The sequence below is a fragment of the Pseudarthrobacter sp. NamE5 genome (genome assembly GCF_005796225.1).
Taxonomy (GTDB): domain Bacteria; phylum Actinomycetota; class Actinomycetes; order Actinomycetales; family Micrococcaceae; genus Arthrobacter.
Map to the genome: position 1 here is coordinate 283,186 of NZ_VAHO01000002.1, position 113,373 is coordinate 396,558.

The 113,373-nt window shown below is 64.9% G+C and carries 113 protein-coding genes, 1 tRNA gene and 1 pseudogene (2 of these 115 cut by a window edge); 42 read left to right on the forward strand and 73 right to left on the reverse strand.

Translation table 11 applies throughout. The features are described from left to right. Together FDW84_RS04530 and FDW84_RS04535 are read right to left on the reverse strand one after the other, a co-directional pair. On the reverse strand, positions 1-1,030 hold the 5' portion of the coding sequence (locus tag FDW84_RS04530; protein WP_371419127.1) for a site-2 protease family protein. Its footprint begins 182 nt before the window's first position; only the first 1,030 of its 1,212 coding nucleotides appear in the window; the start codon lies at positions 1,028-1,030; the stop codon falls past the left edge of the window. After that, positions 972-1,715 (reverse strand): HAD family hydrolase, encoded by a 744-nt coding sequence (locus FDW84_RS04535; protein WP_138606978.1) that lies wholly within the window; start codon positions 1,713-1,715, stop codon positions 972-974. Before FDW84_RS04535 ends, FDW84_RS04530 begins: the two co-directional genes overlap by 59 nt. Before the next feature lie 150 nt (positions 1,716-1,865). Between FDW84_RS04535 and FDW84_RS04540 the strand changes: the two genes are divergently transcribed. Next, positions 1,866-2,771, forward strand: a complete 906-nt coding sequence (locus tag FDW84_RS04540) for a PAC2 family protein (protein WP_138133717.1) — start codon at positions 1,866-1,868, stop codon at positions 2,769-2,771. A gap of 8 nt (positions 2,772-2,779) precedes the next feature. On the opposite strand, the gene mshC is transcribed toward FDW84_RS04540, so the two are convergent. Both mshC and FDW84_RS04550 read right to left on the reverse strand, forming a co-directional pair. Continuing rightward, complete coding sequence (gene mshC, locus FDW84_RS04545; RefSeq protein WP_138606980.1) at positions 2,780-4,057, reverse strand: cysteine--1-D-myo-inosityl 2-amino-2-deoxy-alpha-D-glucopyranoside ligase; 1,278 nt, start codon at positions 4,055-4,057, stop codon at positions 2,780-2,782. A gap of 15 nt (positions 4,058-4,072) precedes the next feature. Beyond that, on the reverse strand, positions 4,073-4,906 hold the full coding sequence (locus tag FDW84_RS04550; protein ID WP_138606982.1) for an undecaprenyl-diphosphate phosphatase: 834 nt from the start codon (positions 4,904-4,906) through the stop codon (positions 4,073-4,075). A 52-nt stretch (positions 4,907-4,958) separates the two neighbouring features. On the opposite strand from FDW84_RS04550, the gene FDW84_RS04555 reads away from it, so the two are divergent. Further along, positions 4,959-5,891, forward strand: a complete 933-nt coding sequence (locus tag FDW84_RS04555) for an aldo/keto reductase (RefSeq protein ID WP_138606984.1) — start codon at positions 4,959-4,961, stop codon at positions 5,889-5,891. Positions 5,892-5,912: 21 nt separating this feature from the next. Here the strand turns inward: FDW84_RS04555 and FDW84_RS04560 are convergent, their stop codons facing one another. Next, entirely contained in the window at positions 5,913-6,176 is a 264-nt protein-coding gene (locus tag FDW84_RS04560) for a hypothetical protein (RefSeq protein WP_138606986.1), read from the reverse strand. A 39-nt stretch (positions 6,177-6,215) separates the two neighbouring features. Here FDW84_RS04560 and FDW84_RS04565 point away from each other — a divergent pair, with 39 nt between their 5' ends. Further along, positions 6,216-6,449, forward strand: coding sequence for a DUF5703 family protein (locus FDW84_RS04565; RefSeq protein ID WP_009358575.1), 234 nt, complete (start codon positions 6,216-6,218; stop codon positions 6,447-6,449). A gap of 21 nt (positions 6,450-6,470) precedes the next feature. On the opposite strand, the gene FDW84_RS04570 is transcribed toward FDW84_RS04565, so the two are convergent. Beyond that, entirely contained in the window at positions 6,471-7,631 is a 1,161-nt protein-coding gene (locus FDW84_RS04570; protein WP_138606987.1) for an acyl-CoA dehydrogenase family protein, read from the reverse strand. A 12-nt stretch (positions 7,632-7,643) separates the two neighbouring features. After that, positions 7,644-8,948, reverse strand: a complete 1,305-nt coding sequence (locus FDW84_RS04575; protein ID WP_138606989.1) for a M20/M25/M40 family metallo-hydrolase — start codon at positions 8,946-8,948, stop codon at positions 7,644-7,646. Between the two features lie 169 nt (positions 8,949-9,117). Between FDW84_RS04575 and FDW84_RS04580 the strand changes: the two genes are divergently transcribed. The 3 genes from FDW84_RS04580 (at position 9,118) to FDW84_RS19470 (ending at position 10,322) form a co-directional block, all read left to right on the forward strand. Continuing rightward, positions 9,118-9,200: transfer RNA gene (locus tag FDW84_RS04580), tRNA-Leu, on the forward strand. Positions 9,201-9,273: 73 nt separating this feature from the next. Beyond that, a complete protein-coding gene (locus FDW84_RS19220) occupies positions 9,274-9,444 on the forward strand; it encodes a hypothetical protein (protein WP_171046652.1) in 171 nt (56 codons plus the stop codon). A 479-nt stretch (positions 9,445-9,923) separates the two neighbouring features. Continuing rightward, positions 9,924-10,322, forward strand: coding sequence for an ASCH domain-containing protein (locus FDW84_RS19470; protein ID WP_205754724.1), 399 nt, complete (start codon positions 9,924-9,926; stop codon positions 10,320-10,322). A 163-nt stretch (positions 10,323-10,485) separates the two neighbouring features. On the opposite strand, the gene FDW84_RS04590 is transcribed toward FDW84_RS19470, so the two are convergent. The 3 genes from FDW84_RS04590 to FDW84_RS04600 form a co-directional block, all read right to left on the reverse strand. Next, positions 10,486-10,803 carry a hypothetical protein gene (locus FDW84_RS04590; protein WP_138606991.1) on the reverse strand — a complete coding sequence of 106 codons (318 nt, stop codon included), beginning with the start codon at positions 10,801-10,803 and terminating at the stop codon, positions 10,486-10,488. Between the two features lie 10 nt (positions 10,804-10,813). After that, positions 10,814-11,104 (reverse strand): hypothetical protein, encoded by a 291-nt coding sequence (locus tag FDW84_RS04595; protein WP_138606993.1) that lies wholly within the window; start codon positions 11,102-11,104, stop codon positions 10,814-10,816. Positions 11,105-11,326: 222 nt separating this feature from the next. Next, positions 11,327-11,767 carry a hypothetical protein gene (locus tag FDW84_RS04600; RefSeq protein WP_138606995.1) on the reverse strand — a complete coding sequence of 147 codons (441 nt, stop codon included), beginning with the start codon at positions 11,765-11,767 and terminating at the stop codon, positions 11,327-11,329. Between the two features lie 336 nt (positions 11,768-12,103). On the opposite strand from FDW84_RS04600, the pseudogene FDW84_RS19630 reads away from it, so the two are divergent. Then, positions 12,104-12,685, forward strand: a pseudogene (locus FDW84_RS19630) (recombinase family protein). 358 nt (positions 12,686-13,043) lie between these two features. Continuing rightward, entirely contained in the window at positions 13,044-13,352 is a 309-nt protein-coding gene (locus FDW84_RS04610) for a DUF6966 domain-containing protein (protein ID WP_138606997.1), read from the forward strand. Between the two features lie 355 nt (positions 13,353-13,707). Here the strand turns inward: FDW84_RS04610 and FDW84_RS04615 are convergent, their stop codons facing one another. Genes FDW84_RS04615 through FDW84_RS04625 form a run of 3 tightly spaced genes read right to left on the reverse strand, consistent with a single transcriptional unit; the run spans position 13,708 to position 15,366 of the window. Continuing rightward, a complete protein-coding gene (locus FDW84_RS04615; RefSeq protein WP_138606999.1) occupies positions 13,708-14,046 on the reverse strand; it encodes a hypothetical protein in 339 nt (112 codons plus the stop codon). A gap of 55 nt (positions 14,047-14,101) precedes the next feature. Next, entirely contained in the window at positions 14,102-14,755 is a 654-nt protein-coding gene (locus tag FDW84_RS04620) for a hypothetical protein (RefSeq protein ID WP_138607001.1), read from the reverse strand. A gap of 2 nt (positions 14,756-14,757) precedes the next feature. Continuing rightward, on the reverse strand, positions 14,758-15,366 hold the full coding sequence (locus FDW84_RS04625; protein WP_171046653.1) for an RNA polymerase sigma factor: 609 nt from the start codon (positions 15,364-15,366) through the stop codon (positions 14,758-14,760). 395 nt (positions 15,367-15,761) lie between these two features. On the opposite strand from FDW84_RS04625, the gene FDW84_RS04630 reads away from it, so the two are divergent. Next, positions 15,762-16,022 carry a hypothetical protein gene (locus FDW84_RS04630; protein WP_138607005.1) on the forward strand — a complete coding sequence of 87 codons (261 nt, stop codon included), beginning with the start codon at positions 15,762-15,764 and terminating at the stop codon, positions 16,020-16,022. 110 nt (positions 16,023-16,132) lie between these two features. Here FDW84_RS04630 and FDW84_RS04635 read toward each other — a convergent pair whose 3' ends face one another. The 7 genes from FDW84_RS04635 to FDW84_RS04660 form a co-directional block, all read right to left on the reverse strand. Continuing rightward, a complete protein-coding gene (locus FDW84_RS04635) occupies positions 16,133-16,972 on the reverse strand; it encodes a hypothetical protein (protein ID WP_138607007.1) in 840 nt (279 codons plus the stop codon). 337 nt (positions 16,973-17,309) lie between these two features. Continuing rightward, entirely contained in the window at positions 17,310-17,666 is a 357-nt protein-coding gene (locus FDW84_RS19635) for a GNAT family N-acetyltransferase (protein WP_371419132.1), read from the reverse strand. Then, on the reverse strand, positions 17,618-17,851 hold the full coding sequence (locus FDW84_RS19640) for a hypothetical protein (RefSeq protein ID WP_240721377.1): 234 nt from the start codon (positions 17,849-17,851) through the stop codon (positions 17,618-17,620). The genes FDW84_RS19635 and FDW84_RS19640 overlap by 49 nt, the downstream gene beginning before the upstream one ends. Positions 17,852-18,119: 268 nt before the next feature. Beyond that, positions 18,120-19,994, reverse strand: coding sequence for a glycosyltransferase family 39 protein (locus FDW84_RS04645; RefSeq protein ID WP_138607010.1), 1,875 nt, complete (start codon positions 19,992-19,994; stop codon positions 18,120-18,122). Then, positions 19,987-20,397 (reverse strand): GtrA family protein, encoded by a 411-nt coding sequence (locus FDW84_RS04650; RefSeq protein ID WP_138607012.1) that lies wholly within the window; start codon positions 20,395-20,397, stop codon positions 19,987-19,989. The genes FDW84_RS04645 and FDW84_RS04650 overlap by 8 nt, the downstream gene beginning before the upstream one ends. Next, complete coding sequence (locus FDW84_RS04655) at positions 20,394-21,383, reverse strand: glycosyltransferase family 2 protein (protein ID WP_171046654.1); 990 nt, start codon at positions 21,381-21,383, stop codon at positions 20,394-20,396. Before FDW84_RS04655 ends, FDW84_RS04650 begins: the two co-directional genes overlap by 4 nt. A gap of 881 nt (positions 21,384-22,264) precedes the next feature. Further along, positions 22,265-22,999, reverse strand: coding sequence for an HNH endonuclease family protein (locus tag FDW84_RS04660; RefSeq protein ID WP_138607016.1), 735 nt, complete (start codon positions 22,997-22,999; stop codon positions 22,265-22,267). A 134-nt stretch (positions 23,000-23,133) separates the two neighbouring features. Between FDW84_RS04660 and FDW84_RS04665 the strand changes: the two genes are divergently transcribed. Beyond that, positions 23,134-23,808: an SGNH/GDSL hydrolase family protein gene (locus tag FDW84_RS04665; protein WP_171046655.1), complete on the forward strand. Its 675-nt coding sequence runs from the start codon at positions 23,134-23,136 to the stop codon at positions 23,806-23,808. A gap of 326 nt (positions 23,809-24,134) precedes the next feature. Here the strand turns inward: FDW84_RS04665 and FDW84_RS04675 are convergent, their stop codons facing one another. Both FDW84_RS04675 and FDW84_RS04680 read right to left on the reverse strand, forming a co-directional pair. After that, the gene (locus FDW84_RS04675) at positions 24,135-25,106 is read right to left on the reverse strand and encodes a glycosyltransferase family 9 protein (protein ID WP_138607020.1); all 972 of its coding nucleotides are present in this window, start codon (positions 25,104-25,106) and stop codon (positions 24,135-24,137) included. Next, positions 25,103-26,248 (reverse strand): glycosyltransferase family 9 protein, encoded by a 1,146-nt coding sequence (locus tag FDW84_RS04680; protein WP_240721378.1) that lies wholly within the window; start codon positions 26,246-26,248, stop codon positions 25,103-25,105. The genes FDW84_RS04675 and FDW84_RS04680 overlap by 4 nt, the downstream gene beginning before the upstream one ends. Before the next feature lie 209 nt (positions 26,249-26,457). Between FDW84_RS04680 and FDW84_RS04685 the strand changes: the two genes are divergently transcribed. The 5 genes from FDW84_RS04685 (at position 26,458) to FDW84_RS04705 (ending at position 31,093) form a co-directional block, all read left to right on the forward strand. Continuing rightward, a complete protein-coding gene (locus FDW84_RS04685; protein ID WP_138607024.1) occupies positions 26,458-26,760 on the forward strand; it encodes a DUF4193 domain-containing protein in 303 nt (100 codons plus the stop codon). Between the two features lie 150 nt (positions 26,761-26,910). Continuing rightward, positions 26,911-27,651, forward strand: a complete 741-nt coding sequence (locus FDW84_RS04690; RefSeq protein WP_240721391.1) for a M50 family metallopeptidase — start codon at positions 26,911-26,913, stop codon at positions 27,649-27,651. Positions 27,652-27,660: 9 nt separating this feature from the next. Continuing rightward, entirely contained in the window at positions 27,661-28,758 is a 1,098-nt protein-coding gene (locus tag FDW84_RS04695; protein ID WP_138607028.1) for a glutathione S-transferase family protein, read from the forward strand. A 28-nt stretch (positions 28,759-28,786) separates the two neighbouring features. Next, on the forward strand, positions 28,787-29,896 hold the full coding sequence (locus tag FDW84_RS04700; RefSeq protein WP_138607030.1) for a serine hydrolase domain-containing protein: 1,110 nt from the start codon (positions 28,787-28,789) through the stop codon (positions 29,894-29,896). 144 nt (positions 29,897-30,040) lie between these two features. Further along, positions 30,041-31,093, forward strand: a complete 1,053-nt coding sequence (locus FDW84_RS04705; RefSeq protein WP_138607032.1) for an FUSC family protein — start codon at positions 30,041-30,043, stop codon at positions 31,091-31,093. On the opposite strand, the gene FDW84_RS04710 is transcribed toward FDW84_RS04705, so the two are convergent. Genes FDW84_RS04710 through FDW84_RS04720 form a run of 3 tightly spaced genes read right to left on the reverse strand, consistent with a single transcriptional unit; the run spans position 31,090 to position 34,712 of the window. After that, positions 31,090-32,004, reverse strand: coding sequence for a MaoC family dehydratase (locus FDW84_RS04710; RefSeq protein WP_138607034.1), 915 nt, complete (start codon positions 32,002-32,004; stop codon positions 31,090-31,092). The two genes, FDW84_RS04705 and FDW84_RS04710, sit on opposite strands and share 4 nt — an antisense overlap. Then, positions 32,001-33,341 carry a 3-oxoacyl-ACP reductase gene (locus FDW84_RS04715; protein WP_138607036.1) on the reverse strand — a complete coding sequence of 447 codons (1,341 nt, stop codon included), beginning with the start codon at positions 33,339-33,341 and terminating at the stop codon, positions 32,001-32,003. The genes FDW84_RS04710 and FDW84_RS04715 overlap by 4 nt, the downstream gene beginning before the upstream one ends. A 9-nt stretch (positions 33,342-33,350) precedes the next feature. Continuing rightward, entirely contained in the window at positions 33,351-34,712 is a 1,362-nt protein-coding gene (locus tag FDW84_RS04720) for an acetyl-CoA C-acetyltransferase (RefSeq protein WP_171046657.1), read from the reverse strand. Between FDW84_RS04720 and FDW84_RS04725 the strand changes: the two genes are divergently transcribed. Beyond that, positions 34,711-35,496: a TetR/AcrR family transcriptional regulator gene (locus FDW84_RS04725; RefSeq protein ID WP_138607231.1), complete on the forward strand. Its 786-nt coding sequence runs from the start codon at positions 34,711-34,713 to the stop codon at positions 35,494-35,496. The two genes, FDW84_RS04720 and FDW84_RS04725, sit on opposite strands and share 2 nt — an antisense overlap. A 1-nt stretch (position 35,497) precedes the next feature. After that, positions 35,498-37,621 (forward strand): acyl-CoA dehydrogenase family protein, encoded by a 2,124-nt coding sequence (locus FDW84_RS04730; RefSeq protein WP_138607037.1) that lies wholly within the window; start codon positions 35,498-35,500, stop codon positions 37,619-37,621. An 83-nt stretch (positions 37,622-37,704) separates the two neighbouring features. Here the strand turns inward: FDW84_RS04730 and glgA are convergent, their stop codons facing one another. After that, positions 37,705-38,910, reverse strand: a complete 1,206-nt coding sequence (glgA, locus tag FDW84_RS04735; RefSeq protein WP_138607233.1) for a glycogen synthase — start codon at positions 38,908-38,910, stop codon at positions 37,705-37,707. A gap of 102 nt (positions 38,911-39,012) precedes the next feature. Between glgA and glgC the strand changes: the two genes are divergently transcribed. From glgC to FDW84_RS04750, 3 genes are all read left to right on the forward strand, one after another. Beyond that, on the forward strand, positions 39,013-40,422 hold the full coding sequence (glgC, locus tag FDW84_RS04740; protein WP_138607040.1) for a glucose-1-phosphate adenylyltransferase: 1,410 nt from the start codon (positions 39,013-39,015) through the stop codon (positions 40,420-40,422). A gap of 81 nt (positions 40,423-40,503) precedes the next feature. After that, positions 40,504-41,955, forward strand: a complete 1,452-nt coding sequence (locus tag FDW84_RS04745) for an SDR family NAD(P)-dependent oxidoreductase (RefSeq protein WP_138607042.1) — start codon at positions 40,504-40,506, stop codon at positions 41,953-41,955. Positions 41,956-41,970: 15 nt separating this feature from the next. Further along, positions 41,971-42,282, forward strand: a complete 312-nt coding sequence (locus FDW84_RS04750) for a pyridoxamine 5'-phosphate oxidase family protein (RefSeq protein WP_138607044.1) — start codon at positions 41,971-41,973, stop codon at positions 42,280-42,282. 35 nt (positions 42,283-42,317) lie between these two features. Here FDW84_RS04750 and FDW84_RS04755 read toward each other — a convergent pair whose 3' ends face one another. From FDW84_RS04755 to FDW84_RS04765, 3 genes are read right to left on the reverse strand one after another with little or no spacing between them, the layout of a single operon-like run. Next, entirely contained in the window at positions 42,318-43,169 is an 852-nt protein-coding gene (locus FDW84_RS04755) for a transglutaminase family protein (RefSeq protein ID WP_138607046.1), read from the reverse strand. Further along, entirely contained in the window at positions 43,166-44,092 is a 927-nt protein-coding gene (locus tag FDW84_RS04760; RefSeq protein WP_013600945.1) for an alpha-E domain-containing protein, read from the reverse strand. Before FDW84_RS04760 ends, FDW84_RS04755 begins: the two co-directional genes overlap by 4 nt. A gap of 60 nt (positions 44,093-44,152) precedes the next feature. Continuing rightward, on the reverse strand, positions 44,153-45,709 hold the full coding sequence (locus tag FDW84_RS04765) for a circularly permuted type 2 ATP-grasp protein (RefSeq protein WP_138607048.1): 1,557 nt from the start codon (positions 45,707-45,709) through the stop codon (positions 44,153-44,155). Between the two features lie 114 nt (positions 45,710-45,823). Here FDW84_RS04765 and FDW84_RS04770 point away from each other — a divergent pair, with 114 nt between their 5' ends. After that, complete coding sequence (locus FDW84_RS04770; RefSeq protein ID WP_138607050.1) at positions 45,824-46,882, forward strand: YeiH family protein; 1,059 nt, start codon at positions 45,824-45,826, stop codon at positions 46,880-46,882. A gap of 33 nt (positions 46,883-46,915) precedes the next feature. Then, positions 46,916-49,549 carry an aminopeptidase N gene (gene pepN / locus FDW84_RS04775; protein WP_138607052.1) on the forward strand — a complete coding sequence of 878 codons (2,634 nt, stop codon included), beginning with the start codon at positions 46,916-46,918 and terminating at the stop codon, positions 49,547-49,549. A gap of 18 nt (positions 49,550-49,567) precedes the next feature. Here the strand turns inward: pepN and FDW84_RS04780 are convergent, their stop codons facing one another. The 6 genes from FDW84_RS04780 to FDW84_RS04805 form a co-directional block, all read right to left on the reverse strand. Beyond that, a complete protein-coding gene (locus FDW84_RS04780; RefSeq protein WP_138607055.1) occupies positions 49,568-50,659 on the reverse strand; it encodes a lipoate-protein ligase LplAB in 1,092 nt (363 codons plus the stop codon). A gap of 113 nt (positions 50,660-50,772) precedes the next feature. Beyond that, positions 50,773-51,030, reverse strand: coding sequence for a type B 50S ribosomal protein L31 (locus FDW84_RS04785; RefSeq protein ID WP_138134119.1), 258 nt, complete (start codon positions 51,028-51,030; stop codon positions 50,773-50,775). Positions 51,031-51,170: 140 nt separating this feature from the next. Then, positions 51,171-51,980 (reverse strand): TrmH family RNA methyltransferase, encoded by an 810-nt coding sequence (locus FDW84_RS04790; RefSeq protein WP_138607057.1) that lies wholly within the window; start codon positions 51,978-51,980, stop codon positions 51,171-51,173. A gap of 7 nt (positions 51,981-51,987) precedes the next feature. Continuing rightward, on the reverse strand, positions 51,988-52,773 hold the full coding sequence (locus FDW84_RS04795) for a sulfite exporter TauE/SafE family protein (protein ID WP_138607059.1): 786 nt from the start codon (positions 52,771-52,773) through the stop codon (positions 51,988-51,990). Positions 52,774-52,790: 17 nt separating this feature from the next. After that, a complete protein-coding gene (locus FDW84_RS04800) occupies positions 52,791-53,576 on the reverse strand; it encodes an ABC transporter ATP-binding protein (RefSeq protein ID WP_138134113.1) in 786 nt (261 codons plus the stop codon). 57 nt (positions 53,577-53,633) lie between these two features. Then, positions 53,634-54,503, reverse strand: a complete 870-nt coding sequence (locus FDW84_RS04805; protein WP_138607061.1) for a hypothetical protein — start codon at positions 54,501-54,503, stop codon at positions 53,634-53,636. Between the two features lie 95 nt (positions 54,504-54,598). Between FDW84_RS04805 and serB the strand changes: the two genes are divergently transcribed. After that, positions 54,599-55,492 (forward strand): phosphoserine phosphatase SerB, encoded by an 894-nt coding sequence (gene serB / locus FDW84_RS04810; RefSeq protein WP_138607063.1) that lies wholly within the window; start codon positions 54,599-54,601, stop codon positions 55,490-55,492. Positions 55,493-55,577: 85 nt separating this feature from the next. On the opposite strand, the gene FDW84_RS04815 is transcribed toward serB, so the two are convergent. Then, the gene (locus FDW84_RS04815; protein ID WP_138607065.1) at positions 55,578-56,342 is read right to left on the reverse strand and encodes an SDR family oxidoreductase; all 765 of its coding nucleotides are present in this window, start codon (positions 56,340-56,342) and stop codon (positions 55,578-55,580) included. 126 nt (positions 56,343-56,468) lie between these two features. Beyond that, positions 56,469-57,194: a beta-ketoacyl-ACP reductase gene (locus FDW84_RS04820; protein WP_138607067.1), complete on the reverse strand. Its 726-nt coding sequence runs from the start codon at positions 57,192-57,194 to the stop codon at positions 56,469-56,471. Between the two features lie 153 nt (positions 57,195-57,347). Between FDW84_RS04820 and FDW84_RS04825 the strand changes: the two genes are divergently transcribed. Genes FDW84_RS04825 through FDW84_RS04835 form a run of 3 tightly spaced genes read left to right on the forward strand, consistent with a single transcriptional unit; the run spans position 57,348 to position 58,927 of the window. Beyond that, positions 57,348-57,782 (forward strand): DUF3099 domain-containing protein, encoded by a 435-nt coding sequence (locus FDW84_RS04825; protein WP_138607069.1) that lies wholly within the window; start codon positions 57,348-57,350, stop codon positions 57,780-57,782. Next, the gene (locus FDW84_RS04830; RefSeq protein WP_138134102.1) at positions 57,779-58,045 is read left to right on the forward strand and encodes a hypothetical protein; all 267 of its coding nucleotides are present in this window, start codon (positions 57,779-57,781) and stop codon (positions 58,043-58,045) included. Before FDW84_RS04825 ends, FDW84_RS04830 begins: the two co-directional genes overlap by 4 nt. Then, positions 58,046-58,927: an SURF1 family cytochrome oxidase biogenesis protein gene (locus tag FDW84_RS04835; protein ID WP_138607071.1), complete on the forward strand. Its 882-nt coding sequence runs from the start codon at positions 58,046-58,048 to the stop codon at positions 58,925-58,927. An 80-nt stretch (positions 58,928-59,007) separates the two neighbouring features. Here the strand turns inward: FDW84_RS04835 and FDW84_RS04840 are convergent, their stop codons facing one another. Further along, positions 59,008-60,606 (reverse strand): ABC-F family ATP-binding cassette domain-containing protein, encoded by a 1,599-nt coding sequence (locus FDW84_RS04840; RefSeq protein ID WP_138607073.1) that lies wholly within the window; start codon positions 60,604-60,606, stop codon positions 59,008-59,010. Positions 60,607-60,815: 209 nt separating this feature from the next. On the opposite strand from FDW84_RS04840, the gene FDW84_RS04845 reads away from it, so the two are divergent. Next, positions 60,816-61,625, forward strand: a complete 810-nt coding sequence (locus tag FDW84_RS04845) for an alpha/beta fold hydrolase (RefSeq protein WP_138607075.1) — start codon at positions 60,816-60,818, stop codon at positions 61,623-61,625. A 219-nt stretch (positions 61,626-61,844) separates the two neighbouring features. Here the strand turns inward: FDW84_RS04845 and FDW84_RS04850 are convergent, their stop codons facing one another. The 9 genes from FDW84_RS04850 to FDW84_RS04890 all read right to left on the reverse strand — a co-directional run bounded on the left by FDW84_RS04850 (position 61,845) and on the right by FDW84_RS04890 (position 70,231). Further along, complete coding sequence (locus FDW84_RS04850) at positions 61,845-62,771, reverse strand: LD-carboxypeptidase (protein WP_371419130.1); 927 nt, start codon at positions 62,769-62,771, stop codon at positions 61,845-61,847. A 183-nt stretch (positions 62,772-62,954) separates the two neighbouring features. Beyond that, complete coding sequence (locus tag FDW84_RS04855; protein ID WP_138607079.1) at positions 62,955-63,647, reverse strand: response regulator; 693 nt, start codon at positions 63,645-63,647, stop codon at positions 62,955-62,957. Next, positions 63,640-65,016, reverse strand: a complete 1,377-nt coding sequence (locus FDW84_RS04860; RefSeq protein WP_138607081.1) for a sensor histidine kinase — start codon at positions 65,014-65,016, stop codon at positions 63,640-63,642. The genes FDW84_RS04855 and FDW84_RS04860 overlap by 8 nt, the downstream gene beginning before the upstream one ends. 123 nt (positions 65,017-65,139) lie before the next feature. Continuing rightward, entirely contained in the window at positions 65,140-66,003 is an 864-nt protein-coding gene (locus tag FDW84_RS04865; protein ID WP_138607083.1) for a prenyltransferase, read from the reverse strand. Continuing rightward, entirely contained in the window at positions 66,000-66,323 is a 324-nt protein-coding gene (locus tag FDW84_RS04870) for a lycopene cyclase domain-containing protein (protein WP_138607085.1), read from the reverse strand. Before FDW84_RS04870 ends, FDW84_RS04865 begins: the two co-directional genes overlap by 4 nt. Further along, complete coding sequence (locus FDW84_RS04875) at positions 66,320-66,667, reverse strand: lycopene cyclase domain-containing protein (RefSeq protein ID WP_371419131.1); 348 nt, start codon at positions 66,665-66,667, stop codon at positions 66,320-66,322. Before FDW84_RS04875 ends, FDW84_RS04870 begins: the two co-directional genes overlap by 4 nt. Further along, positions 66,664-68,271, reverse strand: coding sequence for a phytoene desaturase family protein (gene crtI, locus FDW84_RS04880; RefSeq protein ID WP_138607087.1), 1,608 nt, complete (start codon positions 68,269-68,271; stop codon positions 66,664-66,666). Before crtI ends, FDW84_RS04875 begins: the two co-directional genes overlap by 4 nt. Continuing rightward, entirely contained in the window at positions 68,268-69,182 is a 915-nt protein-coding gene (locus tag FDW84_RS04885) for a phytoene/squalene synthase family protein (protein ID WP_138607089.1), read from the reverse strand. The genes crtI and FDW84_RS04885 overlap by 4 nt, the downstream gene beginning before the upstream one ends. Next, positions 69,179-70,231 (reverse strand): polyprenyl synthetase family protein, encoded by a 1,053-nt coding sequence (locus FDW84_RS04890; protein ID WP_240721380.1) that lies wholly within the window; start codon positions 70,229-70,231, stop codon positions 69,179-69,181. Before FDW84_RS04890 ends, FDW84_RS04885 begins: the two co-directional genes overlap by 4 nt. Before the next feature lie 53 nt (positions 70,232-70,284). On the opposite strand from FDW84_RS04890, the gene idi reads away from it, so the two are divergent. After that, positions 70,285-70,830 carry an isopentenyl-diphosphate Delta-isomerase gene (gene idi, locus FDW84_RS04895; RefSeq protein WP_138607091.1) on the forward strand — a complete coding sequence of 182 codons (546 nt, stop codon included), beginning with the start codon at positions 70,285-70,287 and terminating at the stop codon, positions 70,828-70,830. Positions 70,831-70,840: 10 nt separating this feature from the next. Here idi and FDW84_RS04900 read toward each other — a convergent pair whose 3' ends face one another. The 3 genes from FDW84_RS04900 to FDW84_RS04910 form a co-directional block, all read right to left on the reverse strand. After that, positions 70,841-71,602, reverse strand: coding sequence for a glycosyltransferase family 2 protein (locus FDW84_RS04900; RefSeq protein ID WP_138607093.1), 762 nt, complete (start codon positions 71,600-71,602; stop codon positions 70,841-70,843). Further along, positions 71,599-72,285 carry an LmeA family phospholipid-binding protein gene (locus tag FDW84_RS04905; protein WP_240721381.1) on the reverse strand — a complete coding sequence of 229 codons (687 nt, stop codon included), beginning with the start codon at positions 72,283-72,285 and terminating at the stop codon, positions 71,599-71,601. Before FDW84_RS04905 ends, FDW84_RS04900 begins: the two co-directional genes overlap by 4 nt. A 175-nt stretch (positions 72,286-72,460) precedes the next feature. Beyond that, entirely contained in the window at positions 72,461-72,646 is a 186-nt protein-coding gene (locus FDW84_RS04910; protein ID WP_138607095.1) for a hypothetical protein, read from the reverse strand. Between the two features lie 153 nt (positions 72,647-72,799). On the opposite strand from FDW84_RS04910, the gene FDW84_RS04915 reads away from it, so the two are divergent. The 4 genes from FDW84_RS04915 (at position 72,800) to FDW84_RS04930 (ending at position 75,525) form a co-directional block, all read left to right on the forward strand. Then, positions 72,800-73,237 (forward strand): VOC family protein, encoded by a 438-nt coding sequence (locus tag FDW84_RS04915; protein ID WP_138607097.1) that lies wholly within the window; start codon positions 72,800-72,802, stop codon positions 73,235-73,237. Between the two features lie 286 nt (positions 73,238-73,523). Then, entirely contained in the window at positions 73,524-74,171 is a 648-nt protein-coding gene (locus FDW84_RS04920) for a biotin transporter BioY (RefSeq protein ID WP_138607099.1), read from the forward strand. A gap of 11 nt (positions 74,172-74,182) precedes the next feature. Beyond that, positions 74,183-74,908 (forward strand): energy-coupling factor ABC transporter ATP-binding protein, encoded by a 726-nt coding sequence (locus FDW84_RS04925; RefSeq protein WP_138607101.1) that lies wholly within the window; start codon positions 74,183-74,185, stop codon positions 74,906-74,908. Further along, complete coding sequence (locus FDW84_RS04930) at positions 74,905-75,525, forward strand: energy-coupling factor transporter transmembrane component T family protein (protein ID WP_138607103.1); 621 nt, start codon at positions 74,905-74,907, stop codon at positions 75,523-75,525. Before FDW84_RS04925 ends, FDW84_RS04930 begins: the two co-directional genes overlap by 4 nt. 5 nt (positions 75,526-75,530) lie before the next feature. Here FDW84_RS04930 and FDW84_RS04935 read toward each other — a convergent pair whose 3' ends face one another. Beyond that, positions 75,531-76,709, reverse strand: coding sequence for a thiolase family protein (locus FDW84_RS04935; protein WP_138607105.1), 1,179 nt, complete (start codon positions 76,707-76,709; stop codon positions 75,531-75,533). After that, on the reverse strand, positions 76,699-78,105 hold the full coding sequence (locus FDW84_RS04940) for a class I adenylate-forming enzyme family protein (protein WP_138607107.1): 1,407 nt from the start codon (positions 78,103-78,105) through the stop codon (positions 76,699-76,701). The genes FDW84_RS04935 and FDW84_RS04940 overlap by 11 nt, the downstream gene beginning before the upstream one ends. A gap of 59 nt (positions 78,106-78,164) precedes the next feature. On the opposite strand from FDW84_RS04940, the gene FDW84_RS04945 reads away from it, so the two are divergent. Then, positions 78,165-79,043 (forward strand): KPN_02809 family neutral zinc metallopeptidase, encoded by an 879-nt coding sequence (locus FDW84_RS04945; protein WP_138607110.1) that lies wholly within the window; start codon positions 78,165-78,167, stop codon positions 79,041-79,043. A gap of 127 nt (positions 79,044-79,170) precedes the next feature. Here FDW84_RS04945 and FDW84_RS04950 read toward each other — a convergent pair whose 3' ends face one another. Genes FDW84_RS04950 through FDW84_RS04975 form a run of 6 tightly spaced genes read right to left on the reverse strand, consistent with a single transcriptional unit; the run spans position 79,171 to position 84,263 of the window. After that, positions 79,171-79,503, reverse strand: coding sequence for a metal-sulfur cluster assembly factor (locus tag FDW84_RS04950; protein ID WP_138607112.1), 333 nt, complete (start codon positions 79,501-79,503; stop codon positions 79,171-79,173). Positions 79,504-79,518: 15 nt separating this feature from the next. After that, positions 79,519-80,313, reverse strand: a complete 795-nt coding sequence (gene sufC / locus FDW84_RS04955; RefSeq protein ID WP_138607114.1) for a Fe-S cluster assembly ATPase SufC — start codon at positions 80,311-80,313, stop codon at positions 79,519-79,521. A 43-nt stretch (positions 80,314-80,356) separates the two neighbouring features. Continuing rightward, positions 80,357-80,710 carry a non-heme iron oxygenase ferredoxin subunit gene (locus FDW84_RS04960; protein ID WP_138134081.1) on the reverse strand — a complete coding sequence of 118 codons (354 nt, stop codon included), beginning with the start codon at positions 80,708-80,710 and terminating at the stop codon, positions 80,357-80,359. 15 nt (positions 80,711-80,725) lie between these two features. Further along, entirely contained in the window at positions 80,726-81,967 is a 1,242-nt protein-coding gene (gene sufD, locus FDW84_RS04965; RefSeq protein WP_138607116.1) for a Fe-S cluster assembly protein SufD, read from the reverse strand. Then, on the reverse strand, positions 81,967-83,430 hold the full coding sequence (gene sufB / locus FDW84_RS04970; protein ID WP_138607118.1) for a Fe-S cluster assembly protein SufB: 1,464 nt from the start codon (positions 83,428-83,430) through the stop codon (positions 81,967-81,969). Before sufB ends, sufD begins: the two co-directional genes overlap by 1 nt. Next, entirely contained in the window at positions 83,430-84,263 is an 834-nt protein-coding gene (locus tag FDW84_RS04975; protein WP_138607120.1) for a helix-turn-helix transcriptional regulator, read from the reverse strand. The genes sufB and FDW84_RS04975 overlap by 1 nt, the downstream gene beginning before the upstream one ends. Positions 84,264-84,381: 118 nt before the next feature. On the opposite strand from FDW84_RS04975, the gene FDW84_RS04980 reads away from it, so the two are divergent. From FDW84_RS04980 to FDW84_RS04990, 3 genes are read left to right on the forward strand one after another with little or no spacing between them, the layout of a single operon-like run. Continuing rightward, on the forward strand, positions 84,382-85,350 hold the full coding sequence (locus tag FDW84_RS04980) for an ABC transporter ATP-binding protein (protein ID WP_138607122.1): 969 nt from the start codon (positions 84,382-84,384) through the stop codon (positions 85,348-85,350). After that, complete coding sequence (locus FDW84_RS04985) at positions 85,347-86,150, forward strand: ABC transporter permease (RefSeq protein ID WP_138607124.1); 804 nt, start codon at positions 85,347-85,349, stop codon at positions 86,148-86,150. Before FDW84_RS04980 ends, FDW84_RS04985 begins: the two co-directional genes overlap by 4 nt. Positions 86,151-86,157: 7 nt before the next feature. Next, positions 86,158-87,102, forward strand: coding sequence for a COX15/CtaA family protein (locus tag FDW84_RS04990; RefSeq protein WP_138607126.1), 945 nt, complete (start codon positions 86,158-86,160; stop codon positions 87,100-87,102). Positions 87,103-87,216: 114 nt separating this feature from the next. Here FDW84_RS04990 and FDW84_RS04995 read toward each other — a convergent pair whose 3' ends face one another. After that, complete coding sequence (locus FDW84_RS04995; RefSeq protein ID WP_138607128.1) at positions 87,217-89,568, reverse strand: SulP family inorganic anion transporter; 2,352 nt, start codon at positions 89,566-89,568, stop codon at positions 87,217-87,219. 179 nt (positions 89,569-89,747) lie between these two features. Beyond that, positions 89,748-90,707, reverse strand: a complete 960-nt coding sequence (locus FDW84_RS05000) for a heme o synthase (protein WP_138607241.1) — start codon at positions 90,705-90,707, stop codon at positions 89,748-89,750. A gap of 510 nt (positions 90,708-91,217) precedes the next feature. Between FDW84_RS05000 and tkt the strand changes: the two genes are divergently transcribed. From tkt to pgl, 6 genes are read left to right on the forward strand one after another with little or no spacing between them, the layout of a single operon-like run. Further along, a complete protein-coding gene (tkt, locus tag FDW84_RS05005) occupies positions 91,218-93,335 on the forward strand; it encodes a transketolase (RefSeq protein ID WP_138607243.1) in 2,118 nt (705 codons plus the stop codon). A gap of 29 nt (positions 93,336-93,364) precedes the next feature. Then, entirely contained in the window at positions 93,365-94,480 is a 1,116-nt protein-coding gene (gene tal, locus FDW84_RS05010; protein ID WP_138607130.1) for a transaldolase, read from the forward strand. Between the two features lie 6 nt (positions 94,481-94,486). Continuing rightward, on the forward strand, positions 94,487-96,121 hold the full coding sequence (locus tag FDW84_RS05015; protein WP_138607132.1) for a glucose-6-phosphate isomerase: 1,635 nt from the start codon (positions 94,487-94,489) through the stop codon (positions 96,119-96,121). 13 nt (positions 96,122-96,134) lie between these two features. After that, entirely contained in the window at positions 96,135-97,703 is a 1,569-nt protein-coding gene (gene zwf, locus FDW84_RS05020; RefSeq protein WP_138607134.1) for a glucose-6-phosphate dehydrogenase, read from the forward strand. After that, on the forward strand, positions 97,700-98,641 hold the full coding sequence (locus FDW84_RS05025; protein WP_138134071.1) for a glucose-6-phosphate dehydrogenase assembly protein OpcA: 942 nt from the start codon (positions 97,700-97,702) through the stop codon (positions 98,639-98,641). The genes zwf and FDW84_RS05025 overlap by 4 nt, the downstream gene beginning before the upstream one ends. Then, entirely contained in the window at positions 98,631-99,449 is an 819-nt protein-coding gene (gene pgl / locus FDW84_RS05030) for a 6-phosphogluconolactonase (protein ID WP_138607135.1), read from the forward strand. Before FDW84_RS05025 ends, pgl begins: the two co-directional genes overlap by 11 nt. On the opposite strand, the gene FDW84_RS05035 is transcribed toward pgl, so the two are convergent. From FDW84_RS05035 to uvrA, 13 genes are all read right to left on the reverse strand, one after another. Further along, positions 99,402-99,791 (reverse strand): RNA polymerase-binding protein RbpA, encoded by a 390-nt coding sequence (locus tag FDW84_RS05035; RefSeq protein ID WP_138607136.1) that lies wholly within the window; start codon positions 99,789-99,791, stop codon positions 99,402-99,404. The two genes, pgl and FDW84_RS05035, sit on opposite strands and share 48 nt — an antisense overlap. A gap of 121 nt (positions 99,792-99,912) precedes the next feature. Beyond that, entirely contained in the window at positions 99,913-100,170 is a 258-nt protein-coding gene (gene secG / locus FDW84_RS05040; protein WP_138607137.1) for a preprotein translocase subunit SecG, read from the reverse strand. A 50-nt stretch (positions 100,171-100,220) separates the two neighbouring features. Further along, positions 100,221-101,036 carry a triose-phosphate isomerase gene (gene tpiA, locus FDW84_RS05045; RefSeq protein WP_138607138.1) on the reverse strand — a complete coding sequence of 272 codons (816 nt, stop codon included), beginning with the start codon at positions 101,034-101,036 and terminating at the stop codon, positions 100,221-100,223. 108 nt (positions 101,037-101,144) lie between these two features. Then, a complete protein-coding gene (gene pgk, locus FDW84_RS05050; protein WP_138607139.1) occupies positions 101,145-102,371 on the reverse strand; it encodes a phosphoglycerate kinase in 1,227 nt (408 codons plus the stop codon). 10 nt (positions 102,372-102,381) lie between these two features. Next, entirely contained in the window at positions 102,382-103,392 is a 1,011-nt protein-coding gene (gene gap, locus FDW84_RS05055; RefSeq protein ID WP_138134065.1) for a type I glyceraldehyde-3-phosphate dehydrogenase, read from the reverse strand. 261 nt (positions 103,393-103,653) lie between these two features. Further along, positions 103,654-104,280 (reverse strand): superoxide dismutase, encoded by a 627-nt coding sequence (locus FDW84_RS05060; RefSeq protein ID WP_138607141.1) that lies wholly within the window; start codon positions 104,278-104,280, stop codon positions 103,654-103,656. A gap of 99 nt (positions 104,281-104,379) precedes the next feature. Then, entirely contained in the window at positions 104,380-105,360 is a 981-nt protein-coding gene (whiA, locus tag FDW84_RS05065) for a DNA-binding protein WhiA (RefSeq protein WP_043454785.1), read from the reverse strand. A 9-nt stretch (positions 105,361-105,369) separates the two neighbouring features. Next, on the reverse strand, positions 105,370-106,386 hold the full coding sequence (gene yvcK, locus FDW84_RS05070; RefSeq protein ID WP_138607143.1) for a gluconeogenesis factor YvcK family protein: 1,017 nt from the start codon (positions 106,384-106,386) through the stop codon (positions 105,370-105,372). Then, positions 106,386-107,309: an RNase adapter RapZ gene (rapZ, locus tag FDW84_RS05075; RefSeq protein WP_138607146.1), complete on the reverse strand. Its 924-nt coding sequence runs from the start codon at positions 107,307-107,309 to the stop codon at positions 106,386-106,388. The genes yvcK and rapZ overlap by 1 nt, the downstream gene beginning before the upstream one ends. Positions 107,310-107,398: 89 nt before the next feature. Beyond that, positions 107,399-109,417 carry an excinuclease ABC subunit UvrC gene (gene uvrC, locus FDW84_RS05080; RefSeq protein WP_138607148.1) on the reverse strand — a complete coding sequence of 673 codons (2,019 nt, stop codon included), beginning with the start codon at positions 109,415-109,417 and terminating at the stop codon, positions 107,399-107,401. Between the two features lie 90 nt (positions 109,418-109,507). Continuing rightward, entirely contained in the window at positions 109,508-110,176 is a 669-nt protein-coding gene (locus FDW84_RS05085; RefSeq protein WP_138607150.1) for a lysophospholipid acyltransferase family protein, read from the reverse strand. After that, positions 110,163-110,879, reverse strand: coding sequence for an HAD hydrolase-like protein (locus tag FDW84_RS05090; RefSeq protein ID WP_138607152.1), 717 nt, complete (start codon positions 110,877-110,879; stop codon positions 110,163-110,165). Before FDW84_RS05090 ends, FDW84_RS05085 begins: the two co-directional genes overlap by 14 nt. 69 nt (positions 110,880-110,948) lie before the next feature. Then, positions 110,949-113,373 carry the 3' portion of an excinuclease ABC subunit UvrA gene (gene uvrA, locus FDW84_RS05095; RefSeq protein ID WP_138607154.1) on the reverse strand. The gene runs 500 nt beyond the window's last position, so only the last 2,425 of its 2,925 coding nucleotides appear in the window; its start codon lies beyond the right edge, outside the window — the gene reads right to left on this strand; its stop codon occupies positions 110,949-110,951.

The following is a 113,373-nucleotide window of genomic DNA, read 5'->3' on the forward strand; positions in this document are numbered from 1 at the left end:
CATACGCGCCAGGCGCCAACGCGTAGGAAACCGCCGTGATGGGTGTCGAGGCCGCGGCGTGAGCAGGGACCGAGGCCAAGGCTGCGGCATCCACAACCGCTTCGGGGCGCCCGTTCGGCCCGCAAACCACCAGGGAAACAGCACCGCCATGCCGAAGGGCGTCCTCCACTGTCGCGGTAGCAGGAAGCCCGGTGGCCGGCGTCGAAAGCCCTGCTGCGCTGACAAGGTGGAGCCGCCCCCGGAGGGTGCCTTGCTGGATGGATGCGGAAGCACCCATCCACAGGAAGCTGCCCACCAGAACTGTAATCAGCAGGAGGCTGAAATCCGGGGAGTCCCCGGCCAGCAAGGGCCTGAGGATGAACCAGTAGCAGATGGCGACGACGATGACCCGGCCGCCCCAGCCTGCAGCTATGGTTCCCTTTGCCTGGCTGCCCGTGGCCTTCCAGACCACGGACTCAACCAGGCGCCCGCCGTCAAGCGGAAGCCCCGGGAGTACGTTGAAGACCGCAATCAGGAAGTTCGCCCACATGAAGATGTTGGTGAGGATTTCCGCCACGCTGCCCATGCTTACCGAGCTGAGCACCAACCAGGCGCCTCCTGCCAGCGCAAAGTTGGCTGCCGGGCCGGCGAATGCCACCACAACCGACCGTCCCGGTGACGCCGTGAAGCTCTCGAATTGGGTATGTCCGCCCCACAGGTTGAGCACGATCTTCTGCGTGGGCCAGCCATAGATCTTGGCCGTCAGGGCATGGGCGAGCTCGTGGACCAGGACGGAAATGAGGAGCAGGATGGCGTAGGCGAAGGCCACGATGTAAGCGCTGATGCCGAGGGCCGGGTTCTGCCGGCCGAGGACCGGTCCGTACACAATGACGGTGAAGGCGGCGATGATGAACCAGGAATAGGCAAGAACCACCGGAACGCCGGCGATCCTTCCCAGGGGAATGCCTTCACGCCGGAGAGGGGCGCTGGTTTCACTCACCGGCGATCCCGAAAGCCTGCACCGGCGAACCGGTGGTGCTGCCGAATGCATTGCCGGCCAGGACCAGGGCCTCGAGATCAGTGACGGAGCGGCCGGACAGGGAATCCCAAAGCGTGTAGCGGTGATCCTCGGGCAGCGGCACGATATGCGGAATGGCTACGGTCGCCACGCCGGACGCCACAGCTGCAGCCACACCCGGAGCAGAATCCTCCAGCGCTACGCAGTGGTGGAGGGCCAGGTCCGGGTCGGCGGCCTGCAGCCATTCGACTGCCGTCAGATACGCCTCCGGGTGGGGCTTTCCCCGGGCCACCGTGTCCCCGGTTACCAGAACCTCAAAGTATGGCCGTGGGAGGCTCTCCACCACCTGCCGGGCCAGCGGGCCCTCCGACATGGTGACCAGGGCGCACCGCACGCCCGCAAGGTGAAGCTCTTCCAGGAGCTCGCGGGCACCCGGCCGCCACGGCACCTGGCGCTGTACGCTTGCCACCACGGCCGCGGTGAGCGTGTCGATGATCTGCCGGACTTCCAGGTCCACGCCCGCCTGCTGCAGGAGCCCGGCGGAAAAAGTCAGCGACTGGCCCACCAGCTGCATGGCCTGCTCATGGGACCAGGTCCCGCCGTGGGCCTCCACCAGCGCACGTTCCGCCGCAATCCAGTAGGGCTCCGTGTCAACGATCGTCCCGTCCATGTCCCAGAGGACGGCTTTGAGCGGGGAACTGTCGGCTGGCAATCGCATGGCTTCAGTCTACGGGGACGGCCTGGGCACCCGCTGTGGGCTACGCCCTTGGCGAATATCGGCGCCCGACCTGCTCCGTGCCCTGCCCCCGGAGGATTTCCGGCGCTTCATTCAATGCATGACGGCGCTCCTTGGACGTAGGGTGAAGAAATGAATAGCTTCGAGGGAGACACCACCGATCCGGGTGCCGGACCCGAACGGGAGCGGTTCCTGCAGCCTGTGGCTGACGGACAGCGCGTGACAGTGATGCTTGCCGCCTTTGAAGGCTGGAACGACGCCGGGGAAGCGGCCAGCGACTCTTTGCGGTACCTGAACAAACTGTGGGGCGGCAAGAAGGTGGCGTCCATTGACGCTGACGAGTACTACGACTTCCAGTTCACCCGCCCCACCGTCCGCCGGAACGCTGCCGGGGAACGGAAGATCAAGTGGCCCTCAACGCGGATCTACAAGGCCAGCGCACCCAACTCGAATGTCGACGTCATCTTCGTGCAGGGCACTGAGCCGTCCTACAAGTGGCGGGCCTACACGGCTGAACTGCTGGTGCACGCCGAAGCCCTGAACGTCGATTACGTAATCCTGGTGGGCGCGCTGCTGGCGGACGTACCGCACAGCAGGCCGATTCCGGTCAGCACTTCTTCGGACGACGCACCGCTGCGCGAACGCATGAACCTGGAAGCGTCGCAGTATGAGGGCCCGGTTGGAATTGTGGGTGTGCTGTCCGAGGTGGCACTGCTGGCGGGAATCCCCACCGTCTCCCTCTGGGCTGCCGTTCCGCACTATGTCGCGCAGGCGCCGTCGCCGAAAGCCCAGCTTGCGCTCCTGCACCGGATCGAGGAACTCCTGCAGGTCCCGCTGGACACCCATGAGCTTGCGGAGGAAGCGGACGCCTGGGAGCGGGGCGTGGACGAGCTGGCGACCGAGGACCCCGAGATTGCCGCCTACGTCCGGCAGCTTGAGGAAGCGAAGGACACGGCAGATCTTCCCGAGGCCACCGGTGAGTCGATTGCCCGGGAATTTGAGCGTTACCTCAAGCGCCGGGGCCAGGACCGGCCCTGACCGCTCATTTAGAGAACCACGCCCAGCAGGGCGTCCACCGCGTCCCTGACCAGGCCCTGGTCTGCCGGACTTGCCGGACCGCCGTCGGGGTTTACCTGCTCCGCCCAGCGGGAAACGGCGGCGACGGCGGCGGGCGCGTTCAGGTCCGCTGCCAGTGCTGCCCGCATCTCTGCAAGCAGGGGGACGGCTGACCCTTCCGGAGCATGCTCCAGGGCCCGGCGCCACGTTGCCAGCGTTGCCTTCGCAGCCTCGAACGCGTCATCTGTCCAGGACCAGTCCGAGCGGTAGTGGTGGGCAAGGATGCCAAGCCGGATGGCTGCAGGGTCCTCCCCTGCCGCACGGAGTTTTGAGACCAGCACCAGGTTGCCTTTGGACTTGCTCATCTTCTCGCCGTCCAGGCCCACCATGCCCGCGTGGGCGTAGTGCTTGGCCAGCGGAACTCCGGCCAGCGAGTACGCGTGCCCTGCACCCATTTCATGGTGCGGGAAGATCAGGTCCGAACCTCCGCCCTGCACGGTGAAGGGCGACGGCAGGTACTTCTGGGCAATGACGGTGCACTCGATGTGCCATCCCGGCCGGCCTGCTCCCAGGCTGCCGCCGGGCCAGCTTGGCTCCCCGTCGCGCTCCACCCGCCACAGCAGCGGGTCCAGGGCCTGCCGCTTCCCGGCCCGGCCAGGGTCGCCGCCGCGTTCAGCGAAAAGCTCAAGCATGTCGCTTTCTGGAAGCCCTGATATGCATCCAAGCGACCACACATCCGGCGCGACGGACTGCTTGCCGGCCGCTTCGACGTCGTAATAGACATCCCCGTCCGGCTCGCCGTTGCTGCCCCGGACCCTGTAAGCCAGCCCAAGGCTGACGAGCCGCTCAACCTCGGGAACTATCAGATTGATGGACTCCACCGCTCCCACATAGTGGTCCGGCGGCAGGACATTGAGGGCTTCCATGTCCGTCTGGAAGAGCTCGATCTGGCCCGCTGCCAGGTCCCTCCAGTCAACGCCCGTAGCGGTGGCGCGTTCCAGCAGCGGGTCGTCCACGTCGGTGACGTTCTGAACGTAGGCAACTTCGTGGCCGGCGTCCCGCCAGGCCCTGTTGAGGAGGTCGAAGGCGACGTAGCTGGAGGCGTGGCCCATGTGGGTGGCGTCGTACGGCGTGATGCCGCAGACATACATGGACGGGTGGCTCTCGTTCCCCAGGACAACCTCGCGGCGCGCCGCCGTATCGAACAAGCTGATCGGAGGCATGCTCCCGGGCAGGGCGGGAACAGGGCGGGAAGTCCAGGATTTCACACACCAAGCCTAGTGCTAGGCGCTGATGACACCGAAACCGAGGAGCAGGTACAGGGCGAGGCCCAGGAAAATCCGGTACCAGACGAACAAGCGGTAGCTGCGGGTGGAAACGAACTTCAGGAACCAGCCGATAATGACGTACCCCACCACGAAGGCAATGGCAGTGGCCAGGGCCGTCTCCGGCAATCCGTAGGGGCCGGTGATGCCTTCGTTGGTGACGGTCTTGTAGAGCTGGTAGAGCCCGCTGCCAAACACAGCCGGGATGGCGAGCAGGAAGGAGTAGCGGGCCGCGGCCTCGCGGGTGTAACCCATCAGGAGGCCGGCAGTGATGGTGCCGCCGGAGCGCGAAACGCCGGGGATGAGGGCCATGGCCTGTGCAAGGCCGAACAGGATGCCGTGCTTGTAGGTCAGCCGGCTCAGGTCCCGTTCCTGCCTGCCCACTGCATCCGCCACGGCGAGGAACAGCCCGAACACGATCAGCATGGTTGCCACAAGCCACATGCTGCGCAGCACAGACTCGATCTGATCCTGGAACAGCAGGCCCAGGACCACAATCGGGAGGCTGCCCAGGATGACAAGCCAGCCCATCCGGACGTCCGGATGCTGGCGTGACACTTTCCCGGCGAGGGACCCGAACCAGGCTTTGACGATGCGGACAATATCCCGCCAAAAAAACACCAGGACCGCGGTCTCGGTGCCCAGCTGGGTGATGGCGGTGAAAGCGGCTCCAGGGTCTGCGGCGTTCGGCAGGAACTGCCCCACAATCCGCAAGTGTGCACTTGATGAAATCGGTAGAAATTCGGTCAGTCCCTGCACTAGGCCCAGCAGGGCCGCTTCAAACCAGTTCACGCTAAGACCCTACGGCATGGGCAGTGCCTGTTCTGGCCGTAAGCTTGCTGCTATGCAGCAGCGTTACGTCGGCAACAGTGGATTGCGTGTGTCCGCCCTTTCCCTCGGTACCCGGGGCTGGGCCGGCGAAACCGACGAACAGGACGCATCGGAACTCCTGCGCACTTTCCTGGATGCGGGCGGAAAGCATCTTGATACCGCCGCATCCTACTCGGACGGACAGTCCGAGGCGATGATCGGTTCGCTGTTGGGCGATGTGGTGGCCCGGACCGAAGTTTCCATCTCCACAAAGGCAGGCATGACGACGCCCGATGGGCGGCGCGGCGTCGATACCTCGCGTAACGCGATGCTCACCGGGCTGGAAGCCAGCCTTGCCAGGCTGGGGACCGATTACATCGACCTTTGGTTCGCGGAGACCTGGGACGGGAACGTGCCGCTGGAGGAGACGTTGTCAGCCCTTGAGTATGCTGTCCGGACAGGACGGGCACGGTACGCCGGCGTGTCCAACTTCACAGGGTGGCAGACGGCGAAGGCGGCCGCCACAGCGGGCTTCCCCCTCGTGGCGGCGCAGGCAGAGTATTCCTTCCTGCAGCGGAAGGCGGAAGCGGAGCTCATCCCCGCCGTGGAGGATGCCGGACTGGGCCTCATGGCCTGGGCACCGCTGGGCCGTGGTGTTCTGACCGGCAAGTACCGCGGCACCGTTCCGTCCGGGTCAAGGGCAGCGACCGCGTCTGAAGCCGGCTACGTCGAGCCTTATCTTGAGGAAAAACCGTCCAGGACGGTGGAGGCCGTATGCATGGCTGCCAAAGGCCTGGGACGGACCCCACAGGACGTTTCGCTCAGCTGGCTCCTGTCCCAGGTTGGGGTGGCCACCGCGATCGTGGGAGCGCGGACGCCGGCGCAGCTCAAGGAACTGCTGGATGCCCAGCTCACACCACTGCCGCCCGAAATAGCCCGTGCGCTCGAGGATGTGTCAGGAGCTTAGGGGCTCCCGGCCCGATAGGTCCTATTCCTCGACGATCTCCAGGTCCTCGTCGTCCACGGCGCTCTCTTCGTCCTCTTCATCCTCGTCGTCGAAGACCTGCAGCGGGGTTACCTCGTTGTAGGCCTCGTAGAGGGCGTCCTCGTAAACTTCGAAGGCGTCTGCCACTGCAAAAAAAGCTGCCTCCACGGAGGGGTCACCATCTCCGCGGCGGTTGGATGCTGCTATAAGGTGTTCTTCCAAAGCGGTGGTCAGGGACTGAAGCGCGACACGCGGATCGATGCTCATGACTTCACGTTAGCCGGAAAAGGACGAAAATGGAGAGCAATGAAGGAACAATTTCTCACCAGCTCAGTCCAGCGGGAACGGGACTATTTGAGGCAGTACGAGTACCTCGTACTGACGGTGAGCCCCGACGATTCACTGCATGAGGCACGCCGGCGACTGGTGGAACACTCCGAGTATGGGAAGTGGGAGCTGGAACGCAGCAAGCTATACGTGGGTGGAGGCCGGCGCTTTTGGCTCCGCCGCCGGGTGCTGCAGGTTCAGCGGACCGTCTGAAAGCACTGTCCCGCGGACTGTTCAATCCGCCAAGGGTCCCAGCCACGCGTTGGCCACTGTGTTGTGGGCTGATTCGTCATCTGACGGGTGGAACATTCCCGCCAGGACATCCCGGTACAGACGTTCCAGCTCGGAGCCCCGGAAGTAGCTCGATCCCCCGCTGACCCGGATGGCAAGATCCACCACGCGGCGGGCGGTTTCGGTGGCGTTAACCTTGAGGCCGACGAGTTTCGGGAACCACTGCGGGCCATGGTCCACCAGGGAGTCGACGTCGGATGCGACGGATCCCAGCTGGGGGTACAGGTTGTCCATGGCCATGGCGGCGTCGGCGACTTTCCAGCGGATGTCCGGGTCCTGCGCATAGCTGCGTCCGCCGTTCTTGAAGGAAGTGCGGCGCTTGACAGTCTCGACACCCACAGCCAGGGCGCGCTCCCCCAGACCGGTGTAAACGGCTGCCAGCAGGGTCTCGAAGCAGGCGAAAATTGCGAAAATCAGCGGGTCGCGGTTCGGCCCCACAGGAAGTTTCCGGAAGATCCTTTCCGCCGGGACACACGCGCCTTCCAGGACTGTTGTGCCGGACTGGCTGGCGCGCATGCCCAGGGTGTCCCAGTCGTCAAGGGTGCGGTAGCCGGCTGTATCCCGGGTGATGAAGCCGTGGACCAGTTCGCCGCCGCCGTCCCTGGCGTGCGGGTCCTTGCCGAAGATCCCCAGCCTGGTCCAGGCCGGGGAGAGGCTGGTGAAGATTTTCGTTCCCGTGAAGGAGTAGCCGCCGTCGGGCATCGGCTCGGCGGTGGTTCGGGAATCGAACAGCACGGAGTCGTTTCCAGCTTCTGAGTTGCCGAAGGCAAAAATTTCGCCCGCTGCCGCCTCCTTCAGGACAAAGTCCAGTGAGGCGTCCCCGCGCGACTTAAGGACCTGCGCGACGCCGGTCCACACCAAATGCATGTTCACGGCCAGTGCGGTGGCCGGGGCGGCCGTTGCGAGCCTTCGCTGGCACTGCGCCGCCGCTTCGAGGCCAAAGCCGAGTCCGCCGTCGTCCGCTGGCACAAAAAGCTTCAGATAACCGGCCTCAACGAGCTCTGACAGGTCCTCGTGGAAGAACGCGTTGTCCCGGTCGTAGCTGGCGGCGCGGCCGCGGAACCGTTCCAGGAGGATATCCGGCAACAACTCTTCGGGCGTCACGTTGCTGGCCTGTCAGTAGTTGGTCAGCAGGGTGTTCAGGACCCGGGCACCAAACTTGAGGGAGTCCGCCGGGACCCGCTCGTCAACCCCGTGGAACATGCCCGTGAAGTCCAGCTCGTCCGGCAGCATGAGGGGCGCGAATCCGTAGCCGGTGATTCCGAGCCTGCTGAGAGACTTGTTGTCCGTCCCGCCCGAGAGCGTGTACGGCAGCACCTTTGCGCCCGGGTCCTCCTTGTGCAGGGCATCGATCATGGAGTCCACCAGGTTGCCGGCGAACGGGACCTCCAGCGAGACGTCATTGTGGACGTAACTGACCTCTACACCGCTGCCGGCCAGTTCGCGGACGATTTCCAGGACCTGCTGTTCCTGGCCCGGCAGGGTGCGGCAGTCAACCAGGGCTTCGGCGGACTCGGGAATCACGTTGTGCTTGTAGCCGCCCTTGAGGAGCGTGGGGTTGGTGGTGTTCTGCAAGGTGGCACCGACGAACCGTGCCACAGTGCCGAGCTGGTTGAGCAGGAGGTCCGGATTGTCGGCGTCGAACTCCACGCCGGTGAGTTCGGTCACTCCGTCCAGGAACTGCCGGGTGGTGGGGGTGAGCTCGATGGGCCATTTGTATTCGCCGATGCGCGTGACGGCCGCGGCGAGGCGGGTGACGGCGTTGTCCTTGTTGATCTGGGAGCCGTGGCCGGCCCTTCCGTGAGCCACAAGACGGAGCCAGGAGATGCCCTTCTCCGCAGTCTGCAGCAGGTAGGTCCGCTGCCCGCCGATGGTGGCCGAAAAGCCACCAACCTCGGAAATGGCCTCAGTGGCGCCCTCGAAGAGTTCGGGGCGGTTGTCCACGGCGTAGCGGGCTCCGAGGGCACCGCCGGCCTCCTCGTCAGCGAAGAACGCGAAGATAATGTCCCGCTTGGGCTTCTTGCCGGAGCGGGCAAAGCTGCGCAGGACGGAGAGGATCATGGCATCCATGTCCTTCATGTCGACGGCGCCGCGGCCCCAGATGAGCCCATCCTTGAGTTCGGCTCCAAAGGGGTCCACAGACCATTGGTCGCGAAGGGCGGGGACGACGTCCAGGTGTCCGTGCACGACGAGGGCGCTGGCGGAGGGGTCCCCGCCCGCCATGCGCGTGACGACGTTGGCGCGGCCTGGAGCGGATTCAAAGATTTCTGCTTCCAGTCCCACTTCCTCGATCAGCCCGGCCGCATATTCGGCCGCCGCGCGCTCTCCCGGGCCGGAACCGTCGCCGTAGTTGGAGGTGTCGATGCGGATAAGTTCCTGGCAGATCCGGACAACTTCATCCTCAGGCAGGACGTCAGGCATTAAGGGCTCCTCAGTGGAAATGGCCGGTTGGCACGCGCTCAATCGATGCCCTCAGCCTACCCACTTGGCCCGATTCGTTGTTCCCGGAAAGTTCGTGTTAGAGTTTTTCTCGCTGCTTCGGAGAGGCGCGAAACGCCGGAAGGTGTGAACGTCTCCCGAAATACCACCTGCGCGGGTGGCGGAATGGCAGACGCGCTAGCTTGAGGTGCTAGTCCTCGAAAGGGGGTGGGGGTTCAAGTCCCCCTCCGCGCACAAAGAAAGCCCCGGGAAACCGGGGCTTTTTTGTGCTTTAATCCACGTGAGCTGGGTTCCTAATCACGCCGAAATGAATGTGCGGCCCCCCGTCCTCCACCACGGCCAACTGGCCGCCACCGGTTACATCGTGGACGAAGCACCCAACTGGATGACGTGCCGGAGATCCTGCGGCCGGGAATCACCGTGGCGGGAACTCCACTGCCTCGAAGACCTGGACCTGGACTTCGACCTCGACGAGTGATCGGCTGGTTCTGTCAATTTGCTTGCCCGGCCAGCGGTGTTCAGTGCCGCCATTTTGCGGATCCTCCGCATGAGAAGATTTAGTGCATCTCGCCGGGAGTGCGACAAAAATGAGACTTGATGCTGAACTACCTTCACGAGCGGCACAAAGCTCTTGACGCTACTCCCGGCCGACGCATCTACAACTATCTCTCGGGTCTCCTGGTCCTTGCAGCCATGGCAGCGGTTTCGCCGGCATCGCCCCGATCTTGGCTGCCTGGGCGGTCCTGGTCGCATCCTGCCTTCGGTTGCGGCAGCTGCAATGGATGTCGATGGACGCATCCACCGGGCGGTGAACGTCTACCATTTCAATGGTGGCCCGTGTGCAGAACTGGTCGCCCTTGGGGTTGCAGCGACCGCAGGCGCGAGCAGCTTTTAACTATTGCCGCAGCCGGTGATGGAGGGCAGGGTCTTATCCCTCCGTGTGGCCGTTGCCGGCAGGTGCTGCTTGATCACCATCCTGACATTCTCGTCGCTGTGCCCTCAGAGTCCGGTCCGGTTGTTCGTCCTGTTCGCAACCTTTTGCCCGATACCTACTTTTTTCCGGACGCCCAGGGACGCCGCATCGTCCACTTTAACAAGCGGTACCACGACGCCGTAATGTCGGGTGAGAAGACCACGACGGTCCGATGGGATGACCCAATTGCAGTGGGAACTGCAACGTTCGTTTTCGAGGGTCATCCAAATTTTGCTCATGTTGAGGGCGAGGTCCTCTCTACCGAGCCATTACGGCTGCAGGATCTCGACGCCGAGCACGCAGCCGGCCTCAAAAACCACTATCCAACGATGCCCGGTGATGCTGAGGTTTCGCGCGTGACGTTCCGCATCCGCTCGAGCTGATCGGTGAAGATGCATAGGGGCTTGCTCCGAATCGCCTCGAATCCCTAGGGATTCGAGGCGACACGGCTTTTCAAACACATCGCCTTAGTTCTTGAGCAAGGTTCCGCTGCCCATGACGGGATCTCCCAACGGCATTGGCATGGAGCTCGTTCCGTGCGGCCACTCATTTCGCCGCCCAGAGCAGTTCACGTATGAGTCGATGCAACACTTGGCGGTCAACTTCGGGATGGGTATCCGCCCAGGTAGCAAGGGCGTTGGAGTAGTTGCCCAGAGGTCCGCCTGGATCGGGTACACGCTGCGCTTCGGCGTGTAGTGCGTGAATGGTGGGCAAAAACGACTGACCTCGCTCGGTGCCGAAATTCGCTAAGAATAAATCTTCTGGTGTGGGCATCTCACCAGGTCGGTGTGGCGGTTGTTTTTTGCACTGTTCCCAGGCATCTCGGTAAGCCGCCAGCGCTGCGCTGAGTTCTTCATCAATCATCCGTTGTGGCCTATCGGTGGTCGATGATCAGTTTGTCGAGGATATGTCTGTTCATTTCCATCGAGTCGATATCGGGATGGTTGGCCGCCGCCCATGCGTACAATGCAGCACTGTAATTGGTGAGCGGTCCGCCGGGGTCCGGCACGGCGCGATCCGCTTCGGCACGCAGCTTATTGATGGCTGCCCGCGCCTGCGCGGGGAGCGCCGGTTCTTCGCCCTGCCTCACGGCGGGAGGCGACATGTACCTTCTCCAGGCATCGCTGGAGCGTTTCAGCACCGCATTCAGTTCCTGGTCGTCCATGGATCAATTATTAGGGCAGGAGGATGCAAGAAGGGCCGGAGGCTATAGCGTCGTTTTTGGGACGCTCCAGTCGGCAAGGGCCGGTTTTCGAAGCCATCCCGTTAGCCGGTCCTTTCCCGGCCGCTGGCACTGTCGCAGACAAGCTGCTTCGAAACCCTAGGGTTTCGAAGCGCAGAGGTTACGAGCCACGTTAGTGCTTCTTAGACCCAGTATTTTCTGAAACTAACCGTCGTAGCCGAAATGCCAGCGGGTGAGCAGTTCGTCATTGAGCATGACTCTTACCTGCTCCTGGGGGTACTTGAACCCGTTGTAGTCCCTGCCGAATACCAAAAGTGCCTCAGCGGCAATGCGCCGCCACCTGCGTGCTTCCTCATCGTTGCCAAAAGCATAATCCGGGACGTCCCTGTCACCTTTAAGATAAATGCTGGTACCGAACGACACGATCTCTGACGCGAAATACCAATCCCCTGTTTTCGGGTCTGTTCCATCCCACTCCGCTGTATGGAACGGAACGGTCATGTCACCATGCGTCAACACGAAAGCCTTACCAGGAGCCCGGCCCGTCAGGTTTTTCAGCTGCACAACGATGTCGCGCTCCGCGTCAACCGCCCGCCGATCCGGCGAATACCATGGCTCACCCTCAGGAATGAAAATAGAAAACACGACTCCCCCTCAACGCTCACGCGACGTTACCCGCATCCAAAACGACACGCACCACACATCATGCCGCACCCCAAACCGTCAACCACACCTCACAGAGCCACAGGATTAGCTTCGGCTCAACCAAGTGGGCAGCTTCGGTATGCATTGGGCCAGAACGTGTCCAACGTCTCATATCCCTTGGGAAACGAGACGTCTCGCCGGCTCTGCCCGGCAGGATCCTGATTCCTTTGAAATCTCACGGCTTTCTCTTCATCCGGCGATTCTCATAACTATGTCTCGAAACCTTCTGCTTGAATCGGAGTAGGAATCGTTAGTTATGAGACACAGGAGGCCTCCGTGTCGAAACTTATTGGCTATGCACGAGTTTCGACGCGGCAGCAGTCCACGGACCGGCAACGGGCGGACCTGCTCGCCACCGGCGTTCGACCCGATGACCTCTACGTCGACCAGGGCGTCTCCGGAGCGCGCTCGTCGCGACCCCAATTTGATAAGGCACTCGACGCGCTCATGGAGGGTGACACCCTCGTCATCACGACGTTGGACCGCCTCGGGCGATCCCCAAAACATGCTTGCCTTCGCCGACGAACTCCGAAGCAGGGGCGCCGGCCGGCGCGTCCTGAACTTAGGCGGAGGCGACGCCGACACAGCAACGCCGATGGGCTCTATGTTGTTCACGATCATGGCCGCCCTGGCGCAAATGGAACACGGAATAAAGCGCGAACGCGTCACCGACTTCATTAACAAGCGACGAGAGTCTGATCTGAACCTTGGGGGCCGACCCCGCAGGGTCACTGATAGCCAGATTCAGAACGCGGTCCGACTGGTCAAAAGTGGAGAGCCAGCGGCCCAGGTTTCCAGGGACCTGGAATGTCCCGGGCAACCTTCTACAGACGATCACGAGTCCTCACAGACCAATAGGGAACCATTCAGCACCGCCACGCCGACGACCAAATGGTGGTTTGTGCAGGCGGGTACGGAAACCAAATGTCCATACCCGCCTGCACAACCCACGTACTTTCAGGGCAGGATGCGCAGACGACTTCGGAAAATGACAGAAGGCAGGGCTCAGAAAATTTGGACGAGCGGGCTCCTCCCATCTTGGTAAAGTATCCATAGATGAGACAGTGCGCGTCCCCTACAAAACTTTCCAGCCCGGATGCTGGCGCTGTGAAGCGCAGCGATGAATGGCGGCCTTTTCGCAGCGCTAAATGTCGCCCCTAGCGTCCATTTGCCGATGCGTTCACGCACCCAAAAATGTCGTCTCTATAATTGCCCTATGAGCACTAAGCCGCGCACCGTCGAAGCCGCTCGGACTGAGATCCTTTCCGCGATTGCCGAGGTCCGCGCAGCCGCTCGGTTGGGCCGGGATGAGCAGCGGGCCCATACCGCTGACTGGCTCGACGGGTTGTTCGCCGACGTCTCTGATCGGCGTGGTCTGCGCGAGGCCTCGGCCCAGGGCCTTACCCTGTATCGCGGCGGGATGGGCTCATTCAGGGACGTGGGTTATGCAGCTGCAGGACACGCCGTTGACCGTCTGTATGCTGCCCTGCGGCGCGGCCGGTCCTGGTTTCTGCGCAACTCCTGACCAACACATTCTGGCCTGCGGAGGCCTATCCCTGCCAGCCGCGGCACCGTCACAGACAAGTTGCCTCGAAACCCTAGCGTTTTGAGGCGTGTGGGTGTGTAGCGTTTAGGGCACCTTCACCGGGCATTTTTGCGGGCAGGGTATACGGGACACCCTGAACATCGGCTTCGCGTGTGACTTTCGACGATAGATGGCGGCCTTTTCACGGCGCTATTTGTCGCTTGGTGCAGCCCGGCTGTCGCCGTTATCAGCTGGTCCCGCAGGTGAAGGACCGGATTTAGCGGATAGGGGTCCCCTCATCGCAGTCAGGAAGAAACGTCGGGTGGAGAAGCCATGGAAAAATCCAGTAGCTAGTTCACATACGGGGCTTCCGGTCCCGTCCGGCGCGCAGGCACCACGGGATGTAGAAGATGCAGAACAGCCCCAAGGCCGCGATGCAGGCCCCGAGCAGGACGCTGTGAGTGTTCACGTAGCTTTGCCTGCCGAAGTATTCAGGATGCCCGTATCCGACCTCACCCGACAGCAAGGGCCCGGCCGCATCCACCAGGATGATCGCGAAGTAGGTTCCCAGACATACCACCGGAAAGATGAAAAGGACCGACCAAAGGGTCGATATAACGTGGTAGCGCCTACGGCGGGCTTTCCACGCGCCCATGCGCTCCTCGACGGGCTGCTGCAAGTTCGGCGTCGTCACTAAATTTTCGTCCCCCTATGTAACGGCTCGTGGGCTACCACCCAGCAAACTCGATTTACTTCTGGTCCAGCGTTGGAATGCCGAGCCGCGCGCAGACCTCGGCGGGTCCCGGAATGACCGCGACGGTGTTGTCCACGACGCATGCGGTCAGGAACGGTATGTAGTTTCCGGACGCCCTGATAGCGGGGTCCGGGAAAAGGGGCTCGCCGTTCTGGTCTCTAACTCCCTCTACAGTGGGCATAGCACCTGGAGTCGGGGACACGAAACCCTCGGGAATGAGGTCATCGTTGACACCTGTCTGGAGCATATTCCCCATGTCCCATACGCGGCTGCACTGGTTTATGGGGTCCGCGGTCTGTTGCATTCCAGCGTTTTTGTCGTCCGGGTTGGGGTTGCTCTTGGCGTCGAATCCAGTGATAAAGGTTCCGGTGGTTATGTATGGGTTCTTTGTCTCCCCGGGCACTCCCACAACAGGTGGCCTGGTGGTGAGGTCGGCGCGGTAATAGCAGCGGATGTCACGTTTGTCCTCCACTGGTGCCAAAGCTACGTAGACGCCGGCGGCTGTGGTTCCGGCCAATGCGAGCCCCGCAACGGTCAGCAATGCCGGTTTACGCCAGCGTGGGGCTGGTTTTGCCTTCCGGCGGGCTTCCTGTACGAGGAGGTTCTGGACACGGTTTTCCGTGTCTTTCGGATAGGTCACTTCAGACAAGTTCATGAAATTCTCGCTTCAACTATCGTCGGGTCGAGTGGTTCATCGGGCTCTAGTGTTTGGTTCATCGCCGCCAGTTTGGCGCGGGCGCGATGGAGTCTCGATTTCACTGTTCCGGTTCGGACGCCGAGGGTTTTAGCTGCTTCTTCTTGACCGATTCCATTCATCAGGCAGAGGACGACGTCCCGTTCCCCGTCACTTAGGCCGGCGGTCGTGTCCAGCAATTCGCGGACGGACCGTTCTGCATCAAGCCTCGAGGCGACCGACTCCGCGTGGTCTGCTTCAGGTTGGCCATGCCGGGGGTCCGAGAGCGGCAGCCTGGCCAGGAATTCGGCGTGCCTTCGAGATCCCCTGGCCCGGTTGCGATTCGCGTTCGTTGCCACACCTAGCAGCCACGGCAGCAAAGTGTCCTTCTCCGGCTGGAGTCTGGTCCGCTTCCGCCAGCCCTCCAAGAAGGTGACTGAAACGAGTTCCTCCGCGTCGTGCCAGGAACCGCAGCGGGACAAGCAGTACCGGAAAACTGCATCGGCGTGCCTGTCGAACAGGACCCCGAATGCGTCAGCGTTGCCTCCAATGCACTCACGCCACAGGTCTTCGTCGGTTTCCCCCATTAGCCTCATGCCTTGTAGTGTCCGCGGGAAGCCAAAAGGTTCCCGTCCCGCCAAAGTGTGCGCGAAGCCGGGCGGATAGTTCTGATCCTAGGGTTACGGTACGGGATCCTTGTTACCGGGCCCGCGTTGGGAGCCGGGGGTTAGGACTCATTGAGGAGTGCTCGTCCCGTCTTAGTAAAGGAAGGGTTTCGAGACAAATTTGCGTGTAGCGTTTAGGGCACCTTCACCGGGCATTTTTGCGGGCGAGGTATACGGGACACCCTGATCATCGGCTTCGCGAAGCCTCAGGTCAGCACCGGGTTGTCGCAGTAGAGGACCGGCTTACGGGCACATGTCGATTGCGCCTTCATCCGCCGATCAAACCACGAGGGCGAGCGGTAAGGAAGGATGTAGGAATGAGTTCACAAATGCCTGTTGCCATCCGCGCCACTGCCACATGGAAGAGGCGCCGCTGGTTAAAGAGTCGTTACCGCAGCATCCAGTATGACGTCCGATTCGCCGACGGACGCGAGGAACACGGCGTCGATCTGAACGCCGTTCTTCAGGGAGCCCGCTTCCCAGCTGATTACTCGTCCAGGCGAAAGGGCGCCGACCTGGCATGCCCAGAAGACGGCACCGGGCTATGGGTGGACTATCCCTACGGTCGTCCGCTCTAACTAGCCAAAAAAGAACCACTGCCCGGGGAAGGATCGCCCTGCGGGCGCAGCAGCAGGAAAGTAGGTCTTCCGGCCCCGTGCCTCTACCCAAGGCCCGTTTGGGCGAGGGGCTACGAGTGAATCGGGGTGGTTCTGCCGTCCGGGCGCTCGAGGACGTAGATGACCGCGGATAGGTCTGGCCAAGCGTCGAGGAGATCATCAACAGAGTCCGGATATTCCGGGTCAACGGCGTCGATGGCCAGATGGTCGATCTTGCCGTCGAAGACCTGCAACAAAACCTGGAGCGGGAGTCCGTTCGGCGCGGTGTACAGGGCGCGGACCGGGAAGACCTGGTTGTGCGGCACTGCGCGCGGCAGTTCGTCCGGAACCCTGAACTGCGCCGTCGAGGAGAATCCGTCATCCCAATAGATCTCCTGCGCAACATCCAGTTGCGCGAGTAGGGCGCCGGCGCCCGCAACGTCGGTAGCCCGCAGAATGCTTTCGGTCAGGTTGTGGACCGCCGGCCCGACAGGCTGCAACCGCTCCAGACCCGATACGGCCTCGTACTCTTCTTTCCGGGCCGCGGCACGGTCGGCCAGGAATGCGGCAAAGGTAAGGGCGGCGGAGCCCGCTGCCATCCAACGGCGCGGGTATTTCACCCCGGCTGAACGCAGCTTCTGCACCATGCGGGAATCAAGCGCATCGCCGGCGTCGGCGAAACGCAGGGCGACAGCCGTAGCCGCGAGTCCTGCCACCGCTCTGAACGGGACGAGTGTTGTGCTGTTCCGGTCCACCGTGACCGCCGTATATATCCCGGTTGCTGCAGCCGTTGCGGCGTGCAGAGCGCGGCGCGTGGTGCTGTTCAGCTTGAACGGATCAATGAGCGGCAGTGCACCCATCACAGCCGTGGCGACGAAGCCGAAGACCGGCGACGCCGGATCGGTCAACGAAGCCTGCTCCTTGGAGACCACAATTGTTCCTTTCTACGGACGGCAGCTCCAACCCCTTGACGGTTCCGCCGACTTTGACTCTACTGCTAGAGCCGAAGAGCTGGACCCGGGGTATAAAAAACATCCGAAAGAGGCCCGTCCGCATAACGTCCCGAAAGAGGGTGGCCTACCGGGCGCCCGTTGGGGGATCCCCGATCGAACGCGGAAGTGTGTCTGTTAACCCACCGGCTTACGTGCACATAAGCTTGGCCCGCTGGTTGGTTACCATTGACGAGCATTGTTGCGGCTGAGTAGCTTTCGTTGCCCGATGCACGGCAGGATCAACAAGAATCGTGCTCGTCGACGCATCGGGCGTCGTTCAAAAATTTGCTACAGGTGTTCCCAGGTCAATCCAGTACCGGCGGAAAAGCCGGCCATCTTCACCCGTTCGCACATCTTCGAGCCGCCCGTCGCAACGCTCGATGGTTCTAATCGACGCCGAATTTTCGTCATCACAGGTCAGCAGAACACGATCCGGCTCTCCCCGTGCGGCCAAACGGACCAGCAATTCCCGCAAAGCCCAGGTTGCCGCCCCCCTCCTGCGATCGGAGGGGCGAATCCCATAGCCGATGTGCCCTCCCGAGTTCAGGAGAGCCGACGTCAGATGGTGCCGGAATGCAATCGCCCCTACGTAGCGTGAGCCCTCCGTGATCCAAAGGTACGTGCACGGAACAATGCCACCTTCTCGGGCGCGCTTTCAGCGTCCAACAACTTGCCAACCCAATCCGCGAAGCCCTCGGAGCTGGTGACGTCCTTCGCCATGAAGACGGCGGCACCGTCCTGATGAACGCCAGCCCACTCACGGTGAGACTCAAGGAATGACTGGTGGAAGGCAACATTCGGCGGGACGAGTTCAAACATCCCCTCGACTCTATACCGCAAACGCCCTAACGGGGACGCCCCGAAGTGCCCCGCGGAGAAGATCCGGAGTCGGCGTATCTGTGCGAATCTGCAGGTCCACTTTCCCCTCGGCACCGTGCAGAACAGCTAGTGCCAACATGCTGGAGGTTGGCACTCGTTTCGCAATTCAGGAACCTTCGGGGCATCTTCGGTTTGCAGCCTGGAGGGCTTCGATCTAAAGCAGAACAGGCGGTTTACTTCCGGAACCTGCTTGTTCTGCTTATAGCTACTATTGCTGGATTCCTGAAGGCTGCGGAGAATGCACCTTGGTGATGCCCGTAGTTTGCGCGGACCTGGGGCGTAAAAGGGCATCTATGGTCAAAGTTGCGAGCAGGACAAAATACGGCAGGTAGAGATACAAGTACCGGGGGCGGGTTTCGAAGAACAGAAGGAACAGCGTAAGGGCGAGCAGTGACCAACGCATGATGGCTGCGTTGGACGTGAGCAACCGCGGGGACCGCACCTTGAGAGGAAGCGCCACCAGGAAAAGCAACGCCAGCCAGACCGACTGCCACACGGTGGTTGTAACGCTGTAATGGGCGCCATTACCAAACATATGGTCCTGAATCTCATTGCTGAGCGCATCGTTGATGGGGAACGGATCCTGTTGGGTCATCAGGAGGCCTTCACCCCAGGAATGGAAGCTGCCGTCACCGAACGTCCAAACGGCCTTGCGATCAAGGAACTGCAGGTACCCGGGGTACCCCATCTCGGCAACGCGCTGACCGTATACCTCAAGTCCGTGCCGGTAGCGCTCGGCCGGATCCTCGATGGCAGCCGTTGCAAACACGTCGTCCTGGCTGAACGAACCGGTTCCAGTTGCACCCATCATCAGGAAGTGCGTCAAGGGAAAGGCCCTGGTGTTTGAATCAATATCGAACCCGATATAGGGCTGTGACTTGATTTCATGCCAAAGGGCTGTGTGCGTGGCCCCGAAGCCCAGACCGGTGGCAACTACAACTACGACGACGGCACGCAGTTTCTGCAGCGAGCGTTCCGGGCGCAGTAAGTACTCGAGAGCGTAAACGCCCACTATGGCCGCAGTCGCGAAAACGGCTGTGGGTTTAAGGTTGAAACCCACGGCAGTAACCGTTCCCAGCAGGATCCACAGCACCATCTTCATCTGCCAGGCGCGGGCGCGCACGGCTTTGAGGTGCAGGTACAGGAGCAGTACAGGGAACACGATTCCCAAACTGTCGGAATAAACCACTGAAATGTAGGGGGAAAACATGATGTAGAGCGCCGAAGGAAACAGGGTGAAAACGGCGGCGCCCTCGCTGATGAGATGGCGGGCGCAAAGGTAAGTCAGCAGGATCGCTGTGCACAGCACCACGCAGTTCAGGGCTATGGCTCCAAAGAGGAATCCGCTGGAGGGAATCCCGATCGCCATCAGGAATTGCGAATACTTGGTTAGGCCAACAGTGATTGCAAGATTGTTCGGATACGTCTGGAAGTAGTCGTAAAAAGTCGCCATGCTGCCGTCGGCGATGCCGAAGGCGCTCTCCGCGACGGCCCCTGCGTCCCAGCCCGGGAGGACCTGCAGGGCATAACCGATGCGCAACTGAACCAGCAGGAACAGGGACAGGATCACCGCAAGAAAAGCAGGGCGGACCCACGGGAGAGCAGTTTGCAGCTTGCGCCCTGTCAGGAAGGCTGCGCTATACAGGGGCGGAAGTACAAGCAGGGCAAGAAGTGCGCCCAGCCCCGTGCGCACTGAGTCATAAGCGGCGACCTGCCGCAACGGCCAAAACAACACGCCCAGAAGGATGAAGGCAAGGGCGCCGCAAAAGATTAGTCCTGGCGCTGCAGTTAGTTTGTGGTGCCTTACCGGCTCGTCCCGCCACCCGCGGATCCGGTCCCGCAGTGCGACGTAAAAGCTGAGGGTGGTGGGGGCTCCGAAGACGGCGACAAACACTGCGGCAGCAAGAACAACCTGGAACGCCCTGGACGGCATCACCGACGGCGCGATGAGCCCGGCGGCTACCGCAAGGAAGCAGGCTATAGCAATTCGGCGTATCGGGGTGGTTCTCGGCGCTGCGTGCGCTGCCTCCGTCTTAGTTTGTTCAGGTGCTTCCGTTGTTTCGGAGACCTTCGAATCAATCATTGGTGGCCGCCGTCTCGTGCTTGAATACCCACAGACGCATTAAGGTGAACGTCAGTACGGCTACACACCCGATAGCAACAGCCTGTACGGCAAGCTGCGGGAATCCCAGGTGCTCCACGAAGTACCACAGAAGTGCAGCGTTAAGGGTGTAGCCCGCCGCGTTGACCACAAGGAACTTCACGACAGATGACCCTGCCCGTCCGGTGTGCTTGAAGGTGAACGTCCGATTGCCGAAGTAGCTGATGAACATGCCGAGGCAGTAACTGGCGGTCATCGCCGGGATAGCGGCAACGGACAGGAGCGTCAGAACGGCGAATAAGGCATAACCGATGAGATTGTTCGCTATACCTACAATCGCAAATCTGCCTGTCGACGCTGCCAGCCCGGTGGGCGCCGTCGTCATCGTACGTCGACTTTAGCGCGGACGGACGTTTCGTGACTGCCGAGGCTTCCATAGATGGCCCGTACACCATAGAGCGGCCGGTTCTGCACCTCGGTATAGATCCGGCCGACATAGCCTCCCAGGATGCCCAACATCATCAGCTGCAGAGCCCCCACAAAAAGGACTGATATAACGATGAACGTCCAACCTTCGACTACTGCGCTGGGCACAAACAACTTCATTGCGACGGCATAAACAATGCCGAGCACGCTCAACAGGGCAGTAATCGCTCCAATTCGGGAAATCAGCGTCAGCGGGAAGGTGGAGAAGCCGAAAATCCCGTCGGCAGCCAGCTTGAGCATTTTGCTCAGCGGGTAGCCGGACTTTCCTGCCAACCGCTCATCACGATCGAATTGAACGGCTGTCTGCTCAAACCCTACGAAGCTGATCATGCCCCGGAGGAAACGATCGTGCTCACGGTACTTCTTGACCTCGTCCACCACTGCGCGGTCCAGTAAGCGGAAATCTCCCGTGTTGGCAGGTATTTCAATGGAGGCGACTTTCTTGAGCATCACGTAGAACGCCCAAGCGGTGAACTTCTTGAAGGCACTGTCTTTGCGGGTCCGGCGCTGGGCATACACAACATCGAAGCCGTTTTCCCACTGCGTGATCAGCTCTAGACTGACACCGGGCGGGTCCTGAAGGTCACTGTCCATGATGATGACCGCGTCACCTCTGGCGGCATCAAGACCCGCGGTCACGGCCACCTGGTGACCGTAGTTCCGTGCAAAATCGATGACAACTACCCGAGGATCTTCCGCCTGCAGGTCCCGGAGCAGTTGCAGGGAGTTGTCCCGGCTGCCGTCGTTGACAAAAACGAATTCCAAACCGAAGTCCAGATCGGCAGTGACAATTAAAACTTCCTCGTACAGCCGCTTGATGTTTCCGGACTCGTTATAAATTGGAAAGACATAGGTAATCGTCTTCGGACTGGCGGGAGACCCCATAATGTGCCGTCAGCTTTCATATGTGCAGGCATGACTGACCGCCTGCGGAAGTGGATTTACTCCCAGAATAACGCACCGGCGGCGCGGCCCTTGTCCCGCCTGCAGCGTGACGCCCTGCTGACTGAACAGTGGCTAACGCCGGCTTATACCCGTACTGGCTGTCCAGAAAATTGTTTGGTGCTGGAGCGGGCGCGAAACGGCCAGGACCTACTCTGCCAGCTAATCCCAGACCAGCCATGGCTATCCTCACAGCTCATGAGGCTCCCTGACGCGGTTGTAGTGAAGCTGCCGCACTGGAAGGGCCATTGTGCTGACGGCCCACCGCCTGCCGTGGCGAACACACAATTTAAGGATGGGCCTCGTCGGCACTGTCCGAAAGGGCCTCAACCCCCTAGTTTCCAGACCGTGGGCCGGTCCCCCAACGGTGGCACCGGCCCACGGCGGCGGCCCGCCCTACCCGAGCCGCCTTCACCTGATGCCGCGTCGTTGGGGCGTCAGGTGGTCTTAATCAACGTGCTTCGGGAGACTCCAGCGTGCTCTTCGAACTGGTGTTCCACCCTTCTTGCGCGCACGGTTCCCAAGGGCATGCTTAGGGAGATGCGCAGGCAGGGTTTGAAGGAGTTGCAGCGGCGAGAGCGCTTAAGCGCGCGATTCCCGGGCAGGTAACTGTCGGCATTGAGATTCAGGAGACTCTCTATGAGTGCCTTGCCGGCTGACTGCTCAACCACGAGTACCTACAAGTTACCCAAACAGCACACAAAAATCACGGCATCGGGGTTTCAATATCGTTGTCCCCACGCCAGCGCGGCAGGCTGCCGGAGGCCTGGACTGGGCATGGCGGCGGCAACCACGGTGCTGGACGCATGCAGCGCGCGTAAGAACTAGCAGGAGGACAAGGTCCGGGCGATGGCATCGCGTTCAGTTTGGGTAACCCAAAGCTGATACTTCACCTTGACTGCTGTTTGGCGGGCAACATACTCACAGCGGAACGCCCTGTTCGGAGGCAGCCAGGTGGCAGCATCCTTGTCCCCCTTGGCCCCATTCGTGGGACCGTCGGTCGCCATCAGGTTCAGGGGGTCGTTGGCGAACTGCTTGCGCTGGTCGTCGCTGAGCTGCCGGGCGCCCTTCTGCCACGCGTCGCTGAGCGGAACAAGATGGTCGATCTGGACTGCCGAGCTGGTGTCTTCGCCACGGACGAAGTCAATAGTGGCTGCTGTGTATTTGTCAGCGAGGACTCCCGTGGCCACAACGCAGTCCCGCGTGCCTGGCTTGAACGTCTCCGCCTCCAGGTCCCGGGCAAGGATGTCATTGCGGGTGTCGCAGCCGTTCCGGTCAACGTCCGCCCAGGCCGGCCCAAACTCCTCCCTCGCATACCCGGTCTTAGGGGCGCGGCCCTTGACAGGCAGAGTTTCCAGCTGCGAGAGCGCCTCAGCGACCTCGGAGGGCCCGAGGGGTGTCGCTGAAGCTCCAACGGCGGTGCCTTGCCCGCCGCGCATGGCCTCCGAAAGCGCATTCCCTGCCCTTTCAGCTGTATCGCAGCCGGCGAGCGCGCCTGCCAGGAGGATTCCCGTAAGAAGGGTGGCGGATGTGATGGCCCTGGACTTGCTGATGGTCATCTTCCTTCAGGTGTTGGGTCATGCGTTCCTGAACACGCTAGCGGTGCCGCATGCCCGTCCGCGGGAGGCGTTGGCATTGCGCCTGTCACACTTGGGCACTGGCAGCCACCCGCAAAGGGGTGCAGTATGTGCTGATGGAAGAACTTTCGACGGCGGCAGCCGGCAAGGGGCATGTCGTCCTGCTGGGCGACTCCATCTTCGACAACGGTGCCTACGTTGGCGGCAGCCCCGACGTCGTGGCCCAGCTCAGGGGCGAGCTGCCGGATTGGCGGTGCACGCTGCTGGCATTGGACGGTGACGTTACCGCAGGTGTCCTCCGCCAACTCGCTTCCCTGCCGGCAGATGCGACCCATCTTGTGGTCAGTGTTGGCGGCAACGATGCTTTGGGATACGCGCCCCTGCTTCAGCAGAGAACATTCTCGGTGGGTGAGGCGCTCTCAGTACTCGGGGCAGCCGCGGAAAGGTTCGCGGCTGAGTACGAAGCCATGCTGGACGCGCTGAAGGCGAGAGGCCTGCCCTGCGCCGTTTGTACCATCTATGACACTCCCCCCTCGGAGCCGGGCCAGAAGGTCATCAAAGCCGCCCTTTGCCTTTTCAACGATGCCATCACCAGGGCCGCGTTTTCCCGCGGCGCCGGCCTGATTGACCTGCGATTGATCTGCAGCGAGGACGGCGACTACGCCAACCCGATTGAACCCTCGGCACAGGGCGGGCAAAAGATTGCCCGTGCCATCGCGTGCTTTGCGGGGGCAGCACAGCCGGCAGCCGCGGACCTGCCAGAGCTGGCCTCGATCGTAATATCAGGCTGAAAAAGGCCAGCGTCAGGGGGGCACAGTCAGTGCGGGCGGAGCTTCCGCGGCCGACGTTGCCCTGGCTTACCTTCAAGCCGGGAGCCCTGGACAACCGGGCGGTATAGGACCCGGCCTTGGCTCTTCCGGCCGGCTCTACGCTCCTGGCGCCGGGCTTTCCTCTCGGGCCGGTCAATGGCGGACAGGATGGCGAATGTTCCCCCTAGCCAGAGGAACGCTGTGATCAATACCAAGGCAATTACCATGTCAGCGCCCATACCAAATTCTAGGACTTTCCCGGCGCCCGGAGGAGTCCTCAGGCGCCTGTCCGGGTGCCGGCCGAAGCGTTAAAGGACGTTTAGTTCCCGCACCGCAGCCAGGACGTCCTGCACGCTGACGGCCAGCAGAGCCGGGTCCGGCTGGTCAGCAAATGTTTCACCCCGCCTCAGTTCCGCCCGCGTGAGGACAATGTGCGGTCCTGGCGGCGGACCCCAGATTTCGGGCGGAGCCGGCCCGAACAGCACCACCGACGGTGTCCCGTATGCCGACGCCAGATGGGCAGCGCCGGTATCGGCGGATACTACAAGGCGTGCGGCCGCGATGGTGGCAGCGAACTCCCCCAGGCCCAGCCTTCCGGCGAGCACCGCTCCGTCGCCAAGCCCCGCGCGTCGGGAAACATCGAGGGCCCTCTCGCGTTCGCTGCCGCCGCCAGTGAAGACCACATGGTGCCCGGCCTGGTCCAAGGCGGCGGCAACGGCAGCGAAACGTTCCGCCGGCCAAAGGCGGCTGCCGTACGCAGCCCCCACGTGGAGGACGGCAGCGCCGGGAACGGGACTCGGGACGTGGGGCTTGTTCAGCTGCACGTCAAGAGGGTCAGCGGCTATCCCGTGCCACTCAAGGAGGCGCACCCACCGTTCACGCTCATGCAGTTCGTCGCGCCAGGGCGGCCCCTCCCGATACTTGCTCCGGTGTCCGATGGTGTGCCGCGCCTGAAGCGCTTCGATCCGGCCCTGGCTCTCCGGGCCGCTGCCGTGGAGGTTGACCGCCACGTCCACTACTCCCGCTTCCACCGCCAGGGGTTCGTCCAGGCCGTGGGTGGGCAAAAGTTCGTATCCGCCCACCAGTCCCAGCGCTTCCGAAAGCCACCCTTGGGCGGCATACCGCAGCCGGTGCTCCGGATATGCCCGGCGAAGCGCCTTCAGCGCCGGGACCGCCACCAGCAGGTCTCCGAGCTTCAGTGCCCTGAGGACCAGCAGTTCGGGCTTATCATCCTGCCCGGTGGCCGGCTGAATGGCGTCGAGCGTGTTTCCGCCGCTCATGAATCCTGCCGACCGGTATCAGTAGCCACCAGGCTCCGGACATCCTCATATACCTCCTGGACACCCACGCTGGCCACCACCGAGTCGTCATGCTCGCACCGCGGCGCGGTCCAGCCCACCTGCGTCACATCGATGCCGCAGGCGGGGCACACAGTCACCCAAGCCGCATGGATGCGGTGCAGGCTCCTGCCCAACGCCCCGGCGTTAATCACGTTGCCAGCCCAGAAGATCCCCACGGTGGGTACACCGAGTGCCTGGGCCAAATGGCGGGGACCGCTGTCGTTCCCAACCACCACTGCAGCCGCCGCCAGAAGGGACACCAGCCCTCCCATGTCCAATTTGCCGGCGAGTGAACGGACCTGGCTGGAAGCTGCCAGCCGGACAATCTCTTCGGCGAGCTGATGCTCGCTGCTGTCCCCCACCACGTCCACGCGGAAGCCGTCGGCAGCACAGGCTGCGGCAAGTTCAGCAAACCGCTCCACTGGCCACCGACGACGGGGATCAGTCGCGCCGGGATGCATCACCACCAAAGGCTGCCCGCCGCCGTCGTCCATAACGACGGCGGGAGGAACCACGCCCTTTACGGGCGCCAGCCGGGCCTCCAGGTCAACAGGGAAGGCCCCGGCCAACCCTGCAACTTCCAGCGCTCTCAACGGCTCATGCTGGTAATAGATATACGGCACGGTCCGTTCCAGGCTCGCGGCGTCCGCCGTTCGGGTCCCGACAGTGTGGCGCGCCCCCAGGCGAAGAAGGAAAGGATTTGAGTACCGGCCCCCACCATGGACCTGGACGGCCAGGTCGAACCGCCGGCTGCGCATGTCCGCAAAGAACGCGTCGAGTTCCGCAGCGTTTTCCTCCCCGGGGCGGACGCCTTCAGCGAAAGGCAGGACGCACACCTCGTCCACGGGACTTTCTGTTGCGGCAAGAAGTGCCTTATGGGCGGGAGTGCCCAGCAAAGTAAGAGTCGCCCCCGGGTAGGCGGCCTTCAGCGCGGCCATGGCGGGGATGGCGAAAATCAAGTCTCCCAGGCCTCCGCCGCGCAGGACGACGATCCTCGATACCTCCTGGAACTTTTCCAGGACAGGACCAACACCAATACCTACTTGCCGTGAACCGCCGAACTCTGCCGTGAGCTGCTCCACATGCACCCCTTCAAATAGTGCGAAGTGGCGCCGTCTCCGGCGCCCTCCGCTGCCCATGCAGCCACTCTGCGGTCAAGAACCGCCGGCTGCCTCCTTTTGACCTTTACCCAAGGGATGGCCAATATACTCTCCGGCTATTGGGGAATAGCCGGAGTATGCTGTACGTTTCATACGCGACAGGCGAACGAAAGAAAAGAGAAGCACCTAAAGTGGCAACCGATTACGATGAACTGCGCTCCGACGTCAAGGAGTCGCAGGACAACTCCCTCGAGCAGCTCCAGTCTGCTAATGCTCCCGACGCACGCAGCGTTGTGCTTGAGCTTGATGAGGCGGACGGGCTCGACGGCGCCGGCGTGCCCGGAGGCGAGTTTGTGGCCGAAGAGCTCGTGGTGCAGGTCATTCCCCAGGCGGAGGATGAGTTTACCTGCTACTCCTGTTTCCTTGTCCGGCACCGGTCGCAGATTGCGCTCCAGAAGGACGGGCACAGCTACTGCATCGAGTGCGAAGGCTAAATTAACAGTCAAGGGCCACGGAAACCCGGCCCTGTGGATCCAGAGGCACGCCTGACTGTTGGCGTGCCTTTCGGTTTTAAGGCCGCATACAGCCGGGCCCGGTAGCGTGGGGGCCATGGCACGTGATGACCGATGCGGCAGGAGGGCATGATGACCCTGCCCGTGGATTTTTGGGAAAAACTGTCGGACGCCTTCACCCGGGCAGACGCTCCCGATGTGACCTTCACGGAACTGCTCCTGACGCTTGTGATAGCCGCCGGCCTGTCCGTGCCACGCCGTTCCTGGCGGTACTTCGGTCTGCTGGCGACGGCCACGCATGAGATGGGGCACGCCGTGGCCGCCGTGCTGAGCGGTCAACGTCTCTCCGGCATCCGGCTCCGGCTCGACCATTCCGGCACCACCACCACCTACAGCCGCAGCAAGCGCGCCTCCGCATGGTCCTGCTTTTGGGGATACCCCGTCCCTGCGATTGTGGGTGCCACGTTTGTGTGGTGCGGCTTCAGCGGGTGGGGGCCGGCGGCGGTCGTCAGTGGCGGGTTTGCGCTGGCAGCGTCACTGCTGTTTCTTCGAAACCTCGCCGGCCTTCTTATTACGTCCGCCGGGATTGCCTGCATCCTGCTCCTGGTGCTCCTGGTACCGGAGGCCTTCCTCGGCCACGTTTCCGTCATTCTCGGCCTGGCCCTGCTGGTGGCTGCCGTGCGTGACCTCGTGAAGCTGGCCCATGTGCACCTTCGGCGGAGGGAACGGCTGGCGAGTTCGGACGCCTACCTGCTGTGGCGAGCCACGGCAGTCCCCTCCGCCGTCTGGATTGTCCTCTTCGCCGCCCTGGTGGCCGGCTCCTGGCTTTGGGCGTGGCAACCAATCTCAACGGTCCTGTCCAGGGGCGCATAGGCTGGTGCCATGAGCCAGGACACTGAGAGCATCAAGCAGACCTCCGACGGAAAGAGCACAGAGCACAGCACCCGCGGCGCCTACGTCACCGGTGGAGCGGAATTCAACCGCGACACCAACTACATCGAGGACCGCATCACCAGGGACGCCGCCCCCGGCCCCAACGGGGAGCCCGGGTGGCCCGTGGAACCGGGACGCTACCGGCTGATTGCCGCCCGCGCCTGCCCTTGGGCAAACAGGACTGTGATAGTCCGGCGCCTTTTGGGCCTGGAGGACGCCATGTCCCTGGGCCAGCCCGGCCCGACTCATGATGCCCGCTCCTGGACCTTTGATCTTGACCCAGGCGGAGTGGATCCGGTGCTGGGCATCGAACGCCTGCAGGAGGCCTACTTCAGGCGCTTCCCGGATTACCCGCGGGGCATCACCGTTCCGGCGGTCGTGGACGTTGCAAGCGGTGCCGTGGTCACGAACAACTTCCCCCAGATCACCCTGGACTTCTCCACGGAGTGGAAGGAATTTCACCGCCCTGGGGCGCCGGACCTCTACCCGGATAACCTTCGCGAAGAGATAGACAAGGTCAATAAACGCGTGTTCACCGAGGTCAATAACGGGGTATACCGTTGCGGGTTCGCCGGTTCACAGAAGGCGTACGACGCCGCCTACTCTCGGCTGTGGACGGCCATGGACTGGCTTGAAGAGCGGCTTTCCGGCCAGCGCTTCCTGGTGGGGGACACCATCACGGAAGCCGATGTGCGGCTTTTCACCACGCTGGCCCGCTTCGACGCCGTGTATCACGGGCACTTCAAGTGCAACCGCCAGAAGCTCTCGGAAATGCCCGCCCTGTGGGGGTACGCCCGGGACCTCTTCCAGACTCCGGGCTTCGGGGACACCACGGACTTCGTGCAGATCAAGCAGCACTACTACATCGTCCACGAGGACATAAACCCCACCGGGATCGTCCCTGCCGGACCGGACCTCGGCGGCTGGCTGGAGCCCCACGGCCGGGAATCGCTGGGAGGACGGCCCTTTGGGGAGGGGACCCCGCCGGGCCCTGTCCGGAAAGGCGAGGAAGTAGCGCCAGGGCACGGAGCTGAAGCCGAGGGATAGTAAGCGCTTTCTGGATAGACTGGGCCGCATGCATGCACCCGAAGGCTTTGTAGCGCCAGGCTACGAGAACGTCCAGGATCTGTTCGCATCATTCCTGCAGGAGGACCCGCAGTACAGCGCACAGCTGGCCGCCTACCAGGATGGTGTCCAGGTGGTGCGGCTGGCAGGCGGTCCGGAAATGGCACCGGACAGCCTGACAGGCGCCTACTCCTGCTCCAAGGGCGTAGCCGCCATGGTGGTTGCGCTGCTGGTGCAGGACGGTCTGCTGGACCTCGACCAGACCGTTGCGCATTACTGGCCGGAGTTCGGGGTGCACGGAAAGGACCAGTTGCTGGTCCGGCAGGCGTTGTCCCACCAGGCCGGCGTCATCGGCGTGGAAGGCGGCTTCGACCTGGCGGAATTCACCAGCCCGGCCGCCGCGGCCCGGCTTGCCGCGGCGGTCCCCGCCTGGCAGCCTGGCCGCCAGTTTGGCTACCACGCGCTCACCATCGGCATCATTATGGAGGAGCTGTGCCGCCGCGTCGCGGGAGAAACGCTGCAGGAGGCTTATGAACGGCGGATCCGTGCCCCGTACGGAGTTGACTTCTTCCTTGGGTTGCCCGAGGAAGAGGAAGCCCGGTACCGGGACGTCATCTATGCGGGCATCCCGGAGCAGCCCTGGGTGGACCCCCTGAGCCTCGAAGGGCTGAACAGCAATGCCCCTGTCAGCACCATCATGGAGCTTCCCAACATCCGTGCCGTCCGTGCCGCAGGGATGTCGGCAGCAGGCGGCGTGGGCACAGCCGACGGCCTGGCCCGCCTGTACGCTGCCTGCACCACCGGTGCGGACGGCGGAACCCCCTTTCTCAAGCCTGCCACCGTTGACCTGATGTCCCGGGAACAGGTGTGGGGCCTGGACCGCTCTTCGGGGCTGGACAACGCGTTCGCCGTCGTTTTCATGAAACCGCACCCGTCACGGAACTTCGGCAGCCACCGGGCGTTCGGCCACGAGGGCGCGAATGCCGCGCTGGGTTTCGCGGACCCAGTGTATGGCCTCGGATTTGGCTACATCCCCCAGCGTGCAGAGGACGGGCGCACGCCCGGCAAGGCCCACCGGCTCGCCGCCGAAGTCCGCCGCTCGGCCGCTGCCTTGTCCTGACGGCCTTTCCAGTGCCCGCGGCGCCCCTCTGACCAGCAGTGTTGTTGCATTCACCGGCGGGCCCATACTGTGGGGCGGATGGGTAAAGCTACAGCACGTCCGAATATCCGGTGGGCAAGGGGGACCCGTCTTCTAAACCGGGCTGTGGCGGGACTCTCGTCAGCATTCGCCGCCCAGAGGCTCCAATTGGCGGCAAAGGCGGCGCTCGCTGCCGGCATCGCTTTCTTCATCGCGCCGCTGATGCCCAGTGCCGCCGCCAACTATCCCTACTACGCTCCCCTGGGCGCGCTCGTGGCGATGTACCACAATGTTGCCGGCTCCATGCGCCAGGGTTTGCAGGCCCTTGCCGGCCTGGCCCTTGGCATCGGCCTTGCGGTCGTGCTGGTCAACCTCGCCGGGCCTTCGCCCCTGACGGTGGCAATATTCATGGGCCTGGGGGTGCTGCTGGGCGGCCTGCCCTGGATCGGCTCAGGAAGTGATTGGATTCCGACGGCGGCGCTGCTGGTTTTGCTGGTGGGCGGCAGTAATCCTGACGACTTTTCCTTCGGTTACCTGCTGCAGATGGGAGTCGGGGTTGGCGTTGGGATAGCTGTGAACTTCCTGGTTTTTCCGCCGCTGCACCTGAGCGCCGCAGCGTCCAGTCTGGATGAGCTGCGGCGTGTCCTGGGCACGCAGCTTACAGACATGGGGGCCGCGCTCAAGGAAGAGTGGCCGCCGAAGCACGAGGACTGGTCCAGCCGTTCCGATGAACTTGCCGAGGCCGCCCGCTCAGTCCGGCACCTTGTGAAGGAAGCCGACGCCAGCCGCAGGGCGAACCCCAGGCGAAAGCTGTATCCCCGCGACATCGACCGGGACTACCGGAACCTGCGCGGGCTGGAACGGGTTACCTTCCACATCCAGGACATCACTGATGTGCTGTCCGACGTTATCTGGAAGGGCGACCTACCGTACAGCGTGCCGCTTCCGGAGAGCGGACCGCTGGCAAATGCACTGACCGCCACAGGGGACCTTCTACGCTCCTTCAGCGACGCTGACGGGGAAGCGCAGGAGGGACAGCTCGAAACGGCCAAGGCGGCGGTGGAGGCGTGCATGGCCGCCACCGCCGTGCGGCAGACTGACCGGGGCATCGTCCTGGCGTCCGAATCCGTCCTCCTGAGCCTCCACAGGATCCTGCGTGCTGTGCGGGAAACCGGTTAAAGTGCGCTGACTGATCCGCTGAAGTGGCGGCGTCCGGACCTCGGGTTCCAGGCGGCAAAGTCGGAACGCCTCCATCCGCCGCCGGGCTCGTCCTGCACCGTGTTGATGTCCAGGGCGACCCTGCAGGGAAGGAAGACCGGCGCGTCGAAGTCCACCTCCCAGCTGAAAGCGTCACCGCGGGAAGGGCCGACGTCGGCGAGCGCCCTGGCGGCCAGGTACATGCCGTGGGCTATGGATCGCCGCATGCCCAACGCCTTGGCGGAGAGCACGCTGAGGTGGATCGGGTTGAAGTCACCGGAAACCGCGGCATAGGCGCGGCCGGTATCAACCCCAAGCTGCCAGATGGCGGTAGGGTCGGGCGCCTTGAAGTCTGCCCGGGCAGGGGCAGGGGATGGCTTGTCGATGCCCGGCAGGAACACCCCCTTGGCGAGGTAAGTCGATACCCCGCGCCAGCAGATGTCGGCCGAGTCCGCCTTCCGCACCTCCGCCACGACATCCACCTGGGTGCCCGCACGGTGCCCGCGAAGGTTCTGCACCCTGGCAGTTACATCCAGCATGTCCGAGAAGAGGACCGGGACCAACTGCTGTACGGCGTTGCGGAGGTGGATCATGCCGAGCAGGGGCAACGGGAAATCGTCCCTGTTCATCACACTCATGGCCAAGGGGAAGGCCAGCGCGTGGATGAACCCCGCGGGCAGCACGTCGCTGGCCGTCTCGCCAATGAGGTGCTGGTACGCGGTGAGGGTGGCGACGTCCACGGTGACCCCGCGGACTTCATGGCGTTCGGCAGGAAGGCCCGAGCCATCATGGGTACCTAACAGCCTGCGGCGGGCCGCCTGGGCAGCGGCGTTCACATAGAGCTTCGACAGCGACGGCATCTCCCCCAGGATCACCGGCTGGGCCGGCGTCACGCGCCCACCATGTTCTGTCCGCAGACCCGCAGCACCTCACCGTTAATGCCGGCGGCTGCATCACTTACCAGGAAAGCGATGGCTTCGGCGACGTCGCCGGGCCGGCCGCCCTGCTGGAGGGAATTCGCGCGGCGGGCGATCTCACGCAGTGCGAACGGGATGCGCTCCGTCATTTCCGTCTCAATAAAGCCCGGCGCAACGGCGTTGATGGATCCGCCGACAGCGGCCAGCAGCGGTGCGCTGGCACGGACCATTCCCATCACTCCCCCCTTGGACGCCGCATAGTTGGTTTGCCCCCGGTTGCCGGCGATGCCGCTGGTGGAGGCGACGGAAACAATACGCGGTGCTCCCCGAAAATGCTCGGAACCGAGGAGTGCTTCATTGATCCGCAGCTGCGCGACGATGTTGATGTTGATTACCGAGCTCCAGCGGGACTGGTCCATGTTAGCGAGCAGTTTGTCCCGGGTGATCCCGGCGTTGTGGACCACAATGTTTAGGCGTCCGTGCCGCTGCATAGCATGCTCCAATATCCTCTGGCCGGCGTCCTCCCTGGTGATGTCCAATTGGAGGGCTGTGCCTTTCACCTCGTTGGCCACCGCTGCCAGATGCTCGCCGGCGGCCGGGAGGTCCACCAGGACTACGGTGGCTCCGTCACGGTGGAGCGTCCGGGCAATCTGCGCGCCAATCCCCCGTGCAGCCCCGGTCACTACGGCAACTTTGCCGGCCAAAGGTTGTTCGGGGTTGTGGGATAGCTCGCCCGCGGGGCTGGAGATCTTCAGGAACTGCCCGTCGACGAAGGCTGAGCGGCCGGACAGGAAAAACCGGACGGCGGCCAGTGCGCCGGGGCTGGTCACCTGGACACCCTCCGCCAAGAGAATCCCGTTACCGGTCGCCCCGGCGCGGAGCTCTTTCGCCAGTGAACGCAGGAACCCGTCCACACCCTGCCTGGCAGCAGCCGCGGCCGGCGAATCCGCCTCCGGGGCCGGCCGGGATACGGTAAGTACCCGACCGCCAGGGGCGAGATCGCGCAGGGACGCTCCAGCCACGAGGATGGGCTTTTCCAGATCTTCCGGGCGCTCCACCTCATCGAGTACCAGGATGATGGCGCCGAGTTTTTCGCGCGGCACCGCGTGCCGCCTGACGTCCAGGTCCCAGGAGAGCAGTTCGGTGGCCAGGGTGTCTGCTCCTGCAGAGCTTCCCTGTACCAAAACGGGTCCGGTGATTAACGGCTGTCCGGGCTGGTACCGGCGCAGGGCCGCTGGCTGGGGAAGGCCCAGCTTCCTTGCGACGTTGCGGCCCAGGCCGTGGTTCACGAGTTGTGCGTACTTGTCTGTCATCCGTTTCCCCTACAGTGATTCGAGAACTGCGACGACGCCCTGGCCGCCGGCGGCGCAGACGGAAACCAGTCCGCGGGCGGGCCGGCCGTCGGTGCTGCCCCTGGCGTGAAGCTGCTTGGCGAGCGAGGCAACGATGCGGCCGCCAGTGGCCGCGAACGGATGACCTGCCGCCAGGGATGAGCCGTTGACATTCAGCCGCGCCGGGTCGACTTTACCGAAGGCACCGTCCAGGCCCAGGCGGGTGCGACCGAATTCCTCGTCCTCCCAGGCGGCGAGAGTGCTGAGGACCGTGGCAGCGAAGGCTTCGTGGATCTCGAAGAAGTCGATGTCCGCAAGGGTGAGGTTGTGCCGGGCCAGCAGGCGTGGAACGGCAAACACGGGAGCCATCAGCAGTCCGTCCTTGCCATGCACAAAGTCCACAGCAGCAGCCTCGGCATCCACCACGGCCGCCAGCTTTGGCAGGTCGTGGGCGTCCGCCCAGGCGTCGGACGCCAGCAGGACAGTGGAGGCGCCGTCGGTCAGGGGCGTCGAGTTGCCGGCAGTCATGGTGGCGTCAGCGCCGAGGTTCCTGCCGAACACCGGCTTAAGGGCGGCCAGTTTCTCCTGGGATGTGTCGGGGCGGAGGTTGCCGTCGCGGGACAATCCCCTGTAGGGGGTGATGAGGTCATCGAAGAAGCCCGACTCGTAGGCGGCCGCCAGGTTCCGGTGGCTGTTGTACGCCAATTCATCCTGGGCCTGCCGGGAAATCTTCCACTGGGCTGTGGTCAGGGCCTGGTGCTCACCCATGGAAAGGCCCGTCCTGGGCTCGGCGGTGCCGGGCGCCAGAGGGGCAAGGTCCTTCGGCCGCAGCCGGCTGAGGATCTGCAGCCGCTGCGGAAGGGTTTTGGCGCGGTTGAGGTCGAGGATCACTTCCCGCAGGCCTTCGCTGACCACCACCGGGGCATCTGAAGCGGAATCGACCCCGCCTGCGATGGCGGACTCTATCTGCCCCAGCTTGATCTTGTTTGCCAGGCCCACCACGGTCTCAAGGCCGGTGGCACATGCCTGCTGGAGGTCATAGGCGGGAGTCTCTGCAGAAAGCGCCGAACCCAGCACGGCCTCGCGTGTCAGGTTGAAATCCCTGGAGTGCTTCAGCACCGCGCCGGCAGCCACTTCCCCGACGCGCTCGTCCTGCAGGCCGAACCGGGCAATGAGCCCGTCCAGCGCGGCGGTCAGCATGTCCAGGTTGGACGACTTCGCGTAGGCCCCGCCGGCGCGGGCGAAGGGGATGCGGTTTCCCCCAACGATGACTGCCCTTCGCGTGGAGGGGGTGCTGGCAGGACGGGTGCCCTGTTCTTCGGGTCCGGCGGTGGGCTGTCCCTCAATGGACATGGCTAACTCCTCGGGTCAGGTGTGGTTACCGATACCCAGCGTACCTGATACGCTGGGTATCGTGAACAGCCCCGCGCCCGGCATAGTCGTGCCTTCCCCTGCCGCCAGCCCTGACGGCCGCTCCTCGCGCTGGCAAAGCCACCGGGAAGAGCGGCGGAGGGAGCTGATCAAGTCCGCACGCCGGGCGGTCCACGCGCTGGGCAGCGATGCCTCCATGGAGGAGATCGCAGCCGCCGCCGGAACATCAAAATCTGTGTTTTACCGCTACTTCGGCGACAAGGCCGGGCTCCAGCAGGCGGTGGGTGAAGTGGTCCTGAGCCAGATGCAGCGCCGGATCCAGGAAGCGGCACAAAGTGCCCAGACGCCGCGCGAAGGGCTGCTGGCCATGGTGTCGGCCTACCTGCAGATGGCGGACACCAGCCCGAACGTCTACACCTTCGTTACCCGCTCCGGCAGCGGTGACGCCGAGGGCACGGCGGCATCGGCGGCAGCTTCAGGCGCGCTGGGCCATTTCTTCGATGCCGTGGCCGAGATGATCGCCGCCCCTATGAGGATGCACCTGGGTGATGGCAAGCGGGCTGTCATCGGCTACTGGCCCAAGGCCGCGATCGGCCTGGTGCGGAACGCCGGCGAACAGTGGCTGGGCACCCCCGATTCCCCCGACAAACCCGGCCAGGAAGCCATGGCACGACAGATCACAGCATGGCTGTGCGTCGGCATAGCCCCAGAACTGGGCCCTTCCAGCACCACCAAGCCACCTGTCAGCACCAACGAAGGACATTGACATGACTGAAGTAGTGGACCGCCCTGCCGGCAAGGGTCAGGGCACCGCAGCCCCCGGCAAACCCGCAACCGGCCCCACCCGCCCCGCCCGGCCCGAACCCGCCGTCGACGTCGAAGCGCTGGGCCGTCAGCTGCTGGGCAAGTGGGCAGCGGTCCGGCTCCAGGCCCGCGACCTTGCAGCACGTCCCGAGCTGCACAAGATCGAGGGCCTGACCCACAGCGAGCACCGAAAAAGGGTGTTCGGCCAGCTGAAGTACCTCGTGGAAAATGAGGCAGTCCACCGCGCCTTCCCGGCAGCGCTGGGCGGTTCCGACGACCACGGCGGAAACATCGCCGGCTTCGAGGAACTCGTGGTGGCCGATCCCTCACTCCAGATCAAAGCGGGGGTGCAATGGGGCCTCTTCGGTTCCGCAGTCATGCATCTGGGCACCGCCGAGCACCACGCCAAGTGGCTTCCCGGCATCATGAACCTGGACATCCCGGGATGTTTTGCCATGACCGAGACGGGACACGGTTCCGATGTGGCAAGCATCGCCACCACGGCCACCTACGATCCCGACACGGAGGAGTTCGTGGTGCACACCCCGTTCCGCGCGGCGTGGAAGGACTACATCGGCAACGCCGCCATCGACGGACTCGGGGCGGTCGTGTTCGCCCAGCTGGTGACGCGGGGGATCAACCATGGTGTCCACGCCTTTTACGTTGATCTGCGGGATCCCGCCACCAGGGAGTTCCTGCCCGGCATCGGCGGCGAGGACGACGGCATCAAGGGCGGACTGAACGGCATCGACAACGGCCGCCTGCATTTTACCCAGGTCCGCATTCCGCGGACGAACCTCCTGAACCGCTACGGCGATGTCGCCCCGGACGGAACGTACACCTCCCCCATCGCCAGCCCCGGCCGGCGGTTCTTCACCATGCTCGGAACCCTCGTGCAGGGCCGGGTGTCCCTGGACGGAGCCGCCGTGGCAGCCTCCAAGGTGGCACTGCAGGCCGCCATCCGCTACGCCACCGAACGCCGCCAGTTCAACGCCTCCTCCCACACCGAAGAGGAAGTCCTGCTTGACTACCAGCGGCACCAGCGGCGCCTGTTCACCCGGCTGGCCACTACTTACGCCGCCGGTTTTGCCCATGAACAGCTGCTGCAGAAATTCGACGACGTTTTCTCGGGCGCGCACCACACCGACGAGGACCGCCAGGACCTGGAAACCCTCGCCGCCGCGCTCAAGGCCCTCAGCACCTGGCATGCGCTGGACACCCTGCAGGAATGCCGCGAGGCCTGCGGCGGCGCCGGGTTCCTGATCGAGAACCGCTTTGCGTCCCTGCGGGCGGACCTGGACGTCTACGCCACCTTCGAGGGCGACAACACCGTGCTGCTGCAACTGGTGGCCAAACGCCTCCTTGCGGACTACGCGAAGGAGTTCCGGAACGTGGACTTTGGAGTGCTCGCCCGCTACGTGGTGGGCCAGGCAACCGGCGCCGCGATCCACCGCACCGGCCTCCGCCAGGTTGCCCAGTTCATGGCGGACACGGGATCTGTCCAAAGGGCAGCCATTGCCCTGCGTGACGAGGACGGCCAGCGCGCGCTCCTCACCGACCGGGTGCAGACGATGGTGGCGGAAGCAGCAGGCTCGCTCAGGGGCAGCAGCCGCCTCTCGCAGGAGAAGGGGGCCGCCCTGTTCAACCGGCACCAGAACGAACTTATCGACGCCGCCCAGGCGCACGCTGAGCTGCTGCAGTGGGAGGCCTTCACCGAGGCACTCCGCGACGTTACTGACCCCGGTACCAGGACCGTGCTCACCTGGCTGCGGGACCTTTTCGGCCTGTCGCTGATCGAGAAGAACCTCGCCTGGTACCTCATGAACGGCCGGCTCTCGATGCAGCGGGCCCGCACCGTTGGCGAGTACATCAACCGGCTGCTGGTGAAGATCCGCCCGCATGCGCTGAACCTCGTGGAAGCCTTCGGCTACAGCCCGGACCATGTGCGCTCCGCCATCGCCACCGGCGCGGAAAAGGAGCGGCAGGACGAGGCGCGCGCCTACTTCCGCAGCCAGCGTGCCAGCGGCGCGGCTCCGGTCGAGGAGAAGTTCCTGCTGGCCAGAACTGCTCCGGGCAAGCACAGCTGACGTCCCCCGCTGCCAGTACGACGACGGCGCCGTTCCCCTCGCGGGGGAAGCGGCGCCGTCGTCGTACTTGCTGTAAGGGACGGTCAGCTGGAAGCGGGCAGCACCGACCGGTACACCTCAAGGGTGGTTTCGGTAATGGATTCCCAGGAGAAGTGCTGTTCTGCGCGCAGGCGGCCGGCCTGGCCCATGGCGCGGGCCCGCTCAGGATCTGAGACCACTTCAGTGAGGGCGGCGGCGAATTCGGTGACAAACTTCTCCGGGTCAAGGGGCGTCCCGGTGCCGTCCGTGACCTGTTCAAGGTCCACGAGAAGTCCAGTCTGTCCGTGGTCCACCACCTCGGGAATGCCGCCGGTGGCGCTGGCCACCACTGCGGCTCCGCAGGCCATGGCCTCCAGGTTCACAATGCCCAGCGGCTCGTAGATCGAAGGGCAGGCGAAGGCGGTGGCGTGGCTCAGGACCTGGATGAGCTCGTTGCGGGGCAGCATGCGCTCGATCAGCACAACCCCGGTGCGCTCCCGCTGCAGGTCCTCGATAAGGCGCGCAGTCTCGGCAGCCAATTCGGGCGTGTCCGCTGCACCCAGGCACAGAACCAGCTGGACGTCGGCGGGCAGCTTGGCTGCCGCCCGGAGGAGGTAGGGGACGCCCTTCTGGCGCGTGTTCCTACCCACAAAAACGACGCTCGGCTTGGCGGGATCGATGCCCAGGGCACGGACGGCGTCATCGTTTTCATCACGCTGCCAAAGCGCTACGTCGATACCGTTGTGGACCACCCGGACCTTTGCGGGGTCCACGTTGGGGTAGCTGCGCAGGATGTCCTGGCGCATGCCCTCTGACACTGCGATGATCGCTGCGGCAGCCTCGTACGCCGTTTTCTCCACCCAGGAGGAAAGTGCGTAGCCGCCGCCAAGCTGCTCCGCCTTCCACGGGCGCAGCGGCTCCAGGCTGTGGGCGCTCAGGACATGCGGGATGCCGTGGAGCAGGGAGGCGAGGTGCCCTGCCATGTTGGCGTACCAGGTATGCGAATGGACCAGGTCCGCGCCTTCGACGTCCGGGACAATCCGAAGGTCCACCCCGAGGGTCTGTACCGCCGCGTTCGCTCCGCCCAGGTCCTCCGGGACCTGGTAGGAGGTTACGGTGGCGCCATGGTAGTCGGCGTCGCGGGGAGCGCCAAAAGCACGAACCTGCAGGTCAACATGCTTACTAAGCACCCTGCTCAATTCTGCTACGTGGACTCCGGCGCCACCGTAGATCTCCGGCGGGAACTCTTTGGTCACAATGTCTATTCGCACAAGACCCAAGGTAGTCCCTCACGCTTAAGTGTTCTAGTGTGAAGGAGTCCGGGCATGCCGGACTGTCTTGGGGAGTTACGAAGGCGTACAGGAGCGACCATCATGCCGTTGAACAAAAAAGTCCTGGCCATTGTCCTCGCAGGTGGCGAGGGAAACAGACTTATGCCACTGACGGCGGACCGGGCCAAACCTGCTGTGCCCTTCGCCGGGAGCTACCGCCTGATCGACTTCGCGCTGTCCAACCTGGTGAATTCGCGCTACCTGCAGATCGTGGTCCTGACCCAGTACAAATCCCACAGCCTTGACCGCCATATTTCCGAGACCTGGCGCATGTCCACGCAGCTGGGCAACTACGTCGCCTCGGTGCCCGCCCAGCAGCGCGTGGGCAAGAGCTGGTTCCTCGGCAGCGCCAATGCCATCTACCAGTCACTGAACCTGATCCATGACGCCAGCCCGGACATCGTGGTGGTGGTGGGCGCTGACCACGTATACCGGATGGATTTTGCCCAGATGGTGGCGCAGCACGTGAACAGCGGCGCCAAGGCAACCGTGGCTGCCGTGCGCCAGCCGCTGCACATGGCCAACCAGTTCGGCGTCATCGAGGTGGACCAGAACGATCCCCAGAAGATTGCCGCCTTCGTGGAAAAGCCTGCCACCACGCCCGGCCTGGCAGCCGATCCCTCGCAGTTCCTCGCTTCCATGGGCAACTACGTCTTTGACGCCGACGCCCTGGTGGCGGCGCTGCACGTGGACGCCGAACGCCTGGACACCAAGCACGACATGGGCGGGGACATCATTCCCTACTTCGTCAACCAGGGTGAGGCGGGCGTCTACGACTTCACGCTGAACGAGATTCCCGGTTCCACGGAACGGGACCGCACCTACTGGCGCGACGTCGGCACCATCGACTCCTTCTACGACGCCCACATGGACCTCATTTCCCCGCTGCCGGTCTTCAACCTGTACAACTCCGAATGGCCCATCTACACCCGGCAGAGCATCTCCCCGCCGGCCAAGTTTGTCCGCGGCCTGAACAACACGGTGGGAACGGCGCTGGACTCGATCGTCTCCAGCGGCGTGGTGATTTCCGGCGGCGTGGTGGAAGGCTCGGTCCTCTCCAACGACGTCTATGTGGCAACCAGCAGCCGGGTGATCGACTCGGTCCTGATGGACAAGGTGCAGGTGGGCGAAGGTGCCGTCATCAACCGGGCGATCATCGACAAGAACGTCAGGATACCCGCGGGAGCGGCCATCGGGCTGGACGCCGACCTTGACCGGGCACGCGGCTTCAAGGTCACGGATTCCGGCATCACCGTGCTGTCCAAGGGCCAGGAAGTCCCGGAACCGGGCGATGAGGAACGCCAGCTCGCCGCCAAGAACCTGCACCTCGTCCCGAATGCCGTCAAGGCTGCAGCGGAACAATACCCGGAGCTGCGGGAATCCGTGGACAAGGTAGCTGAAACGCACGCTGCGGCTGCTGCGGACTCCGCCAGCGGGGCCAGGGTCTCCTAGTCCTGTTGGCCTGCGCCGGCGGTCTTGAAGGCACCGCCGGCCGCGCTTAACCCTGCACCGGCAGCCTGTAAAATTGGGCTAATGAGCTCCCCCGATCTGACCCCCGAGGAAATTCAGGCCTGCCTCAAGGTCCTGAATACGATCCACGCCTATGACGAGGAGCACCCGGACTACATCTCGGTGCGGCGCGCCACCGGCAAAATGTTCAAGGCCGTCAAGAGGCACCGCAGGGTCACCAAGCGTGACCTGATCTCGGAGGCCGACAGGGCCGTGCTGGCCATGACGGCCACCGCCGCCCCGGACCGCATTGACGACGAGACCCGCGGCAATAAGCTGGCGCCGTCCGTCACGGGCAAGGTGGCCGGACACCTCATCCGGTCCCGTCCCTGCTACATCTGCAAGCAGCACTACACCCAGGTGGACGCTTTTTACCACCAGCTGTGCCCCGAGTGCGCAGCCTTCAGCCACAGCAAGCGGGACGCCCGGACCGATCTGACCGGCCGCCGCGCGCTGCTCACCGGGGGCCGCGCGAAAATCGGGATGTACATCGCCCTCCGCCTGCTCCGGGACGGCGCCCACACCACCATCACCACACGGTTCCCCAAGGACGCCGCCCGCCGGTTCGCTGCCATGGAGGACAGCGCCGACTGGCTGCACCGGCTCCGGATCGTGGGCATTGACCTGCGGGACCCCGCCCAGGTCATGGCCCTCACTGACTCGCTCAACGAGGCCGGCACGTTGGACATCATCATCAACAACGCCGCCCAGACCGTCCGCCGCTCAGGGAACGCCTACAAGCCCCTGGTGGACGCGGAGGACGAGCCCCTCCCGGCCGCCCTGGAGCAGGACAACGGCGGGCCTGAGCTGCTGACGTTCGGCCATGCACACGACAAGCACCCCCTGGCCCTGGCCGGGAGCGTCACCGAGCACCCGGTCCTTGCCGGAGACGCCATCACGTCGCTGGCGCTTTCCACGGGTTCCGCATCCCTGGAGCGCATCGCAGCCGGCACCGCCATCGACGCCGGCGGGCTGGTCCCGGACCTGGCAACCATCAACAGCTGGACGCAGGTGGTTGACGAGGTGGACCCGCTGGAAATGCTCGAAGTCCAGCTGTGCAACGTGACCGCGCCGTTCCTCCTGGTGAGCCGGCTGCGCGGTGCCATGAAGCGCTCTACTGCCCGGCGGAAGTACATCGTGAACGTCTCCGCCATGGAGGGCCAGTTCTCCCGCGCCTACAAGGGCCCTGGCCACCCGCACACCAACATGGCCAAGGCAGCGCTCAACATGATGACGCGCACCAGCGCCCAGGAGATGCTGGAGAGCGACGGCATCCTCATGACTGCAGTGGACACGGGCTGGATCACTGACGAGCGGCCGCACTTCACCAAGGTCAGGCTGATGGAGGAAGGCTTCCACGCACCCCTGGACCTGGTGGACGGGGCCGCCCGGGTCTACGACCCCATCGTGATGGGCGAGAACGGCGAGGACCAGTACGGGGTGTTCCTCAAGGACTACAAACCAAGTCCCTGGTGAGGGTAAGCTCGCGGCATAAGCGCGGAACCGACAGCTGAAGTTCAGAATCTTGAACACCATGAGTGCTGGGCCATGCTCCGGACCGTCCCAGTCGGCAGGCTGGCAGTGCTGGCCGGCGGGCGCCCGGACATCTTCCCCATCAACTACACGGTGGATGCCGGCACCCTGGTGTTCCGCACCAGCGAGGGAACCAAGCTGACCGGCGCCTCCGAGGACGCCCCCGTGGCAGTGGAGGCGGACAGCGTCACCGGCCGCCGCTTCAAGGTGACCGAACCGATGACCTGGTGGACCCGGCTCAGCGGCGCCGTCAGGACCGCCCCGAAGTAAGCGGGGCCAAAAAGCGGCGGGCACAGGCACACCGGCTAGGCGAGCTGGGTGATCTCCACACTCACGTTCAGCGCCGATCCGCCGCCGCCGGACAGGATGCCCTTGAGCGGAGAAACATCCCGGTAGTCCCGGCCGCGGGCCACCGTTACATGGAAATCCCCGGCCGGCTTGTGGTTGGTGGGGTCCCAGCTGCGCCAGTTCCCGTCCCACCACTCCAGCCACGCATGCGACTGCCCCGCCACGGTTTCCCCAACCCCCGCGCTGGAGCGGGGGTGCAGGTATCCGGACACGTACCGCGCCGGGATGCCGCAGCTGCGCAGCGCGCCGATGGCGAGGTGCGCCAGGTCCTGGCACACACCCTGGCGCTGGCTCCAGGCTTCTTCGGCGTTGGTGGTCACGGCGGTGGAGCCTGACATGTAGGTCATTTCCCCGCGCATCCACGCAAACACGGCCATGGCTGCCTCATGCGGGTTCTTTCCGGACACGACGTCGGGGATGATGCCCAGGACTTCCCCACCGGGGCCGCTGAGCCTCGACTGCGGCAGCCAGTCACTGAACGTGTTGAGCGTCTCCGGCGAGGCGAGGACGTCCCAGGCCACGATGTCGGACTCGGCGGGGATCTTTTCCGCGCGGTGCACCTCCACCGTGATGTTGGAAACCACTTCGAGGTGGTCGTGGGGCATCTGCATGTCGAAGGCCGTGACCCTGGTCCCCCAGTAGTCGCGGTAGGTGCTCACGGCCGCCTGCGACGGCGAAACCTTGACCACCGACTCCAGCACCACCTGCTGGGAATCCGTCAACGGCGTCATCCTGGCCTCGTTGTAGGACAGGGTGACCCGCTTGTTGTACTTGTACGCCGTTCTGTGGATGATGCTCAGCCGGGTCATGAAACCTCTCCCACCCAGGCCAGCTCGTCCGCCTGATTGAAGTACTTGCGTGAAATGGCGTCGGAAGCCTGGGACACTGCCTTCTGCACCCGCTCCATGTGTTCCGGAAGTTCGGACATGAGGTCGTCCGTCCGGTGGAACTCAAGGAAGGTGCGGGCCTGCCCCACAATCCGGCGCGCGTCATTGATGAACCCCACCCGCTGGGCGGAAGGATCCAGCTTGGCCAGGCATTCGTCTGCATCCCGCAGCGCGTAGACGATGGACCGCGGGAACAGGCGGTCCAACAGCAGGAACTCGGCAGCGTGCTGGTCCCCGAAGGCGGCGCGGCGGGTGCGGAGGAAGGACTCGTAAGCGCCGGCGCAGCGGAGCATGTTGACCCAGGACATACCGGCGGACAGCACGTCCCGGGTGGACAGCATCCTGGCCGTCATGTCAGCCCGTTCCAGCGAACGGCCCAGGACCAGGAAGAGCCAGCTTTCGTCATGGCTCACGGTGGTATCGGCGAGGCCGCTGACCATGGCCGTGCGTTCCAGCGTCCAGTTGCAGAACCGGTAGGTGCCCACCACATCCTTGCGGTGCTGGCTCAGTCCGTAGTACGTGGTGTTCAGGCTTTCCCAGAGGCCGGAGGAGACAGTCTCCCGGGCCCGCCGGGCGTTCTCCCGGGCGGCGCCCAGCGAGCCTGCAATCGAGGTGGCGCTGGTTTTGTCGTAGGCCAGGGCATGGAGCAGCTCAGGAAGCCCGAAGTCCTCGCTCTGCGGCCGGGCGCCCATAACGGCCAGGAGCTCCTGGGCCACGCTTTTGCGTTCCTCCATGGGCAGGTGGTTGAGCCGTTCCAGGTGGACGTCCAGGATGCGGGCCGTGCCATCCGCACGCTCCACATACCGGCCAATCCAGAAAAGGGACTCAGCAATACGGCTAAGCATCCGCGGCTACCTCCTGCGCACCCGAAATTTTACAAGACTGATGATCGACGGCGGGACGGGTCACTGCTGCTGCTCCGACTGGCGGTCCCGCCAGCTGCTCTCCACCGGCCAGACCGAGACGCGCTCCCGCACCGAAATAGAGGACCGGGGAACGGTTTCCACCGGCATCTGGGGGGAATCGGCAAGGACCCAAGTGTCCTTTGACCCGCCGCCCTGGCTCGAATTCACAATCAGCGAGCCCTCCTTCAGCGCCACGCGCGTAAGTCCGCCGGGGAGCACCCAGACGTTGTCGCCGTCGTTAACTGCAAAGGGCCGCAGGTCCACGTGGCGGGGGCCGAACTTGTCCCCGCTCAGCGTAGGCACCGTGGACAGCTGCAGCACAGGCTGGGCGATCCACCCGCGGGGGTCGGCGGTGACCCGCTGGCGCAGGGCATCCAGTTCGTCATTGGAGGCGTCCGGGCCAATGACCAGGCCCTTGCCGCCGGAGCCGTCCACGGGCTTGACCACCAGTTCGGACAGGTTGTCCAGCGTGTATTCGCGGGCTTCCTTCTCCTCCAGGCGGTACGTGTCCACGTTGGCGATGATGGGCTCCTCGCTCAGGTAGTACCGGATCAGGTCAGGGACGTAACTGTAGACCAGTTTGTCGTCCGCGACGCCGTTGCCGACGGCGTTGGCGATGGTCACCCCGCCTGCCCGCGCGGCATTGACCAGTCCGGGGCAGCCGAGCATGGAATCGGCGCGGAACTGCAATGGGTCCAGGAAGTCGTCGTCGATGCGCTTGTAAATGACGTCCACGCGCTGCTCGCCCGCGGTGGTGCGCATGTACACGCGGTTGCCGCGGCAGATGAGGTCGCGGCCTTCCACCAATTCCACGCCCATCAGGCCGGCCAGCAGAGTGTGCTCGAAGTAGGCGCTGTTGAAAACGCCGGGAGTGAGGACGACGACGGTGGGATCGTCCACGCCGGCAGGCGCGGTTTTGCGCAGGGCCGAGAGCAGCCGGCGGGGGTATTCCTCTACCGGCCGGATGAGCTGCTGGCCGAAGGCCTCCGGCAGCCCCTTGGCCATGGCGCGGCGGTTTTCCAGCACGTAGCTCACCCCCGAGGGGACACGGACGTTGTCCTCCAGCACGCGGAAGGTCCCGGCAGCATCACGGACCACGTCGATGCCGGAAATGTGCACCCGGACGCCGCCGGCCGGTTCAAAGCCGTGGACTTGCCGGTGGAAGTGCGCACTGGTGGTCACCAGCTGCCGGGGGATCACGCCGTCGGACACCACGGTCATCTTGTCGTACACATCGTTGAGGAAGGCTTCGAGCGCCTGCACGCGCTGGGCTACCCCGCACTCCAGCACGTCCCATTCAGCAGCCGGAATGACCCTGGGAACGATGTCCAGCGGAAAGGGACGCTCCTCGCCCGCAAAGTCGAAGGTGACGCCGCGGTCCAGGAAGGTGCGGGCCATCGAGTCGGCGCGTGCGCTGACGTCGGACAGCGAGAGCCTGCGCAGGGCCTCCGCCACCTGCCCGTACGAGTCCCGGGCCTGCTGCCCGGGAGCGAACATCTCGTCGTACGCTCCGGTCCGGCCCGCGGCCACGGAGTAATCCTGGAAAAGGTCTGACATGCCCACAAGCCAACCATCTTTTTGTTTCGAATTCATAAACCGGCATCCATTGTGGCGTGTTGGCGGGAGCAGGCCTATTCGTGAATCGCGGGGCTTTTCCGGCACAGTAGGTGGGTGCCAGTCAGCAGAACCTTCCGCGAGGAGCCCGGCCGGGGCGGTCCCGGACCAGCCGCCAGGCTGCTCCCGGGTCTTCTCACAGCCGCCGCTGCACTGACCGCGGCCTTCCTGGTGCACAGCCTCGTCCCGGTACTGCCGGCCATGACGCTGGCAGTCGTGCTGGGCATCCTGGCCGCCAACCTGCCCGGCGCCGGCGTGTGGACCGCCGGCAGGGCAAGGCCGGGACTGGACTTCGCCGGAAAACACCTGATGCGCGGCGGCATCGTGCTCCTCGGCCTGAAGGTCAGCATTATGGATGTGTTGGGCCTGGGCTGGCTTGCGCTGGTCCTGATCGTCGCCGTGGTGGCAGTGAGCTTTGGCGGAACCTACCTGGTATCGCGGCTGTTCCGGCTGCCGCCGGTGACGTCCCTCCTGGTGGCGACCGGGTTTTCGATCTGCGGCGCCTCAGCGATTGGCGCCATGGCTGCAGTACGGCGCATCCGGCACGTGGACACCGTCCTGCCAGTGGCGCTGGTGACCCTGTGCGGCACACTGGCCATCGGCGTACTGCCCCTGTTCGTCCATCCCCTCCAGCTCACCGCACCGGTTTTTGGCGCCTGGACGGGTGCCTCGGTACACGACGTGGGCCAGGTAGTGGCCACCGCGCAGACTGCCGGGACAGCGGCGCTGGGCATCGCCGTCGTGGTCAAGCTGACCCGGGTGCTGCTCCTGGCACCGGTGGCAGCACTTGCCGGCGCGCACCAGCGGCTCGCACCTCAGGCCGCGGGCACGGCGGACGGCACCCACGCCAGCCTCCCGCCGGTGGTGCCCCTGTTTGTCCTGGGCTTCGTGGCCATGGTGGGCCTGCGTTCCACCGGCTGGCTGGCGCCGGGCTGGCTGGAGGCAGGAGGCGTGATGCAGGACATCCTGCTGGGTGCGGCCCTGTTCGGGCTGGGGTCCGCGGTGCGCATCCGCACGCTCCTGCACACCGGCGCCCGGGCGCTCCTGGCAGCGCTCGTGTCGTGGCTCCTGATAGCCCTTCTGGGACTGGGGGCTGCCCTGCTGATCGCCGCGTGATTTTGGGCACCGGCCCCATGATTAGATAGCTGGGTGTCACATGAGAACCTGCAGCGCGATGAAGCCGCCGAACGATCAGCACTGATCCAAACCACCAGCTATGACGTATCGCTGGATGTGCGGCAGGCAGCAAACCCGAACGTGGCCGGCTACCCGACCCGCAGCATCATCACCTTCACCGCGGAGCCGGGCAGTTCCACCTTCCTGGACTTCATCGGCACCGTGCACAGAGTCCTGCTCAACGGCCGGGAACTCAGGGTGGAGGACGTGGTGGACGGAGCCAGGATCCGGCTGGACAACCTGCAGGCGGAGAACCAGGTGACCGTCAACGGAACGGCCGTGTACAGCCGCTCCGGCGAGGGCATGCACCGGTTCGTGGATCCCGCGGACGGCCAGTGCTACCTGTACACGCAGTACGAGCCGGCCGACGCCCGCCGGGTGTTCGCCAACTTTGAACAGCCGGACCTCAAGGCCGTATACACCTTCCACGTGATGGCTCCCGCCCACTGGCAGGTTGCCTCCAACGGCGCAGAAACGGCGCGGACCCTGCTCACCAGCGATCCCGCCACTGCCCGGTGGGACTTCGCCCCCACAGACCCCATGTCCACCTACATCACCGCCGTTCTGGCCGGACCCTACTTCAAGGCCAAGGATCACTGGCAGGCAATGCTCGACGACGGCACCCCCCTGGACGTCCCGCTCGCCCTCTACTGCCGGGCCTCCATGGCGGAATCCTTTGACACCGACGAGCTGTTCACGCTGACCAAGAAGGGTCTGGACTTCTTCAACCGGCTCTTCGACTACCCCTACCCCTGGGGCAAGTACGACCAGGCCTTTGTTCCGGAATACAACCTCGGCGCCATGGAGAACCCAGGCCTGGTGACGTTCACGGAGAGCTACGTGTTCACCTCCCGCGCCACGGACTCCCAGTACCAGGGGCGCGCCAACACCCTAATGCACGAGATGGCGCACATGTGGTTCGGCGACCTGGTAACCATGCAGTGGTGGGACGACCTGTGGCTCAAGGAATCGTTCGCGGACTACATGGGCACCCTCGGCGTGGACCGGGCGACGGACTGGGACACCGCCTGGGTGAACTTCGCCAACAAGCGCAAGGCCTGGGCCTACGTCCAGGACCAGCTGCCCACCACCCACCCGATCGTGGCGGATATCCCGGACCTTGAGGCGGCCAAGCAGAACTTTGACGGCATCACTTACGCCAAGGGGGCCTCGGTACTGAGGCAGCTGGTGGCCTATGTTGGCTTTGACGCCTTCATCGCCGGCTCCCGTGCATACTTCCGCAAGCATGCATACGGCAACACCTCCATTGCGGACCTGCTGGACGCACTAAGTGCAGCATCGGGACGGGACCTGGCAGGCTGGGCGCAGCAGTGGCTGCAAACCTCCGGCATCTCCACGCTGTCGCTGGACTTCGCGTCCACTGGTGCATCGGACGACGGCGGCCTGCCGGGCGGGGTGGCCATCGTCCAGCAGGCTACGGATCCGGTAACGGGGCGGGAGGAGCTGCGCCCGCACCGGCTGCGCGTGGGGGCCTACAACTTCGACGGCGACGGCGCCCTGGTGCGGACGGACAGCTACGAAACGGACATCGTAGGCGCCCGCACAGAACTCCCCCAGCTCGCCGGAAAGCCCCGGCCCGCGCTCCTGCTCCTCAACGACGAGGACCTCACTTATGCGAAGGTCCGGCTCGACCCTGCCTCGGAAGCCACCGTGCGTTCCTCGCTGGACCGGATCACCGATCCCATGGCCCGAGCCCTCTGCTGGACAGCGCTGTGGAACTCCGCGCGCGACGGCGAAAGCCCTGCCGCGACGTACGTGGACGCAGTAGCCGCGTACGGACCGTCAGAAACAGGGATCGGAGTGCTGCTGAACATCCTCGACAACGCCGTCACCGCCGTCGAACGCTACACACCGGCGGCCCGCCGCCCCGCGGTGCGGACCTCCTTCCTCTCAACGGCTGCAGCGGAAATGGACCGGGCGCAGCCCGGCTCTGACCAGCAGCTTGCCTGGGCCAGAACCCTGGGCACGCTCAGCAGGCACGATGACGCCCTGCTGCCCCGGCTCAAGAGCCTGCTGGAGGGTACCGCGCCGGTGGCAGGCCTGGCGGTGGACGCGGAACTTCGCTGGCACTTCTGGCATGCCCTGGCGGCCAACGGCCAGGCGGCCGAAGCGGAGCTGGACGCGGAGCTCGCGCGCGACACCACGGCTTCGGGACGCGCCGGGCACGCTACGGCCCTGGCGGCCAGGCCGGATCCGCAGGTCAAGGTCGCAGCGTGGAAAGCGGCAGTGCACGGAAATGAACTTTCCAACCAACTGCTGACCGCCACCATTAGCGGGTTCACCACTGCTCCGGCCCGGTTGCTGGAACCCTATATCGAGCCCTACTTCGCCTGCCTGCGCGGGGTCTGGGAGACCCGCAGCATCGAGATCGCAAGCCGGATCGTCCGCGGCCTCTATCCGCTCGCCCAGGACCTGGCTGAGGGCGTGAACCCGGCGGACCATCCGGTGATCAGGCGGACGGACGAGTGGCTGGCAGCCAATGCCGACGCGCCCCGGGCGCTGCGCCGAATCATCGTTGAGCAGCGCAGCCACCTGCTGCGGGCACTCAAGGCGCAGGCCGCCGTCGTCCCCTCACCTGTGCCTTAAGGCGATTCCTGCCACTGCTCAAGGGACGCGGTGGAGCCATTCCGCCGTGCCGAACTTGCTGCCCACGCGCTCGCGGGCGGCTTCCAGTTCGGCCTCGCTCACCTGGGAGGGGCTGGCGCCGTAGCGGTCGGTGAAGACTTCCGTCATGGCCTGGATGATCGCTGTGCGGGCGAGTCCGGTCTGGCGGCGCAAAGGGTCGACGCGTTTCTTGGCGCTGCGGGTCCCCTTGTCCGAAAGCTTTTCCTTGCCGATCCTCAGCACTTCGACCATCTTGTCGGCGTCGATGTCGTAGCTCATGGTGACGTGATGCAGCATGCCCCCGTTGGCCAGCCGTTTCTGTGCCGCCCCGCCGATCTTGCCCTGGGCCGTGGCGATATCGTTCAGCGGCACGTAAAAGGCGTTGATGCCAAGCTTCTCCAGCGCTGCCATCACCCAGGAGTCAAGGAAGGGGTAGGAGTCGGCAAAGCTGATGCCGTCCACGAGGGTCTGCGGAAGATAAAGGGAGTACGTGATGCAGTTGCCCGCTTCCATGAACATCGCTCCCCCGCCGCTGATGCGCCGGACTACCGTGATCCCGTGCTTCTCCACGCCGTCCGGGTCCACCTCGTTGCGGACCGACTGGAAACTTCCGATGACCACTGAGGGTTCCTGCCAGTCCCAGAAGCGGAGGGTGGGGTTGCGGCGGCCTGCACCCACCTCCTCGGTGAGCACCTCGTCCAGCGCCACATTGATTTCGGTGGGCAGGACAGTTGGCGGGATTACATGCCAGTCGTGGTCCGTCCAGGACGTTGCCTTTGCCAGGGCGCGTCGGACGGTGACGGCAACCGCGTCGGCGGAGAAGCCGAACAGGGCCGCGCCAGGCGGCAGCGAGGCCTTGACGACGGCGGCAAGCTCACCGGCCGTTGCGGTGTCCGGCAGCCCCGTCAGGGCCTGGTTGATGTCCAGGAGGGCCTCGTCCGGCTCCAGGAAGAAGTCCCCGCTGAGGCTCACGTTGGCCAGCCGGCCGTCTGCCACGTCCAGGTCCACCACCACGAGCTTGCCGCCCGGCACCTTGTATTCACCGTGGCGGCGGGAGGCGGGATCATAACGTGGAGACTGTAAGTCGGTCATGCCTTCCATCCTGCCCCAGAATGTGCCGGCCCACCTATCGGCCTGGAGAAACGCGGAAGGCCCGCACCGTTTCCGGTGCGGGCCTTTGCAAAAGAACCTTTGGAGGAAGTGAATTACTTCTTGCCGCCGAAGCCCTTGAAGCGAGCGTTGAAGCGCTCGACGCGGCCTGCGGAGTCCATGATGCGCTGCTTGCCGGTGTAGAACGGGTGGGACTCGGAGGAGATTTCGACGTCGATGACCGGGTAGGTGTTGCCGTCTTCCCACTCGATGGTTTTGGAGGAAGACACGGTGGAGCGGGTCAGGAACTTCGTGCCGGAAGCCAGGTCGTTGAAGACAACAGCCTGGTACTTCGGGTGGATCTCAGACTTCATAATGGGACCTTTGTTCGCGCAACTGGATTTTGCCAGTTGCCAGGTATGAATGGGATGGCTGGGTTCCGCTTCGCAAGAAGCAGGACGGCCAGCTGTCAATCATAGCGGATAACAGCGGTGCCCGCGAACCGGCGGTTGCCCTATTCCCGCGCCCGGAGTTCCCAGAATGCCACGGCCGAAGCCGCGGCCACGTTGAGCGAATCCACGCCGTTGCGCATGGGAATCTTCACGGCGAGGTCGACGGCCGCAAGGGTCTCCGCGCTCATGCCGGCGCCTTCGGTGCCGAGTACCAGGGCGAGCTTCTCCGGGTTCCGCGCGGCAACCTTGTCCACGTCCTGCGCGTCCTCCGTGAGCTCGAGCGCCGCAACAGTGAAGCCGTGGTTCTTGAGCAGGTGGAGGTCCTGCGGCCAGTTGGTCAGCCTTGCCCACGGGACTTGGAAGACGGTGCCCATGCTCACCCTGACGCTCCGGCGGTACAGGGGGTCACCGCAACGGGGTGAGACGAGGACGGCGTCGATGTCCAGGGCGGCGGCAGACCGGAAGATGGCGCCCACGTTGGTGTGGTCCACGATGTCCTCCAGCACGGCCACCCGCCGCGCACCGGCGAGCAGTTCCGGAAGCGGCACCGGTGCCGGACGCTGCATGGCGGCCATTGCACCGCGGTGGAGGTGGAAACCGGTGATCTCCTCCAGGAGGGCTGCTCTGCCGATGAAAGCGGGCACGTCGGGGTAGGCGCCGAGGATGTCCTGGAGGTCGTCGAGCCATTTCTCGGCCAGGAAGAAGGACCGGGGCTGGTGCCCTGCGGCGAGGGCCCGGCGCAGCACCCGGGATGACTCTGCGATGTACATGCCTTCGGCGGGTTCGCGGAGCTTGCGCAGGTGGACGTCCGTGAGCTGGGTGTAGTCGGATACGCGCGGGTCGGCGGCGGATTCGAGGTAATGGATTGTCACCGGGTGATTATTGCAGCAGATCGGCGATCATGAAGCCCAGAGCCACGAGCCCCAGGACAAGGATGACCGACCGCAGCACTGTGGGTGAAAGCCGGCGGCCCACCTTGGCTCCCAAAACCCCGCCGATGCTGGAGCTGATGGCGATCAGCAGCACCACCAGCCAGTTGATCCGGTCGAACGCGAAGAGCGTGTAGGACACCGCTGCCACCAGGTTCACGCCCAGGACCAGGATGTTCTTCATGGCGTTGGCATTCTGGATGGTGCCGGTGAGGAAGACGCCGAGGATGCCCACCAGCAGGATCCCCTGGGCAGCCACGAAGTAGCCGCCGTACACTCCTGCAAGATACACCAGCACCACCAGGAGGATTCCGTGGCGTTTGTCGCGCACGGCGTGCTCCGGATTTTCCTCGCGGGTACGCACCCACGTTTGCAGCCGGGGCTGGAACACCACCATGAGGAGGGCCAGGACAATGAGGAGTGGGGCGACGTAGTGGAAGACCTCTTCCGGCAGGTGCAGGAGCAGCCAGGCGCCGGAAACACCGCCCAGCAGCGAGGCCGGCAGCAGCCGCAGGAGCTGGCGGCCGCGGCCCTTGAGTTCCCGGCGGTAGCCGAAGGCACCTGCCGCGCCGCCGGCCACCAGCCCCATGGCGTTGCTCATCGACGCAACCACCGGAGTGACGCCCAGGGCGATGAGCACGGGAAACGTCACCAGGGTGCCGGAGCCCACTACTGCGTTGATCATGCCGGCCCACAGTCCGGCAACGGACACAAAAGTGCTGCTGAGAAGATCCAAGATGCTGCGCTGCCGCCTTAGCGGCGGGCGACGGCGGTGTACCGGCCGGCGTTGACGGTGACGTCAAGGTCCAGCCCGAACGTCTTGCTCAGGTTGTCCGCTGTCAGGACCTCCGTGATCGGTCCTGCTGCCACCACGCCGCCGTCGCGCAGCAGCATGGCGTGGGTGAAGCCCGGCGGGACTTCCTCAAGGTGGTGCGTCACCAGGACCATGGCAGGGGCTGCCTCGTCCTGGGCAAGTTCCCCGAGTTTATGGACCAGTTCCTCGCGGCCGCCAAGATCCAGGCCGGCTGCGGGCTCGTCCAGCAGCAGCAGTTCGGGGTCGGTCATGAGGGCCCGGGCAATCTGGACACGCTTGCGCTCCCCCTCGGACAGCGTGGCGAAGGTTCTGTTCAGGAGCGGACCCATGCCCCAGTCATTGAGCAGGCGGAAAGCCCGCCGCTCGTCGTCGCGCTCGTATCCCTCGCGCCAGCGGCCGGTGACGCCGTACGCGGCGGTGACCACGACGTTGAGGACGTTCTCCTGCTCCGGGATCTGGGTGGCCAGCGCGGCGGAGGAAAGTCCGATGCGCGGGCGGAGTTCGAAGACGTCGGTGCGCCCCAGGGTTTCGTCCAGGATGCCGGCTTTGCCGCTGCTGGGGTGAAGCCGGGCGGCGGCGATCTGCAGGAGTGTTGTCTTACCGGCACCGTTGGGCCCGAGGATTACCCAGCGCTCGCCTTCATTGACTTCCCAGTCAACCTTGTCCAGCAGGGTCTTTTTACCTCGGACAACGCTGACGGAAGCCAATTCCAGAACATCACTCATAGGAGTAGACACTAGGACAAAAAAGAGGCCGATTGATAACCGGCGTTTACAGCCCTGTCATGCACCGGCGACAGGCAGCACCAGCAGGTAGCCGGTGGGCAGATCGCTGCTCCAGCGCCGCGGTTCACGGACCACGAACTGCGTGGCCAACTCCTCCGGGGAGAGGAGGCTGTTCGGCGCGGGCGAGGGCCCCCATTGCCCGCTGCCGTGCGGGTAGAGCGGATCCAGGACGCGGACGCCGGTAACCGAGAACTCCTGGAACTGGGCAGGATTACCGACTGATTCGAACCCGTTCATCACCCAGGCATGGCGGCCCCTCCACATGACCAGGCCCACGGGACGGCCCGTCTCGGAAATGGCGCGCGCCGCGGTCTGCAGGGCGTCCCCGTAGTCCGGGATACTGACCACCTTGTACGGCCCCATGCCGGCCTCGGTCAGCACCTGCGCCCACCCCAGCGGGTTGGCTCCGTTGAACGAGTTGGACGACCGCGCCCTGGCCATCTCCCACAGTTCGCTTTGCTGGGCGGGATCGGCCCAGGTGGCGCCGCCGGTATCGTCGATGAGATTATGGGCCATCTGGATGCTCGCCGCCACGCACCAGTCGAAGGTGTACTGCGGAACGAAGTCCCCCTCCTGGTAGAGGTTGAGGGCAAAGGGCTGGGGCACCGGAGGTGGCGCGGGTGCCGGCGGCGTAGGAACGGGTGTGGCGGTGAGCGCCGGAGCCGGCGTCGGGATATGTGTTGGAACGGTGGCCGGGACGGACGTGGCCTTCCCGGAAGCAGCCGGGGCAGAAGACGCGGGGCTTACCTGGCCGGTGGCAGTCGGGCCGTTGGCAGCCTGGTCCAGGCCCACCACCGGCGAACAGCCGGTAAGGAGGGCCGCCAGGACTGCGAGCGAAGCCTGAACACGTCGGGGGGCACCGGGCATGCTTCAGTCTAGCGCGGCGGGGTGGCCGGTCCTCCAGCGTCAGTGCCCCGCAATGAATTAAGGGGACCCCTCCCCCGCTGACTAAGATTGCAGGCATGACTTCGAACGTGACTGCGGTCAGCTACGGCCTGAACATAACTCCTTCCGGGCTGGAGCGGCTGCGTTCCGTTCTCACCGGGAACGGCGCCGAACTGCTGTCCGAGACCAGCCACGGTGACAGCCGCTACCAGGTGCAGGTTGCACAGGTCAGCCTCCCGGACGCGACTGCCGCCGGCCTCGCAGGCCTGCGCCGCGCGGTCGCGCATGCATCCATCAGCGGTTTCGACACCGCACTCGTCCCCGCCGAGCTCCGTTCCGCCGGGCGGAAAATGCTGATCATGGACGTCGACTCCACGCTGATCCAGCAGGAAGTCATCGAACTTCTCGCTGCGTATGCCGGGAAGTTCGAAGAAGTAGCGGCCGTCACTGAGGCCGCCATGCGCGGTGAACTGGACTTCACCCAAAGCCTCCACGCACGTGTTGCGGTGCTGGCGGGGCTGCCGGCCGACGTCGTCCGTTCCGTGCGTGAGGAAGTGAAGCTGAGCCTGGGCGCGGCGGACCTGGTGGCCGCCTTCAAGGCAGCGGGACACGTGGTGGCCGTGGTGTCCGGCGGGTTCAACCAGATCCTGGAGCCGATTGCCGATGAGCTGGGCCTGGACCACTGGCAGGCCAACGAACTGGAGATTGTGGACGGCGTGTTGACCGGCAAGGTCCTGGGGGCAGTGGTTGACCGGGCAGCTAAAGAGAAGTTCCTGCGGGAATGGGCGGCCGCCGAGGGGATCGCTTTGGAGCACACCGTTGCCGTGGGCGACGGCGCCAATGACCTTGACATGCTCGGTGCCGCCGGGATCGGCGTGGCGTTCAATGCCAAGCCGGCGGTGCGGGCAGTGGCCGACGCCGCCATCAACATGCCGTACCTGGACGCCGTCCGGCACATCGCCGGCGTCTGAGGCTCTGACTCTTTAACTGCGAAATGACAGTTCGCGGCAGGCTCCGTAGGGAACACTGCCGCGAACTGCCACCCCGGGTGGGAGCCTAGCTCGCCGGCTGGCCCGCGCCTTTGCCGAAGTAGTCTGCGCCGCCGGCGTACTCAGTGTGGCCGGATTCGACGTCGGCGGTGACCATACTGGACACCACCTCAGCGAACTCCTCCACCGAGTACAGCTTTCCGGCTTCAGCCCGGCGCGCCTCGATGGCACCGGGGGCTGAGCGGTCCAGCAGCGTTGCGGTGACGGTGCCCTCGATCATGTCGCCGGACACGACCACCAGGGTGATGCCCTTTTCGGCGAGGCTGGGGATAAGTTCGCGCAGTGCGTCTTCCCCGGCACGCTTGCTGCGGGCCACGGGCTCGTAGGCCTCCATGGTGGGTACGGTGTTGATGAAGTGTGCTTGGTGGCTGGTCACGAACACCACGCGGGAGCCTTCCTGCATCAGGGGCACGGCCGCGTTGAGCATGTTGATCTGGGCGTCGCGGTTCAGCTTGAGGGCGTAGTCCTCGCCCATGCCGGTCTCCATGCCGCCGGAGGCGTTCAGCACCAGGATGTCCAGGGAACCGAAGTTTTCCATCGCGGCACTGGCCAGGGCCTGCACGCCTTCCTGGCTGGTGAGGTCGGCGCCCACGGCCACTGCCCGGCCGCCGTCGGCCTCGATGCCCTGTACCACCTTGTTGGCACGCGGAGCCTTCTGGCGGTAGTTGACTACGACGGCGGCGCCCTCCTTGGCGAGGTTCTTCGCCACCTCCGCGCCGATGCCGCGCGAAGATCCTGTCACGATGGCGGTCTTGTTATCCAGCAGTCCCATGCGGGCTCCTTTTGTCTGAAACGTCTAAATCGCTGATGCTCTGCAGTCCATCATGCCAGCGGCGCCGGGCATTTCCCTTGTGTGACCTACACAAAGAAGCGGCCCCCTGCTAGTTTGCCGGCGGGGTCAGTGCCCCATGCCCAGACCGCCGTCGACGGGGATGACGGCGCCGGAGATGTAGGCTGCCTCGTCGCTGGCGATCCAGCGGACCACGTTGGCAACCTCGGAAGCCTCAGCGAAACGGCCGGCCGGAATGCTGTCCAGGTAGTCCTTCTGCGTGGCTTCGGGCAGTTCGGCAGTCATGTCCGTGTTGATGAAGCCGGGGGCCACCACATTGGCCGTGATTCCGCGGGAACCGAGTTCGCGGGTGAGGGACCGGGCGATGCCTACCAGGCCTGCCTTTGACGCTGAGTAGTTGATCTGGCCTGGGGCACCGTAGAGGCCGGACACGGAGGAGATCAGGACGACGCGGCCTTTGCGCAGGCGGATCATGCCTTTGGAGGCGCGCTTGATGACACGGAAGGCGCCGGTCAGGTTGGTGTCGATCACGGATGTGAAGTCGTCCTCGCTCATCCGCAGCAGCAGCGTGTCCTTGGTGATGCCGGCGTTGGCCACCAGTACCTCCACCGGGCCGTGAGCAGCTTCCACCTCTTTGAAAGCCGCGTCCACGGAGGCCTCGTCCGTGACATCGGCCTTGACGCCCAGTATTCCCTCCGGCAGCTTGGACTCGCTGCGGTAGGTCACCGCCACCTTGTCACCGTTGGCGAGGAACGCTTCGGCGATGGCCAGGCCGATGCCGCGGTTGCCGCCGGTAACCAGGACGCTGCGGGGGGCGGTGGCTGCTTCAGTCATGGAAAGGCTCCGGAATTCTGCGGCGTGCTGCAGCCGCGGTAGGAAAGGGTGATTTGGCTGACTTCGATCTTAGCCGCAGGGCCCGGCCGGGTTTGGGTGCCACTGCCGATGGTGAGAGAATTAACGTAAGCCTTTGGAGCGTGATCAATCACCGTGACCCTTGAAAACCATGCGGGACAGTCCGCGCCTGGAGAACCCGGCCGGTTCTCCGGCGATCCGGAAGTCCACAGCATCACGGATGCTGCGGGAGCGCATTCCGAGGATATGCGCCAGCGCATGATCAAGTACGCGCTGGCCATGGGAATCCGCATGGTGTGCCTGGTGCTGATTTTTGTGGTGGACGGGTGGTTCAAGATCATCGCGGTGGCCGGAGCGGTTTTCCTGCCCTGGATTGCGGTGGTCATAGCCAACGGGAATGACAAGGCTGAGGGACACAGCGACGCCCTGTTGGATTCTGCGCCCCTGGCGGAGATTGAGAGTCCCCCGGCTCCTTCCGCCGAGGAGGAAGTCGGCAGCGAGATTCTTCAGGGCGAGCTGGTACTTGAGGACGACGACGAAACACCGGGACAGGAGCGGAGGGCATCTTGAGCATTTTTGACTTCGCTGCGGGCACTGACCCAGCGATGGCTGAGGACGCGGCGGTCTGCTCCCGCAAAGCTTGTCGTGCCCGGGCGTCCTGGCAGGTCCTCTGGAACAATCCGAAGATCCACTCCCCCGAGCGCCGCAAAATCTGGCTGGCCTGCGCCGACCACCGTGAGTGGCTGGAGGATTACCTGCAGACCCGCGGGCTGTGGAAGGAAACACTGCCCCTTGAGGACCGCGCGGCGGGCGTTTTGGAGCAGGACAGCTGAATGTACCGTTTCCTCTTTTCCAGCAAGTGGCTGGGTTATCTCCTGCTGGCTGCCATCTTCGCCTCCGCCTGCGTGTTCCTGGGCCGCTGGCAGATGGACCGGCGCGCGGAGACGCTCGCTGAAATTAACCGGGTGGTCACCAACTACTCGGCAACACCCATCGCGTTCACTGATGCCAGGGAGCAGTTCGACAGGCTGGACCCGGCCATGGAGTGGACGCAGGTGGAGCTAAAGGGCTCGTATCTGGTGGACGGCCAGCGGGTTGTACGGAACCGCCCCATGAATGGCCAGCCGGGCTACGAAGTGGTGGTCCCGTTCCGCCTGACCACCGGGGAGACCGTAGTCATCGACCGCGGCTGGCTGCCCATCGGCAACAAGAACCCGGGCAGCCCGGATTCGGTGCCGGAACCGCCCCCAGGCGAGGTCACCGCCGTCGTCCGTCTGAAGCATCCCGAACCCGAACTGCAGCGAAGCGCACCCGAAGGACAGCTGGCGTCCATCGACCTCGCCGCCTACTCCGCACAGCTCGGGTACCCCCTGCTGACAGGGGCCTACGGCCAGCTTGCATCGGAGACGCCCCCGGCGGCCGAGATGCCGTTCCCCTTCCCGAAGCCCTCCACGGAGGAGGGAACGCACCTGTCCTACTCGCTGCAGTGGTTCGCCTTCGGCGTCCTGATGTTCGTGGGGTTCGGATACGCTGCGCGGCAGCAGGCGCGCAACGCCGCCATCGATGCCGAGGACGAGAACGACGACGACCCGGCAGAGGGTGCGGGCCATTCCGCTGCCGCGGCAGCACGCCGCCGTCCGCCCGCCCCGCGGAAGCGCAGGAAGGCGACGTCCGAGGAAGAGGAAGACGCCCTCCTGGACGCGCAGGGCTACTGAGCCTTGACGGGATACGACGGCGGCCCTGTGGGGCGCGTGCGTTCTGCGGAGGCAACCCAGCCGGCTCCGTAGGTTGCCAGCTAAGCCAGCGTGATCAGGTCCAGGTAGTCCTCGTTCCACAGGTCCTCGACGCCGTCGGGCAGCAGGACGACGCGCTCGGGGTTGAGGGCCTCGACGGCGCCTTCGTCGTGGCTGACCAGGACGACGGCGCCCGTGTAGTTCCGCAGGGCGCCGAGGATTTCCGCGCGGCTGGCGGGGTCCAGGTTGTTGGTGGGCTCATCCAGTAGCAGGACGTTGGCGCTGGACGCCACGATGGTGGCCAGGGCGAGGCGGGTCTTCTCGCCGCCGGAGAGCACGCCGGCGGGCTTGTCCACGTCGTCACCGGAAAACAGGAACGAGCCCAGGATGCCGCGCACCTCCGCGTCCTTCATGTCCGGCGCGGCGGAGCGCATGTTCTCAAGAACTGTACGGTCAACGTCGAGCGTTTCGTGTTCCTGCGCGTAGTAGCCCACCTTCAGGCCGTGGCCGGCAATGACGTCACCGGTGTCAGGCTGGTCCACGCCTGCGAGCATCCGCAAAAGGGTGGTTTTGCCGGCGCCGTTGAGGCCGAGGATGACCACCTTGGAGCCGCGGTCGATAGCCAGATCCACGTCCGTGAAGATTTCCAGCGAGCCGTAGGACTTGCTGAGGCCTTCCGCGGTGAGCGGGGTCTTGCCGCAGGGAGACGGATCCGGGAAACGGAGCGCGGCCACGCGGTCCTGCTCACGGACGGCTTCAAGTCCGCTGAGCAGGCGTTCAGCGCGCTTGGCCATGTTCTGCGCTGCGACGGCCTTGGTGGCCTTGGCGCGCATCTTGTTCGCTTGGTCGAACAGGACCTGGGCCTTCTTTTCGGCGTTGGCACGTTCCCGCTTCCTGGCCCGCTCGTCGGTCTCGCGCTGCGTGAGGTAACGCTTCCAGTCCATATTGTAGAAGTCGATTTGGGCGCGGTTGGCGTCCAACAGGAACACCTTGTTCACGGTGGCTTCGAGCAGCTCGGTGTCGTGGCTGATTACGATCAGGCCGCCCTGGTGGTTTTTCAGGAAGTCCCGCAACCAGGCGATCGAGTCGGCGTCGAGGTGGTTGGTGGGTTCGTCGAGGAGCATCGTTTCGGCATCTGAGTAAAGGATGCGGGCCAGCTCGACGCGGCGCCGCTGTCCGCCGGACAGGGTCTTGAGCGGCTGGTTCAGCAGACGGTCCGGCAGTGCGAGGTTGGAGCAGATCGCTGCGGCCTCGGCCTCGGCAGCGTAACCGCCGGCGGCGAGGAACTCCGACTCAAGCCGGTCATAGCGGTTCATCGCTTTGCGCTGGACAGCAGCATCCTCGCTGGCCATTTCTTCATGGGCCACGCGGAGTTTCCCGACAGCGATGTCCAGGCCCCGGACGGACAGGATCCGGTCCCGTGCCAACTGCTCCATGTCCGGAGTGCGCGGGTCCTGGGGCAGGTAGCCGATCTCGCCGCTGCGGGTCACCTTGCCGGCGGCGGGCAGGCCCTCCCCTGCCAGGACGCGGGTCAGGGTGGTCTTGCCGGCGCCGTTGCGGCCCACGAGACCGATTTTGTCTCCCTTATCGATGCGGAAACTCACCTGATCCATCAGGAGCCGGGCGCCGGCACGCAGTTCTAGATCCTGGACAGTAATCACAGCAGGTAAGGCCTTTCACAACAGGGAACGCCGCAGCCCGCACACGAGGTTGGGAGGGAGCCGGGGCAGAGATGGCCGGAGAACGGCCCATACAAGTCTACCGGCTGGGACCATCCGCGGATAACCGTCGGGTTCAGGATGCGGGCGGTGGGCGGACATCTGCCCCTCGACTACGCGGGATCCGCGACGTGTTCCGTTAGCGTGGGGACATGACGGTGACCCACGGCCCTGCGCGCAGTTTTCTCATCCAAACCGGGCCCGAAGTCACGATCAACTGCTATGCACTGGGACCAGCTGAAGCATCTCCCGTCGTCATTTTGCACGGGCTGGCCGGAAGCGCACGGGAATTCATCGAGACTGCGCGCGCCTTGCCGGAATTCCAGACCGTCCTCGTCGAGCTTCGCGGCCACGGCGGAAGCACCACCCGCCCGGGTGACCTTTCCCGCGAAGCCTTCGTTGCCGACGTCGTTCGCGTCACTGAGACAGTCGTGAGCGCGCCCGTAACACTGGTTGGACAATCCATGGGCGGCCACACTGCCATGCTCGTGGCGGCAGCGCGTCCTGACCTCGTCTCCAGGCTGGTCCTGCTCGAATCCGGCGCCGGAGGCGGCAACGAAGCTGGGAACGATCGTATGGGTGACTACTTCCGGTCCTGGCCCCTGCCCTTTCCAGACCGCGCGGCCGCCCGGGCTTTCCTGGGAGATGCTCCTCTGGAACGGGCGTGGGTGGAGGACCTGGAGGAAAGACCGGACGGACTGTGGCCACGGTTTGAGCCCGACATCATGGTCGCCACAATGAATGCCATGGTTCCGTCCCGGTGGGATGAATGGGAGCGCATCACCGCCCCGGCGCTGGTGGTCTACGGAGAACACGGTATGTTCGCTGACGGGGACAGGTCCGAGTTCTGCGAGCGCGGCGTCGATGTCCAACGGGTGGACCTGGCGGGCGGCTCCCACGACAGCCATCTTGACGCTTTCGACTCCTGGATTGCCGCTCTACGAGGTTTCCTGCTGCCATGACCCGCCAACCGGATTCATACTGTCCCTTGAGCTCCGCGCCGCCGGATATCCCCGCCGCACGCCGACGGGCTGAAGCTCCGGTACCCGTACTTCGGCGACGGCGAGGCGCAACTATGGGACGACGAGTTGACATATGCCGGAGAAGGCACAGTGCTCCGTACCCGGACGTACCAGTGGGCGCACCCCTTGTCGGAACCATCAACTCCGGAAACAGGAATCCTAGCTGTAATCAGCAGTGACTGTTCCGGTGGCTCCGTCAAGACGAATGAATCCACCATGAGGGAGAATCCACTGGGGCCTGGTGTGCCCGAACGGTACCCCGACGCAGACAACCGCATCCGGATTGTAGGCAGCGATCTGTTCCACGATCACCTTGCCCTGTTCCGCGCGTAACTGGGCGCGCTCATCCGCTTCGGGCACCGCTTGCGCCAGGCTGCTCACAGGTGGCCGGGCCACCAACACGCCAGCCGCCGCTGCAAGGACCCCTCGCTCGCCCAAAGCCCGCACCCATCGCCTTACTTCCTCCGCCGTTGGGAGCTCCTCACTTGTTTCAAACAGCAGAACGGCCCCGTCGAGGGCGGTGACCGAAGGCATTCGGCCGGCCATGGCAATCTGGTCAATCACTTCCAGGCACCCGCCCCACGACCGGCCTTCGACAATCTTTTCCGGCCCGGACCACGTCCACGCTTCCGTCCTTTCGCGGACTCCGAACTCGTTCAGCGCCCGGGGGTCAGTCCAAGAGATGCCAAAATCCTCCGACTCTCCCGGATCAGTCACCTTAACGACTCCGCCCTCCAGCAGTGCGGCGCGCAGGGACGCCAGATGTACGCCGTCCACATGCGGCCCCGCTCCGAGGTGGACCTGGGTGGACCCGCCGTAGTAGCTCGGTACCCCGAGACCCCACAGGAAGTTGTGCAAATTAGTGTTGTCGCTGTACCCAAGGAACGGTTTTGGATTCTCGGCAAGCACTTCGTCGTCAAGGTGCTTAATCACTGTGACCTGGTCATCACCGCCGATTGTTGCCAGCACTGCCCGAATGCCCGGATCAGCAAACGCCGCAGTGATATCAGCAGCCCGGGCCTGGGCGCTTGCGCCGAGTTGTCGCGTCGTTGGGTACTCGACCGGAACTAACCCAGTAGTTTCCATCAGGCGCTTCATCGCCTGCTCGTGAACAGCCGGTGAAACTGCCGGTGCCGCGAATGCCGGGACAGGACCGCAACCCGGTCTCCGGCGATAGCCTTCGGCAGGACAGTGAATGTCTGTGACGTCATCACCTCATTAGACCAGCCTTGGTGCCCTGCCCTTGCTCGAATCCAGAGCAGTGGCGGCTCAGTTGCCCAGAAGGCGTCGCTCGTGGGCGAAGGCGACCAGCTGGAGCCGGGTCCGCACTTGCAGTTTGTCCAACACGCGGCGCAGGTGGGTTTTGATGGTGGCTTCGGAGACGAACAGGCTTCCCGCCATTTCGCCGTTGCTCAGTCCTTTGGCAGCCAGCAAAAAGACGTCCCGCTCACGTACGGACAGGACGTCGAGCACGGACAGGTCCGGGCCGGCAGCTGGGGCATTGCGGGCATTGCGGGCAGCGTGTGCAAAGAGCGAGTGGACTGATCCTGGCGCGATTACGGAGTATCCGGAGTGGACGGTGCGGATCGCTGCCAGCAGGAATTCGGGTTCCGCGCTCTTGAGCAGGTATCCGTTGGCCCCCGCCTGCACCGCCTGGACCACCGCCTGATCCCGGTTGAAGGTGGTCAGTGCAATGATTTTGGGTTTCTCCGCGCCAGCGGCCGCGGCATGCCGAACGATCCGCCGGGTCGCTTCCACCCCATCCATCATCGGCATCCGCAGGTCCATCAGCATGACGTCCGGACTCCGCTCGATGGCCAGGGCTACCGCCGGTTCCCCGTCGCCTGCCTCACCGGAAAGTTCCATATCCTCCTGGCTCTCTATCAGCATGCGCAGTCCGGCGCGGAACAAGGGTTGGTCGTCCACCAAGGCAACGGTGATGCGTGCCCCGGCGTCAGCCACGGTAGTCGTCTTCCAAGGAAGCTGCCCCTGGCCGCGGTCTGCCGGCCGCGGCCAGCACCGGCTGAGCTCCGGCAACCTGCATCCCACCAGAAGCTGCCCCGTCCTCAGGTCCCGCCGTGTCTCCTGCTGCCCTTGCGTCGCGGGTCCTGTAGGGGATGAAGACCGTCACCCGGAACTGTCCGCAGTCCGGGCCAGCGGTTAGCCAGCCGCCCGCCATATGGGCACGTTCGCGCATCCCTGGCAGTCCCCGTCCGGCACGGGATGAGGTCGCTTCGCCTTCACCTTCGTCCGGGACACGCGGCATTGCGGAGGCCACGTGCAAGGTCAGGCCCGGTCCGCTCCAGTCCAGGTGGACCTGCACCCCGGTCCCGCGCCCGCCATGTTTAAGTGCATTGGTCAGGCACTCCTGGACGATCCTGAACACCGCCACTTGCTGGCCGCCCGAGAGCTCCACTGGCGTCCCCGACTCACTGGGGTAAATTTCCAGACTTCCCCGCCGCATGCTCTCAATCAGCGGGGTGATGTCGCTCAGGCGCGGTTGTGGTGTTTCCAAGCCGTCGTCACGGACTCCCTCGATCACACGCTGGGCATCCAGCAGGGCGCTGCGGGCGGAAACCGCGATAGTGTCCAAGGCATTGAGGACAGCCTTGGGCTGGTCCTTGCTCAGGTAGCGCGTTCCATCAGCCTGGGCGGCGATGACCGCCAGGGAATGGGCCAGGACGTCGTGGAGATCGCGGGCGATGCGGGTCCGTTCCTGCTCGACGATCAAGTCGATTTCCGTTTCCTTCAGGCTGCTTTGGGCCAGCTCCCGGGCCCGGAACAGGCTGCCTCGCTCCTGATAAAGAGCCAGGAGAAGACCAACGGCGGCGCAGGCGCCTGCGATGACCAGGAGCAGTGCGAACAACTGCCAGCCGTACCTCATGAACATGGGCCTGTCACCAAAATTGATTGGCATGAACCACCCGACGCCGCCGCTGTACCTCCAGGAGAGCATCAGGACAGTCATGAGTGCCACGAAGATGAGATTCGCGCCGCCCGCGATGTACCGCGTCCGTGGTGCTGCGGTCCAGAGAATGAAGCCGAGTGCGATAAAGGAGCCCAGATAGATGGCCCAATGGTTGGCAGCCATCGGCGGGAGGGAGAAACTCAACTGACCGAAGAGAAGCGCTGCGGTGAATGCCAAGGAGACCAAAGGTTTCCACGAGGCTGTGGCAATAGCCAGCGTCATCAACACCAGCGGCCACCGCCCGGACCAGGTCAGCCAGGAGTCACCCATCCTGCCGGCCTCAGCCACGCACCATAACGAATAGAAGATCACGGCCGCCACCAGCGGACCCCAGCGCCGCGCACATTTCAAGACTGCTTCCATGCCTGCCACCATATCCGCGGCAACAGCCCGATTTTCTCCGTATCGCTGCGATCTCAACCTGAAAGCCAACTGATTCAACCTCGGGGCCAGCCCCCCCCTGCCGCCCGGCAGACGGCCAGAAAGTCAGCGGACGGCCGCGTACCAGATCAGCAGCATCGTGACGAAGAATCCGGTCACGTAGTTCAGCCACAGGAAGCGTTCCCAGCCGCGGTGGGCCAGCTCGGCATCGTCGTCTTTCAAGGAAGCAAACGGCACGATGTTCACCAGGTACGGCAGCGCCAGGAGGGCTGCCAGCGGACCCGGCCACGGGGTGAACAGCATGAGCGCGCCCCCGACCAGGTAGGTGGCGATGGCGAACCGGACGGTAGTGGAAGCACCGGTGACGGTGGCAACCGAGGCGATGCCGCCGTCGCGGTCGGCCATGACGTCCTGTACCGCCCCAAAAGCCTGGCTCGCGATGCCCCACAGGAAAAACGAGCCCAGCACGGCCCACAGCGCGGGCGTGAAGTCGGCCTGCGCCAGGACCAGACCGTAGAGCGCAGGGCTTACGAAGTGGGTGCTGGACGTGGCCGAGTCGAGGAAGGGGCGTTCCTTGAAGCGCAGCCCCGGCGCGCTGTACGCGATCACCGCGAAGATGCTGACGGCCAGCACCAGCCACGACAGCGGCCCGCCGAGCAGCACCAGCACGGCAAGGAACGGCACGTTGGTGGCAGCCGCGGCGCGGAGGGTGGTCCTGTGCATGGACCGCTCGAGCACGGCACCTTCCACGCCCCCCTTGCGCGGGTTCCGGAGGTCCGATTCGTAGTCGAACACGTCGTTGATCCCGTACATCGCCAGGTTGTATGGAACCAGGAAGTACAGGGTCCCCACGATCCAGGCAAGGTCGAGCTGCCCGGCCGTGAGCAGGTACGCCGCCGCAAACGGGTAGGCGGTGTTCACCCAGGACAGCGGACGCGAGGACACCAACAGGGTGCGGAGGGTCTTCATGGCCGCCGCTTCCGGGAACGTTCGCCGAGGACAATCCACAGCGAGGGCAGCAGCAGCACCGCGGCCACCGGGTAGGCAAAGTCCTCCAGCGGCGCCAGTCCGACGGAGACGCCTGAAATCCGGTCGGACGAGTAGCTGAAGAGTCCTGCTGCGATCATCAGGTTGTCGAACACGGCCGTCAGCACCAGGACGACGACGGCGGCGCCACCTGCCGCGGCCAGCACCGCTTTGCGCCGGGCAGCAGTCAGCACCCGCATCGCGGCGATGGCCACGGCGAGTGCCACCGTGAGGAACACGGCATTAAGTGCCCAGTACGTCACGAGCGTTCCTTCGCGTGCTCAGGCCGGCGTGCCCGCATCGCAAGGCCCCGGCGGAACAGCAGGAACAGGTTCATGACCAGATAGCTGAGGAAGACCAGGAAGATGGGCTCCTCCACGGGCAGTTCGGGGGCGAGTTCGATGCCGATCGTCTCATTGTGTCCGCGAAAGAAAATGCCGAGCCCGATGCCGCCCAGGTCCCAGGCGAGGAAAAACGCCAGCCCTGCAGCCAGGACGGCGGCCGCGCGGCGGGCATCATGCCAAAAAAAGAGGCGCAGCCGCTGGTCGAGCAGCACCATGCAGCCCAGGGAGACCAGGAGCAACGACAAGTAGGCTGCAGCAATCACGTGACGCTGTCCTCCCGCACCCTGTTCGGGCGCAGCGGGACCGGCAGCGGTCCGGTGCTCAGGTCACGGCGCAGCCGCTTGATGACGAGCTCCGCGCTGATCAGGCACATGGGAATGCCGATGCCCGGAATCGTAGAACCGCCCGAGTAGTAAAGACCCTGGACTTTCCGGCTGGCATTGCCGGCGCGGAAGAAGGCGCTCTGCCGCAATGTATGAGCCGGTCCCAGCGAAGTGCCTTTCCACGAGTGATAGTCGCGTTCGAAATCGGCAGGCCCGTAGCTGCGCCGCAGGACGATACGCTCCGCAAGGTCCGGGATGCCGGCCCAGTCACTGAGTTGTTGGATCACGGCGTCGGCCACGCGTTCGATCTGCTCTTCTCCGCTGCCGCCGAGGCCCGGATCCGCCGGAATGGGCACCAGGACGAAGACGTTCTCATGTCCGTCCGGGGCCACGGTGGGATCTGTGGCGCTGGGTTTGCACACGTACATTGAGGCGGGCTCAGGGATGAACGTCTTCCGGCCGAAAATGGCCCGGAAGTTTTCCTCCCAGCCGCAGGTGAAGAGGAGGGTGTGGTGCTCCAGTTGGGGCAGTTCGCCCCGCACGCCCAAATACAGGAGCAGGGCACTGGGCCCCGCGGTGCTGCGCGACCAGTAACGCTGCGGGTAGGTCTGCAGGTTCCGCGGCAGGAGCGTGGTCTCCGTGTGGTGCAGGTCGGCCGCCGAAACAACGGCGTCGGCCGCCACAGTATGTTCGGCCCCGTCACCTGTGCGGTAACGCACCCCCCGCACCGCCGCGGGACGCCGCCGGGACAGCGTGGAAGAGGCCTCGATGGCCAGCACTTCGGCACCTGCCACGATGGTGGCTCCGGAGTCCCGGGCAAGCCGCTCCAAGGCGTCCACAAGCCGGGCGAAGCCGCCCATCGGATAGAGGACGCCGTCGTCAAGGTCCAGGTGGCTCATCAGGTGGTACATGCTCGGCGCGGTGAAAGGCGAGGTTCCCAGGAACACCGCGGGGTACTCGAGGATCTGCTGCAGGCGCGGGTTGGACACGTGGCGCCGGACGTAGCTGTGCAGCGGCTGCAGCAGCAGGCGGCCAAGGCGGGGCAGGCGGCCCAGCACGTCCGGCGTCAGCAGCGGGGCGAACGACTCGAACGTGGAGTACAGGAAGCGCCGGGTGGCCATGGTGTATGTCTCGGCGGCGGAATCAAGATACCTCTCCAGCCGAGCGCCCGCGCCGGGTTCCAGCCGCTCGAAGAGCTCCACCACGCGGCGGCGCTCGGCCGGCACGTCCACGGGCTCATTGAAGCCCTCCGAGAGGAGCCGGTAGCCCGGATCAAGTTTCACCAGGTCCAGCTGCTCATCCGCAGAGGTTCCGAGCAGCCGGAAGTAGTGGTCAATCACCTCGGGCATCAGGTACCAGGAGGGACCGGCGTCGAACCGGAAACCGTCCTGGCTCCAGGAATGGGCACGCCCGCCCACCCTGTCCTGTTTCTCAAGCACCGTGACGTGGTGCCCTTCTGCGGAGAGCAGCGCGGCGGTGGCCAGGCCACTGATGCCGCCACCAATCACGACGGCGGTGCGTCCGGACGGGACGGGCGGCTTCACTGTGCCTGCATCCGGGCTGGGTCCGGGCTGGGGGGCGCCATTCCCCGCCTCCCGGTCAGGACCGCGGCGGCAATCTGCACTTTCACCGGGTTCGGCACGCTGATCCGGGTGCGGATAAGCTCCGGCGCCGGGGTCTCCCGGATGCGCTCAGCAAGTTCAGCGAAGAGCTCCTGGGCCAGGGCGACGGCCAGCCGGCTGGAGCGCGGGAGACGGCGCAGCACAGCGCGGGACTCCTGCAGGTCATGGTCGATGTCTGCCAGCAGCCGGTTCTTGTGGGCCTCGTCGAAGTTGGCAGGCGAAACGCCCGGGAAGTAGCTGCGTCCAAGGGAGGTGAAGTCCTCCGCCAGGTCCCGGAGGAAGTTGACCTTTTGGAAGGCTGCGCCGAGGTGGCGGGCGCCGCGCTCCAGCCGGAGCATTTCCTCCGCGCCTACTGAATGTTCGTAGAGGAAGCACTTGAGGCACATCAGGCCCACCACTTCCGCTGAGCCGTAGACGTATTCGGCAAAGGACTTCGGGGTATGTTCCACCTGGTCGAGGTCTGCCCGCATCGAGGAAAAGAATGGACGGGTGAGGTCTGTTCCGATGCCCGTGCGGCGGGCGGTGTCGGCGAACGCGTGGATCACCAGGTTGGTGCTGTAACCGGTGGCCATGGCCTGCTCGGTCTCGCGCTCGAAGCCGTCGAGCCGGCGCCGGCTCTCGTCGGGCTCCAGGCCAGCGGCGGAGGCCACGCCGTCAACAATTTCGTCTGCAACCCGCACCAGCGCGTAAACAGATTCCACCTGCCGGCGCACGCTGGCCTCGAACAGCCATGACGCCAGTCCGAACGAGGTGGAGTAGGACCGAAGGACAACAGCGGAGGACTTGAGGGCAGCACTTGTGTAGTGGGCAAGGGCGTCACGTTCCCGGCTCATGCAGGAATCCGCTCAGTGACGACGTCGGAAATGGGCGCCAGGCCGTCACGGATGGCCTGTGGCACGAAAGGCTGGTCGAGGGCCTGCAGCGCGCGTTCGGTAAGGTCGGCGGCGAGCTGCATGGTCCGGTTGCGGGCACCGGCTTCAATCAGCAGTTCCCGGACTTCCGCTGCCTCCGCTGCGGTGAGGTCCGGAGCGGACAGCAGCTCAGCGATCCTTGGCCACTGCGGCTGGGCTGCCGCGTGGCAGATGAGGGCAGTGCGCTTGCCCTCGCGGAGGTCGCCCCAGCCGACTTTACCGGTCCGGGACTCATCACCGAAGACGCCGATCAGGTCATCAGCCACCTGGTAGGCAATCCCGATGCAGCGGCCAAACTCCCCCAGCGCCGTCACTAGTCTTTCGTCGGCCCCGGCAAGGACAGCGGCGGACAGCAGCGGCGCCTCGAAGGAGTAAACGGCTGTCTTCAGCCGGGCCATGGTGAGGACTTCGGCAACGGACTGGGGCGTGGGGTGGAGGGGGGCAAGCACGTCAAGCAGTTCCCCGGCCGCGGAGGCAAAGACAGCTTCGTCCAGAATCTGGCCGAGCCGCTGCCGGGTGAGGAGGTCAACGTCGAGCTCCCCCATGAGCCGGTGGGCGTTGGAGAGCGCCAGATCACCGGCAATCACGCCAACCGACATTCCCGTGTGTTCGGCACGTTCAGGGCTGCTTCCCTGGGCTGTGGCGACGTTGCGGTAGGTTCCTGCAATGTTGGGCACGCCGCGGCGGGCGAAGTCCCGGTCCACCACGTCGTCGTGCACAATCAGTGCCGTGTGCAGCAGTTCGAAGGAGGCGGCGACGGTGGCCGCCGTCGCCATATCCTTTCCACCCAGCAGCCGGTAGACAGTCATGAGCAGGCGGGGGCGGAAGCGCTTCCCACCCACGGTGGAGGCTTCAAGGTGTTCCCACAGGGCATGGTAGTCGGGGTGCATGGCTGCGGCCCGGGCCTTTGACCTGGCGAAAAAGGACGTCAGGACATCGTTCACCAGCGGGCTGTCGGTCGAACCCGCCAATGTGGTCTCCTTGTCCATAGGTAAAGTAAACACGGGCTAGCTATTGGAGGGAAATGAACCGCGGCGCAGAGCTGGTTGTCCTGGCGGCGGACGACGGAACACCTGTCGGTGCCGAGGACAAGGCAACGGTTCACTCCACGTCCACGCCCCTGCATCTGGCCTTTTCGGCGCATGTGTACGACGACGAAGGCCGCCTCCTCGTCACCCGCCGCGCCCTGTCAAAGCGGACGTGGCCCGGAGTGTGGACCAACTCCTTCTGCGGCCACCCCTGCCCTGGCGAGGCAACAGAAGACGCCGTGACACGCCGGGCATCGTACGAGCTTGGGCTACGCCTGGACCGCGTGGAGCTCCGCCTTCCGGACTTCCGGTACCGAGCCGTGGATGCCTCGGGAGTGGTCGAAAATGAAATCTGCCCCGTTTACACTGCCCGCGCTGCTTCGCCTCTGGATCCCCGCGATGACGAGGTGATGGAGTGGCAGTGGGTGGATCCACTCGAGATCACTGCCGTCGTCGCTGCCGCCCCCTGGGCCTTCAGCCCGTGGCTGACCCTGCAGCTGCCGCTGCTCTATCCCGAAAAGTTTGGGACCGCCGCTCTGTGATTTTCATGGGTTATCGAGGGTGAATTGCCCGACGGCGGTCCCGGCCCACGCCAAGGGTCCGCCGCCAGCGCTCCCACGGCGGCGCCTCGCGCCAATGGAGGACCAGGGTATGGAACGCTCGGCGCAGACGACGGCGGCCGGCGGCGCCTCCTGCCAGGGACCGGGCCGAAATGCCGACCCGCAGCCGGCGGTCGTAAATAGTGCGTTGAGTGGGGTCGAGGACGAAGCCGAGGTCGACGTCGTCGTGCACGACCGGATCGTGGCGGTGAATCCGGTGGCGGACCCTTTCCCAGTCCGCGCGCCGGAAGGCGCAGTTTGAGCCGAAGGGTGGCCAGTGGCCCATGGCGGCGGCCATGAACACGAAGTAGGCCTGCATGTAGCCGAGCCCGGCGAGCCGCGCCCGGACCGGCCCGGCGTCGTAAAAGTCACCCGGCCCGGTCAGGAGCGCCAGGTCGGATTCGAGGGTGAAGCGGTTGGCGATGCGTTCCAGCCAGTCGCGCCGCGGAACGGTGTCCGCGTCGCAGCGGACAATCACTTCTCCGAGGGCGGCGTCGTAGCCGGTGGCGGCAGCGGCAGCGATCCCGGCTTCTGTCTCGCTCAGTACCCGGGCACCATGCCGTTCGGCCACGCGTGCGGTGTCATCAGCCGAGTTGTTGTCCACCACGATGATCTCCAGCGGAGCCAGCGTTTGGGCCTTAAGTGCTCCGAGGCACCGGGACAGTGGGCCGGCGTCGTCCTTGCAGGGGATCACGACGGAGAGGGACGGATTCACGGGACGAGCCTGACGTTTTCGCCCCGGAGGTTGGCACGGAAACCGTCGTCCTGGACCGTGACTGCCTGCAGCACGAGGCCCTCAGGCAAACCATCAATGTCATGTTCGATGGTTACGAAGCTGCGGACGAGGGCGGCATTGGTCTCGGAGAGGAAGCCTGGCCCACCGATATCGATTGAGCGCGGCTCGAGAACCAGCCTGCCGTCCTCGACCTCGACGGTACCGGTGGCGGTGACCGGAAGCTTGCGCCCCAGCGCCTCGACGGTGCGGAGCACCGTGGCCTGACCGCCGTCGGCAGCGCGGACCACGGCCCCGTCACCCAGCTCACTGGCAACAACGTCGAAGGGCACTGTCGCGTCCACGGTGAGCCGCGCGGCCAGCAGCCCGTCCGGGCCGGCGACCACGTCCTGCCCAACGGCCCGGACGTCACGGAGTGTCGAGCCTTCGGCAACTACGGTGCCGGCGTCGAGCCCAAGGTCGGCGAGCCAAACCGCGTCCCGGGGCAGGTCGGCGGGAGGCTGTGTCCCCGGCGGGGGCTCTGCTCCCGCCGTCGGCGCTGGCCTTGCCTCTCCCCCGCTGGCGGGGTCGCTTAGCACCCACCAGAGGATGACAACCGAGATCACCAGAACGAGGACCATTGCACCGGCGCCGATCAACCAGTCCTTCGCACGCGTCCACTTCACTAAGACAGTCTGAACGCTCCCGGCGGAGGACGCTAACCAAGGAGCCCGTGCTTCGCTACAAGACAGCCCCGTTGTTGAGGCGGGGCCTTGCATCGCAGCGGGGAATGCCCTGGGCCCAAAAGGCCAGTATCAGTCCTGCGGCAGCGGCTCCGCCCGCATGTGTGAGCGGTGAAGACTACGGTCCTTTCGGGGCGGGCAGCATAAGCGCCAGGACGACGGCGGCGACGGACAGCAGAACTTCCACGCCCGCCTGGGCACCGTGGGCATGAAAGTCAGGGTACGTGAGGCCAATGGGTATCAGCGGAAGCAGGAAAATCGCGAAACTGAGTACGAAAAGGATGCCAATGACCCCGTTGAGCATAAAGATCGCCAGGCCCAGGACCAGCAGTGCCAGAAACAGACATGACCATGAGGGACACCGCTGCGAGCGTCCACGGACGGCGGCGATCAGTGGGGGACACAGCCCAAACCTACTCTCGTAGTGAGCCTCAACACCGAGTGGTAGCTTCAACGCATGGCCATCAAATTCGAGAACGTTGGCATCGCCGTTCGGGACCTTGAAGCAACCATTGCCTTCTTCACCGATCTCGGTCTTACGTTGGTGGGTCGTGACACAGTCAGCGGGGAGTGGACAGACACCGCCGTAGGACTGGATGGCAACCACGCAAAGATTGCCGTGCTCAAGACCCCGGACGGTCAGGGCCGGCTTGAGCTCTTCGAATACATCCACCCCATGGCGATTGACTCAGGTCCAACCCGTCCGAATGAAATCGGCATGCACCGCGTGGCCTTCTCGGTGGACGACATCGACCAGGCCCTAGAAATAGCTGCGAAGCACGGCTGCCATCCGCTGCGAGGCGTCGCGACCTACAGCGACCTCTACAAACTCACCTACCTTCGCGGTCCCAGCGGAATAGTCGTGATGCTCGCCCAAAAACTCAAGGAAGACTGACGCCGGTCTTTATCCAGGGCAGGTGCTTCGGGGGTGGCTGGCATCAGTTCCGGCTATGCGCCAATGGCGTATGCGCCGTTCAGTTCGTTTCCCAGGGGTTCGATGTTTACGGCAGGGGGTACCTGGGACGGGACACTATTGCGAGAGGTCCCCCTGATCCAGATTGTATCCAGCCCTCAGCAACCGGGGCCCGCGTTAGTAGGCCCCCTACAAAATGGGCCGGTTTCCACGGCGGTACCGTCGGAACTACCCTAGATTCCGCTTGTACACACTCGACAGGACCGCCATGAGCAAAACAGACGCCGCCGTCACACCAACAACGCAAACCGGCCGCCGCCGCTGGAACGCCACCGATCTTGGCCTCATCGCCGTCTTCGCCGCCCTGGTGGCCGGCGCAGCACTGGTACCCGGACTCGCCGTCAACGGCTTCGGCGTCCCCATCACCTTCCAAACCCTGGCCGTCATGCTCACCGGCCTGGTTCTGGGCCCGGGCAGGGGCTTCGCCGCCGTCGGCCTCTACGTCCTGCTGGGTCTCGCCGGCCTTCCCATCTTCAGCCAGGGCCGCAGCGGCCTCGGCATCCTGGCAGGCCCCTCTGCCGGCTACATCATCGCCTTCCCCATCGCCGCAGGCATTGTCGGATGGCTCGCCACCGTAGTGATCCGCCGGACCACCAAAGCACGTGCCCTTTGGTTCTTCCTCTCGGCCATGGTCACCAGCATTGTGGTGGTGCACTCGCTGGGTGTGGCCGGCATCGCCCTCAACACCAAGGCCACCCTTGGCCAGGCCTTCCTGAGCGACCTTGTCTTCTACCCCGGTGACATCGTCAAGAACGTCCTCGCTGCCCTCATCGCCGTGGCCCTCCACCGAGCCTTCCCGGACATCCTGGTGCGCCGCGTCCGCCGCAGCACCCCCCAGCCCGCCGCCCAAGCCTAGGGCACCCAGCCATGCCCGCCGTGACCTTTGACCACGTAACAGTCGCCGTCGAAACGGACCACTCCCCCGAGCCCAAGGTCCTCCTGGACCGCATCCGCCTGGAGTTGTCCGAGCAGCGGATTGGCGTCATCGGTGCCAATGGCTCCGGAAAGTCCACACTGCTGCGCCTGGTCAACGGGCTGGTCCAGCCCACCGCAGGCAGGGTTATGGTCGAAGGCGAGGACACAGTGCGTGCCGTGCGGAAGATCCGGCGCATTGTCGGCTTTGTCTTCACCGATCCCCTGTCCCAGCTGGTCATGCCCACCGGGCGGGAGGACGTGGAGCTGTCCCTGCGACGCACCGTCAGGAACGGCGCGGAGCGGCGCAGGCAGGCAGAAGCAGCATTGGACCGGCTGGGGCTGCTGCACCTGGCGGACCAGAGCATCTACGAACTGTCCGGCGGTGAGCGGCAACTGATGGCCCTCGCAGCGGTACTTGCAGTGGATCCGAATGTACTGGTGCTGGATGAACCGTCCACCCTTTTGGACCTCCGCAACCGCGAACTCCTGCGCGCAACACTCGCCGGGCTGGAGCAGCAGGTCATCATGTCCACCCACGACCTGGAGTTGGCCCTGGACATGGACCGGGTGCTGGTCATCGAACAGGGGCAGGTGGCCTTTGACGGCGACCCTGCCGACGCCGTGGCAGCCTACCGTTCCCTGTGCCTGGAGGGCGCACAGACCAGGCCGCCGCGATGAGGGGCCACGGCTTCCTGCTCGCCAACTATGTCCCCGGAAAGTCGATCATCCACCGGGCACCGCTGGCCCTGAAATTCCTGTTGGTCTTTGGCTGCGGCCTCGCCTCATTCATCATCGTGGACTGGCGTATCTCGGCAGCGGTGCTGGCGATCCTCAGCGGCCTTTTCCTCCTCAGCGGCGCAGGCCTGAAGCTGTGGGGCGCCATCCGGCCGCTGGCGGCCGTCCTGCTGGTCATCGGACTTTTCCAGTGGTGGATGCTGGGCGCACCAACGGCGGCCAGGATTGTCCTGAACATCCTCGTCTGCGTGGTGGCCGCATCGCTGCTGACCGCCACCACCCCCGTGCAGCGGCTCCTCGACGGCGTGGTCAGGGCCGCCGCGCCTTTCAAGAGATTCGGCGCCGACCCGGAGCGCTTCGCCCTGACCATCGGCATCATGCTGCGCAGCATCCCCTACATCGCCGGAACCTTCGCCGACGTTCGGGACTCCGCCAGGGCACGGGGCCTGGAACGCAACCCCCGCGCGTTGGTCCTGCCGGTGTTCATCACCTCGGTGGCCTTCGCCCGCCAGACGGGCGAGGCACTCGCCGCCCGCGGGCTCGGCGAAGCGGAAGACTGAACGGGCTACAACCGCCGGTATTCCACCAGCGCCGCCGTCCCCATGCCGCCGGCGCTGCTGATCATCGCCAGCGCCAGGCTTCCCGGAGTCCCGGCCCGGCGCGCCTGGGCCAGCAGGCGGGTCACCAGGACCGCCCCGGATGCTCCATAGGCGTGGCCCAAAGCCAGCGCCCCGCCGTCGAGGTTCACCCGCTCCACATCAATATCCAGCCCGTCAAGGCACGCAAGCGTCTGCGACGCGAAAGCCTCGTTGAATTCCACCAGGTCCAGCGCCTCGGCCGGTACCTCCGCTGCGGCAAGGGCGTCCCGCGCCGCGGCGGCCGCACCGACTCCCAGCACCTCCGGCTCGACTCCCGCCGTCCCGGCGCCCCGCACCAGCAAGCCGTCAGCCGCACCGATATCCAGCGCGCGCTGCAGGGAAGTGATGACGACGGCGGAGGCCGCGTCCGCGTCGAAGCAGGAGTTGCCCGCGGTGACAGTTCCCCCGGACACGAAGGCGGGCGGAAACCGCGCCATGACTGCGGTGTTGAGGCCACGGCGCGGGCCGTCATCCGCGGCAATAGTCCCCGTGCCCGTGTCCAGCGGAACCAGTTCGTCGTCGAAACGGCCCGCTGTGGCGGCGGCCAGGGCCAGGCGGTGGCTGCGCAGGGCAAAGGCATCCTGCCTGTCCCTGCTGATCCCGAACTTCTGCGCAACGGTCTCCGCAGCGGTGCCCATGTCCGGGTCGCCGAAGCTGTGCGGCACAAACTGGGCTCGCCGGTAGAACTCCGGCCCGCCGTCGTCATTGCGGTGGGCACGCAGAGGCGCGGTGCTGGTGCTCTCCACTCCCCCGGCCAGATACAGCGGGTTTCCGCCCGCGGCAACCAGCCGGGAGGCGAGGACGATGGCGTCAAGGCCGGAGCCGCACTGGCGGTCCACAGTGACCCCGGGAACGGTCACCGGCAGGCCAGCCTCCAGCAACGCAAGCCGCGCAACGTTACCGCCTCCGCCCACGGCGTTGCCTATCACCACATCGCTGACAGCACCCGGTTCAACACCGGCCCCGGCAACCAGCTCCCGGAGCACCGGCGCCAGCAGTTCATGCGCCCGAAGGCTTCGTAAAACGCCGTTGGTGCGGCAGACAGGAGTGCGCCGCGCGGCGATGATCACGGGCTGCCGGTCGGCCGGGAGGAGCTCAGGCGTCAAGGGCGCGTACCCTTCGGTCCCGGGAACCAATCCACTCCAGCAGCAGGTTCCGGCTGACTTTGCCGCGCTCCGTGACGGGAAGCTCCGACAGCAGGTAATACTGAAGCGGCCGCTTGTCCCGGGGAAGGATGTCCTCAAGTCCGGCCCGTAGCTGGGTTGCTGTCAGTGCCCCGTGCGAGGGAAGCACGCCGGCCACCACCCGCTGGCCCCGCAGGTCATCCGGCATTCCGGCGGCAACGGCGGCGGACACGCCGGGCACCGCTGCAAGGGCCAGTTCCACCTCGTGGGGATAGACGTTCTTGCCGGACGTCAGGATCATGTCCGAGCGGCGGCCCAGAATGTGCAACTCCCCCTCCGCGAGGTACCCCTGGTCCCCCACGGTGTACCAGCCGTCGAAGGACTTCAGCGCCTGGCCGTCGTCACCCCAGAGGTAGCCGTTGCTGACCATGGCGCTGCGGACGCAGATGTTTCCCGCGTCGCCGTCCGGCAGGGGCAGGCCCGAGTCGTCAAGGATCCGCACCTCCACACCGGGAAAGGCCCGCCCGATCCCCGTTCCGCCAAGAACTGCCGGCTGCCGCGCCGGCAGGCCCGCCCCGGATACGAAGCTGAGCTCGGACGCGCCGTAGTACTCGAAGATGGTGGCATTGGGGGCCCAGCGGCGGGCAGCTTCGAGGGTGCGCACGTCCAGTTTTGAGCCGGCACAGATGATGCTGCGGACTCCTGAAGCGTCCACGCAGCCGGCCAGTCCGCGCTCGCTGAGCATCCTCAGCATGGTTGGCACCAGCACCAGCCGGGTCACGCGGTCGTGAGTGATGGCGGCATGGCTGTCGCCGACGTCGAAGTTCTCAAGGGTCTGGAACTCGGAGCCGGCGTAAAGGCATTCCGCCAAAGCGTAAAGGTTGAGGCTGGCAGCCAAGGGTCCCGGCGCCAGCGTCACGTCATCCTGGTGAAGCCCGAAGAACTCGATGGAGGCCTCGAACGACTCCTGCCAAGAACGACGGGACCGGGTAAAGGCCTTCGGGACGGAGGTGGTGCCGGAGGTAAGTCCGACCAGGAAGGCCGCCTCCGGTGCGCCGTCGGCAAGCCCATCATCCGGGGACACCGCCGCCGGCTGCGCAGAGGCGTCAACCCGCCGCCCGATGTCCTCCTGCAGCTGGATTGGCCACGCCGGGTCAAGGACGGCGCATTGCCGGCCTCCCGCCACCGCAGCTGCAAACCGTGCTGCGAACTCCACAGAATTGGCCTCGCAGAGTGACGATACCGATTTCGTATGGGGTACCAGCGCCGCAGCGGAGTCCCGGAGGTCGGCCCAGGACAGCCGGCGGCCGGCCACCACGACGGCGGTGTCGTGCGGCCGTTCGTCGGCCCAGCGCTGGATACGGTTGAGGAAAGGCATCGGATCAACTTTACCGGCCGGCACGGGTTGAGCCGCGGGGCCGCGGGTAATGTGACCCTATGAGTTTCAATGACAACGTGCAGCTGGACCCATCGCAGGTCCAGGACAGACGCGGCATGGGCCGCGGAGCGAAGGTAGGCGGCGGCATCGGCGGCGGGCTCATCCTGCTCATCGCCACGCTCCTGGGCGTAAACCCGCAACTGCTGGAAGGGCTGGCCGGCGCCGGGCAGCCACCGCAGGGCCAGGGTACGGCGCCCGCCTGCGAAACCGGAGCCGACGCCGATGCACGAGTCGACTGCAGGATCACCGGAACGGTGAACAGCCTCAACGCCTTCTGGCCGGCCTATCTGCAGCAGTACAACGTCCGGTACCCGCAGCCGGAAACCGTCATTTTCGATCAGGCTGTCAGCACCGGCTGCGGCACTGCGTCGAGCGCGGTCGGCCCCTTCTATTGCCCGGCCGACACCACCGCCTACTTCGACCCCGGATTCTTCACCGAACTTGTCAACCGCTTCGGCTCCTCCGGCGGTCCCTTGGCGCAGGAATATGTGGTGGCCCACGAGTTCGGGCACCACATCCAGAACGTGCTGGGCAATCTGGACCAGGCGCAGCAGGACCCGCAGGGCCCTGAGTCCGGCGCTGTGCGGGTTGAACTGCAGGCCGACTGCTACGCCGGGCTGTGGGCAAAACACGCTTCAACGCAGCCCGGGCCCGACGGCCAGCCGTTCCTGGAGGCCCTCACCCAGCAGGACCTCAATGACGCACTGTCCGCCGCGTCCGCCGTAGGCGATGACCGGATCCAGGAGGCAGCCACCGGACGGGTGAGCCCGGAAGCGTGGACCCACGGCTCGAGCGAGCAGCGCCAGCGGTGGTTCTACACCGGGTACGAGACCGGCGACATCAACCAGTGCGACACGTTCAGCGCGCCAGCCCTGTAGCGCTCGATGGCTGGGCCCACTCCGGCAGGGTTCCCTGGCCGAGCTAAGCGAGGTCGGGGAGCCGGTGGGGACGACGACGGCCGGTTGCCTTCCGCGGGGAAGGCAACCGGCCGTCGTCGTAATTTTTTCAGATGTTGAAGCCGAGGGCCCGCATCTGGTCCTTGCCGTCGTCGGTGATCCGTTCCGGACCCCATGGCGGCATCCAGACCCAGTTGAGGCGCCAGTCATCCACCACGCCGTCCAGGGCCTGGCCCACCTGCTCCTCGAGGACATCGGTGAGCGGGCACGCGGCGGTGGTCAGGGTCATGTCGATCAGCAGCGCGCCGTCGTCGTCGGAGTACTTCAGGCCATAGAGCAGGCCGAGGTCCACCACGTTGACGCCGAGCTCGGGGTCGATCACGTCCTTGAGCGCCTCTTCGACGTCCTCAAGGCTCGTGCGGGACGCGTTGATTTCGGTCATGGCTAGTGTCCTTTGTTACTGGGCCGGTGCCGCAACGGGGGCGGCGACGGCGGAACCGGCGCCCTTGGCGTAGCGGTCGTAGCCTTCTTCTTCCAGGCGGTCCGCCAGCTCCGGACCGCCCTCTTCAACAACCTGGCCGTCCACGAACACGTGCACGAAGTCAGGCTTGATGTAGCGCAGAATGCGGGTGTAGTGCGTAATCAGCAGGGTACCCATGTTGCCCTCGGCGTGGGCGCGGTTGACACCCTCGGAGACAACCTTCAGCGCGTCAACGTCCAGGCCGGAGTCGGTCTCGTCCAGCACGGCAAACTTCGGCTTGAAAAGTTCCAGCTGCAGGATCTCGACGCGCTTTTTCTCGCCGCCGGAGAAGCCCTCGTTGACGTTGCGCTGGGCGAAGTCGGCGTCGATGCGCAGCTGCTCCATGGCAGCCTTGACGTCCTTGGTCCAGGTGCGCAGGGCCGGAGCCTGGCCGTCGATGGCAGTCTTGGCGGTGCGCAGGAAGTTGGTCATGGTCACACCGGGGACCTCCACCGGGTACTGCATGGCCAGGAAGACGCCGGCACGGGCGCGCTCGTCCACGCTCATCTCCAGGACGTCCTCGCCGTCCAGGGTGATGGAGCCGCTGGTGACGGTGTAGCGGGGGTGGCCCGCGATGGTGGAAGCCAGGGTGGACTTGCCGGAGCCGTTCGGGCCCATGATGGCGTGGGTTTCGCCGGTCCGGATGGTCAGGCTGACGCCCTTCAGGATCTCCTTGGTGCCCTGCTCGGTGTCAATGCTGACGTGCAGGTCCTTGATCTCAAGAGTAGACATGCTCTTCTTTCTGTTCGTTCGTAAGTCTGGTGCTGCAGGGCGCTCAGTTGTTGACTGCGGCGCCGTTCAAAACGTTGGTGACATCCACGTAGACGTCGTCGCCGTCCAGTTCGACGGCGAACACCGGAACGGGGTCGTAGGCGGGAAGCTGGAGCGGCTGGCCGCTGCGCAGATCGAACTGGGAGCCGTGGCCCCAGCATTCGATGGCACAGCCTTCCACATCCCCTTCGGAAAGGGAGATGTCAGCGTGCGAGCAGGTGTCCCCGATGGCGTGGATCTCGCCCATCGAATCGCGGACAACTGCTACCGGGTAGTCATCGATCAGGATGCGCAGCGCCTGCTTGACCTGGATGTCGTTGGCGCTGCAAACCAGCTCGCCCTTGGGCTTCCCGCTCATACGTTCCTGCCGTTCCTAGTTGTCGCCTGCGGCGAGTTCGCGTTCCACAGCTTCAGTGAGGCGCTCCTCGAGGGCCGGCACCTTGATCTGCTGGATGATTTCGTTCAGGAAGCCACGGACCACCAGGCGGCGGGCCACGTCTTCCGGAATGCCGCGTGCCATCAGGTAGAACAGGTGCTGGTCATCGAAGCGGCCGGTGGCGCTGGCGTGGCCGGCACCTTCAATCAGGCCGGTCTCGATCTCCAGGTTCGGAACGGAGTCCGCGCGGCAGCCGTCAGTCAGGACCAGGTTCTGGTTCTTCTCATAGGAGTCGGTGCCTTCAGCCTGCTTTTGAATCAGGACGTCGCCCACCCAGACGGTGTGCGCACCCTTGCCCTGCAGAGCGCCCTTGTACAGCACGTTGGACTTGCAGTTGGCCACGTTGTGGTCAACGAACGAACGGTGCTCGAGGTGCTGCCCGGCGTCGGCGAAGTACAGGCCGAGGAGTTCCGCCTCTGCCCCTTCACCGGCGAAACGGACGTTGGAGTTCATGCGGATGATCTTGCCGCCGAGCGTCACTGCGATGTGCTTGTAGACGGCGTCCTTGGCAACCTCGGCGTCGTGCTGGGCCAGGTGCTTGGCGTCGTCTTCCCAGAGCTGGACGGAAACCACCGTCAGCTGGGCGCCGCCGCGGACGAAGACCTCAACGTTGCCGTTGTGGTCTGCGGAGCCGTCGTGCTCGAGGATGACCACGGCGCGGCTGTTCTCGCCGGCTTCGATGACGTGGTGGGAGTTGGAGCGCCGACCGGCGCCCTTGCCCGTCAGCACCACGCGCACGGGCTCATCCAGCTCGGCGTTCGCCGGGATCTGGATGAACAGCGCCTCCTCGGTGTTGGCGGAAGCCACGACGGCGGCACGGTCGGCCGGGACCAGGGTGGCACCGCGTGGGGCCTCGCCTGCATGCAGGGTGCGAAGCACGAAAGCCTCGGGGGCCTCCACGGAAACGGTGAGCACGTCGCCGTCGGTGGGCGCGTCGGAGAGCAGGTTGGCGAGCTCCCGGACGGGGGTGAAGCGCCATTCCTCTTCACGCCCGTTGGGAAATGCGAAGTCCGCGACGTCGTGGCTGGTGAGCCGTTCCGCGCGGGAGGCCATGACCTGCACGCCGTGGCTGTGGTGGCGGTCCACCTTGGAGGCGACGAGCTGTTCGCCCTCCTCAGTGAAACCGGCGATCGACGGTGCGCCGATGCGCGCCTTTTCGGTAGTTGCTTCGGCAGTCATTAACCGACGGATCCTTCCATCTGGAGTTCGATGAGGCGGTTCAGCTCGAGGGCGTATTCCATGGGCAGCTCACGGGCGATCGGCTCGATAAAGCCGCGCACGATCATCGCCATGGCCTCGTCCTCGGGCATTCCGCGGGACATGAGGTAGAACAGCTGCTCTTCGCTGACGCGGGAGACAGTTGCCTCGTGTCCCAGCTGCACATCGTCTTCACGGATGTCGATGTACGGGTAGGTGTCCGAGCGGCTGATGGTGTCCACCAGGAGCGCGTCGCAGCGGACGGTGTTGGCGGAGTGCTTTGCGCCTTCACGGACCTGGACCAGGCCGCGGTAGGCTGCACGTCCGCCGCCGCGTGCCACGGACTTGGAAATGATGGAGCTCTTGGTGTTCGGGGCGATGTGCACCATCTTCGAACCGGTGTCCTGGTGCTGGCCCTCGCCGGCGAAGGCGATGGAGAGCGTCTCACCCTTGGCGTGCTCACCTACGAGGTAAACGGCCGGGTACTTCATGGTGACCTTGGAGCCGATGTTGCCGTCGACCCATTCCATGGTGGCGCCCTCTTCGCACACGGCGCGCTTGGTCACCAGGTTGTACACGTTGTTGGACCAGTTCTGGATGGTGGTGTACCGGACGCGGGCGCCCTTCTTCACCACGATCTCCACCACCGCGGAGTGCAGCGAGTCCGAGGTGTAGATCGGCGCGGTGCAGCCTTCGATGTAGTGGACGTACGAGTCCTCGTCGGCGATGATCAGGGTCCGCTCGAACTGGCCCATGTTTTCCGTGTTGATGCGGAAGTATGCCTGCAGCGGGATGTCAACGTGGACGCCCTTGGGCACGTACACGAACGAACCGCCGGACCACACCGCCGTGTTCAGCGAGGCGAACTTGTTGTCGCCCACGGGGATGACGGTGCCGAAGTACTCCTGGAAGATCTCCGGGTGCTCCTTCAGCGCGGTGTCGGTGTCCAGGAAGATGACGCCCTGGGCCTCAAGGTCCTCGCGGATCTGATGGTAGACCACCTCGGACTCGTACTGCGCGGCAACACCGGAAACAAGGCGGCTGCGCTCGGCTTCCGGGATACCCAGCTTCTCGTAGGTGTTGCGGATGTCCTCGGGCAGGTCCTCCCAGCTGGCTGCCTGCTTCTCCGTGGAGCGGACGAAGTACTTGATGTTGTCGAAGTCGATGCCGGAAAGGTCCGCGCCCCAGGTGGGCATGGGCTTGCGGTCGAAGTACTTGAGGCCCTTGAGGCGGAGGTCAAGCATCCATTCCGGCTCGCTCTTCTTGGCCGAAATGTCCCGGACAACCTCTTCGTCCAGCCCACGGCGTGCGTTCGCGCCGACGTCGTTCTTGTCGGCCCAGCCGTACTCGTAGTTGCCGATGCCGTGCAGCTCGGGATTCTTCTCCAGAATCTCCGAGATCACAGTGTTTTCGGCGACTGCTTTCTCTGATAGTTGGTCCGTCATCACGGCCTTTCTTGCTGATGGTTGATTTCTTCATCCAGGCCGGCGGGGGCTGCTGAAGGCCTCATGGGCCGCTGGGCAGACAGCCTGCCTGTAGGAATGTGGGTGGTGCAGACGTGCCCGCCGCGGGCCAGCGTGGAGAGCCGGCGCACGTCCACGCCCACCAGCCTTGCGAACACCTCGGTCTCCACGTCGCAGAACACGGGGAAACGGGCGGCGAGCTGCTGGATGGGGCAATGGCCTTGGCAGAGCTGCACGCTGGAAAGGGCCGCGGGCAGCGGTGCTTTGGCCTCGATGGAAGCGGCGGAGGACACGAAGTTGTCCCGGCTTAGGGCCGTTGCCAGCGCCTTTGCCCGGTCGGCAATCTCGGGGCCGGCCTTCTCGATTTCCGGCGCGTACCGGCGTTCCATGTCCGCGAAACGCTCGACGGCGAAGGCGCGGACCGCGTCAGGGCCCGCAACTTTCTGGAGCTGCTGGAGTGCAAGGGCCGCGATGTCCAGGTAATCGTTGCCAAGGCTGGACTGGCCCTGTGAGCTGAGGACATACCGCCGCGCGGGACGGCCGGCACCGGCACCGGACTTGGCGACCCGCTTGACCTCGATAACGCCTGCGCGGGACAGATGGTCCAAGTGGCGCCGGACTGCGGCGGGCGTGAATCCCAGCAGGTCGCCTAGTTCAGCGGCACTCACCGGGCCATGCTCCAGGACTGCGGAAAGAACGCGGTCCCGCGTGCGCTCATCCGCATCGCCAACCGGACCGGCGGCCACAGGACCGCGGTCTGCGGGAGCCTTGGCGGCTCCGTGCCCGGCAATAGGCACAGCAGTAGCATTGCTCATGGAATACACAACACAATGTTGTCGTAATTTAGTCCCGCGATCCAGTAAGGCGAGGCTGACCTGACCTGCCTCCCGCCCTGGGGACGGACGAAAATACTACATCCCGTAGAATACTGGGGTGCGATCGCCCCAGTCCCCTGTCCTGTCCATTAACGGGCTCGTTAAGGACGTGGGTCCGCTGTCCAGTATGGACGGCAAGATGCTTCGGGTGGTAAGCGGCATCTCACTCATTGCCGAGCGCGGGCAGGTCACGGCCCTGCTGGGAGCAAACGGCGCTGGCAAAACCACCACCCTCGAATGCGCGCAGGGCCTGCAGAAAAGCAGCGGCGGCAGCATCTCCCTGCTCGGCCACGACCCCGCAACGGCAGGGGCTGGCTTGCGCTCCCGCGTCGGCGTGATGCTGCAGGACGGCGGGCTCCCGCCGTCGGCCCGGCCCCTTCCGCTGCTGCGGCACATCGCCGGCCTCTACGCCCGGCCCTGGAACGTGGACGAGCTGGCGGGGCGCCTTGGCATCGACACCTTCGGCAGGACCACCGTACGCAGGCTCTCCGGAGGCCAGAAGCAACGGCTCGCGCTGGCTGCGGCCCTGATCGGCAAACCCGAAGTCCTTTTCCTGGACGAGCCGAGCGCCGGCCTGGACCCCCAGTCCCGCCAGCTGGTCTTCGACCTGATCTCCGAGCTCCGTGACGACGGAATGGGGATCATCCTCACTACGCACCTCATGGATGACGCGCAGCGCCTGGCGGACTATGTCTACATCATCGACGGCGGCCGGAACGTTGCCGAGGGCACGGTGCCGGAACTGCTGCAGCGCGCCCCGGAGGTAGAAGCCGGGGCGGAGCACATCAGGACGCTGGTGTTCGAGGCACCGGCCGGGCTCGACCTTTCCAGGGTGCTCCCGGACGGCGTCGACGTCGCCGAAACCCGGGCCGGCAGTTACGAAGTCACAGGTCCACTGACGCCTGCCCACCTCGCAACCCTGGCGGCATGGTGGGAAGCCCACAACATCATGCCCGGCTCAATGAGCCTGCAGGCGCGTAGCCTTGAAGACGTCTTTCTGGATATTTCGGGAAAGGACATTCGATGACCCGGACACCTGCGGGCGCTGCCGCCGCTGCAGCATCCGGCCACGCCGGAACAGCCGGACAGCAGCCTGCCGCGCTGCTGAAGCGCGTACTGCTGCAGGGCAGGTACGAGGCCCTCGCAATGTTGCGCAACGGCGAGCAATTGATTCTTGCCGTTGTTCTACCCTTGCTTGCACTCGTCGGCCTGACAGTGACGCCGTTCCTGGATGGAATGGGAGCCAGCCGGATCAACGTGGCGGTGCCCGGCATCCTTGCCCTGTGCGCCATGTCGACGGCGTTCACCGGGCAGGGCATCGCCACCGGTTTCGATCGCCGCTACGGCGTGCTCCGCTTCCTTTCAACCACTCCCCTGGGCCGCGGCGGGCTTATCGCCGGCAAGGTGATCTCGGTCCTGGCTGTCCTCTGCATCCAGGTGGCAGTGGTCTCCGCTGTTGCGCTTGCCCTGGGCTGGCAGCCGACAGCGGCGGGCTGGCTTCCCGGCCTGGCCTTCCTGGTGCTGGGCGCAGCCGCCTTCACTGCCCTTGGGCTGCTGGTGGCCGGCACCGTCCGGCCGGAGGCCACGCTTGCCATCACTAACCTCCTGTGGATCCTCCTTGGCGCGCTCGGAGGCATCGTGATCCCCGCTGACAAGCTGCCCGCAGCTGCGCAGCCGGCAGTGGGCTTCCTGCCCTCGGGTGCGTTGGGCGGGTCCCTGCGCGAAGCATTCCTTAACGGTGCCGTCGATTTCGGCGCCGCCTTCATCCTGCTGCTCTGGGCCCTCCTGGCCGGAGCGGCAGCCATCCGTTGGTTCAAGTGGAATTGAGAGAATCGTGAGCACGGCGTCACGCCTTCCCCAGCTGGCCGGCCGCCTGGTTTCCAGGCTGCCTCGGACCGTGGACACCAGGATCCGGCGGCTCGCTGTCGCGTCCCTGATTGGCCAGACCGTGCTGGTGGTCACTGGCGGGGCCGTCCGCCTGACCTCGTCCGGCCTGGGCTGCCCCACGTGGCCGCGCTGCACCGACACGTCGCTGGTCAACACGCCGGAGATGGGAATCCACGGCTTCATCGAGTTCGGCAACAGGCTGCTTACCTTTGCCCTGGCCGCGGTGGCCGCCCTCATGCTGGTGTACCTGTGGAACCTCCGCAGGGAGCGCAGGGACCTCTTCCTTCTTGCGCTTGGGCTCCTGGCGAGCATCCCGGCCCAGGCCGTCATTGGCGGCATCACGGTCCTGACCAACCTCAACCCGTGGGTGGTGGGGCTGCACTTCCTGGTGTCCATGTCCCTGGTGGTGTTCGCCACGCTCCTCGTGAACCGGGCCTTCGGCAGGACAGGCCGGTTTATGGCTGTCCGGCACCCCGCCCTGCCGGGCGTCATGCGTCCGGTGACCGCCGCCGTCGCGCTTTTTTCTGTCCTTGCGGTGATGCTGGGTGTAGTGGTCACCGGTGCCGGTCCGCACGCCGGCGACGCGGACGCCCCCCGGAATGGCCTGGACTGGGACCTCTTCTCCCACATCCATGCAGTGCCTGCGTACCTCATAACGGCAGGAACGGCGGTGGCCTTGGCACTGGTGCTCCTGCGCCGTATTACCGGTCCCATCCGCACCGCCGTCCTGGGATTGCTCGGCGTGACGGTACTGCAGGCTGTCATCGGTTTCACCCAGTACTACAACGGCATTCCTGCCCTGCTGGTGGCTGCGCACATGCTTGGGGCCGCGCTGCTGATGGTAGCTGCAACCAATGCCTGGGACATCGCCCGGTCGAGCCCCACGGAGTAGTCCAGACCATGTGGGGCAGCCTGCACGCGGCCAGCCCACCCCAGTCCCTACAGCACAAAGCGCCCCGGTTCATCTGTGAATCGGAGCGCTTTGTGCTGCAGCAGCAGTTTCTGCTCAGCCTGCCGTCGCAGGAGCGGAAGCGCCAGAGCGTGCTGCGGCGTGTTCCGGATCCAGGAAGTCGATCCCCGAGGAATGCACCAGCACCACGCGCGCCGTGGCGATGTCATAGAAAAGGCCGGTTGCCTGGATGCTGCCCGAGGCAAGTGCCGGGCCCACCACCGGGTGGGCTTCCAGCTTGCCAAGCTGCACGGCGACGTTGACCATGCTGAGCTGGTCCACCCTGCAGAAGCCGGCGTCCGCTGCCGCCTGGGCCACCGGATGTCCGGCCAGCAGCTCGCGGTAGCTGGGCCGGGCGTGGTCCAGCCACGCGTCGAAGCCCGGCCCCAAGGCGCCATGGCCCTTGCCGTCCGCATCATCCAGGAGGACCTTCATGGCACCGCAGTTGGAGTGCCCGCAGATCACTATCGATTCCACCTCCAGTCCCTTCACGGCGAAGGAGAGGGCGGAGTCGATCGAGGCGTCCTGTCCGTCGTGGCACACCACGTTGCCTATGTTGCGTAAGGTCAGCATGTCGCCTGGGCCACTGCTGGTGATCAGGTTGGGATTAACGCGGGAATCCACGCACGCTACGAACAGGGCATCCGGATTTTGGCCGTTCGCCAGGTCGTGCACCAGCGGACGCACCTGCTCGGCGAAGCGCCGGTGGTACTTGTCGATGCCCAGCAGGACCGGCTGCAGCGGGGCCCCGTCCTTTTCTGCCTGGCCGCCTGCAGGTTCCGGCGCTTCCGCCGGGGGAAGCCAGGAGGTCCTGGGCGGTAGCGGAAGTTCCCGGGCCTCCTGCCGTTTCGGTGCCTGGTGGGCTGCAAGCCGGAAGAGGGTGTTTCCGTGTTCTTCGAGGCAGACCCTGCCGCCGGCCGCCTCATACTGGTGCTGCCAGGCCAGCAACGCTTCTCGGAAGGCATGGTCCAGGTAGTCGGCGTTCAGCTCCACCACCGTGCGCATGCCGTCCGGGACCGAGTGCAGAACGCGGTTAAGCCGGGGCAGGGCGAAGAAGCTGCAGGAGCCGGCGATGGTCACCCGCCAGGGGTCCGACGGCGAGACGGGCGGATGTGCCTGCATCGCCGCCCGCAACACGCGCCACAGCACGCTGGCCGCGGCCAGCGCCAGCCCGATCACCACGCCTTCGAGCAGGTTGAGGAACACCACGCAGAGCAGCGTGGCGGCGTAGATCAGCAGATCCCCGGTGCGCAGGCTCGTCCTGATGTCCGCGATCTTGATGAGCCTCGCTCCGATGACCACGAGGAGCCCTGCCAGGACGGACAGCGGAATGAGCTGGATCAGGCCCGCGAAGAGGGCGGAGAAGGCAAGGACCCAGATGCCGTGCAGGACAGCTGATGCCCTGGTGGCTGCCCCCGCCTCCACGTTGGTGGCGCTGCGGACAATGACGCCGGTTACGGGCAGCCCGCCCAGGGAACCGGAGACGATGTTGGCTGCCCCCTGCCCCACGAGCTCGCGGTTGAGGTTGGTGCGGGGGCCGTTCTGCATCTTGTCCACGGCGACGGCGGAAAGCAGGGATTCGATGCTGGCGATCAGTGCCATCGACAGCACGGCGAAGGCGGCCGCCTGCCAGTTTCCGTCAGGCAGTTGCGGCAGGGCAACGGCGTCGAAAATCGACCCGCTGAAGGAAATCCGCTCAACCGCCGGAGCAAATGCCACGGACAAGCCGGTGCCCGCGGCCACGGCGGCCAGCGGACCCGGGATCCGTCGCACAGCGGCAGGCAGGTGCTTCCAGCCGAGCAGGATGGCGACGACGGCAAGCCCCAACAAAGCGGCATGCAGTTCGACGTTGGTGATGGCCGCCGGAAGTGCAGCGATATTTTCAAGCGCGGAACCGGAAGGGCTGGCGCCCAGCAGGACCTGGAGCTGCTGCAGGATGATGGTGATGCCGATGCCGGCCAACATCGCCTTGACCACCACCGGCGAGACGGCCAAAGCTGCCCGCCCCACGCGGCTGATCCCGAGCAGGAGCTGGACGACGCCCGCCGCCGCGGTGATCAGGCAGGTCACCTGCCAGCCAAATTCATCCACCAGTCCTGCCACGATGACGGTCAGTCCGGCAGCGGGCCCGCTGACCTGGAGCGACGAACCGCCCAGGCTTCCTGCCACGATGCCGCCTACTGCAGCGGCGATCAGGCCGGCCATAATGGGGGCACCCGAAGCGGCAGCAATGCCCAGCGACAGGGGCAGCGCTACCAGGAAGACGACCAGTGAGGCGGGGACGTCCTGCCCCAAGTGTCGCAGGACCGCTGGGCGGCGGAATCTCAAGGAGCGTTCTTTAGGGCCCCGCTGCGGCGGCGGGCTGTGGCTGGGGAACTGTACGGTGGCTGGATCGTGTGCCTGGGCCATGGGTTTCCTTTTGCTTGCGGGCAGGATCGGTCCCAGAATAACGGGCTGGTCACGAGCAGTGACGGGTTAAGTGACTGATATGACACTATTTGTCATGTCCGCAGTCGTGAGAGGTGCCTGCGGACAGCAATAAGCCCCTCCCGGGCAGGCCGGGAGGGGCTGTTTAGAACGATCGGAAGCTAGCCCGGCATGATGGCTGATCCGACGAACGGGTCAACAGCCAAGGCAATGAACAGCAGTGTGAGGTAGCTGATGGAGCCGTGGAAGACCTTCATGGCCCGCTTGTCCGGAACATCCTCACGCTGCGCACGGTTGTACAGCGCGTGCGACTCATAGAGGAACCAGGCACCTGCAAGAACTGCGGTGACGGTGTAGACCCAACCCGCTCCGCCTGCGGGAACCATCAGCAGCGAGCACGCCACCATGGCCCACGCGTAGAGCACCACCTGAACGGAAACAACCTTGGCTCCTGCAATGGCACCGAGCATCGGAACCTTGGCGTTGCGGTAATCCTCGCCGTACCGCATGGACAACGGCCAGTAGTGCGGCGGCGTCCAGAGGAAGATCACCATGAACAGGATGATTGCCGGCCATTCCACCGAGTTGGTGACAGCGGCCCAGGCGATCAGGACGGGGAAGCAACCTGCCGCGCCGCCCCACACGATGTTCTGCGCAGTGCGCCGCTTCAGGATGATCGTGTAGATCACCACATAGAAGAAGATCGCGCCGAGTCCCAGCCAGGCAGACAGGGGGTTGGCCCCGAACCAAAGGATGGCAATGGCCGCTGCCCCCAAAAGCCAGGAGAAGACCAGCGCTTCGCGCGGCGTGACCTCGCCGGTAACAAGCGGACGGTTTTCGGTCCGATGCATCAGCTTGTCGATGTCGCGGTCAATGTAACAGTTGAAGGCTCCGGCACTGCCGGCCGCGAACGCGCCGCCAATCAGCGTGGCCAGGATGAGCCCGATCGAGGGAAAGCCGCGCTCCGCATAGATCATGGTGGGCAGCGTGCTGACCAGAAGCAGTTCGATGACGCGTGGCTTGGTGAGGGCGAGATACGCCTTTGCCTTACGGGCAAACCCGGGCCGTGGTGCCCGGGATGCTTTCAGCGGCATATCTGTTGTGCTCACGGTGGCAGTCATCCGTTCTGTCGGCAGTTGTGTCTGGCTGTCCAGCTGTGTCAATACGGCTCCGTCCCAACCGGGCGCCGGCGAAGCAGTGATCCACGCAACAGCCGGGAGTTCCGGGTGGCTATGAGGACTCCGCACCCGGCGCTGGCCTCCGAATATCATACCGCGCCCAACCCCTCCCACCTTCCGCCGTTTTGGTGCTCATGATCGCTCGCGCGCCGATTCGAGCAGATTAACTCAGCCTCACTTCAGACCCGTTCACAAAAGCGGAAATTGCGTCCACAACGTGAGATTTGCGCCGCCCGAAACATGGAATAGAGCTAAGCTGTCACCAGATCAGCACGCAGCAAGAACGCATTGGAAAACGCATTCCAGTTGGCTCGTGGCTGAGTGACAAAGATCAACGTTTCGATGGTGAACGGCTGGTACACACCGCAGCGGGCGCCACACAGCGTGCCTTTACACGGACCCGGTGTGCCGCCTGCCATCAGCACAGAGAGGGGCCCGGTTTTCGTGCCACATTTGGAAGAGCAAGAACTGTCCTGGACCAGCCTTGACCAGCGCGCGGTGGACACCATCCGCGTCCTGGCAGCGGATGCTGTGGAGAAGGTGGGCAACGGGCACCCGGGAACGGCGATGAGCCTGGCCCCGGCCGCGTACCTTCTGTTCCAGAAGCTGATGCGCCATGACCCCCGTGATCCTGAGTGGCTGGGCCGTGACCGGTTCGTCCTCTCCCCCGGGCACACGTCGCTGACCCTTTACATCCAGCTGTTCCTCGCGGGCTACGGCCTGGAGCTGAAGGACCTGGAGGCGCTGCGCACGTGGGGCTCGCTGACTCCGGGCCACCCGGAGTACAAGCACACCGCCGGCGTCGAGATCACCACCGGCCCCCTCGGCCAGGGCCTGGCCTCCTCGGTGGGCTTTGCGTATTCGCAGCGCCGCATGCGCGGCCTGTTCGACGCCGATGCTGCCGCCGGTGAGAGCCCGTTCGACCACACCATCTGGGTCATCGCGTCCGACGGCGACCTCCAGGAAGGTGTCACGGCCGAAGCTTCGTCGCTGGCCGGCCACCAGGAGCTGGGCAACCTTGTTGTTGTCTACGATGAGAACCACATCTCCATCGAGGACGACACCGACATTGCCTTCACCGAGGATGTCCTTAAGCGCTACGAGGCGTACGGCTGGCACGTCCAGCGCGTGGACTGGACCAAGACCGGTGAATACAAGGAAGACGTCCAGGAGCTGTACTCGGCCCTGCTCGCGGCCAAGGCCGAGACGTCCAAGCCCTCCATCGTCTCGCTGCGCACCATCATCGGCTACCCGGCCCCGAAGAAGCAGAACACCGGCAAGATCCACGGTTCCGCCCTCGGTGCCGAGGAAGTGGCAGCACTGAAGGAAGTTCTGGGCTTCGATCCGGCCAAGTCCTTCGAGGTGGACCAGGAAGTCCTGGCCCACGCCCGCTCCGTGGTGGACCGCGGCGCTGCCGCCCGGAAGGAATGGGAAGAGGCCTTCAACGCCTGGCAGGCCGCTAACCCCGAAGGCGCGGCCCTGCTGCAGCGCATCGAGGCCAAGGAACTGCCCGAGGGCGTCGAGGCTGCCCTTCCGGTGTTCCCCGCCGGCAAGGACGTCTCCACCCGCGCCGCCTCCGGCAAGGTCCTGAACGCCCTCGGCCCGGTCCTTCCCGAACTGTGGGGCGGTTCCGCTGACCTCGCAGAATCGAACAACACCACGATCGAAGGATCGCCGTCGTTTGTTCCGGCCTCCAAGCAGACCGATGCCTGGTCCGGCAACCCGTACGGCCGGGTGCTGCACTTCGGCATCCGCGAGCACGCCGCCGCGTCGATCGTGAACGGCATCGCCCTGCACGGCCGGACCCGGGCCTTCTCCGGTACGTTCCTGATCTTCTCCGACTACCAGCGCCCGGCCATCCGCCTTGGCGCGCTGATGGGTGTTCCGTCCCTGTACGTGTGGACGCACGACTCCATCGGCCTGGGCGAGGACGGCCCCACCCACCAGCCGGTGGAACAGCTCGCCTCGCTGCGCGCCATCGTTGGCCTGGACGTGGTTCGTCCCGGTGACGCCAACGAAGTCGCGGCGGCCTGGAAGACCATGCTGGAAAACCACGCCAACCCGGCCGGTATCGTCCTGACCCGCCAGAACATCCCCACCTGGGAGCGCGGCAACGGCGAAGCCAGCGGCGACACGTTCGCCTCCACCGCCGGTGTGGCCAAGGGCGGCTACGTGCTGGCCGAGGCCTCCAAGGACGGCGCGACCGTCCCGGCCGACATCATCCTGATCGCCACCGGCTCCGAGGTCCAGCTGGCCGTGAAGGCCCGCGAAACCCTGCAGGCCGAAGGCATCGCCGCCCGCGTCGTCTCCATGCCCTGCGTCGAATGGTTCAACAAGCAGGACGCCGCATACCGCGAGTCCGTCCTGCCCGCCGCCGTCAAGGCACGTGTGTCGGTAGAGGCCGGACTGGCCCTGGGCTGGAGGGAATTCGTCGGCGATGCCGGCCGCTCCGTCAGCCTCGAGCACTACGGCGCTTCCGCTGACTACAAGCGCCTCTTCCAGGAGTTCGGCATCACCGCAGAAGCAGTAGCAGCGGCCGCCAAGGACTCCCTCGCAGGCCTCCAGGCCTAACCACCAAAATTTCCCAGGAGATAAAAACAATGACTACTCCCACCCAGCAGCTCTCCGACGCCGGAGTTTCCATCTGGCTTGATGACCTTTCCCGCGGACGCCTGGAAACTGGCACCCTGGCCAAGCTCATCGAAGAGAAGAACGTGGTCGGTGTGACCACCAACCCGTCGATCTTCCACGCCGCTATCACCGCCGGCACGGACTACGACGCCACCATCGCGAAGCAGGCCGCCGCTGGTGCCAGCATCGAGGACACCATCTTCGAGATCACCACCACCGACGTCGCCGACGCCTGCGACCTGTTCGCCCCCGTGGCAGCAGCCACCAACGGCGTGGACGGGCGTGTGTCCATCGAGGTGGACCCGCGCCTGGCCTGGGACACCGCCGGCACCATCGCCGAAGCCAAGCACCTGTACAAGCGGGTCAACAAGGACAACGTCCTGATCAAGATCCCGGCGACCCTCGAGGGCCTTGAGGCGATAACAGCAACCCTGGCAGAGGGCATCAGCGTCAACGTGACCCTGATCTTTTCCCTCCAGCGCTACCGCGCGGTCATCAACGCCTTCCAGTCCGGACTGGAGCAGGCCAAGGAAAACGGCCACGACCTCTCGAAGATCCACTCCGTGGCCTCCTTCTTCGTCTCCCGCGTGGACTCCGAGATCGACAAGCGCCTGACCGCGATCGGCACCGACGAGGCCCTCGCCCTCAAGGGCAAGGCCGGCCTGGCCAACGCCCGCCTGGCCTACCAGGTGTACGAAGAGCTCTTCGCCACCGAACGCTGGGCATTGCTGGCCGAGTCCGGCGCACTCCCCCAGCGCCCCCTGTGGGCCTCCACCGGCGTGAAGGACCCCGCCTACCCGGACACCCTCTACGTCACCGAGCTCGTCGCCCGCGGCGTGGTCAACACCATGCCCGAGAAGACGCTGGACGCCACCTTCGACCACGGCGTGGTCACCGGTGACACCATCACCGGCACCTACACCGAAGCCAACAGCACCCTGGACGCCCTGGAAAAGCTGGGCGTCTCCTACAACGAGGTCGTCGCACTCCTCGAAACCGAAGGCCTGGACAAGTTCGTGGCCAGCTGGAAGGAGCTGCTGGGCGACGTCGAAGGTGCCCTTGCCGCCGCACGGAAGGCTTCCTAACCAACCATGAGCACACTCAGCTACGACGCCACAGGAGCCGCACAGCAGGCCCTGGAACAGCACCTCCCCTCACTGGTGGAGGACCGCATTGCCACCCGGATCTTCGCCAAGGACCACACCCTGTGGGGTTCCGATGCCGCGGCCGAGTCCGCCATCCGCCTCGGCTGGGTGGAAGCTGCCACGGTCTCCCAGCCCCTGGTCAAGGACATCCTGGAACTCCGCGACGCCCTGAGGGCTGAAGGCGTTACCCGTATCGTCCTGTGCGGCATGGGCGGATCCTCGCTGGCTCCGGAGGTTATTGCAGGTACCGCCGGCGTCGAGCTGACTGTGCTGGACAGCACGGACCCTGACCAGGTCCGTGCTGCCCTGGCGGACCGGCTTGCGGAGACCGCCATTGTTGTCTCGTCCAAGTCCGGCTCCACCGTGGAAACGGACTCCCAGCGGAGGGTCTTCGAAAAGGCATTCGCTGACGCCGGCATCGATGCCGCAAGCCGGATCATCATTGTCACCGATCCGGGCTCCCCGCTGGACAAAGCCTCCCGCGATTCCGGATACCGCGCCGTCTTCAACGCCGATCCTAACGTCGGCGGCCGCTTCTCGGCCCTGACCGCCTTCGGCCTGGTGCCTTCCGGCCTGGCGGGCGTGGACATCCAGGCTTTCCTCGACGAGGCCGAGGAAGCAGCGGAAATCCTTAACGATGACGCACCCGAGAACATCGGGCTTGCACTGGGAACCGCACTGGGCGGAACAAATCCCCTGCGCAACAAGATCATCATTGCCGAGGACGGCTCGGGGATCGTCGGCTTTGCCGACTGGGCCGAGCAGCTCATCGCCGAGTCCACCGGCAAGCTGGGAACCGGTGTTCTGCCGGTGGTCGCCGGTCCGGCCGCCCCGGAAGTCACGTCCGGAGCCCCGGACGTCCTGGTGGTGCGCCTGGTTGCCGCGGACGCCGACGTCGAGCTCGGTGAAAACGAGGTTGCGGTCGCCGGCGGACTGCCCACCCAGATGATGGTATGGGAATTCGCCACTGCCGTGGCCGGACGCCTGCTGGGGATCAACCCCTTTGACCAGCCCGACGTAGAGGCCGCAAAGGTGGCCGCCCGCGGACTTCTGGACGCCCGGCCCGAGCCCACCCCGGCGGCGTTCGTCGATGGAGCCATTGAGGTCCGCGGCGGCGACTGGCTGGGCGAAGCCGCCACCGCCGAAGAGGCTATCCGTGCCCTGCTGGGGACCCTCCTGCCGGACAGCTACCTCAGCGTCCAGGCCTACTTCGACCGGCTTGCCTTTGCGCAGCTCGAAAGCGTCCGTGACGAGCTGGCAGCTGTCACCGGTCGTCCGGTGACGTTCGGCTGGGGCCCCCGCTTCCTGCACTCCACTGGCCAGTTCCACAAGGGCGGGCCCGCGATTGGTGTGTTCCTGCAGGTCACTGCCGACGCGGCGGAAGACCTTGCCATCCCGGACCGTCCCTTCACCTTTGGGCAGCTGATCGCCGCACAGGCTGCCGGCGACGCGCAGGTCCTGAGCGAGCACGGCCGGCCCGTGCTGCGCCTGCACCTGACCGACCGGGCCGCCGGTGTGGCACAGTTGCAGGACATCATCGCTGCCCTGTCCGCCAGGTCAGCCACCGTTACCGAAAGCTAGGGCACAGAGCACCATGCCAGAAACTGAATACGGCAGGTCTGCCGGGACGCGTTCCGGCCAACGCCGGAATCCGCTCCGGGACCCGCGTGACCGCCGCCTGAACCGGATTGCCGGCCCGTCGTCGCTGGTGCTCTTCGGAGTCACCGGCGACCTCGCCCGGAAGAAACTCATGCCGGCCGTGTACGATCTCGCCAACCGCGGCCTCCTGCCGCCCAGCTTTGCCTTGGTGGGCTTCGGGCGCCGGCCGTGGAGTGATGAAGACTTTGCCGCGCAGGTGAAATCGTCGGTGCAGTCGTACGCGCGGACGCCCTTTGATGAGGCTGTCTGGAACCAGCTGTCCGAGGGCATCCGTTTTGTCCAGGGAGAGTTCGACGACGACGGCGCCTTTGAGCGGCTCGGCGAAACCATTAAGGAACTCGACGACGTCCGGGGCACCCGGGGGAACCACGCGTTCTACCTGTCCATTCCGCCCAAGGCGTTTGAGCAGGTCTGCCGGCAGCTGTCCAAGCACGGCCTGGCGCAGGCCGAGGGTGAGAAGTGGCGCCGCGTGGTGATCGAAAAGCCGTTCGGGCACGACCTCGAGTCCGCCCGGAAGCTGAACGACATTGTGGAGTCGGTGTTTCCGCAGGATGCGGTGTTCCGCATCGACCACTACCTGGGCAAGGAAACGGTCCAGAACATCCTGGCACTGCGGTTCGCGAACCAGCTGTTTGAGCCGCTATGGAACGCGAACTACGTGGACCACGTCCAGATCACCATGGCCGAGGACATCGGCACCGGCGGCCGGGCGGGGTATTACGACGGCGTGGGCGCGGCCCGCGACGTGATCCAGAACCATCTGCTTCAGTTGCTGGCGCTGACGGCGATGGAGGAGCCAATCTCCTTCAATGCCGACCACCTGCGTGCGGAGAAGGAAAAGGTCCTCGCCGCCGTCAAGCTTCCGGAGGACTTGTCCACGCATTCGGCGCGGGGCCAGTTCACTGGCGGCTGGCAGGGCGGGGAACAGGTCCAGGGCTACCTGGAGGAAGAAGGCATCCCGGCTGATTCCACGACGGAAACCTTCGCCGCGATCCGGGTGGACATCCACACCCGCCGCTGGTCCGGTGTGCCGTTCTACCTGCGCGCCGGCAAGCGGCTGGGCCGCCGCGTCACCGAGATCGCGGTGGTGTTCAAGCGTGCACCAAACCTGCTGTTCCGTGACCACGCCGAGGATGACTTCGGCCAGAACGCGGTAGTAATCCGCGTCCAGCCCGATGAGGGCGTGACTATAAGGTTCGGCTCGAAGGTTCCGGGCACGCAGATGGAAGTCCGGGACGTGACCATGGACTTCGGGTACGGCCATTCCTTCACCGAATCCAGCCCGGAGGCCTACGAGCGGCTGATCCTGGACGTGCTCCTGGGCGAGCCGCCGCTGTTCCCGCGGCATGAGGAGGTGGAGCTGTCCTGGAAGATCCTTGACCCGTTCGAGGAGTACTGGGCCACCCTGAACGAACAGCCCGAGCCCTACGCCCCGGGCTCCTGGGGACCTGCCTCTGCCGACGAGCTGCTGGCCCGCGACGGACGAACCTGGAGAAGGCCATGATTGTGGATTTGCCGGACACCACCACCTCGAGCGTTTCAAAAAAACTGATGGCTCTGCGCGAGCAGGGCGGCGTCATCGCCCTGGGCCGGGTTCTTACCCTCGTGGTGGTCACCAAGTCCGGGCTTGAGGAAGAAGCTATCGAGGCGGCCAACGATGCCAGCCGGGAGCACCCCTGCCGGATCATTGTCCTCGCCGACGCGGGAGCAGACGCCGAGGACCGGCTGGACGCCCAGATCCGGGTGGGCGGTGACGCGGGTGCGTCCGAGGTGATCGTGCTGCGCGGTTACGGCCAGCTTTCGCATGAAAGCGAGTCGCTGGTCGCTGCCCTGCTGCTCCCGGACGCCCCGATCGTGGCTTGGTGGCCGCACGGCGCCCCGCAAAACGCCTGCGAAACCTCCATCGGCCGCATCGCGCACCGCCGCATCACCGATTCGGCGAACGAACCGGATCCGCAGGCGGCGCTGGAGAATATCCACAAAACCTACCGGGCCGGCGACACGGACCTGGCGTGGACACGCCTCACGAACTGGCGGATTCAACTCGCCGCCGCTTTGGACGAGGTTGACCCCTCACCGGTCACCGCCGTCGCCGTCGAGGGTGCCTCGGATTCGCCGAGCACCATTCTCCTGGCGGCTTGGCTCACCCTCGCGCTCGAAGCACCCGTGACCATCGTGGCCGACCCCGCCGGAACGGGCATTCGCCGCGTCCGGCTCACACGGCCCGGCGGGGACGTCCAGCTCTTCCGCCCGGGACTTTCCGTGGCCGAACTGACCCAGCCGGGTCAGCCTGCCCAGCGCATCTCGCTGCCACGCCGCAGCCTCCGGGACTGCCTGGCCGAGGAACTGCGCCGCCTTGACCCGGACGAAGTCTTCGGTGAAGTGATTACTATGGGACTGCCACGAACCAATCTAAGGAGCGTCCGACCCAGTGAGCGTTGAGCCAAGAGTAAGCATCCATCCTGATTCGTCCGTGTTGATGGCGGCCATCGCGGCCCGCCTGATTACCAAGCTTGTGGATGTCCAGGACAAGCATGGTGAAGCCACCGTGGTCCTGACGGGCGGTACGGTGGGCATTGGCACGCTCAAGGCTGTTGTTGACTCTCCGGCGGCACCCGCCGTCGACTGGTCAAAGGTGAACTTCTGGTGGGGAGATGAAAGGTTCGTTCCGTCCGACGATCCGGACCGGAACACGAAGCAGGCCTTCGATGCACTGCTGTCGCATATTCCGGTTGACCCCGAGCGGGTGCACATCCCCGGGTCGGCGGACGACTTCGGCAGCCCTGAGGAAGCCGCGGAGGACTATGCCCGCCGGTTTCGGGAGGCTGCTGCAGCCGAACATGCCGCCGACATGTCCGACGACCGGCCGGATGAGCCTGCTGCGCTCCCCCGGCTCGATGTTGTCCTGCTGGGGGTTGGACCGGACGCGCATGTTGCATCGCTGTTCCCTGAGCAGGCCGGGATCCGTGAAAAGCAGCTGACGGTGGTGGGAGTCCGAAACTCCCCCAAGCCGCCTCCGCTGCGGGTATCCCTCACCCTGCCCGCCATCAACACTGCCTCGGAGGTGTGGATGGTTGTGGCGGGAGAGGACAAGGCCGGCGCTGTGGGACTGGCCCTCGCCGGCGCCAACCCGGTGCAGGTACCGGCTGCGGGGCCGCGGGGAACATCGCGGACGCTGTGGCTCATTGACGAAAATGCTGCTTCACGTGTCCCGCATCAGCTCGTCCGGAAGGACGCCGCGGGCGCGTAGCTTTGCCAGCGCTCCGGCCAGCACGTCTTCGGCGTCCTGGCTGGAGCGCCGTTCTTTAACATACTCAAGGTGGCTCTTGAAACCTTCGTCCATGACGTCCGCCGCAGCTGCCTGCCCGTCCCGGGAGGCCGGGGCGCCACACCGCCGGCAATCCCAGACGAGCGGAATCTGGTCCTCGGGGAGCTTGAGGAACACCGGCCTGGTTTCATGGCCATTGGCGCACCAGTACGAGACCTGAATGCGCGGCACGGCCTGTCCGTGGTCCTCTGACTCGAAGCTGAAACCCGTTCCTTCCGTGACTCCCGCGCGGGTGCCGCGGAAGCCGGATGCCGGATGAATCATCGGGACTCCTGCCTGGTTAAACAGAACTGTGGCTGTCGGGAACCGACAGCCACAGTTTAGTTGGCAGACCTGCCCGCCGGGAGTGTCACCGCGGCAGTTTCTGTTATCAGGGGTGACCGGCTTAGGAATCTCCACCGGCAGTAAACCGCATGATCAGCCCGAGCGCGATGATCACGATGCCCCAGGTGACGCCGAGGATCACAGTAAACCGGTTGAGGTTGCGTTCGGCCACGCCCGAGGAGCTTAGGCCGGAGCTCATGCCGCCGCCGAACATGTCGGACAGACCGCCGCCCCGTCCCTTGTGAAGGAGGATGAGCAGTGTCAGCAGGAGGCTGGTGATGCCCAGGAGGATCTGCAGAATGACATGAAGAACGTCCACGACGGCCTTTCAGAAAGTTGGATTTGCGGGAGTGTGCGCAGTGGGACGGACTAGTCCGCCACCAGGTGACTCTCGAACCTGACAATATTAGCAAACTCGGCCGCGTCGAGACTTGCGCCACCCACCAGCAGGCCGTCCACGTCGCGTTCCTTGAGGATGGCGGCGGCGTTGTTGGCCTTGACCGAACCGCCGTAGAGCAGGCGGGTCTTCCCAGCCGCTTCCGGGCCGAACAGGGAGTCGAGCTCTGCGCGGATGTCGGCGCACATCTCCTGGGCGTCCTCCGGCCCGGCAACTTCGCCGGTACCAATGGCCCAGACCGGCTCGTAGGCTACCACGAGCTCCGCCGCCTGGTCCGGGGTAAGGCCAGCGACACCGGCGCGCAGCTGCTCCAATGTGTGGTTGACGTGCGTGCCGGCCTGGCGGATTTCCAGTCCTTCGCCAACGCATAGTACGGGAACGAGGCCGTGCTTGAAGGCTGCCTTGACCTTGGCATTGAGGACGTCGTCGGACTCGTTGTGGATGGTGCGGCGTTCGCTGTGGCCCACCAGGACGTATTTGCAGCCCAGCTTGCTCAGGAACTGGCCCGAGATGTCCCCGGTATATGCTCCGGAATCGAACTGGGACAGGTCCTGCCCGCCGTAGGCAATGTCCAGGTCGTCACCCTGCACCAGGGTCTGCACACCGCGGAGGTCGGTGAACGGCGGGAAGACTGCCACTTCAACCCGGCTGTAGTCGTGCTTGGCATCCGAAAGGGTCCAGGCAAGCTTCTGCAGGAGGGTGATGCCCTGCACGTGGTCCATGTTCATTTTCCAGTTGCCGGCGATGAAGGGTTTGCGGTCGAAAGCGCCGTTCGTTGAAGTAGTCACATATTCTCCAAAAGAGGTTCTGATAAGTGTTGGGCCGGCAGGCTGCGGACGCAGCCTGCCGGCCCCGGGGACTGGACACAAGTCCGGTACGGCTACCGGACACTGTTCCTAGCGGTCGAGGACGCTGAGCCCCGGAAGTTCCTTGCCTTCAAGGTATTCCAGGCTGGCACCGCCGCCGGTGGAAATGTGTCCGAACTGGTCGTCAGCGAAGCCGAGCGTGCGAACGGCGGCAGCGGAATCCCCGCCGCCCACGACGGTGAACGCGTCCGTTTCGGTGAGGGCCTGGGCAATGGCGCGGGTGCCGGCGGAGAAGGCTTCGAATTCGAAGACCCCCATCGGACCGTTCCAGAAGACCGTTTTGGCACCCTTGATCCTGTCAGCGAAGGCGGCTGCGGATTCCGGCCCGATGTCCAGGCCGATCCCCTTGGCGCCGAAGCTGCTGCCCTCGATGGCGTCGGCCGCAACGGTCTCGTGGGCGGCGTCGGCGGCGAACTTCTCAGCCACCACCACGTCCGTGGGGATGACGAATTCCGTGCCGGCGTCCGCAGCGCGCTTGAGGTAGTCCTGGACCACGGGGATCTGGTCCTCCTCGAGCAGGCTGGAGGCTACTTTATGCCCCGCTGCTGCGAGGAACGTAAACAGCATGCCGCCGCCCACCAGGATGGTGTCAGCCTTGCCCATCAGGTTCTCAATGACCGCCAGCTTGTCCGAGACCTTGGATCCGCCCAGCACCACCACATAAGGACGCTGCGTGTCCGTGGTGAGCTTGCGGAGCACTTCCACCTCGGTGTGCACCAGGTCGCCCTGGTAGGACGGCAGCCGGGTAGCGACGTCGTAAACGCTGGCGTGCTTGCGGTGGACGGCGCCGAAGGCGTCATCCACGTAGGCGCCGTTGCCGCCGGTAAGTGCCACGAGCTCGTCAGCAAAGGCGCCGCGCTCGGCGTCGTCCTTGCTGGTTTCGCGGGCATCGAAGCGGACGTTTTCCAGCACGAGCACTTCACCGTCCTGGAGTGCGGCTGCGGCTTCCTTGGCTGCGCTGCCCACGGTATCCCCGGCCAGGGAGACCTTGAAGCCCGCCAGTTCGGCCAGGCGGTCCACCGCGGGCCGGAGGGAGTACTTGTCCTCGGGGGCGCCCTTGGGGCGTCCGAGATGGGCTGTTACCAGCACGCGGGCACCGGCGTCCGTGAGCTTTGACAGCACTGGAAGGGAGGCCTTGATGCGGCCGTCGTCAGTGACTGTAGAGCCGTCGAGCGGCACATTCAGGTCACTTCGAACCAGAATGTACCGCCCGCGGACACCTTCAGCGATCAGTTCGTTGAGGGTGTGAGATGTCATGTGTCTAACCCTAGCCCAGCTTGGATGCCACGAGCTCCGTGAGGTCGACGAGACGGTTGGAGTAGCCCCACTCGTTGTCATACCAGGAAACAACCTTGACCTGGTTCCCGATGACCTTGGTGAGGCCGGCGTCGAAGATGGAGGATGCGGGGTCACCCACGATGTCGGAGGAAACGATGGGTTCCTCCGTGTAGGTCAGGAAGCCCTGCAGCTCCTCGGACTCGGCTGCACGCTTGAGGGCGGCGTTGACTTCCTCCACGGTGGTCTCGCGGGAGACGGTGACGGTGAGGTCGGTGGCGGAACCGGTGGGGACGGGAACGCGGATGGCGTAGCCGTCCAGCTTGCCCTTGAGCTCGGGCAGGACCAGGCCAATGGCCTTTGCTGCGCCGGTGGACGTGGGGACCATGTTGACGGCTGCGGCGCGGGCGCGGCGCAGGTCCTTGTGCGGGCCGTCCTGCAGGTTCTGGTCTGCGGTGTAGGCGTGGACGGTGGTCATGAGGCCGCGCTCGATGCCGAATTCATCGTTGACCACCTTGGCCAGCGGGCCCAGGCAGTTGGTGGTGCAGGATGCGTTCGAAATGATGTTGTGGGTGGCGTTGTCGTAGAGGTCGTGGTTAACACCCATCACGATGGTGATGTCCTCATCCGATGCCGGGGCGGAGATCAGGACCTTCTTGGCGCCGGCGTCAATGTGCTTCTGCGCATCGGCGGCCTTGGTGAAGAAGCCGGTGGACTCGATGACGATGTCAACGCCCAGTTCGCCCCAGGGAAGGTTGGCGGGGTCACGCTCCGCCAGGACCTTGATGACGTTGCCGTTGACGACGATGTTGCCGTCCTTGACCTCGATGGTTTCCTTCAGGCGGCCGCCGACGGAGTCGTACTTGAACAGGTGAGCCAGGGCCTCCGGGCTGGTGAGGTCGTTGACTGCAACGATCTCCAGGTCCGCGCCTTGTGCAAGCGCTGCGCGGAAGTAGTTGCGGCCGATACGGCCAAAGCCGTTGATACCAATACGGGTCGTCACTTTTTCAGTCTCCTTGGTGCTTTGTGAAGCACAACTAGTTGAGCGGGCGTTCAAGCCAACTAACAGATCCCGCACGCCATTGGGCAGAGATGATTTACAGACGGAGGGCGACCAGCCTCATTGCTGAAGGCTAACCGCCTTCCGTGACCTATCTTACGTTTAACTTGGTCCGCCCCCGCAAGTGCGGGGGCGGACCGTCCACATCGCGACCGGTTTAAGTCCGAATGTGAAGTTTGTTACAGGGGACTATAACGGGGCGCACTACGGGAGGGTGATGAGTCCCGTGGCGTTGGTGCGTGCCGCCTCGAACCGCTGGGCGACGTCGGCCCAGTTCACAATGTTCCAGAAGGCCTTGACGTAGTCCGCCTTCACGTTGACGTAGTCCAGGTAGAAGGCGTGCTCCCACATGTCGAGCATCAGCAGCGGGGTGGTGCCCAGCGCTGTATTGCCCTGCTGGTCGTACAGCTGCTCGATGACCAGGTTGCCGCCGATGGGCTCGTAGGCCAGGAAGCCCCAGCCCGAGCCCTGCAGGCCGAGTGCGGCTGCCGAGAACTGGGCGCGGAAGGCATCGAAGGAGCCGAAGGCGTCATCGATGGCGGCAGCCAGCTCACCTTCGGGCTTGTCGCCGCCGTCCGGGGAGAGGTTGTTCCAAAATACGGAGTGGTTGACGTGCCCGCCGGTGTGGAAGGCGAGGTCCTTGGAGAGCCGGTTGATGTTGGCGAAGTCGCCCTTCTCCCGGGCTTCAGCCATCTGGGCCAGGGCGTTGTTGGCGCCGGCAACGTAGGTGGCGTGGTGCTTGCTGTGGTGCAGCTCCATGATCCGCGCTGAGATGTGCGGTTCGAGGGCGGCGTAGTCGTACTTGAGTTCGGGCAATACGTACTCAGTCACAAAATCCTCCAATATCGTGGACACGCGGTCCGGTTGGTGACTCTCGGATTGTGCATCCGGACGGCAGGCGCCCGGAATCTTTTTGATTCTATGGGCCTGTTACTCGTCCAGCATTTCGGGCGTCACATTGGCGTCAGTTCCCGGGATGCCCAGGTCCAGCGCCCGCTTGTCGGCCATGGCCAGCAGCCGGCGGATCCTTCCGGCGATCGCGTCCTTTGTCATCACCGGATCGGCAAGGCGGCCCAGTTCGTCCAGGCTTGCCTGTTTATGCGCCACGCGCAGCTCCCCCGCGTACTTCAGGTGGTCGGGGACGTCGTCGCCGAGGATCTCCAGGGCACGTTCCACCCGCGCGCCCGCCGCGACCGCCGCCTGGGCTGAGCGGCGCAGATTGGCGTCGTCGAAGTTGGCAAGCCGGTTGGCGGTGGCGCGGACTTCCTTGCGCATCCGGCGTTCCTCCCACACCATCAGCGCGTCGTGGGCGCCCATGCGGGTGAGCAGGGCGGCGATGGTGTCGCCGTCGCGGATGACCACGCGGTCCACTCCCCTGACCTCGCGTGCCTTCGCCTGGATATCCAGCCTGCGCGCCGCCCCCACCAGGGCCAGCGCCGATTCCGGCCCTGGGCAGGTGACCTCAAGGGACGATGAACGGCCGGGTTCAGTCAGCGAACCATGTGCCAGGAAGGCGCCGCGCCACACCGCCTCAGCGTCCGCCGCTGAACCGTTTACGACGGCGGACGGCAGCCCCCGCACGGGACGTCCCCGGCCGTCGAGGAGACCTGTCTGGCGGGCGAGGGCCTCGCCGTCGCGCACCACCCTGACGACGTAGCGGCTGGCGCGCCGCAGTCCCCCGGCGGAGACCACGATGATCTCGCTTTGGTGCCCATAGACTTCCGCGATGGCGGCACGGAGGCGGCGGGCGGTGGAGGCCAGGTCCACTTCGGCCTCGATGACGATCCGGCCGGAGATGATGTGCAGCCCGCCGGCAAAGCGCAGCATGGCTGACACTTCCGCCTTCCGCACTGATGACTTCTTGATATCCAGACGGGAAAGTTCTTCCTTGACTGATGCTGTCAGTGCCATGGCACCTTCCTAACTGTTCCCGAAAATGTCGTGGTACGCCGTGGCCAGACGCAGCGGGTCATGGACGGGACGGCGCCCCGACGCCCCTACTTTACCCAAGACCACCTCGGCGCCGATCATTGCGGCGGCCTTCTCGAACTCGTGCAGGTCGGGAACTGATGCGGGGTCCGCAAGGACTACGTCCACCGTGAACTCGGGGGCGTAGCGCCGCAGGACATGGAGGTGGTCCGCGGCCGTCATCCCAGAGGTTTCCTTGGTGTCCGTGGCCAGGTTCATGGTGAGGCAGCGCTTCGCCGGGGTGTGGCAGAGGGCCTGGCGCATCTCCGGCAGCAGCAGGTGCGGCAGCACCGAGGTGTACCACGAGCCCGGGCCCAGGATGACCCAGTCGGCCAGCTCAATCGCCGTGAGGGCCTCGACGCACGCCGGTGCCGCTTCCGGAAGGAGGCGGACCTGCTCCAGTTTGCCGGCCACGGCACAGCGTGCCTGCCCCCGGATGGTCTGCAGTTCGGAACTGCCGTCGGGGGCGGTCACCCGGACGTCGCCTTCGATCGTCAACGGTTCGGTGGACATGGGCAAAACCTGGCCGCGGGCACCCAGCAGCGCCCCGGCCCACCGGAGCCCGGCGACGGCGTCGCCGAGCAGCTCCCACAGGGTGACGATCAGCAGGTTGCCGGTGGCATGGTCGTCCAGCGAGCCGCCCGGACCTTTCCCGGGGCGGAAACGGTGCTGCATGACGTCGCGCCAGGTACGTCCCCAGTCGGTGTCGTCACACAGGGCGGAGAGGGCCATCCGCAGGTCCCCCGGCGGGAGGACGCCGTACTCGTCGCGCAGGCGCCCGGACGAGCCGCCGTCGTCTGCCACCGTCACGATGGCGGTGAGCTCGGAGGTAAGCAGGCGCAGCGCCGAAAGGGACGCGGACAGGCCGTGCCCGCCGCCCAGTGCCACCACGTTCCGCCCTTTATCCTGCTGGTTGGCCGCCGCGCCGGCAGGAGGAACCAGCGGCAGCGCCCCGGTGAACAGCGACATTATTCGCGGCCCAGGTCCCGGTGCGTGGTGGTCACCGTCACCCTGGGATACTGGGCCAGCTTCTTGGAGAGTTCGACGGCGACAGCCACCGAGCGGTGCTTCCCGCCCGTGCAGCCCACGGCGATGGTGGCGTAGTGCTTGTTCTCCCGGCGGTAGCCGTCCAGGACGGGCTCCAGCGCCATGACATAGCGGTCAACGAAGTTCTTGACGCCCTCGGCCTCCAGGACGTATTCGCTGACGTCCTTGTCCAGCCCGGTGTGCGGGCGAAGCTGCGGCACCCAGTGCGGGTTGGGGATGAAGCGGACATCCGCGACGTAGTTGGCGTCCACGGGCAGGCCGTACTTGAAGCCGAAGCTCATGATGTTCAGCCGCAGGGCCACGGGCCCTGTTTCGCTGAAAAGTTCGGTAATGGCGGTGGCGAGGCCGTGGACGTTGTAGCCGGAGGTGTCCAGGACGACGTCGGAGCTGTCGCGCAGTTCCTGGAGCAGCTCGCGTTCGGCAGCAATTCCGTCGAGGATGCGGCCGCCGCCCTGAAGCGGGTGCGGCCGCCGTCCCTGTTCAAAGCGCCGGACCAGGACATCGTCGCCGGCGTCGAGGAAAAGCACGCGGAAAGTGACGCCACTGGCCGCCAGGGCTCCCAGAGCCGCGCGGATGTCCGCGAACAGGCCCTTGCTGCGCACGTCAATCACCACGGCCAGCCGGGGAATGGACTGTGGGGCGTGGGATACCAGTTCTGCCAGGGTACCCAGCATCTGGGGCGGCAGGTTCTCCACGACGTACCAACCGTGGTCCTCAAGCGCGTCCGCGGCTGTGCTCCGGCCCGCTCCCGACATTCCCGTGACCACCAGCAGTTCCGCTTCGAGCGGCTTGACGGGCTGCATGCCGTCCTGCCCTGCTCCGGATTCCGCCGTTGTGTCTGCCATCAGGTCCGCCCCGTTTCTGTTGTTGTCCCGCAGGCCGCCGCATCAGCGGAACCCCGTCCTTTACCCTAGCCAAGTTTGGCGGGCCACCGTTAAGTTTCGATGATTTCTCCGGTGGTCATGTTGATGGCGGGAACCGCAGCGGCTTCCGGCCCTTCGGGGGCGAAGTGGTGCACGATGGCGCTGGCGAGGGCAGGCCCGATGCCCTTCGCTTCGGAGAGTTCCTGCACGGATGCCGCCTTGACGCTCTTGACGGAGCCAAAATGGGCCAGGAGCGCCTTGCGCTTTGAAGCACCTAGGCCTGGCACCCCGTCAAGGGCGGAAACCGTCATGGCCTTCCCCCGCTTCTGCCGATGGAAGGAGATGGCGAACCGATGGGCCTCGTCTCGAATCCGTTGCAGGAGGTACAGGCCCTGGGATGTCCTGGGAAGGATTACCGGGAAGTCGCTGTCCGGCAGCCACACTTCCTCCAGGCGCTTGGCCAGTCCCACCACGTATACGTCGTCGATGCCCAGGTCCGCAAGGGCTCGGGCGGCAGCGTTGACCTGGGGCTTGCCGCCGTCCACCACCACCAAGTTGGGCGGGTAGGCGAACTTGGCCCGCGGCGCCGGTGTAGTGGTGTCCAGCAGGTTGCTTTCCTGGTCCTGGTCGTGTTGCTGTTCCTGTCCGGCCGCTTCACCGGTAAGGGCAGTTTCGTCCACCTGCGCGGACTTGTCCTGCAGGTAGTGGCGGAAACGGCGGGTCAGGACGTCATGCATGGCAGCGGTGTCGTCCGCCGCTGCGGGGCCCGTTACTGAAAACTTCCGGTAGTCCGACTTCTTGGGGAGGCCGTCCTCCACCACCACCATCGAGGCAACCACATTGGTGCCCTGGACGTGCGAAACGTCGAAGCATTCGATGCGCAGCAGCGGCACCGGCAGGTCCAGCGCGTCCTGGAGCTCCTGCAGCGCCTGCGACCTGACCGTTAGGTCCCCCGCGCGCCGGGTCTTGTGCAGCTTCAGGGCGTGCTCGGCATTCTCCCTCACGGTGGACATCAGGGCTGCCTTGTCGCCCCGCTGCGGCACCCGTACATCGACTTTCGCGCCACGGATCCCGCTAAGCCATTGGGTCAGTTCAGCCAGGTTGCTGGGAGCCACGGGGACCAGCACCTCGCGGGGCAGGCGGCCGTGGCTGTCCCCGTCCTCGCCGTACACCTGCTGCAGGAGATGCTCCACCAGGTCCGGGGTGGTGAAATCCTCCACCTTCTCCACCACCCAGCCGCGTTGCCCCCGGATGCGCCCGCCGCGGACGTGGAACACCTGCACGGCGGCTTCCAGTTCGTCTTCGTGCAGGGCAAAGACGTCGGCATCCGTGTCCTCGGCGAGCACCACGGCGTTTCGCTCAAACACTTTCCGCATGGCTGTGATGTCGTCGCGGAGCCGCGCCGCGCGCTCGTAGTCCAGTTCCGCCACGGCTTCGGCCATCTGCTTTTCCAGCCTGGAAATGAAACGCTTGGCCTCGCCGCCCATGAAGGCGCAGAAATCATCGGCGAGGGCGCGGTGGTCCTCCGGGGAAATCCGGCCGACACAGGGTGCGGAGCACTTGTCGATGTAGCCCAGGAGGCAGGGCCGGCCACTGGCTTCAGCCCGCTTGAAGACACCCGCGCTGCAGCTGCGCACCGGAAAAACGCGCAGCAGCGTGTCCATGGTTTCTCGGATGGCACCGGCGGTGTACGGTCCGAAATAGCGGGTGCCCTTTTTCTTGTCCCCGCGCATCACCTGGACCCGGGGATATTTTTCGCCCACGGTCACGGCCAGGTAGGGGTAGGTCTTGTCGTCGCGGAACACCACATTAAAGCGCGGCTTGAATTCCTTGATCCACGTGTATTCCAGCTGCAGCGACTCAAGCTCGCTGTTCACCACGGTCCACTCGACGCTGCTGGCCGCATGGACCATGGCGTAGGTCTTGGGCAGCAATCCGGCCGGGTTGGCGAAGTAGGAGTTCAGGCGCGAGCGGAGGCTTTTGGCCTTGCCCACGTAGATGACCCGGCCGTGCTGGTCGCGGAACCGGTAGACGCCAGGGTTGGTGGGAATCTCACCGGTCCGGGGCCTGTAACTTGCTGGATTTGCCACCTATACAGTCTACTGAGCGCACCGGGCTCTCTTGGCCGCGCCTGGCAACCGAAGCCGGCATTGCAAGCTGGGGCAGCGGCAGGGTGCTGCCTACTCCGTGGCTTTACTCTGGTTGTAGCTGGTGGAACGCTGCTGGCCGCTCAACCCGGCTATCGCGTCCATGATCCGGTCCGTTACTTCACGCCGCGCGGGCAGGGAATGGTCCGGTCCGGTTTTGTCGAAATACAGAGGCTCCCCTACCTTCATGGTGAAGTGCTGGGGCTTGACGCCCTTCTCGCCGGCGCGCTGAAGGTTTTCGGTGCCGATCAGGCCCACCGGGATCACGGGGGCTCCGGTGGTGAGTGCCAGCCAGCCCACGCCCGTCCGGCCCCGGTAGAGGATACCGTCCCGCGACCGCGTCCCCTCCGGGTAGATGCCGATGCCCTTGCCCGATTCAAGGATGTCCAGCAGCGTTTTCAGTGCCTGCACGCTGGCGGCCTGCTCGCCGCGTTCCACCGGAATGGACCCCACTGATTCAAAGAAAGCCTTCATGGCTTTGCCCTTGACGCCGCCGGTGGTGAAGTATTCGGCCTTCGCGAAGAAGGCTACGGGGCGGGGCATCAGCGCCTGGACAATAACGCTGTCAAAGAATGACAGGTGGTTGGGGGCAACGATGAACGGACCGTCGGCCGGAACGTTTTCAAGGCCGACGACGGTGGGCCGGCACGTGCTGGCGATCAGGCTTCGGGTGGTCCAGCGGACGGCTTCAAACATTGCCATCGTTGGTCACCTCGCCCATGGCCGCCGCGTGGACGTCCTGCATTCGTCCGATCAGCCCTGCCAGGGCTTCCGCAGTGTCCACAACTGCAACCGCCCCAGCTTCCTCCAGTTCGCCGTCGGGCGCAAAACCCCAGGCGACGCCGATGCAATCCAGGCCGTTGGCGATGGCACCTGAGACGTCCTGCGCCCGGTCCCCCACCATCACGGCATGCTGCGTGTCCAAGTCCTTCAGTGTCGCGGCGATGATCCCGGTCTTCCCCAACGGAACCCCCTCCACGGCGCTTTCGTCGTCGGCTGAGCCGTGGATGCCGTGGAACAACCCGTCGATCCCATGGTGTTCCAGGACGGTGCGCGCAAGCCCCTGCGGCTTCTGGGTGGCCACGGCCAAGGGGCGCCCGGCAGCCGCGAAGGATCCGAGGACTTCACGGACACCGGGGTAAATCCTGCTCTGGGCGATACCGGTGGACACATAGTGCTCCCGGTACAGGCGGATGACGTCGTCCAACAGGTCCGCCGGCACCTTTGCCACGTTGAGCAGGGAATCGCTGAGCTTCGGGCCGATCATGGCGTGCAGCAGGTCCTGATCGGGAACCGGCAGGCCAAAGGCGCGCAGGGCATGGGAGATTCCGTCTGTTATTCCACCGGCGGGATCGACAAGAGTGCCGTCCAGGTCAAAGATCACGGGCACTGTTGTTTGAGTCACCGGGTTAGTTTCTCACGACAGCACTCATGCCTGAAACTCGTATACGGGCAGCGGAATACTTCCGCCGCGTCAGCCGAGGATTTCGGCCAGGAACGTGCCCGTATGGCTGGCTGCCGACTTCGCGACGTCCTCCGGCGTTCCCGTGGCAACGACCTGGCCGCCGCCCGATCCGCCGTCCGGGCCGAGGTCCACGATCCAGTCCGCACTCTTGATCACGTCCAGATTGTGCTCGATGGTGATCACCGTGTTGCCCTTGTCCACCAGGCCCTGCAGGACCATCAGCAGCTTACGGATGTCTTCGAAGTGAAGGCCCGTGGTGGGCTCATCCAGGACGTAGATGCTCCGGCCGTTGGAACGCTTTTGGAGTTCCGCGGCCAGCTTCACGCGCTGCGCCTCGCCGCCGGACAGTGTGGTGGCTGGCTGCCCCAGGCGGACATAGCCCAAACCGACGTCCACCAGCGTGTTGAGGTGCCGGGCGATGGGCGAGAATGCAGCGAAAAACTCCGCGCCTTCCTCAATGGGCATGTTAAGGACATCGGCAATGGTCTTGCCCTTGTAGTGCACCTCAAGGGTTTCCCGGTTGTACCGGGCACCGTGGCATACCTCACAGGGCACGTAAACGTCAGGCAGGAAGTTCATCTCGATCTTCAGGGTGCCGTCGCCGGAGCAGGCTTCGCAGCGGCCGCCCTTGACGTTGAAGGAGAACCGGCCCGGAAGGTAACCGCGCACCTTGGCCTCGGTGGTTTCGGCGAACAGCTTGCGGATGTTGTCGAACACCCCCGTGTACGTGGCCGGGTTGGAGCGCGGGGTGCGGCCGATGGGGCTCTGGTCCACGTGGACCACCTTGTCAAGGTGCTCCAGGCCCTGCACGGTCTTGTGCCGCCCGGCAACCTGCTTGGCACCATTAAGCTTGTTGGCCAGGACCTTGTACAGGATCTCGTTAACCAGTGTGGACTTGCCGGAGCCGCTCACGCCCGTGACGGCGGTGAAGAGGCCCAGCGGGAACGCGGCATTCACATCAACGAGGTTGTTCTCCCGGGCGCCAACGACCTTCAGCTCACGCTTCTTGTCGTACTTGCGGCGTTTCGCGGGGACTTCAATCTTCCTGCGGCCGGACAGGTAGTCACCGGTCAGGGAGTCCGTGTTGTTCAGCAGTTCCTTGTAGGAGCCCGAGTGGACCACCTGCCCGCCGTGCTCACCGGCGCCGGGTCCGATGTCCACGACCCAGTCCGCGACGTGGATCGTATCCTCGTCGTGCTCCACCACGATCAGCGTGTTGCCCATGTCCCGGAGCCGGGTGAGGGTGTCGATCAGCCGCCGGTTGTCCCGCTGGTGCAAACCGATGGACGGCTCGTCCAGGACGTAGAGGACACCCACCAGGCCGGAACCGATCTGGGTGGCAAGTCTGATCCGCTGCGCTTCACCCCCGGAGAGCGTGGCGGAGGCGCGTTCGAGGTTGAGGTACTCCAGGCCGACGTCGAGCAGGAACGTGAGCCGCGCCTGAATTTCTTTCAGCACCTGGTGGGCAATCTGCGCTTCCCTGCCTGTCAGGACCAGGTTGTTCAGGAAAGCCGCACACTCGCGCATGGGAAGGGCCGCCACCTCGGCAATGGACTTGCCGTTGATCAGGACCGAGAGTGAGGCCGGGTTGAGGCGGGCACCGTTGCAGGCAGGGCAGGGAATCTGCCGCATGTACTCTTCGTAGCGGTCACGGGCCCAGTCGGAGTCCGTCTCGCCATGTTTGCGGTGGACATACTGGATGGCGCCTTCGAACCCGGTGCTGTACTTGCGTTCCCGGCCGAAGCGGTTGCGGTACTGCACCACAACCTTGTGGTCCTTGCCGTGCAGGATGGTCTGGCGCACATCCTTGCCGAGCTTCTCCCAGGGCGTGCTCATGGAGAAGCCTAGTTCCTTCGCGAGGCCTTCGAGGAGCCGGTTCCAGTACTCGGTGGTGGCTGTACCCAGCGACCACGGGGCTACGGCGCCCTCGGCCAGGGACAGTTCCGGATTGGGAATGATCAGTTCCTCGTCCACTTCCAGTTTGGTGCCGATGCCGCTGCAGGCGGCGCAGGCGCCAAAGGGGTTGTTGAACGAGAAGGAGCGGGGCTCGATTTCGTCAATCGCCAGCGGATGCTCGTTGGGGCACGCCAGGTTTTCCGAGAATGCCCGGAGCCGGCCGGGATCGTCCGCGTCAAGGTCGACAAATTCCGCCAGGACGCGGCCCTCCGCCAGGCCCAGTGCGGTTTCGATGGAGTCGGTGAGTCGCTGGCTGATGCCTTCCTTGACCACCAGGCGGTCCACCACCACCTCGATGGTGTGCTTGAACTGCTTGCCCAGCTTGGGCGGATCACTTAGCTGGACCAGGTTCCCGTCAACGCGGGCACGGGAGTAGCCCTTCGCGGTCAGCTCCTTGAAGAGGTCAACGAACTCGCCCTTGCGGCCGCGCACCACCGGGGCCAGGACCTGGAAGCGGGTGCCCTCGTCGAGTTCAAGC

Coding starts and splice junctions, on each gene's coding strand:
- FDW84_RS04535 (WP_138606978.1), bottom strand. CDS start 1,715: ATGCGATTGCCAGCCGACAGTTCCCCGCTCAAAGCCGTCCTCTGGGAC.
- FDW84_RS04540 (WP_138133717.1), top strand. CDS start 1,866: ATGAATAGCTTCGAGGGAGACACCACCGATCCGGGTGCCGGACCCGAA.
- FDW84_RS04555 (WP_138606984.1), top strand. CDS start 4,959: ATGCAGCAGCGTTACGTCGGCAACAGTGGATTGCGTGTGTCCGCCCTT.
- FDW84_RS04560 (WP_138606986.1), bottom strand. CDS start 6,176: ATGAGCATCGATCCGCGTGTCGCGCTTCAGTCCCTGACCACCGCTTTG.
- FDW84_RS04565 (WP_009358575.1), top strand. CDS start 6,216: ATGAAGGAACAATTTCTCACCAGCTCAGTCCAGCGGGAACGGGACTAT.
- FDW84_RS04575 (WP_138606989.1), bottom strand. CDS start 8,948: ATGCCTGACGTCCTGCCTGAGGATGAAGTTGTCCGGATCTGCCAGGAA.
- FDW84_RS19220 (WP_171046652.1), top strand. CDS start 9,274: ATGAATGTGCGGCCCCCCGTCCTCCACCACGGCCAACTGGCCGCCACC.
- FDW84_RS04590 (WP_138606991.1), bottom strand. CDS start 10,803: ATGATTGATGAAGAACTCAGCGCAGCGCTGGCGGCTTACCGAGATGCC.
- FDW84_RS04595 (WP_138606993.1), bottom strand. CDS start 11,104: ATGGACGACCAGGAACTGAATGCGGTGCTGAAACGCTCCAGCGATGCC.
- FDW84_RS04610 (WP_138606997.1), top strand. CDS start 13,044: ATGAGCACTAAGCCGCGCACCGTCGAAGCCGCTCGGACTGAGATCCTT.
- FDW84_RS04625 (WP_171046653.1), bottom strand. CDS start 15,366: ATGGGGGAAACCGACGAAGACCTGTGGCGTGAGTGCATTGGAGGCAAC.
- FDW84_RS04630 (WP_138607005.1), top strand. CDS start 15,762: ATGAGTTCACAAATGCCTGTTGCCATCCGCGCCACTGCCACATGGAAG.
- FDW84_RS19640 (WP_240721377.1), bottom strand. CDS start 17,851: ATGTTTGAACTCGTCCCGCCGAATGTTGCCTTCCACCAGTCATTCCTT.
- FDW84_RS04645 (WP_138607010.1), bottom strand. CDS start 19,994: ATGATTGATTCGAAGGTCTCCGAAACAACGGAAGCACCTGAACAAACT.
- FDW84_RS04650 (WP_138607012.1), bottom strand. CDS start 20,397: ATGACGACGGCGCCCACCGGGCTGGCAGCGTCGACAGGCAGATTTGCG.
- FDW84_RS04655 (WP_171046654.1), bottom strand. CDS start 21,383: ATGGGGTCTCCCGCCAGTCCGAAGACGATTACCTATGTCTTTCCAATT.
- FDW84_RS04660 (WP_138607016.1), bottom strand. CDS start 22,999: ATGACCATCAGCAAGTCCAGGGCCATCACATCCGCCACCCTTCTTACG.
- FDW84_RS04665 (WP_171046655.1), top strand. CDS start 23,134: ATGGAAGAACTTTCGACGGCGGCAGCCGGCAAGGGGCATGTCGTCCTG.
- FDW84_RS04675 (WP_138607020.1), bottom strand. CDS start 25,106: ATGAGCGGCGGAAACACGCTCGACGCCATTCAGCCGGCCACCGGGCAG.
- FDW84_RS04690 (WP_240721391.1), top strand. CDS start 26,911: ATGACCCTGCCCGTGGATTTTTGGGAAAAACTGTCGGACGCCTTCACC.
- FDW84_RS04695 (WP_138607028.1), top strand. CDS start 27,661: ATGAGCCAGGACACTGAGAGCATCAAGCAGACCTCCGACGGAAAGAGC.
- FDW84_RS04700 (WP_138607030.1), top strand. CDS start 28,787: ATGCATGCACCCGAAGGCTTTGTAGCGCCAGGCTACGAGAACGTCCAG.
- FDW84_RS04715 (WP_138607036.1), bottom strand. CDS start 33,341: ATGACAGACAAGTACGCACAACTCGTGAACCACGGCCTGGGCCGCAAC.
- FDW84_RS04725 (WP_138607231.1), top strand. CDS start 34,711: ATGGCTAACTCCTCGGGTCAGGTGTGGTTACCGATACCCAGCGTACCT.
- FDW84_RS04720 (WP_171046657.1), bottom strand. CDS start 34,712: ATGTCCATTGAGGGACAGCCCACCGCCGGACCCGAAGAACAGGGCACC.
- FDW84_RS04730 (WP_138607037.1), top strand. CDS start 35,498: ATGACTGAAGTAGTGGACCGCCCTGCCGGCAAGGGTCAGGGCACCGCA.
- glgC (WP_138607040.1), top strand. CDS start 39,013: ATGCCGTTGAACAAAAAAGTCCTGGCCATTGTCCTCGCAGGTGGCGAG.
- FDW84_RS04745 (WP_138607042.1), top strand. CDS start 40,504: ATGAGCTCCCCCGATCTGACCCCCGAGGAAATTCAGGCCTGCCTCAAG.
- FDW84_RS04755 (WP_138607046.1), bottom strand. CDS start 43,169: ATGACCCGGCTGAGCATCATCCACAGAACGGCGTACAAGTACAACAAG.
- FDW84_RS04760 (WP_013600945.1), bottom strand. CDS start 44,092: ATGCTTAGCCGTATTGCTGAGTCCCTTTTCTGGATTGGCCGGTATGTG.
- FDW84_RS04765 (WP_138607048.1), bottom strand. CDS start 45,709: ATGTCAGACCTTTTCCAGGATTACTCCGTGGCCGCGGGCCGGACCGGA.
- FDW84_RS04780 (WP_138607055.1), bottom strand. CDS start 50,659: ATGACCGACTTACAGTCTCCACGTTATGATCCCGCCTCCCGCCGCCAC.
- FDW84_RS04785 (WP_138134119.1), bottom strand. CDS start 51,030: ATGAAGTCTGAGATCCACCCGAAGTACCAGGCTGTTGTCTTCAACGAC.
- FDW84_RS04800 (WP_138134113.1), bottom strand. CDS start 53,576: ATGAGTGATGTTCTGGAATTGGCTTCCGTCAGCGTTGTCCGAGGTAAA.
- FDW84_RS04805 (WP_138607061.1), bottom strand. CDS start 54,503: ATGCCCGGTGCCCCCCGACGTGTTCAGGCTTCGCTCGCAGTCCTGGCG.
- serB (WP_138607063.1), top strand. CDS start 54,599: ATGACTTCGAACGTGACTGCGGTCAGCTACGGCCTGAACATAACTCCT.
- FDW84_RS04815 (WP_138607065.1), bottom strand. CDS start 56,342: ATGGGACTGCTGGATAACAAGACCGCCATCGTGACAGGATCTTCGCGC.
- FDW84_RS04820 (WP_138607067.1), bottom strand. CDS start 57,194: ATGACTGAAGCAGCCACCGCCCCCCGCAGCGTCCTGGTTACCGGCGGC.
- FDW84_RS04835 (WP_138607071.1), top strand. CDS start 58,046: ATGTACCGTTTCCTCTTTTCCAGCAAGTGGCTGGGTTATCTCCTGCTG.
- FDW84_RS04845 (WP_138607075.1), top strand. CDS start 60,816: ATGACGGTGACCCACGGCCCTGCGCGCAGTTTTCTCATCCAAACCGGG.
- FDW84_RS04850 (WP_371419130.1), bottom strand. CDS start 62,771: ATGGAAACTACTGGGTTAGTTCCGGTCGAGTACCCAACGACGCGACAA.
- FDW84_RS04860 (WP_138607081.1), bottom strand. CDS start 65,016: ATGGAAGCAGTCTTGAAATGTGCGCGGCGCTGGGGTCCGCTGGTGGCG.
- FDW84_RS04865 (WP_138607083.1), bottom strand. CDS start 66,003: ATGAAGACCCTCCGCACCCTGTTGGTGTCCTCGCGTCCGCTGTCCTGG.
- FDW84_RS04885 (WP_138607089.1), bottom strand. CDS start 69,182: ATGAGCCGGGAACGTGACGCCCTTGCCCACTACACAAGTGCTGCCCTC.
- idi (WP_138607091.1), top strand. CDS start 70,285: ATGAACCGCGGCGCAGAGCTGGTTGTCCTGGCGGCGGACGACGGAACA.
- FDW84_RS04910 (WP_138607095.1), bottom strand. CDS start 72,646: ATGCTCAACGGGGTCATTGGCATCCTTTTCGTACTCAGTTTCGCGATT.
- FDW84_RS04915 (WP_138607097.1), top strand. CDS start 72,800: ATGGCCATCAAATTCGAGAACGTTGGCATCGCCGTTCGGGACCTTGAA.
- FDW84_RS04920 (WP_138607099.1), top strand. CDS start 73,524: ATGAGCAAAACAGACGCCGCCGTCACACCAACAACGCAAACCGGCCGC.
- FDW84_RS04925 (WP_138607101.1), top strand. CDS start 74,183: ATGCCCGCCGTGACCTTTGACCACGTAACAGTCGCCGTCGAAACGGAC.
- FDW84_RS04930 (WP_138607103.1), top strand. CDS start 74,905: ATGAGGGGCCACGGCTTCCTGCTCGCCAACTATGTCCCCGGAAAGTCG.
- FDW84_RS04940 (WP_138607107.1), bottom strand. CDS start 78,105: ATGCCTTTCCTCAACCGTATCCAGCGCTGGGCCGACGAACGGCCGCAC.
- FDW84_RS04945 (WP_138607110.1), top strand. CDS start 78,165: ATGAGTTTCAATGACAACGTGCAGCTGGACCCATCGCAGGTCCAGGAC.
- FDW84_RS04950 (WP_138607112.1), bottom strand. CDS start 79,503: ATGACCGAAATCAACGCGTCCCGCACGAGCCTTGAGGACGTCGAAGAG.
- sufC (WP_138607114.1), bottom strand. CDS start 80,313: ATGTCTACTCTTGAGATCAAGGACCTGCACGTCAGCATTGACACCGAG.
- FDW84_RS04960 (WP_138134081.1), bottom strand. CDS start 80,710: ATGAGCGGGAAGCCCAAGGGCGAGCTGGTTTGCAGCGCCAACGACATC.
- sufD (WP_138607116.1), bottom strand. CDS start 81,967: ATGACTGCCGAAGCAACTACCGAAAAGGCGCGCATCGGCGCACCGTCG.
- sufB (WP_138607118.1), bottom strand. CDS start 83,430: ATGACGGACCAACTATCAGAGAAAGCAGTCGCCGAAAACACTGTGATC.
- FDW84_RS04975 (WP_138607120.1), bottom strand. CDS start 84,263: ATGAGCAATGCTACTGCTGTGCCTATTGCCGGGCACGGAGCCGCCAAG.
- FDW84_RS04985 (WP_138607124.1), top strand. CDS start 85,347: ATGACCCGGACACCTGCGGGCGCTGCCGCCGCTGCAGCATCCGGCCAC.
- FDW84_RS04995 (WP_138607128.1), bottom strand. CDS start 89,568: ATGGCCCAGGCACACGATCCAGCCACCGTACAGTTCCCCAGCCACAGC.
- FDW84_RS05000 (WP_138607241.1), bottom strand. CDS start 90,707: ATGACTGCCACCGTGAGCACAACAGATATGCCGCTGAAAGCATCCCGG.
- tal (WP_138607130.1), top strand. CDS start 93,365: ATGACTACTCCCACCCAGCAGCTCTCCGACGCCGGAGTTTCCATCTGG.
- FDW84_RS05015 (WP_138607132.1), top strand. CDS start 94,487: ATGAGCACACTCAGCTACGACGCCACAGGAGCCGCACAGCAGGCCCTG.
- zwf (WP_138607134.1), top strand. CDS start 96,135: ATGCCAGAAACTGAATACGGCAGGTCTGCCGGGACGCGTTCCGGCCAA.
- FDW84_RS05025 (WP_138134071.1), top strand. CDS start 97,700: ATGATTGTGGATTTGCCGGACACCACCACCTCGAGCGTTTCAAAAAAA.
- FDW84_RS05035 (WP_138607136.1), bottom strand. CDS start 99,791: ATGATTCATCCGGCATCCGGCTTCCGCGGCACCCGCGCGGGAGTCACG.
- pgk (WP_138607139.1), bottom strand. CDS start 102,371: ATGACATCTCACACCCTCAACGAACTGATCGCTGAAGGTGTCCGCGGG.
- whiA (WP_043454785.1), bottom strand. CDS start 105,360: ATGGCACTGACAGCATCAGTCAAGGAAGAACTTTCCCGTCTGGATATC.
- yvcK (WP_138607143.1), bottom strand. CDS start 106,386: ATGTCGCTGTTCACCGGGGCGCTGCCGCTGGTTCCTCCTGCCGGCGCG.
- rapZ (WP_138607146.1), bottom strand. CDS start 107,309: ATGGCAGACACAACGGCGGAATCCGGAGCAGGGCAGGACGGCATGCAG.
- FDW84_RS05085 (WP_138607150.1), bottom strand. CDS start 110,176: ATGGCAATGTTTGAAGCCGTCCGCTGGACCACCCGAAGCCTGATCGCC.